General features: G+C 55.4%; 116 protein-coding genes and 6 tRNA genes (1 of these 122 cut by a window edge). 82 read left to right on the forward strand and 40 right to left on the reverse strand.

The genetic code is table 11. From position 1 onward, the window contains the following. Positions 1-177 precede the first annotated feature (177 nt). Positions 178-534, forward strand: a complete 357-nt coding sequence (locus tag HNR64_RS09945; protein WP_204996349.1) for a YibL family ribosome-associated protein — start codon at positions 178-180, stop codon at positions 532-534. 233 nt (positions 535-767) lie between these two features. Here the strand turns inward: HNR64_RS09945 and acnB are convergent, their stop codons facing one another. Continuing rightward, a complete protein-coding gene (acnB, locus tag HNR64_RS09950; RefSeq protein ID WP_027873897.1) occupies positions 768-3,395 on the reverse strand; it encodes a bifunctional aconitate hydratase 2/2-methylisocitrate dehydratase in 2,628 nt (875 codons plus the stop codon). A gap of 414 nt (positions 3,396-3,809) precedes the next feature. Between acnB and HNR64_RS09955 the strand changes: the two genes are divergently transcribed. Both HNR64_RS09955 and HNR64_RS09960 read left to right on the forward strand, forming a co-directional pair. Further along, a complete protein-coding gene (locus HNR64_RS09955; RefSeq protein ID WP_204996350.1) occupies positions 3,810-4,277 on the forward strand; it encodes a DUF1289 domain-containing protein in 468 nt (155 codons plus the stop codon). 50 nt (positions 4,278-4,327) lie between these two features. After that, positions 4,328-4,939 (forward strand): MiaE family protein, encoded by a 612-nt coding sequence (locus tag HNR64_RS09960; RefSeq protein WP_204996351.1) that lies wholly within the window; start codon positions 4,328-4,330, stop codon positions 4,937-4,939. Between the two features lie 18 nt (positions 4,940-4,957). Here HNR64_RS09960 and HNR64_RS09965 read toward each other — a convergent pair whose 3' ends face one another. From HNR64_RS09965 to HNR64_RS09980, 4 genes are all read right to left on the reverse strand, one after another. Then, a complete protein-coding gene (locus HNR64_RS09965; RefSeq protein WP_204996352.1) occupies positions 4,958-5,524 on the reverse strand; it encodes an ANTAR domain-containing response regulator in 567 nt (188 codons plus the stop codon). Continuing rightward, positions 5,521-6,819, reverse strand: coding sequence for a CmpA/NrtA family ABC transporter substrate-binding protein (locus tag HNR64_RS09970; protein WP_204996353.1), 1,299 nt, complete (start codon positions 6,817-6,819; stop codon positions 5,521-5,523). Before HNR64_RS09970 ends, HNR64_RS09965 begins: the two co-directional genes overlap by 4 nt. 199 nt (positions 6,820-7,018) lie before the next feature. Further along, positions 7,019-7,741 carry a UDP-2,3-diacylglucosamine diphosphatase gene (locus tag HNR64_RS09975; RefSeq protein WP_204996354.1) on the reverse strand — a complete coding sequence of 241 codons (723 nt, stop codon included), beginning with the start codon at positions 7,739-7,741 and terminating at the stop codon, positions 7,019-7,021. A 3-nt stretch (positions 7,742-7,744) separates the two neighbouring features. Continuing rightward, positions 7,745-8,239 carry a peptidylprolyl isomerase gene (locus tag HNR64_RS09980; protein ID WP_204996355.1) on the reverse strand — a complete coding sequence of 165 codons (495 nt, stop codon included), beginning with the start codon at positions 8,237-8,239 and terminating at the stop codon, positions 7,745-7,747. Between the two features lie 150 nt (positions 8,240-8,389). Here HNR64_RS09980 and HNR64_RS09985 point away from each other — a divergent pair, with 150 nt between their 5' ends. After that, positions 8,390-10,066 carry a glutamine--tRNA ligase/YqeY domain fusion protein gene (locus HNR64_RS09985; protein ID WP_204996356.1) on the forward strand — a complete coding sequence of 559 codons (1,677 nt, stop codon included), beginning with the start codon at positions 8,390-8,392 and terminating at the stop codon, positions 10,064-10,066. Between the two features lie 95 nt (positions 10,067-10,161). Continuing rightward, positions 10,162-11,559, forward strand: coding sequence for a cysteine--tRNA ligase (cysS, locus tag HNR64_RS09990; RefSeq protein ID WP_239547778.1), 1,398 nt, complete (start codon positions 10,162-10,164; stop codon positions 11,557-11,559). Here cysS and HNR64_RS09995 read toward each other — a convergent pair. Genes HNR64_RS09995 through folD form a run of 3 tightly spaced genes read right to left on the reverse strand, consistent with a single transcriptional unit; the run spans position 11,556 to position 13,435 of the window. Beyond that, positions 11,556-11,921, reverse strand: coding sequence for a VanZ family protein (locus HNR64_RS09995; RefSeq protein ID WP_204996357.1), 366 nt, complete (start codon positions 11,919-11,921; stop codon positions 11,556-11,558). The two genes, cysS and HNR64_RS09995, sit on opposite strands and share 4 nt — an antisense overlap. 2 nt (positions 11,922-11,923) lie before the next feature. After that, the gene (locus HNR64_RS10000; RefSeq protein ID WP_204996358.1) at positions 11,924-12,580 is read right to left on the reverse strand and encodes a lysophospholipid acyltransferase family protein; all 657 of its coding nucleotides are present in this window, start codon (positions 12,578-12,580) and stop codon (positions 11,924-11,926) included. Positions 12,581-12,589: 9 nt separating this feature from the next. Then, a complete protein-coding gene (folD, locus tag HNR64_RS10005; protein ID WP_027873889.1) occupies positions 12,590-13,435 on the reverse strand; it encodes a bifunctional methylenetetrahydrofolate dehydrogenase/methenyltetrahydrofolate cyclohydrolase FolD in 846 nt (281 codons plus the stop codon). Between the two features lie 166 nt (positions 13,436-13,601). Between folD and HNR64_RS10010 the strand changes: the two genes are divergently transcribed. The 3 genes from HNR64_RS10010 (at position 13,602) to HNR64_RS10020 (ending at position 13,879) form a co-directional block, all read left to right on the forward strand. Then, positions 13,602-13,678: transfer RNA gene (locus HNR64_RS10010), tRNA-Pro, on the forward strand. 24 nt (positions 13,679-13,702) lie between these two features. Further along, positions 13,703-13,779, forward strand: a tRNA-Arg gene (locus HNR64_RS10015). 24 nt (positions 13,780-13,803) lie between these two features. After that, positions 13,804-13,879 (forward strand) — tRNA-His (locus tag HNR64_RS10020). A 171-nt stretch (positions 13,880-14,050) separates the two neighbouring features. Here the strand turns inward: HNR64_RS10020 and HNR64_RS10025 are convergent. The 5 genes from HNR64_RS10025 to HNR64_RS10045 all read right to left on the reverse strand — a co-directional run bounded on the left by HNR64_RS10025 (position 14,051) and on the right by HNR64_RS10045 (position 17,179). Beyond that, a complete protein-coding gene (locus HNR64_RS10025; protein ID WP_204996359.1) occupies positions 14,051-14,809 on the reverse strand; it encodes a pyridoxine 5'-phosphate synthase in 759 nt (252 codons plus the stop codon). A 12-nt stretch (positions 14,810-14,821) separates the two neighbouring features. Continuing rightward, positions 14,822-15,400: a peptidylprolyl isomerase gene (locus HNR64_RS10030; protein WP_204996360.1), complete on the reverse strand. Its 579-nt coding sequence runs from the start codon at positions 15,398-15,400 to the stop codon at positions 14,822-14,824. 4 nt (positions 15,401-15,404) lie between these two features. Further along, positions 15,405-16,076: a TIGR04211 family SH3 domain-containing protein gene (locus HNR64_RS10035; protein WP_204996361.1), complete on the reverse strand. Its 672-nt coding sequence runs from the start codon at positions 16,074-16,076 to the stop codon at positions 15,405-15,407. Positions 16,077-16,163: 87 nt separating this feature from the next. Beyond that, on the reverse strand, positions 16,164-16,463 hold the full coding sequence (locus tag HNR64_RS10040; RefSeq protein ID WP_204996362.1) for a YciI family protein: 300 nt from the start codon (positions 16,461-16,463) through the stop codon (positions 16,164-16,166). Positions 16,464-16,465: 2 nt separating this feature from the next. Next, a complete protein-coding gene (locus tag HNR64_RS10045; RefSeq protein ID WP_204996363.1) occupies positions 16,466-17,179 on the reverse strand; it encodes a VC0807 family protein in 714 nt (237 codons plus the stop codon). A 114-nt stretch (positions 17,180-17,293) separates the two neighbouring features. Here HNR64_RS10045 and HNR64_RS10050 point away from each other — a divergent pair, with 114 nt between their 5' ends. The 5 genes from HNR64_RS10050 (at position 17,294) to rluB (ending at position 21,253) form a co-directional block, all read left to right on the forward strand. Beyond that, on the forward strand, positions 17,294-18,121 hold the full coding sequence (locus HNR64_RS10050; protein WP_204996364.1) for a PHP domain-containing protein: 828 nt from the start codon (positions 17,294-17,296) through the stop codon (positions 18,119-18,121). Positions 18,122-18,139: 18 nt separating this feature from the next. Next, on the forward strand, positions 18,140-18,769 hold the full coding sequence (locus tag HNR64_RS10055) for an L-threonylcarbamoyladenylate synthase (protein WP_204996365.1): 630 nt from the start codon (positions 18,140-18,142) through the stop codon (positions 18,767-18,769). A 128-nt stretch (positions 18,770-18,897) separates the two neighbouring features. After that, positions 18,898-19,731 carry a segregation and condensation protein A gene (locus tag HNR64_RS10060; RefSeq protein ID WP_204996583.1) on the forward strand — a complete coding sequence of 278 codons (834 nt, stop codon included), beginning with the start codon at positions 18,898-18,900 and terminating at the stop codon, positions 19,729-19,731. A gap of 44 nt (positions 19,732-19,775) precedes the next feature. Then, a complete protein-coding gene (gene scpB / locus HNR64_RS10065; protein ID WP_239547779.1) occupies positions 19,776-20,459 on the forward strand; it encodes an SMC-Scp complex subunit ScpB in 684 nt (227 codons plus the stop codon). Next, positions 20,459-21,253 (forward strand): 23S rRNA pseudouridine(2605) synthase RluB, encoded by a 795-nt coding sequence (gene rluB / locus HNR64_RS10070; RefSeq protein ID WP_204996367.1) that lies wholly within the window; start codon positions 20,459-20,461, stop codon positions 21,251-21,253. Before scpB ends, rluB begins: the two co-directional genes overlap by 1 nt. Positions 21,254-21,347: 94 nt before the next feature. On the opposite strand, the gene rmf is transcribed toward rluB, so the two are convergent. Beyond that, complete coding sequence (rmf, locus tag HNR64_RS10075) at positions 21,348-21,551, reverse strand: ribosome modulation factor (protein ID WP_027873880.1); 204 nt, start codon at positions 21,549-21,551, stop codon at positions 21,348-21,350. Positions 21,552-21,786: 235 nt separating this feature from the next. Between rmf and rlmKL the strand changes: the two genes are divergently transcribed. Continuing rightward, entirely contained in the window at positions 21,787-23,967 is a 2,181-nt protein-coding gene (gene rlmKL / locus HNR64_RS10080) for a bifunctional 23S rRNA (guanine(2069)-N(7))-methyltransferase RlmK/23S rRNA (guanine(2445)-N(2))-methyltransferase RlmL (protein ID WP_204996368.1), read from the forward strand. A gap of 6 nt (positions 23,968-23,973) precedes the next feature. Here rlmKL and HNR64_RS10085 read toward each other — a convergent pair whose 3' ends face one another. From HNR64_RS10085 to HNR64_RS10095, 3 genes are all read right to left on the reverse strand, one after another. Further along, on the reverse strand, positions 23,974-24,504 hold the full coding sequence (locus tag HNR64_RS10085) for an acyloxyacyl hydrolase (RefSeq protein ID WP_204996369.1): 531 nt from the start codon (positions 24,502-24,504) through the stop codon (positions 23,974-23,976). Positions 24,505-24,661: 157 nt separating this feature from the next. Next, entirely contained in the window at positions 24,662-24,868 is a 207-nt protein-coding gene (locus tag HNR64_RS10090; RefSeq protein ID WP_022957413.1) for a cold-shock protein, read from the reverse strand. Positions 24,869-25,071: 203 nt separating this feature from the next. Next, the gene (locus HNR64_RS10095; protein WP_204996370.1) at positions 25,072-27,204 is read right to left on the reverse strand and encodes a YgiQ family radical SAM protein; all 2,133 of its coding nucleotides are present in this window, start codon (positions 27,202-27,204) and stop codon (positions 25,072-25,074) included. 167 nt (positions 27,205-27,371) lie between these two features. Here HNR64_RS10095 and HNR64_RS10100 point away from each other — a divergent pair, with 167 nt between their 5' ends. The 10 genes from HNR64_RS10100 (at position 27,372) to phoU (ending at position 38,491) form a co-directional block, all read left to right on the forward strand. Continuing rightward, the gene (locus HNR64_RS10100) at positions 27,372-27,848 is read left to right on the forward strand and encodes an NfeD family protein (RefSeq protein WP_027873877.1); all 477 of its coding nucleotides are present in this window, start codon (positions 27,372-27,374) and stop codon (positions 27,846-27,848) included. Positions 27,849-27,893: 45 nt separating this feature from the next. Continuing rightward, a complete protein-coding gene (locus HNR64_RS10105) occupies positions 27,894-28,742 on the forward strand; it encodes an SPFH domain-containing protein (protein WP_027873876.1) in 849 nt (282 codons plus the stop codon). A gap of 29 nt (positions 28,743-28,771) precedes the next feature. After that, positions 28,772-29,626, forward strand: a complete 855-nt coding sequence (purU, locus tag HNR64_RS10110; protein WP_204996371.1) for a formyltetrahydrofolate deformylase — start codon at positions 28,772-28,774, stop codon at positions 29,624-29,626. A gap of 105 nt (positions 29,627-29,731) precedes the next feature. Continuing rightward, on the forward strand, positions 29,732-30,439 hold the full coding sequence (gene phoB, locus HNR64_RS10115) for a phosphate regulon transcriptional regulator PhoB (protein ID WP_027873874.1): 708 nt from the start codon (positions 29,732-29,734) through the stop codon (positions 30,437-30,439). A 9-nt stretch (positions 30,440-30,448) separates the two neighbouring features. Next, positions 30,449-31,744: a phosphate regulon sensor histidine kinase PhoR gene (gene phoR, locus HNR64_RS10120; protein WP_204996372.1), complete on the forward strand. Its 1,296-nt coding sequence runs from the start codon at positions 30,449-30,451 to the stop codon at positions 31,742-31,744. Positions 31,745-31,824: 80 nt separating this feature from the next. Continuing rightward, complete coding sequence (locus HNR64_RS10125; RefSeq protein ID WP_204996373.1) at positions 31,825-32,793, forward strand: phosphate ABC transporter substrate-binding protein PstS family protein; 969 nt, start codon at positions 31,825-31,827, stop codon at positions 32,791-32,793. Positions 32,794-32,987: 194 nt separating this feature from the next. Further along, positions 32,988-35,144, forward strand: a complete 2,157-nt coding sequence (locus tag HNR64_RS10130; protein ID WP_239547780.1) for an ABC transporter permease subunit — start codon at positions 32,988-32,990, stop codon at positions 35,142-35,144. 17 nt (positions 35,145-35,161) lie between these two features. Further along, positions 35,162-36,862, forward strand: a complete 1,701-nt coding sequence (gene pstA / locus HNR64_RS10135; RefSeq protein WP_204996375.1) for a phosphate ABC transporter permease PstA — start codon at positions 35,162-35,164, stop codon at positions 36,860-36,862. Between the two features lie 68 nt (positions 36,863-36,930). Beyond that, positions 36,931-37,731 carry a phosphate ABC transporter ATP-binding protein PstB gene (pstB, locus tag HNR64_RS10140; RefSeq protein WP_204996584.1) on the forward strand — a complete coding sequence of 267 codons (801 nt, stop codon included), beginning with the start codon at positions 36,931-36,933 and terminating at the stop codon, positions 37,729-37,731. Between the two features lie 37 nt (positions 37,732-37,768). Further along, positions 37,769-38,491, forward strand: coding sequence for a phosphate signaling complex protein PhoU (gene phoU, locus HNR64_RS10145; RefSeq protein ID WP_027873868.1), 723 nt, complete (start codon positions 37,769-37,771; stop codon positions 38,489-38,491). Positions 38,492-38,571: 80 nt separating this feature from the next. Here the strand turns inward: phoU and HNR64_RS10150 are convergent, their stop codons facing one another. Beyond that, positions 38,572-40,080 (reverse strand): AbgT family transporter, encoded by a 1,509-nt coding sequence (locus HNR64_RS10150; RefSeq protein WP_204996376.1) that lies wholly within the window; start codon positions 40,078-40,080, stop codon positions 38,572-38,574. A gap of 145 nt (positions 40,081-40,225) precedes the next feature. Here HNR64_RS10150 and HNR64_RS10155 point away from each other — a divergent pair, with 145 nt between their 5' ends. The 7 genes from HNR64_RS10155 to HNR64_RS10185 all read left to right on the forward strand — a co-directional run bounded on the left by HNR64_RS10155 (position 40,226) and on the right by HNR64_RS10185 (position 47,414). After that, positions 40,226-41,485, forward strand: coding sequence for an MFS transporter (locus tag HNR64_RS10155; protein WP_204996377.1), 1,260 nt, complete (start codon positions 40,226-40,228; stop codon positions 41,483-41,485). Between the two features lie 330 nt (positions 41,486-41,815). Then, positions 41,816-43,585, forward strand: coding sequence for a type IV pilus assembly protein FimV (locus HNR64_RS10160; protein ID WP_204996378.1), 1,770 nt, complete (start codon positions 41,816-41,818; stop codon positions 43,583-43,585). Between the two features lie 11 nt (positions 43,586-43,596). Then, on the forward strand, positions 43,597-44,268 hold the full coding sequence (locus tag HNR64_RS10165) for a TIGR01621 family pseudouridine synthase (RefSeq protein WP_204996379.1): 672 nt from the start codon (positions 43,597-43,599) through the stop codon (positions 44,266-44,268). Between the two features lie 27 nt (positions 44,269-44,295). Further along, entirely contained in the window at positions 44,296-44,610 is a 315-nt protein-coding gene (locus tag HNR64_RS10170; protein WP_204996380.1) for a DUF2288 domain-containing protein, read from the forward strand. Positions 44,611-44,623: 13 nt separating this feature from the next. Then, complete coding sequence (locus HNR64_RS10175) at positions 44,624-44,917, forward strand: hypothetical protein (RefSeq protein WP_204996381.1); 294 nt, start codon at positions 44,624-44,626, stop codon at positions 44,915-44,917. Continuing rightward, positions 44,917-47,013 carry a GNAT family N-acetyltransferase gene (locus HNR64_RS10180; RefSeq protein ID WP_204996382.1) on the forward strand — a complete coding sequence of 699 codons (2,097 nt, stop codon included), beginning with the start codon at positions 44,917-44,919 and terminating at the stop codon, positions 47,011-47,013. The genes HNR64_RS10175 and HNR64_RS10180 overlap by 1 nt, the downstream gene beginning before the upstream one ends. A 2-nt stretch (positions 47,014-47,015) precedes the next feature. Further along, the gene (locus HNR64_RS10185) at positions 47,016-47,414 is read left to right on the forward strand and encodes an HIT family protein (protein WP_204996383.1); all 399 of its coding nucleotides are present in this window, start codon (positions 47,016-47,018) and stop codon (positions 47,412-47,414) included. 265 nt (positions 47,415-47,679) lie between these two features. Here the strand turns inward: HNR64_RS10185 and HNR64_RS10190 are convergent, their stop codons facing one another. Further along, the gene (locus HNR64_RS10190) at positions 47,680-49,608 is read right to left on the reverse strand and encodes a B12-binding domain-containing radical SAM protein (protein WP_204996384.1); all 1,929 of its coding nucleotides are present in this window, start codon (positions 49,606-49,608) and stop codon (positions 47,680-47,682) included. A gap of 159 nt (positions 49,609-49,767) precedes the next feature. On the opposite strand from HNR64_RS10190, the gene HNR64_RS10195 reads away from it, so the two are divergent. After that, a complete protein-coding gene (locus tag HNR64_RS10195; RefSeq protein ID WP_204996385.1) occupies positions 49,768-50,193 on the forward strand; it encodes an SRPBCC family protein in 426 nt (141 codons plus the stop codon). On the opposite strand, the gene HNR64_RS10200 is transcribed toward HNR64_RS10195, so the two are convergent. Continuing rightward, positions 50,190-51,467, reverse strand: a complete 1,278-nt coding sequence (locus tag HNR64_RS10200) for a CinA family nicotinamide mononucleotide deamidase-related protein (protein WP_204996386.1) — start codon at positions 51,465-51,467, stop codon at positions 50,190-50,192. The two genes, HNR64_RS10195 and HNR64_RS10200, sit on opposite strands and share 4 nt — an antisense overlap. 88 nt (positions 51,468-51,555) lie before the next feature. On the opposite strand from HNR64_RS10200, the gene HNR64_RS10205 reads away from it, so the two are divergent. After that, positions 51,556-51,921: a hypothetical protein gene (locus tag HNR64_RS10205; RefSeq protein WP_204996387.1), complete on the forward strand. Its 366-nt coding sequence runs from the start codon at positions 51,556-51,558 to the stop codon at positions 51,919-51,921. Between the two features lie 12 nt (positions 51,922-51,933). Here HNR64_RS10205 and HNR64_RS10210 read toward each other — a convergent pair whose 3' ends face one another. Further along, entirely contained in the window at positions 51,934-52,167 is a 234-nt protein-coding gene (locus HNR64_RS10210) for a DUF2789 domain-containing protein (protein ID WP_204996388.1), read from the reverse strand. Positions 52,168-52,212: 45 nt separating this feature from the next. Next, on the reverse strand, positions 52,213-52,986 hold the full coding sequence (locus tag HNR64_RS10215) for a glucose 1-dehydrogenase (protein WP_204996389.1): 774 nt from the start codon (positions 52,984-52,986) through the stop codon (positions 52,213-52,215). 129 nt (positions 52,987-53,115) lie between these two features. On the opposite strand from HNR64_RS10215, the gene HNR64_RS10220 reads away from it, so the two are divergent. Next, positions 53,116-53,565, forward strand: a complete 450-nt coding sequence (locus HNR64_RS10220; protein WP_204996390.1) for a hypothetical protein — start codon at positions 53,116-53,118, stop codon at positions 53,563-53,565. 63 nt (positions 53,566-53,628) lie between these two features. On the opposite strand, the gene gltA is transcribed toward HNR64_RS10220, so the two are convergent. Continuing rightward, on the reverse strand, positions 53,629-54,912 hold the full coding sequence (gene gltA / locus HNR64_RS10225) for a citrate synthase (RefSeq protein WP_204996391.1): 1,284 nt from the start codon (positions 54,910-54,912) through the stop codon (positions 53,629-53,631). A gap of 507 nt (positions 54,913-55,419) precedes the next feature. On the opposite strand from gltA, the gene sdhC reads away from it, so the two are divergent. From sdhC to HNR64_RS10305, 16 genes are all read left to right on the forward strand, one after another. After that, complete coding sequence (sdhC, locus tag HNR64_RS10230; protein WP_204996392.1) at positions 55,420-55,794, forward strand: succinate dehydrogenase, cytochrome b556 subunit; 375 nt, start codon at positions 55,420-55,422, stop codon at positions 55,792-55,794. After that, positions 55,788-56,159: a succinate dehydrogenase, hydrophobic membrane anchor protein gene (sdhD, locus tag HNR64_RS10235; RefSeq protein ID WP_036256246.1), complete on the forward strand. Its 372-nt coding sequence runs from the start codon at positions 55,788-55,790 to the stop codon at positions 56,157-56,159. Before sdhC ends, sdhD begins: the two co-directional genes overlap by 7 nt. Positions 56,160-56,162: 3 nt before the next feature. Beyond that, positions 56,163-57,935 carry a succinate dehydrogenase flavoprotein subunit gene (gene sdhA, locus HNR64_RS10240; protein WP_027873851.1) on the forward strand — a complete coding sequence of 591 codons (1,773 nt, stop codon included), beginning with the start codon at positions 56,163-56,165 and terminating at the stop codon, positions 57,933-57,935. A 17-nt stretch (positions 57,936-57,952) separates the two neighbouring features. Beyond that, complete coding sequence (locus HNR64_RS10245; RefSeq protein WP_027873850.1) at positions 57,953-58,669, forward strand: succinate dehydrogenase iron-sulfur subunit; 717 nt, start codon at positions 57,953-57,955, stop codon at positions 58,667-58,669. A gap of 289 nt (positions 58,670-58,958) precedes the next feature. Next, a complete protein-coding gene (locus HNR64_RS10250; protein ID WP_204996393.1) occupies positions 58,959-61,793 on the forward strand; it encodes a 2-oxoglutarate dehydrogenase E1 component in 2,835 nt (944 codons plus the stop codon). A 55-nt stretch (positions 61,794-61,848) separates the two neighbouring features. After that, entirely contained in the window at positions 61,849-63,042 is a 1,194-nt protein-coding gene (gene odhB, locus HNR64_RS10255; protein ID WP_027873848.1) for a 2-oxoglutarate dehydrogenase complex dihydrolipoyllysine-residue succinyltransferase, read from the forward strand. Between the two features lie 53 nt (positions 63,043-63,095). Beyond that, a complete protein-coding gene (gene lpdA / locus HNR64_RS10260; RefSeq protein WP_204996394.1) occupies positions 63,096-64,532 on the forward strand; it encodes a dihydrolipoyl dehydrogenase in 1,437 nt (478 codons plus the stop codon). A gap of 138 nt (positions 64,533-64,670) precedes the next feature. Beyond that, the gene (gene sucC, locus HNR64_RS10265) at positions 64,671-65,837 is read left to right on the forward strand and encodes an ADP-forming succinate--CoA ligase subunit beta (RefSeq protein ID WP_204996395.1); all 1,167 of its coding nucleotides are present in this window, start codon (positions 64,671-64,673) and stop codon (positions 65,835-65,837) included. Then, complete coding sequence (sucD, locus tag HNR64_RS10270; protein ID WP_027873845.1) at positions 65,837-66,709, forward strand: succinate--CoA ligase subunit alpha; 873 nt, start codon at positions 65,837-65,839, stop codon at positions 66,707-66,709. The genes sucC and sucD overlap by 1 nt, the downstream gene beginning before the upstream one ends. A gap of 143 nt (positions 66,710-66,852) precedes the next feature. Further along, a complete protein-coding gene (locus tag HNR64_RS10275; RefSeq protein ID WP_204996396.1) occupies positions 66,853-67,452 on the forward strand; it encodes a TetR/AcrR family transcriptional regulator in 600 nt (199 codons plus the stop codon). 8 nt (positions 67,453-67,460) lie between these two features. Then, a complete protein-coding gene (locus HNR64_RS10280) occupies positions 67,461-69,146 on the forward strand; it encodes an acyl-CoA dehydrogenase family protein (RefSeq protein WP_204996397.1) in 1,686 nt (561 codons plus the stop codon). A gap of 84 nt (positions 69,147-69,230) precedes the next feature. Next, complete coding sequence (gene htpG, locus HNR64_RS10285) at positions 69,231-71,132, forward strand: molecular chaperone HtpG (protein WP_204996398.1); 1,902 nt, start codon at positions 69,231-69,233, stop codon at positions 71,130-71,132. A 119-nt stretch (positions 71,133-71,251) separates the two neighbouring features. Further along, a complete protein-coding gene (locus HNR64_RS10290) occupies positions 71,252-72,274 on the forward strand; it encodes an NAD(P)H-dependent glycerol-3-phosphate dehydrogenase (RefSeq protein ID WP_204996399.1) in 1,023 nt (340 codons plus the stop codon). After that, positions 72,274-72,750 carry a phosphohistidine phosphatase SixA gene (sixA, locus tag HNR64_RS10295; protein WP_204996400.1) on the forward strand — a complete coding sequence of 159 codons (477 nt, stop codon included), beginning with the start codon at positions 72,274-72,276 and terminating at the stop codon, positions 72,748-72,750. Before HNR64_RS10290 ends, sixA begins: the two co-directional genes overlap by 1 nt. Before the next feature lie 4 nt (positions 72,751-72,754). Continuing rightward, the gene (locus HNR64_RS10300; protein WP_204996401.1) at positions 72,755-73,624 is read left to right on the forward strand and encodes an alpha/beta fold hydrolase; all 870 of its coding nucleotides are present in this window, start codon (positions 72,755-72,757) and stop codon (positions 73,622-73,624) included. 115 nt (positions 73,625-73,739) lie between these two features. Next, positions 73,740-74,048 carry a hypothetical protein gene (locus HNR64_RS10305; RefSeq protein ID WP_204996402.1) on the forward strand — a complete coding sequence of 103 codons (309 nt, stop codon included), beginning with the start codon at positions 73,740-73,742 and terminating at the stop codon, positions 74,046-74,048. 56 nt (positions 74,049-74,104) lie between these two features. Here the strand turns inward: HNR64_RS10305 and HNR64_RS10310 are convergent, their stop codons facing one another. Together HNR64_RS10310 and folE are read right to left on the reverse strand one after the other, a co-directional pair. Then, on the reverse strand, positions 74,105-75,094 hold the full coding sequence (locus tag HNR64_RS10310) for a 1-aminocyclopropane-1-carboxylate deaminase/D-cysteine desulfhydrase (RefSeq protein ID WP_204996403.1): 990 nt from the start codon (positions 75,092-75,094) through the stop codon (positions 74,105-74,107). Positions 75,095-75,272: 178 nt separating this feature from the next. Continuing rightward, a complete protein-coding gene (folE, locus tag HNR64_RS10315) occupies positions 75,273-75,812 on the reverse strand; it encodes a GTP cyclohydrolase I FolE (RefSeq protein WP_204996404.1) in 540 nt (179 codons plus the stop codon). Between the two features lie 150 nt (positions 75,813-75,962). Between folE and prmB the strand changes: the two genes are divergently transcribed. The 5 genes from prmB (at position 75,963) to HNR64_RS10340 (ending at position 79,985) form a co-directional block, all read left to right on the forward strand. Continuing rightward, on the forward strand, positions 75,963-76,874 hold the full coding sequence (gene prmB / locus HNR64_RS10320) for a 50S ribosomal protein L3 N(5)-glutamine methyltransferase (RefSeq protein ID WP_204996405.1): 912 nt from the start codon (positions 75,963-75,965) through the stop codon (positions 76,872-76,874). Positions 76,875-77,000: 126 nt separating this feature from the next. Next, positions 77,001-78,098, forward strand: coding sequence for a chorismate synthase (aroC, locus tag HNR64_RS10325; RefSeq protein WP_204996406.1), 1,098 nt, complete (start codon positions 77,001-77,003; stop codon positions 78,096-78,098). Positions 78,099-78,109: 11 nt separating this feature from the next. Further along, a complete protein-coding gene (locus HNR64_RS10330; RefSeq protein WP_204996407.1) occupies positions 78,110-79,264 on the forward strand; it encodes an MFS transporter in 1,155 nt (384 codons plus the stop codon). Between the two features lie 62 nt (positions 79,265-79,326). Then, positions 79,327-79,758 carry a hypothetical protein gene (locus HNR64_RS10335; RefSeq protein WP_027873832.1) on the forward strand — a complete coding sequence of 144 codons (432 nt, stop codon included), beginning with the start codon at positions 79,327-79,329 and terminating at the stop codon, positions 79,756-79,758. A 20-nt stretch (positions 79,759-79,778) separates the two neighbouring features. Continuing rightward, entirely contained in the window at positions 79,779-79,985 is a 207-nt protein-coding gene (locus tag HNR64_RS10340) for a hypothetical protein (RefSeq protein ID WP_204996408.1), read from the forward strand. 10 nt (positions 79,986-79,995) lie between these two features. Here the strand turns inward: HNR64_RS10340 and HNR64_RS10345 are convergent, their stop codons facing one another. Next, on the reverse strand, positions 79,996-80,520 hold the full coding sequence (locus HNR64_RS10345; protein WP_204996409.1) for a glycine cleavage system transcriptional repressor: 525 nt from the start codon (positions 80,518-80,520) through the stop codon (positions 79,996-79,998). Positions 80,521-80,624: 104 nt separating this feature from the next. Between HNR64_RS10345 and HNR64_RS10350 the strand changes: the two genes are divergently transcribed. From HNR64_RS10350 to tusA, 3 genes are all read left to right on the forward strand, one after another. Continuing rightward, positions 80,625-80,933 carry an MTH1187 family thiamine-binding protein gene (locus HNR64_RS10350; RefSeq protein ID WP_204996410.1) on the forward strand — a complete coding sequence of 103 codons (309 nt, stop codon included), beginning with the start codon at positions 80,625-80,627 and terminating at the stop codon, positions 80,931-80,933. A gap of 20 nt (positions 80,934-80,953) precedes the next feature. Beyond that, positions 80,954-81,175, forward strand: a complete 222-nt coding sequence (locus HNR64_RS10355) for a YheU family protein (RefSeq protein ID WP_204996411.1) — start codon at positions 80,954-80,956, stop codon at positions 81,173-81,175. Between the two features lie 74 nt (positions 81,176-81,249). Further along, positions 81,250-81,492: a sulfurtransferase TusA gene (gene tusA, locus HNR64_RS10360; protein WP_204996412.1), complete on the forward strand. Its 243-nt coding sequence runs from the start codon at positions 81,250-81,252 to the stop codon at positions 81,490-81,492. Here tusA and HNR64_RS10365 read toward each other — a convergent pair. After that, a complete protein-coding gene (locus tag HNR64_RS10365) occupies positions 81,482-82,162 on the reverse strand; it encodes a hypothetical protein (protein ID WP_204996413.1) in 681 nt (226 codons plus the stop codon). The genes tusA and HNR64_RS10365 overlap by 11 nt on opposite strands. 123 nt (positions 82,163-82,285) lie before the next feature. Between HNR64_RS10365 and HNR64_RS10370 the strand changes: the two genes are divergently transcribed. From HNR64_RS10370 to HNR64_RS10385, 4 genes are read left to right on the forward strand one after another with little or no spacing between them, the layout of a single operon-like run. After that, complete coding sequence (locus HNR64_RS10370) at positions 82,286-82,783, forward strand: gamma-glutamylcyclotransferase (protein ID WP_204996414.1); 498 nt, start codon at positions 82,286-82,288, stop codon at positions 82,781-82,783. Further along, entirely contained in the window at positions 82,776-83,348 is a 573-nt protein-coding gene (locus HNR64_RS10375; RefSeq protein WP_204996415.1) for an elongation factor P hydroxylase, read from the forward strand. Before HNR64_RS10370 ends, HNR64_RS10375 begins: the two co-directional genes overlap by 8 nt. Further along, positions 83,345-84,244: a 5'-3' exonuclease gene (locus HNR64_RS10380; protein WP_204996416.1), complete on the forward strand. Its 900-nt coding sequence runs from the start codon at positions 83,345-83,347 to the stop codon at positions 84,242-84,244. Before HNR64_RS10375 ends, HNR64_RS10380 begins: the two co-directional genes overlap by 4 nt. Positions 84,245-84,246: 2 nt before the next feature. Then, positions 84,247-85,389 carry a DUF3410 domain-containing protein gene (locus tag HNR64_RS10385; protein ID WP_204996417.1) on the forward strand — a complete coding sequence of 381 codons (1,143 nt, stop codon included), beginning with the start codon at positions 84,247-84,249 and terminating at the stop codon, positions 85,387-85,389. On the opposite strand, the gene HNR64_RS10390 is transcribed toward HNR64_RS10385, so the two are convergent. Next, the gene (locus HNR64_RS10390) at positions 85,355-85,555 is read right to left on the reverse strand and encodes a hypothetical protein (RefSeq protein WP_204996418.1); all 201 of its coding nucleotides are present in this window, start codon (positions 85,553-85,555) and stop codon (positions 85,355-85,357) included. The genes HNR64_RS10385 and HNR64_RS10390 overlap by 35 nt on opposite strands. 137 nt (positions 85,556-85,692) lie before the next feature. Here HNR64_RS10390 and HNR64_RS10395 point away from each other — a divergent pair, with 137 nt between their 5' ends. Together HNR64_RS10395 and HNR64_RS10400 are read left to right on the forward strand one after the other, a co-directional pair. Next, the gene (locus HNR64_RS10395; protein WP_204996419.1) at positions 85,693-86,826 is read left to right on the forward strand and encodes an ATP-NAD kinase family protein; all 1,134 of its coding nucleotides are present in this window, start codon (positions 85,693-85,695) and stop codon (positions 86,824-86,826) included. A gap of 4 nt (positions 86,827-86,830) precedes the next feature. Beyond that, positions 86,831-87,772 carry a class I SAM-dependent methyltransferase gene (locus HNR64_RS10400; RefSeq protein WP_204996420.1) on the forward strand — a complete coding sequence of 314 codons (942 nt, stop codon included), beginning with the start codon at positions 86,831-86,833 and terminating at the stop codon, positions 87,770-87,772. Here HNR64_RS10400 and HNR64_RS10405 read toward each other — a convergent pair. Beyond that, a complete protein-coding gene (locus HNR64_RS10405; RefSeq protein ID WP_204996421.1) occupies positions 87,765-88,997 on the reverse strand; it encodes a pyridoxal phosphate-dependent aminotransferase in 1,233 nt (410 codons plus the stop codon). The genes HNR64_RS10400 and HNR64_RS10405 overlap by 8 nt on opposite strands. A gap of 103 nt (positions 88,998-89,100) precedes the next feature. Here HNR64_RS10405 and msrB point away from each other — a divergent pair, with 103 nt between their 5' ends. The 4 genes from msrB (at position 89,101) to HNR64_RS10425 (ending at position 90,200) form a co-directional block, all read left to right on the forward strand. Then, complete coding sequence (msrB, locus tag HNR64_RS10410; protein ID WP_204996422.1) at positions 89,101-89,499, forward strand: peptide-methionine (R)-S-oxide reductase MsrB; 399 nt, start codon at positions 89,101-89,103, stop codon at positions 89,497-89,499. A 159-nt stretch (positions 89,500-89,658) separates the two neighbouring features. Next, a tRNA-Glu gene (locus HNR64_RS10415) sits at positions 89,659-89,734 on the forward strand. A gap of 175 nt (positions 89,735-89,909) precedes the next feature. Next, a tRNA-Glu gene (locus tag HNR64_RS10420) sits at positions 89,910-89,985 on the forward strand. A gap of 139 nt (positions 89,986-90,124) precedes the next feature. Further along, a tRNA-Gly gene (locus tag HNR64_RS10425) sits at positions 90,125-90,200 on the forward strand. Positions 90,201-90,285: 85 nt separating this feature from the next. Here HNR64_RS10425 and HNR64_RS10430 read toward each other — a convergent pair. Then, on the reverse strand, positions 90,286-90,684 hold the full coding sequence (locus tag HNR64_RS10430; protein ID WP_204996423.1) for a PA2817 family protein: 399 nt from the start codon (positions 90,682-90,684) through the stop codon (positions 90,286-90,288). A gap of 100 nt (positions 90,685-90,784) precedes the next feature. Between HNR64_RS10430 and HNR64_RS10435 the strand changes: the two genes are divergently transcribed. The 7 genes from HNR64_RS10435 to HNR64_RS10465 all read left to right on the forward strand — a co-directional run bounded on the left by HNR64_RS10435 (position 90,785) and on the right by HNR64_RS10465 (position 95,535). Then, positions 90,785-91,699, forward strand: coding sequence for an ABC transporter ATP-binding protein (locus HNR64_RS10435; RefSeq protein ID WP_204996424.1), 915 nt, complete (start codon positions 90,785-90,787; stop codon positions 91,697-91,699). Positions 91,700-91,725: 26 nt separating this feature from the next. After that, complete coding sequence (locus tag HNR64_RS10440) at positions 91,726-92,499, forward strand: ABC transporter permease (RefSeq protein WP_027873819.1); 774 nt, start codon at positions 91,726-91,728, stop codon at positions 92,497-92,499. Between the two features lie 10 nt (positions 92,500-92,509). Next, positions 92,510-93,331 (forward strand): NADPH-dependent 7-cyano-7-deazaguanine reductase QueF, encoded by an 822-nt coding sequence (gene queF / locus HNR64_RS10445; RefSeq protein ID WP_204996425.1) that lies wholly within the window; start codon positions 92,510-92,512, stop codon positions 93,329-93,331. 90 nt (positions 93,332-93,421) lie between these two features. Beyond that, positions 93,422-93,757, forward strand: coding sequence for a hypothetical protein (locus HNR64_RS10450; protein WP_204996426.1), 336 nt, complete (start codon positions 93,422-93,424; stop codon positions 93,755-93,757). Positions 93,758-93,765: 8 nt separating this feature from the next. Then, on the forward strand, positions 93,766-94,005 hold the full coding sequence (locus HNR64_RS10455) for a hypothetical protein (RefSeq protein WP_027873816.1): 240 nt from the start codon (positions 93,766-93,768) through the stop codon (positions 94,003-94,005). A gap of 24 nt (positions 94,006-94,029) precedes the next feature. Then, a complete protein-coding gene (locus HNR64_RS10460; protein WP_372879480.1) occupies positions 94,030-94,698 on the forward strand; it encodes a dUTP diphosphatase in 669 nt (222 codons plus the stop codon). 3 nt (positions 94,699-94,701) lie between these two features. Further along, positions 94,702-95,535, forward strand: coding sequence for a hypothetical protein (locus tag HNR64_RS10465; RefSeq protein ID WP_204996427.1), 834 nt, complete (start codon positions 94,702-94,704; stop codon positions 95,533-95,535). 2 nt (positions 95,536-95,537) lie between these two features. Here HNR64_RS10465 and HNR64_RS10470 read toward each other — a convergent pair whose 3' ends face one another. From HNR64_RS10470 to HNR64_RS10500, 7 genes are all read right to left on the reverse strand, one after another. After that, positions 95,538-95,819 (reverse strand): 4a-hydroxytetrahydrobiopterin dehydratase, encoded by a 282-nt coding sequence (locus HNR64_RS10470; protein WP_204996428.1) that lies wholly within the window; start codon positions 95,817-95,819, stop codon positions 95,538-95,540. 35 nt (positions 95,820-95,854) lie between these two features. Beyond that, on the reverse strand, positions 95,855-96,946 hold the full coding sequence (trmA, locus tag HNR64_RS10475) for a tRNA (uridine(54)-C5)-methyltransferase TrmA (RefSeq protein ID WP_204996429.1): 1,092 nt from the start codon (positions 96,944-96,946) through the stop codon (positions 95,855-95,857). An 8-nt stretch (positions 96,947-96,954) separates the two neighbouring features. Next, entirely contained in the window at positions 96,955-97,938 is a 984-nt protein-coding gene (locus HNR64_RS10480; RefSeq protein ID WP_204996430.1) for a glycosyl transferase family protein, read from the reverse strand. 314 nt (positions 97,939-98,252) lie between these two features. Then, positions 98,253-98,543 (reverse strand): hypothetical protein, encoded by a 291-nt coding sequence (locus HNR64_RS10485; protein WP_204996431.1) that lies wholly within the window; start codon positions 98,541-98,543, stop codon positions 98,253-98,255. A 3-nt stretch (positions 98,544-98,546) separates the two neighbouring features. After that, on the reverse strand, positions 98,547-98,891 hold the full coding sequence (locus HNR64_RS10490) for a DsrE family protein (protein WP_204996432.1): 345 nt from the start codon (positions 98,889-98,891) through the stop codon (positions 98,547-98,549). Between the two features lie 65 nt (positions 98,892-98,956). Continuing rightward, positions 98,957-99,625, reverse strand: a complete 669-nt coding sequence (locus HNR64_RS10495; RefSeq protein WP_204996433.1) for a Bax inhibitor-1/YccA family protein — start codon at positions 99,623-99,625, stop codon at positions 98,957-98,959. 293 nt (positions 99,626-99,918) lie between these two features. Then, the gene (locus HNR64_RS10500; protein ID WP_204996434.1) at positions 99,919-100,341 is read right to left on the reverse strand and encodes a hypothetical protein; all 423 of its coding nucleotides are present in this window, start codon (positions 100,339-100,341) and stop codon (positions 99,919-99,921) included. Between the two features lie 222 nt (positions 100,342-100,563). On the opposite strand from HNR64_RS10500, the gene HNR64_RS10505 reads away from it, so the two are divergent. Further along, a complete protein-coding gene (locus HNR64_RS10505) occupies positions 100,564-100,944 on the forward strand; it encodes a lysozyme inhibitor LprI family protein (RefSeq protein ID WP_204996435.1) in 381 nt (126 codons plus the stop codon). Between the two features lie 23 nt (positions 100,945-100,967). On the opposite strand, the gene HNR64_RS10510 is transcribed toward HNR64_RS10505, so the two are convergent. The 3 genes from HNR64_RS10510 to HNR64_RS10520 all read right to left on the reverse strand — a co-directional run bounded on the left by HNR64_RS10510 (position 100,968) and on the right by HNR64_RS10520 (position 105,824). Continuing rightward, positions 100,968-101,453 (reverse strand): hypothetical protein, encoded by a 486-nt coding sequence (locus HNR64_RS10510; RefSeq protein WP_204996436.1) that lies wholly within the window; start codon positions 101,451-101,453, stop codon positions 100,968-100,970. Positions 101,454-103,068: 1,615 nt separating this feature from the next. Beyond that, positions 103,069-104,076 carry a phage portal protein gene (locus HNR64_RS10515; protein WP_204996437.1) on the reverse strand — a complete coding sequence of 336 codons (1,008 nt, stop codon included), beginning with the start codon at positions 104,074-104,076 and terminating at the stop codon, positions 103,069-103,071. Then, positions 104,076-105,824: a terminase large subunit domain-containing protein gene (locus HNR64_RS10520; RefSeq protein WP_204996438.1), complete on the reverse strand. Its 1,749-nt coding sequence runs from the start codon at positions 105,822-105,824 to the stop codon at positions 104,076-104,078. The genes HNR64_RS10515 and HNR64_RS10520 overlap by 1 nt, the downstream gene beginning before the upstream one ends. A gap of 158 nt (positions 105,825-105,982) precedes the next feature. Here HNR64_RS10520 and HNR64_RS10525 point away from each other — a divergent pair, with 158 nt between their 5' ends. The 6 genes from HNR64_RS10525 to HNR64_RS10550 form a co-directional block, all read left to right on the forward strand. Continuing rightward, a complete protein-coding gene (locus HNR64_RS10525; protein WP_204996439.1) occupies positions 105,983-106,840 on the forward strand; it encodes a GPO family capsid scaffolding protein in 858 nt (285 codons plus the stop codon). A gap of 60 nt (positions 106,841-106,900) precedes the next feature. Next, positions 106,901-107,944 carry a phage major capsid protein, P2 family gene (locus HNR64_RS10530; RefSeq protein WP_204996440.1) on the forward strand — a complete coding sequence of 348 codons (1,044 nt, stop codon included), beginning with the start codon at positions 106,901-106,903 and terminating at the stop codon, positions 107,942-107,944. 54 nt (positions 107,945-107,998) lie between these two features. Next, positions 107,999-108,649: a phage terminase small subunit gene (gpM, locus tag HNR64_RS10535; protein ID WP_204996441.1), complete on the forward strand. Its 651-nt coding sequence runs from the start codon at positions 107,999-108,001 to the stop codon at positions 108,647-108,649. 106 nt (positions 108,650-108,755) lie between these two features. Then, positions 108,756-109,238, forward strand: a complete 483-nt coding sequence (locus HNR64_RS10540; protein WP_204996442.1) for a head completion/stabilization protein — start codon at positions 108,756-108,758, stop codon at positions 109,236-109,238. Next, positions 109,238-109,444 (forward strand): tail protein X, encoded by a 207-nt coding sequence (locus HNR64_RS10545; protein WP_204996443.1) that lies wholly within the window; start codon positions 109,238-109,240, stop codon positions 109,442-109,444. Before HNR64_RS10540 ends, HNR64_RS10545 begins: the two co-directional genes overlap by 1 nt. Before the next feature lie 2 nt (positions 109,445-109,446). Then, a protein-coding gene (locus HNR64_RS10550) for a hypothetical protein (protein ID WP_204996444.1) crosses the window boundary here: on the forward strand, positions 109,447-109,849 show its 5' portion. 65 nt of this gene lie beyond the right edge of the window; the window shows 403 of its 468 coding nt (coding positions 1-403); its start codon is at positions 109,447-109,449; its stop codon lies off the right edge, out of view.

Raw genomic sequence — 109,849 nt, forward strand, 5'->3', positions numbered from 1 at the left:
TTTTGGGGGTAGTCTTTGCCGGCAATCGGGGATAAAGTATGGATATCCATCCAGTAGTTATACGCTATGTGGAGCTAAATGGATACCCCTTATATGTATACAGTTATTGTTTCAAGGGGAATAAGGCGTCGCTTTTGTTACACTGCGCGCCGTAGCCGTGGGTAAAAGGACCGGGTAGTGAACCTCAATAAAGAAATTCAGCAAATTAATAACAAGCTCGATTTACAGCGCCGAAAGCGTCAAGCGGCGGTGAGTCGGGGTGATGATATCTTGATCGCTCAATTTGACCGTGAAATTGCGGCATTGGAAAAACGACGTGCCAGTATTAAAGGGCAGCAGTCACGCAGTAACAACAGCAAGGCTGAAATGCTGCAGGCAATGAAGTTCAAGCGGGCTCTAAGCAAGGCCGAGCAAGCTGACATGGGTAAATTGAAAAAATCGGTAAAAGGCTTGGTTGTTGTGCACCCGCTTACCGCACTGGGGCGCGAGATGGGGCTTGATGAGGTGACAGGCTTTTCCCCTAAGTCTTTCTAGACCGGGTTAATACGTGCCGCTGGAGGCGAGTGTCGCTTCCAGCCCTTTGAGTTGTGACAAAACCGCCACTACGCTATGCCTTGTAGCTAACTTCTTTTTTCTCCGTGCCGCGCCCAGTTGATTGGCGAGGTTATCGCCGCAACCCATGCAATGACGATTAGCGCTAACAGACTTTCGCGTATTGCAGGCATAAAAAAAGCCGCCCGGAGGCGGCTTGATTTTAACGCAATGGCTTAGGCAGAAACTTCAGTAATCTCTACTGAGGCAATGCGCGCACCTTCTTCAGCGCCTTTCTGGAAGGACTCAATTTGATCGAAGTTCATGTAGCGGTAAATGTCCGCTGACATGCTCTTCAGGTTTTGAGTGTATTCCAGGTACTCTGCAGGCGTAGGCAGGCGACCAACAATTGCGCCAACCGCTGCCAGCTCGGCAGAGGTCAGGTAAACGTTGGCGCCAGTACCCAAGCGGTTGGGGAAGTTACGTGTAGACGTAGACAGCACCGTGGCACCATCGGCAACACGTGCTTGGTTACCCATACACAGCGAGCATCCTGGCATTTCCATACGCGCGCCAGCGGCACCGAAGATGTTGTAGTAACCTTCTTCCATCAGCGTGTGCTGGTCCATCTTGGTTGGTGGCGACAACCACAGACGGGTAGAGAGGCTGCCTTTGTGGGCGTCCAGCAGTTTACCGGCTGCGCGGAAGTGACCGATATTGGTCATGCAGCTACCGATAAAGACTTCATCAACTTTGTCGCCGGCAACTTCAGACAACAGCTTGGCATCGTCTGGGTCGTTCGGGCAGCAAACCACGGGCTCGGTCAGCTGGTCCAGATCGATTTCGATAACTGCTGCGTATTCCGCATCTGCATCGCCTTCGAGCAGGCTTGGGTTGGCCAGCCACTCTTCCATTTTGCGAGCGCGACGCTCAAGTGTGCGTGCATCGCCGTAGCCTTCGCTGATCATCCAGCGCAGCAGGGTGATGTTTGAACGCAGGTATTCTGAAATTTCCTCGATACCTTGCTTGATGGTACAGCCCGCAGCAGAGCGCTCAGCAGAGGCGTCAGACAATTCAAAGGCTTGTTCTACCGTCAGGCCTTCCAAACCTTCGATCTCAAGAATGCGGCCAGAGAAGATGTTCTTCTTGCCTTTTTTCTCAACCGTCAGGTGACCATCTTTGATGGCTTGGTAGGGAATCGCGTGAACCAGATCGCGCAGGGTAATACCGGGCTGCATTTCGCCTTTAAAGCGCACCAGCACAGACTCGGGCATATCCAGTGGCATAACGCCAGTGGCTGCAGCAAAAGCGACCAGACCAGAACCTGCAGGGAAGGAGATACCCATTGGGAAGCGGGTGTGAGAGTCGCCGCCAGTACCGACTGTGTCAGGAAGCAGCATGCGGTTCAGCCAGCTGTGGATGATGCCGTCGCCGGGGCGCAGAGAGACACCGCCGCGCGTCATAATGAAGTCAGGCAGGCTGTGCTGGGTGTCGATGTCAACGGGCTTGGGGTAAGCCGCGGTGTGGCAGAAAGACTGCATGGTCAGGTCGGCAGAGAAACCGAGGCAGGCCAGATCTTTCAGCTCGTCGCGGGTCATCGGGCCAGTGGTGTCCTGAGAGCCGACGGTAGTCATTTTGGGCTCGCAGTAAGTGCCGGGGCGTACGCCTTGGCCTTCGGGCAGGCCGCAAGCGCGTCCGACCATTTTCTGGGCCAATGTGAAGCCTTTGCCAGTGTCGGCGGGCTGCGAAGGCACGCGGAACAGAGTCGAGGGCTCCAGGCCTAATGATTCGCGTGCTTTTGTGGTCAGGCCACGGCCGATGATCAGGTTGATACGGCCACCAGCGCGCACTTCATCCAGCAGGACGTCGGATTTCAGGCTGAATTCGCTGAGAGTTTCGCCAGTTTCAACGTTCTTGATCACGCCGTCATAGGGGCGAATTTCAATCACATCGCCCATGTTGAGTTTTTCAACGTCGGCTTCAAAAACCAGGGCGCCAGCATCTTCCATGGTGTTGTAGAAGATAGGGGCAACCTTGCCGCCAATACACACACCGCCACCGCGCTTGTTGGGCACGCCGGGGATGTCGTCACCGAAGAACCACAGTACCGAGTTGGTAGCAGATTTACGTGAAGAGCCCGTGCCAACAACGTCGCCAACCATTGCGATTGGGTGGCCTTTCTTCTCCAGCTCAGCAATTTGGGCCAAGGGACCAATTTTGCCTTGCTCGTCGGGCTTGATGCCGTCGCGCTCCATTTTGTACATGGCCAGTGCGTGCAGCGGGATATCAGGGCGCGACCACGCGTCTGGCGCGGGTGACAGGTCATCGGTGTTGGTTTCGCCAGTCACCTTGAAGACAGTTTTAACAATGCTTTCGGGCACGTCATCGCGGCTGGTGAACCATTCGCCATCTGCCCAGCTTTGCATAACCGCTTTAGCCAGCTCGTTACCGGCTTTGGCTTTTTCTTCCACGTCGTGGAAAGCATCAAACATCAGCAAGGTGTGCTTGAGCTCTTCGGCAGCCAGAGGAGCCAGTGCTGCGTCGTCGAGGAGTTCAACCAGTGTTGCGATGTTGTAGCCGCCGTGCATGTTGCCCAGCAGTTTAACGGCTTCTTCTTTGGTGATGAGAGGGCTGCTAGCCTCGCCTTTAACGATGGCAGACAGGAAGCCTGCTTTTACGTAGGCTGCTTCATCTACGCCCGGTGGCACGCGGTTCGAGATCAGATCTACCAGCGTCTCTTCTTCACCGGCTGGCGGATTCTTGAGTAGCTCAACTAAGCCGGCTACTTGCTCTGCGTTCAGGGGCTTGGGGACGATGCCCTGCGCCGCGCGCTCCTCGACATGCTTGCGATATGCTTCTAGCACTGTTAACTCCTCTCTCTATCAGTTTCGGTACCCGTAGTCCGGGATCGCCGGAGGCCGGGGCTATCGATGCCCGTCATCGATGCGAAATGGGGTGGCAAGTATACTGAAAAACCCTACCCAGGTTAAGGTTTGTTAAGAATAGGGCGCGGATATCGACAGGATTATTACCACTGCTGCGGTTTTCCTCCAAAAAGCCACCGCCGACGTAACATAAGCGTGAATAATGCAGTGATTTGGCTACCTTAATGACGATAGCGGCGTTGGTGCCGCAAGCGGTGAGTTTGCCGCCCCGCCTGGAAAGGTCGGCGCGGGGGCAATGGCATTCACCTATTTTTCGCGGTGGGCTGACCCTTGTTTCAGGGGACGCGCTCGCTTACTCTTTTGCCTCGTTTAAAAACGTTCTCGGGAGTTGTTTTGTCTGATTTGCTACGCCGTGTGGCGACACCTTGTATTGGTGTTTGCTCTACTGGTATCGGTGACGATGTTTGCCGTGGCTGCAAGCGTTTTTGTCACGAGGTGATTCACTGGAATAGCTACAACCAGGAGCAGAAGCGCATCATTGACGAACGCCTGGACCAGTTCCTGGTGCAGGTGATGCAGGACAAACTTCATATTATTAATGCCGAGCTGCTGGCCTGGCAGTTGGGCGTGCAACGTGTGCGCTATCCCGCGCAGAAAGACCCTTATATATGGTTGTTTCAATTGCTGCGCGCCGGTGCCGGGCAAATAACAGAGCCGCGAAAGTATGGCTTTGTTGTCGATAGTGTCTGGCGCGACAGTAGCCTGCTGGAATTGCGGGAGGCCATTGACCGCGAGTTCTATCTGCTTTCGCAGGCTCACTACGAGCGCTACATCGGCCGCTATATGCAAAAAGAGGGCTGAGGCCGGCCCATCGTGCTGATATACTTCCGCGTTTTTTCAGGGCAGTGAGTATGGCCGTCGACATTTCTGAAATTCTGGATTTTCTCCCTTGTGAGACGCCCAATGAATGGGTTGATGCGGCCTTAGCCCACCCCGAAGAGCTGCTCATTGATCACGCCAACTGCGAAAAAAAGGCCGCGGGCACTGCGCTGAACTTAATGTTTCGCTATGTGGATAAGCTGGATCTTCTCAACAAGATGTCCCGGCTTGCTCGCGAAGAGTTGCGACACTTTGAGCAGGTGCTGGCGATAATGAAAAAACGCGGGGTTGCCTACCGGCATATTTCGTCGGCGCGCTACGCAAATGGTTTGCGGGAGCTGTGCCGCAGCAGCGATCCCGGTAAATTAGTGGATATCTTGGTCTGTGGGGCGTTGATAGAGGCCCGCAGTTGTGAGCGTTTTGCGCGGATCGCGCCGGAACTCGATGACGAACTGGGTGCATTCTACCTCTCTCTGCTCAAGTCTGAGTCCCGGCATTTCAAAGACTATTTAAGCCTCGCACAGCGCTATTCAGACGAGCCCATTGCGCCGCGTGTCGCGCTGTTTTGTGAGCGAGAGAAAGAGTTGATTCTCACGCCTGATGAGGTGTTCCGGTTCCATAGCGGGCCGCTGCTCGCAGCCTAAGGTGCCGGCTGAGCTGGTCTAGCCCATGGAGCCGGTGCTGAGCAGTTGATCCGCTAAGTCTTCAACACTGCGGTTTTGTCGCTGTGCATTTTTCTTTAGCAGGGCCTCGGCCTGGTGAGGGGCAAGTGAGAAGTTGTCCACGATGAAGGTGATAGCTTCATGGGTTTTCAGCCGCTGTTTGGATGAAAATTGCGCAGCAGCGACTTCAGTTTGCAACTGCTGATGGCTGTGAAGCTCGCTAATCGCAATATCAATTAACGCTTGCAGCAAACTGTCGCGAAGGCTGCTGATGGCGTACAGGCTGATATCGAGTTCGGCGGCTAGCCGAGCGATCCCCTCAGATGCTCTGCCGAAGAGACTGATAATGGTTTGGGGGCTGTCGCGCCGGGTGTGGGCGACATGTTCGAGCACATCGCGCCGTGGCGAGCCAGTGCGGGCGAAAATGAGCTCCGGTGGCCAGCGCTCCAGCTCATCGTACAGGTCGCTGTCCTTTTCCGTGCTTCTGCATTCGATGCCGGCGCGAGCGAGTGCTGTTGCCAAGTGCTTGGCGTCCTCAGGTGCTAGGTCGATAAGTAGTGCTCTCATCCGCGTGCCGATGCCTGTTGGGGGTTCATAAGTCGCAGTGCCGACAATTCGGGCTCTGGTAGCGGCAGCGCTTCGAGATACTTTAAGGTCCCGCCAACCCCAATGATTTTTCCATCTATAAACTGGTTGGGTCCCAGCTGCTGGGAGTCTGAAAACAGCATTTTCTGAGGCAGATTGCCCTCCGTTTTGCGGTCGATCTGGGGGCTGTCGATTCCCAGGGAGGCGGCGACCTGGCGATATAAGTCGGGTTTGAAAATGGCCCTTGCCGTGTCGTCGAGCTTGATGGGCATTTTTAACAGTTGCCAGCGGTACATTTGTGAGATGTACCAATCAATGTGGCTCAGCCAGGGAAAGTTGGCGCAGTAGCGGTGGAAAACATGGAAGTCGGCCACCTCTTCCGGGGCTTCCCCGTGATGGCGCTGAGAGAAGCCGCGAAGTGATAGCGCAACAGTGTCCTCGGGTAGCGCGATATAGGCAGCTTGACTAATGATCTTGGCGGCGCGACGACGGTTCTCTTTTTTATCCAGCCATTGGCAGGCCCGAAGCAGTGCACGAAGCACTGCTCGGTGGCTGTTGGGATGATGGTGGCTCCATTGCTCAGTGACGGCGAAGACTTTCTCCGGGCTGTTGTTCCACAATTGGTATTTGGTCGCCACGACATGCCCGAGTCGTTGTTGAACGGCCAGCGTATTCCACGGTTCGCCAACACAAAAGCCGTCGATATTACCCTCGCTCAACGCGGTAACCATCTTCGGTGGTGGTACCACGACCAGCTCGACATCGCGCTCGGGGTCGATGCCAGCGCTCGCCAGCCAATAACGCAGCTCAAAACTTTGGGTTGAGCAGGGGTAAACGATGCCCAAGCGCAAGGGCGCCGCTGACGCCTCGCGCACTTGAAGGTGCTGTTTTAGTGCCCCTGCGGCGGCGCTGGGGCAGCGAGCGGAGTGGGGGTCAATAGCGGCCAGGTGTTGGAACAGCTCATTGCTGAGCGTAATGGCATTGCCGTTGAGATCCAGAACCATGCCGCTGACAAAATCGAAACGTGGACCGCCAATGCCGAGTCGGCTGGCCAGTGGCATGGAGGCGAGCATCTGCGCCCCATCCAGAATTCCCAAGCCTACTTTGTCGCGAATGGCGGCCCATGAGGTTTCCCGGCAAAGCTCAACGTCAAGGCCTTCTGCTGCGAAGTAGCCTTTCTCAAAGGCAATGACCAAGGGTGCGCAATCCGTGAGAGGGATGAAGCCCAGCCGCAGGCGCGGCTTTTCTGGCGGTGTTGCCGTTGTGGGGTGGGGCATGCCAAGAGTTCCTGATATTACCGTATTGGTCGTTATATACGGGGTAACTCAGCAATACTTATGCCAGTCTTCTTGGGGGCTTTCGGGGTGCGTTGTGCAGTGTGGGCGCTAATGACGAGCATGCCATACCGCCCCAGTGAAAAAGAAAGTGCGCGAGTTTGGGGCGGCCTTTCGCAAACGCCCAAAAGTGGTGCGCAATTTAGATATCGAAGGCGCGGAGTACGATCTCGCTATCCTTGCAATCGAGCACCCAGCCTTGGCGGTGCCAGTCGCCGAGTACGATGCGTTCGGCTGGCTTGTTGTTAAGGGTAAAAGCATGTCGCGCGGGACGATGAGTGTGGCCGTGAATCAGTCGCTGGCAATGATGCTGGGTCATGATGCGTTCTACCTCTGAGGGCGTGACGTCCATGATATCTTCGGCCTTGTTGCTATTGGCTTCACTGCTGGCGGCGCGCAGCTGTTTGGCGAGGGCGCGGCGCTCGCTAAGACTTTTGCTTAACACCTGTGCCTGCCACTCTGGAGAGCGAGCCATTGCCCGATACTGCATATATTCGGCGTCGCCGGTGCATAGGCTATCGCCATGCATCAACAGCGTGGGCTCGCCGAGTAAGTCGATCACGCAGGGGTCGTCGAGGCGTGTTGCCGAGACCGCTTGGCAAAATGCATCACCGACTAAGAAGTCGCGATTGCCGTGCATAAAATACACTTGGCAGCCGGTATTGCTGAGTTCGAGGAGGGCGGTTTTGACCTGCTCAATCAGGGGACTACTGTCATCGTCGCCCAGCCAGCTCTCAAAGAAGTCGCCAAGAATGTAGAGCGCGTTCGCCTTGGAGGCGTCGTCTTGCAGAAACTGGCAGAACGCCCGGGTGATATCCGGGCGCTGCTCGTCAAGGTGCAAGTCTGAAATAAACAGACTGCGCATAGCCTAGCCTTGCCACTCCGCTTTTTCGATGATCACATCGTCGGCGGGAACGTCTTGATGACCCGCGGCGCTGGTAGTGCGTACCGCTTTAATTTTTTCAACAACGTCCATACCTTCGCTGACTTTGCCAAATACCGCGTAGCCCCAGCCCTGCATGTTTTTGCCGCTGTGGTTCAGGAAGTCGTTGTCTTTCACATTGATAAAGAATTGCGCGCTGGCAGAGTGTGGGTCCATGGTGCGTGCCATTGCCAGGGTGCCAACAGTGTTTTTGAGGCCATTATCTGCTTCGTTTTCAATGGGCTCGCGGGTTGCTTTTTGTTTCATGCCGGGCTCGAAACCGCCGCCTTGAATCATAAAGCCGTCGATAACGCGGTGGAAGATGGTGCCGTCGTAAAAGCCTTCCTCAACGTACTGCTTAAAATTTTCTGCGGTCTTGGGCGCGTTTTCGAAGTCGAGTTCGATCTTGATGTCACCAAAATTTGTTTTAAAGATAACCATTTGCGTTGATTCTCGCTTATAAGCCGAAATTAAAGCCGCTATAATACGGTTTTTGCATTGGCGGCGAAACCGGGCCTACGTTTGCCGTCGACAACCTTTATGCATCGTGCGCCTGTCACTGGCGCAATAAACCAAGAGATTTGCGATTCAATGAGTGAACAAGACGTCACTGGTAATAACTTTTTGCGCGGCATCATCCGCAAGGATATCGAGGAAGGCCGCCTGAGTGGTTCACTGGTCACCCGATTTCCTCCGGAGCCCAATGGCTTTTTGCATATTGGTCACGCCAAGTCGATTTGCCTGAACTTTGGTCTGGCTGAGCACTTTGGCGGCCAGTGTCATTTGCGTTTCGACGACACCAACCCTGCCAAGGAAGAGCAGGCCTATATCGATGCTATTCAGGAAGATATCCAGTGGCTGGGCTATCAGTGGGCGGGCCCGGTGCGCTATGCCTCTGATTATTTTGACACGCTTTATGATTACGCGGTGGCGTTGATCAACGCCGGTAAGGCATACGTGTGCGAACTTAGCGCAGAGCAGGCGCGAGAGTATCGCGGCACGTTAACTGAGCCGGGCCGAAACAGTCCCTTTCGCGAGCGCAGTCCTGAAGAGAACCTCGCTGAGTTTGAGGCGATGCGCAACGGTGAATACGAAGAGGGTGCGAAAGTGCTGCGCGCCAAAATCGATATGTCAGCGCCGAATATTAATTTGCGCGACCCGATCATTTACCGCATACGCAAGCAGACCCATCACCAAACGGGTGATAAGTGGTGTATTTATCCCACCTATGACTTCACTCACGGTCAGTCCGATGCCATTGAGGGGATTACGCACTCGATCTGCACCTTGGAGTTTGAAGATCATCGCCCGCTGTACGAATGGTTTATAGAAAACCTGCCGGTGCCAGCCGAGCCCAAGCAGTATGAATTTGCGCGCCTGAATATCAATTACACCGTTACCAGCAAGCGCAAGTTGAAAGCACTGGTTGACGAGAATATTGTCGCTGGCTGGGATGACCCGCGCATGCCGACTATTGCCGGGATGCGTCGCCGTGGCTTCACGCCCGCAGCGCTGCGCCATTTTTGCGAGATGGTGGGTGTGGCCCGCAGTGAGGGGATTGTCGACATGGCGATGCTTGAGCACGCGATCCGCGATGACCTCGATAAAAATGCGCCGCGCGCAATGTGCGTGATGGATCCGCTAAAGCTGGTTATTCACAATTACCCGCAGGGCCAGGTGGAGCAGCTTGGCGCACCGGGCCACCCCAATCGCGATGACCTGGGTGAGCGCCAGCTACCGTTCACGCGCGAGGTTTATATCGAGCGTGATGATTTCCGTGAAGAGGCGAACAAGAAGTTCAAACGGCTGGTGCTGGGTAAAAAAGTGCGGTTGCGCAATGCCTATGTGCTGCTCGCTGAGCAGGTGGTCAAAGATGAGCAGGGCAATATTGTTGAGGTTCACTGCAGCTATGACCCCGATACTCTCGGTGCAGACCCCAGCGATGGCGTAAAGCCCAAGGGGGTGATTCACTGGGTTTCTGCCAGTGAAGGTCGTCGGGCGACGGTTCGCATTTATGACCGGCTCTTTAACCACGCCTCACCGGATCGCGGCGGTGAAGATTTCTTGGAGCATGTTAACCCCGACTCATTGAGTGTTGTGGAAGACTGCTGGATAGAGCCGGGCTTGGCCAATTGCGCACCGGAGAGCCGTTTCCAATTTGAGCGCACCGGCTATTTCGTTGCTGACCGTTACGAGCACTCGGCGGAGCAGCCCGTATTCAACCGCACAATTGCGCTGCGCGATAGTTGGGGTAAGGCGGAGGCCTGAGGCCACCACATAGGCACGACACATAAATAGTCACTACCCTTAAATAGATACTCGGCGCTTCTCTACGCGCCGACGGAATAAGCGAAAGCATCAGTATGCAGATATACAACACCCTGAGTCGCAAGAAAGAAGCCTTTACACCGATCGAAGCTGGCAAAGTGAAGATGTACGTTTGCGGCATGACCGTCTACGACTACTGCCACTTGGGGCACGCGCGGGTGTTGGTGGCCTTTGATGTGATCAGCCGCTATTTGCGCGCCAAGGGTTACGAGCTGAACTATGTGCGCAATATCACCGACATCGATGACAAGATCCTGCGCCGTGCAGACGAAAACGGCGAGGATTACACCGCGTTGACCGAGCGCTTCATTACGGCCATGCATGAAGATGCGGAGCGTTTGGGGATAGCGCCTCCGGATGCCGAGCCGCGAGCGACTGGGCATATAGAAGATATTCTGGCAATGATCGCACGGTTGATCGAGCGCGGCTTTGCCTACGCGGCAGACAACGGCGATGTTTACTATCGTGTGAGTCGCTTCGAGGGCTACGGCAAGCTATCCGGTAAGAAGCCAGACGAATTGCTATCGGGAGCGCGAATAGCGGTTGACGAGGCCAAAGAAGACCCGCGCGATTTTGCGCTGTGGAAGGCCGCAAAAAGTGGCGAAGTCAGCTGGCCGTCACCCTGGGGAGAGGGGCGTCCCGGTTGGCACATCGAGTGCTCGGCGATGTCCACCTGCTGCCTGGGCGATAATTTTGACATTCATGGTGGTGGCCCGGATTTGGTTTTCCCTCACCATGAAAACGAAATCGCGCAGTCTGAGGCGGCTACCGGTAAGCCCTATGCGAACACCTGGATGCATGCCGGGGCCGTGCGTGTGGACAACGAAAAGATGTCCAAGTCACTGGGTAACTTCTTCACTATTAGAGAAATTCTCGACAAATATCACCCGGAGGTGGTGCGCTATTTTCTGATCTCCAGTCACTACCGCAGTGCCATCAACTACTCCGAGGATAATCTGCAAATCGCCAGGCAAAACCTCGAGCGTTTCTACCACGCGCTGAAAGGGCTTCCCGTCGAGCCGGTAACGCCATACAACGAATTGCCAGCAGACAATCGCTATGTGCAGCGCTTTGACGCGGCCATGAGTGATGACTTTGCAGCGCCGGAAGCGCTGGCTGTGCTATTTGACCTGGTGCGCGAGCTCAATAACGCTCGCGCAGCTGGCGAGGACGCAGCAGTGACGGAACAGGCGGCGCTGCTGCGTTCGCTTGGTGCGCTTCTGGGTATTCTGGGTTGCGAGGCAGAGGCCTTCCTGCAGGCAGGTAGTGCGGGTGAATTGAGCGCCGAGGAGATTGAATCCTTGATCGCCGAGCGGGTACAGGCCAAGAAAGACCGGGATTTTGCTCGCGCCGACGGTATTCGTGCTCAACTGCTTGAAGGTGGCGTGGTGCTAGAAGACAGTCGCGAGGGCACGACCTGGCGGCGGGCCTAGGCTCGCCGACGTCGGCGTTTAATTATTGCGCCAACCGCGCTCATTATTGCAAAGGCAATAATCACTCCGAGGCTATTGGCAAGCAGGTCGCCGCCTGAAGGCGCGCGGCCGGGCATCCAGGATTGGCCGTATTCCATGGCGGCGCTGTAGAGAATAATCGCGATGGCGAATAGCAGGCGGCCACGCAGGGTGTTGGCAACCGGATAAGCGAAGCCCATAAACACCGCGTAGGCAATGAAGTGTTGGGCTTTGTCCCAGAGCGTGATGTCCGGCATGGTGCTGGCGGGCGTTAGTGATAGGGCGGTGATTACAGCGGCGTACACGGACAGCAGCAGCCATTGCTGCCAGCGCTTAAGCCACATGGCTATACCTTCTCTTGCCGGTAGTCGTCAGCCAGCAGTCCTTGCAGTCGGCGCTCGGCGACCTTCGTTATCGCGTCCACATCGGTGTCTGCTGAATAATCTTCAAGCGGGAAGCGCTCGTTATGGAATGTCACCGAAGTAAAGGGCAGTGGAACCTTGAATTTGTCCCAGGTTGATTGAATCCGCCAGCCTTTGTAGTCCACACGCATTAAGTAGAGCGGGAGTCCGGTCTTTCTCGCGAGTGCTACCGCGCCGGCTTTCATTTCGTGGCGTGGGCCGCGAGAGCCGTCTACCGTGAATACCGTTACCGATGCCGTTTTACTTCGTCGCAACAGCTGGAAAAACGCATCGCGGCCGCCGCGGCTCGGTGAGCCAAGTGCCACTTGGTAACCGTAGCGCTCTAGGGCTTTACCGATGGCGTAACCAAAGTGATTCTGTGACGCGATCGTGCTGGCGTTGCTGTGCGCAAAGTACTTGCACAGCGGCAGTAGCTCGTCGTGAAACACCGCGATTACGCACGGCGTTTCAATGCTGGGTTTATTGCGAAAGCGCACGCTGCGCGTCAGCAAAAATAAACCGTGCATAAAGCCGATTAAAATACCGCGTGCTGCCTTCTGCCCCGGGCCAATAACCTTGGGCTTGCGTTGTCGTTTTGCCACGGAGTCGCCTTAGGCCAGTGCTTTCTCGCCTGAATCGACGCTTTGGAATATGAGGGTGTTAATGGTCATGGGGCCAACACCGCCCGGTACCGGAGTAATGGCACTTGCTCGCTCGTGCAGCGGGGCGAGTTCAATATCGCCAACGCCGCCTGGGTGGTAACCGGCATCGACGACAACGGCGCCATCTTTCACCCACTCAGCTTTAATAAACTCTGGTTTGCCCACGGCGCCGACGAGAATATCGGCCTGCTTGATCAGCGCGGGCAAATTTTGCGTTCGGGAGTGGCAAATGGTGACTGTGGCATTGGCTTCCAGCAACATCATTGCCATGGGCTTGCCAAGAATCGCGCTGCGGCCAACGACAACAGCGTGCTTGCCTTCGATATCAATCTTATAGTGCTCCAACAGGCGCATGATGCCTTTGGGGGTGGCGCAGCCGTAGGCGTCTTCGCCCATTGCCATGCGGCCGAAGCCCAGGCAGGTGACGCCGTCGACATCTTTATGCAAGGCGATAGCGTCAAAACAGGCGCGCTCATCAATTTGGGCGGGCACGGGGTGTTGAAGGAGGATGCCGTGCACATTGCTGTCGTTATTCAGTTCGTCGATCTTTGCCAGCAACTGCTCGGTGGTCGTGGAGGAGGGCAGCTCAACGGCCATAGAATCCATGCCGACGCGTCTGCAGGCGTTACCTTTCATCTTTACGTACGTCGCAGAGGCGGGGTCGTCGCCAACCAAAATCGTCGCCAGAATGGGGGTTTTGCCACCGGACTTTTCTTTGAGTGCTGCCACTCGAGTTGAAAGCTGTTGTTCCCAGCTTGCCGCCAGTGCCTTGCCGTCCAGAATTTGTGCCGCCATCCCGGTTGTCTCCGAAAAAGATGATTGAAAATAAGCTGTTATTGTCGCACGCCGAAAATGCACTGGCCAATAAAGTCGTAAGTTTTTTTTCTAAAATTGTTGACGCCTCAGAGGTGTCTGCGTATCATGCGCAGCTCCTGTAAGGGGGCATGAGTTACACATGTTTCGGGGTATAGCGCAGTCTGGTAGCGCGCCTGCTTTGGGAGCAGGATGTCGGGAGTTCGAATCTCTCTACCCCGACCATTTCGTCAACTCTTGACGCTTTTTGCGCCCGTAGCTCAGCTGGATAGAGCAACGGCCTTCTAAGCCGTCGGTCACAGGTTCGAATCCTGTCGGGCGTGCCATTACAGGTCAAGTCATACGTTATGGTGGCCGTAGCTCAGTTGGTAGAGTCCAGGATTGTGATTCCTGTTGTCGCGGGTTCGAGCCCCGTCGGCCACCCCATCTTATTGTCTTAATTTTCTCCTCGAATTATTTGCCGTACAGCATCGCGACTGTCGTCGTGTCTTCGTGCGTTATGTTTTATGTTTTGTATAGCGTTTGGATGGACATCCCGACGGCGTTCCAGCGGCCTGTGTTTGCGCGCTGCTAATAACGCCGCCTCGCGGAGCAGTTCTAGCGAAGGCAGTCCAGGTAGGCGGCAATCGCTCGATCCAGGCCAAGTTCAATAGCGTCCACGGTGAAGGCGTGGCCGATCGACACTTCCAGCAGTTGATCCACGCTGCGCTTGAAGAGCGCTAAGTTGTGCAGGTTAAGGTCGTGGCCTGCATTCAGGCCCAAGCCGCTTTCGGCGGCAACGCGGCTGGCGTTGACGAAACGGGCGAGGCAGTTCTCCTGCTGAGGGCTCCCATAGGCTTGGGCATAGGGGCCGGTATACAGCTCGATGCGGTCGGCGCCGAAGGTTTTGGCTAGGCGTATTTGTTCGGCATCGGGGTCCATAAACAGGCTGACCCGCACACCCATTGCACGAAGCTCTTCGATAATAGGCGCAATTTTTTCTCCGTCGCGCTTGAGGTCGAAACCGTGGTCGGAGGTTAGCTGGCTGTTGTTATCCGGCACCAGGGTGCACTGAGCGGGGCGAGTCCGGCGAATGATCTCCATGAAGCCGGGGTAGTCGCTGACGCCAGTCCGATCGCTTTTCATGGGAGCGGCCAGCGGGTTGCCTTCAATATTAAACTCCACGTCCAGCACGTCTGCTAAGGCGTAGCAGTCGTCTGCCCGTATGTGGCGCTGGTCGGGGCGAGGGTGGACGGTAATACCGTGTGCGCCTGCAGCAATACAGCGCTTCGCGTGTTCGATGACACTTGGGTACTCGGTGTCGCGCGAGTTTCTGATTAAGGCAATTTTGTTCAGGTTGATGCTGAGTGCGGTCATCGCGGCCTCTGGCTATTTAGTGGCGGGGCTTGCCTTGCTGATGCTGATTCGCTCCAGAATAATCGGCTCCATGGGCACGTCCTCAAAGTCGCCGACGCGCTGGGTGCGCACATTGCTAATGTCTCTTACGACATGCTGCCCATCAATGACATGGCCGAACACCGCGTAGCCGTCGCGGCCCATGCGTGCGTCGAGCGACAGGTTCATTCGCAGGTTAATAAAAAACTGCGAGCGGGCACTATTCGGGTCGTCGGCTCTTGCCATGGCAACCGTCCAGCGCTGATTGCTCAACCGGCTTGCTTTGGACTCGTTAACAATCGGTTCGCCGTTGGGTTTTTCAACCATATCCGCTGTAAAGCCGCCGCCTTGAACGACAAAGCGGCGAATGACGCGATGAAAAATGGTTCCGTCGTAAAAACCGCTTTTCGCGTAATTCAGGAAATTTTCCACGGTAATGGGCGCGCGGTCTGGCAGCAGCTCAATGCGGATATCTCCCTTGCTGGTGTGCAGGGTGACAACGGGCTTATCGCCAGCGTGGGCAGGTGCGATGCTGAGTGAGAGTAAAAGGCATAAAAAAGCGGTTATACGCATCGTCTTAGCCCCATTCGGAACGCCGCTTAGGCATCATGCGTGGGACGATTAGAGCGATCATTACGCCGATAAGCACCGCGAAGGCGCCGTTAAGGAAAAATTCGTTTTCTTTGTTTTCACGCAGGCGAGCGTTATCGGTCTTGAGCACATCGACCTCACTGCTCAGCATCTGGTTGCTCTCAAGCAGGCGGCGGTTGTCGCTGTCGAGTTTAATGGCGTTGGCAGAGATGCGTTTGATCGCGTCCAGCTCTTCGCTGAGGGCGGTGTTCTCGCGTTCTAGTTGTTCCACAATGGAGGCGGTTTGCTCACTGCTTTGCGTGGTGTTTTTGAGTTGCTCGCGGAGGGCTTTGTTTGCCTCACTGAGTCTGCTGAGTTTGGCTTCCGCTTCTTTTAAGCGTGTGCGTGCAACGGGCGCCTCGACAAGGTAGTGGCTGGGCAGCCAGCCTTCGGTACCGCTTGTCGTTTTGACTTTGGAGTAGCCCGTGCTCTCGTTGGTGGTAATGAGTTCAAGCTTAGTGCCACTGGGCAGACCGCGATGAACGATTCGGTATTTGCTGCCATCCCCTACACGAAGTGGTACATAAACCTTGTCGCTGATATAGCGGGTTTCGGCGAACAGTTGGCCAGAAAGGGTGAGCAGGACGGTCACAAGGCCGAGAAGGGTGAGTTTCTTCACTGTTAATTCCACTTTAAAAAATTGCGGTAAGGTATTAATGAATAAGAGTAATGTACATGGTTGCAGACTGCAATTTGGCGCCCTGTTCTAGGGCAGTACTTTTTTAAACGGTTTTACACTAACTTTGCTGTACACGCCGGCCGCAATGTAAGGGTCTGCATCGGCCCAGCGCTGAGCATCTTCCAGGCTGGGAAATTCGGCGATCACCAGACTTCCGGTGAAACCCGCGTCTCCCGGGTCGTTGCTGTCAATGGCGGGGTGAGGGCCAGCAACTAAGAGCCTGCCATCGGCTTTTAGTTCCTCTAGGCGCGCGAGGTGGGCAGGACGCGCGGTCAGGCGCTTTTCTAAGCTGTTGCTGACGTCTTCACTGAGAATGGCGTAAAACATGATTAGTTTTGATCCTGGTGTAATCTAAAAATCTGTTCGAGCTCCAGTGCTGTGAGGCTCTTAACTCTGTTCATTAGGTAGAACAGGGCGCCCATCATCACGATTGTGCAGGGCAGTGCGATGACGGGAAAGCTGAGTCCGGTCATTTTTCCCAGCTCGGCACTGTACTCCGGGGTGCCTGGAGGGCTGACCAAAATAAACTTGGCGAGCAGGTAATTCAGGGTCGAGGACAGGAAAAAAGAGAAAGCCAGTAAGTAGGTTGCTCGGCGAAGGGCTACGTTGAAGGCGTTGTGGGCATTGTGCTCACTAAGCGCCTTCTCGATACGCGCGGTGTCGACAACCTCATCGTTGAACAACAGCGTTTTGATCAGCGGATAGGGCGTGTATAGTGACAGCAACGTAGCAAGGCCTATCAGGCCGGGGATCGCCGCCTCTTTAATGGCGATATATTGAGGGTCCAGCTCCAACAGGCTGATCCCGCCGGTCAGTAAGATGCTGACGAAACCGAGTATGGAAAAAATGTTGGTGCGGCGGGTTTTAATATAATCCCATGCGCCGAAGCTCACGGGAAAAGCCAGTGCGATAATGATGCTCAGGCTAGGCCCCAAGTCTTCTTCGCCGCTGAACTTGGTGAGTATCAGCGTCGGTATCACAATATTGAATAAGAGGTTGGTCACGGCACTGTGCCGTGGCTTGCCCTGATTGTTTGGGGGCATGGTTCGTCCTGTGGTCGGGATTGTCTGCGCGAATGCGCGGCTCACTATAACCATTTTCCCGCGTTATCACTAGCGCAGGGGGTGAGCGCCACAGAGGTGCTGGAGTATTAAAGCTTGATAATCGATTTACACACCCATAGCACCGCCTCCGATGGCGGTTTGACCCCCCAGGAGTTGGTGGCGCGCGCGGTTGATCGTGGCGTTGATCTGTTGGCAATTACTGATCACGATACGGTCGATGCTTACCAGGCGCTAGAAGACCTTCCCGGCGATCTGCAGCTGGTGTGTGGTGCGGAGTTTTCATGCAACTGGAATGGCGTCAACATTCACGTATTGGGTTTGGGGCTGGACGTATCTGAGCCGCTGCTGTGCGATGCCATCGCGGGGCAGAAAGTGGCGCGGGAGCAGCGCAGCGAGACAATTGCCGCCCGTTTAAGCAAGAAGGGCATCGATATTGATGTTGAGGCATTGCGGAGCAGTGTCGCTGACCGGCCGCTGGGTAGACCAGACTTCGCCCGTTATATGGTTGAAAAGGGCTATGTGGGGTCGATGAATGAGGCCTTTGACCGCTTTTTGGGCGCTGGCAAAATTGGCGATGTAAAGGCGATGTGGCCATCGTTGGCGTCTGTGTTGTCATGGATACACGCCGGCGGTGGTGTGGCTGCGATTGCCCACCCTATGCACTACAAAATGACCAATGCAAAGCTGCGTCGCTTGCTCGTAGAGTTTAAAGATCTGGGCGGCGAGGCGCTGGAGGTGTGTAATGGCCGGCCTGCGGACCAAGAGTTACGTTACCTGCGTGAGCTGTGCAGGCACTTTGAATTTGAAGCGTCGGCTGGCAGTGATTTTCACCACTTAAGCCAGTGGTGTGACCTTGGCTGTGATGCCGAGGTAGTGGGAAATTGTCAGCCGGTATGGCAGCGTTGGCTAAGGGCCAGCTGACCGCATTTAAGGATAATTATGAGTCAATTTTTTCAGATCCACCCCGAAAACCCACAGGCACGGTTAATCAAACAGGCGGCCGATATCGTCCGCAGTGGCGGCGTGATCGCTTACCCCACTGATTCGGCCTATGCGCTGGGCTGCCACCTCGGGGATAAAAGTGCATTGGAGCGCATCCGAACGATTCGTCGTTTGGACGACAAGCACAATTTCACGCTAATGTGCCGCGATCTTTCTGAGCTGGGTAATTATGCCCGGGTTGATAACAGCAGCTTTCGCCTGCTCAAAAACCTAATTCCCGGGCCTTACACCTTCATCTTGCGTGCCACACCCGAGGTCCCTAAGCGCCTTCACCACCCCAAGCGCAAGAGCGTGGGCCTGCGCGTACCCGACAACCAAATTTGCCTGGACCTATTAGCAGAGCTGAATGAGCCACTAATGAGCGTGAGCCTGATTCTGCCAGGCGAAGACTTGCCGATGACGGACCCCTATGACATTCGCGATACGCTGGCGAACCACGTCGATTTGGTGATAGACGGCGGTTACTGTGGCATGGAGGCAACGTCTGTGGTCGATCTCGTGGATGACGTGCCAGTAGTGCTTCGCCGCGGACTTGGCGATGTCAGTCAATTTGAACAAGCGCTGTGACGCTCGAGCAGATAGCCGTATAATCGCCGGCTTAGTGAAAATAGGGGGCGCTCGTGCAGCAGGGCAACGGTCAGGATAACGAACAGCCGGTAGCAGAAAATCTGCCCGGTGCGCCCCGCCGTGCACCCATGCAGCGTGCCATGGACATTGTTAGCCTTAAGGCGCTGCGCAGTCGGCCCCAGCAGGGTGAAATGCCGTTTGCGATCGTCCAGGGTAAGCCGCTTACCGAGTTGCCAAAGGATTTGTATATCCCCCCTGAAGCCTTAGAAGTCTTCCTGGAAGCCTTTGAGGGGCCGCTTGACCTTCTGCTTTACCTGATCAAGCGACAGAACATCGATATTTTGGAGATCAACGTTGCTCAGATCACTGAGCAATACATGCAGTACGTCAATATGATGAACGCCATGCAGTTCGAGCTGGCGTCTGAGTATCTGTTGATGGCGGCGATGTTGGCGGAAATTAAATCCCGGATGCTACTGCCGCGCTCCAGCGAAGAGCTGGAAGACGACGAAGACCCCCGCGCGCAGTTAATAAGAAGGCTGCAGGAATACGAGCGCTTCAAGCAGGCCGCAGAGAATATCGATCAGCTGCCGCGAGTAGGGCGTGAAACTTACCTTAGCGAGGTGGCACCGCCGCCAATGAAAAAGGTTAAGCAAGAGCCCGATGTTGATCTGAAAGAATTGATGCTTGTGCTCAGTGAAGTCTTGCAGCGCGCAGATCTGTACATTAGCCACCAGGTCGAGCGGGAAAAGCTGTCCACTCGTGAGAGAATGTCGGAAGTATTAGCGAGGCTGAGCGGCGATACCTTTGTGCCTTTTGTCTCACTGTTCAAACCCGAGGAAGGGCGTCTCGGGGTTGTTGTGACCTTTTTGGCTATTATGGAGCTCATTAAGGAGTCTCTGGTTGAAATTGTTCAGTCAGCGCCTTTTGCCCCCATTCACGTTAAAGCTAAGAACACCTGATGATTGACGCGCAGCATTTACAAAGAATACTCGAAGGAGCGCTGATGGCAGCGGGAAAGCCGCTGACACTCGCTCAGCTGGCTGAACTCTTTGACGAACAACAACGGCCTGCGGCCAATGAAATTCGCGATGCTCTGGCGCAAATAGAGCGGGATTGTGAGGGTCGTGGTTACGAGCTCAAAGTGGTGGCCAGTGGTTATCGCTTTCAAGTGCGAGAAGAGTTCGCGCCCTGGGTAGGTCGCTTGTGGGACGAAAAGCCCCAGCGCTATTCACGCGCGCTGCTAGAGACCCTAGCGCTGATCGCTTACCGCCAGCCGATCACTCGCGGTGATATAGAAGAAATACGGGGTGTTGCGGTCAGCTCTCACATTGTTAAAACACTGTTGGAGCGAGAGTGGGTGCGCGTTGTTGGCCACAAAGATGTGCCGGGCCGACCGGCTATGTACGCGACCACGCGTCAGTTTTTGGACTATTTTAATCTCAGTAATCTCGACGAACTGCCCAGTCTGGCTGAGATTGCCGATTTAGATTCTTTGAACTCAGAGCTGCAGTTCGACAAAGACAATCTTGCCGAGGCCAACGCCGAGTCAAATACTGCCGAAGCCGAAGCCGAAGCCGAAGCCGAAGCCGAAGCCGAAGCCGAAGCCGAAGCCGAAGCCGAAGCCGAAGCCGAAGCCGAAGCCAAACTCGTCGATGAGGACGACACAATGACAGAGATAAAGCACTGATGAGTGCCGAAGACGAAAAGTTACAAAAGGTGCTTGCTCGTGCAGGCTTGGGTTCACGCCGTGAAATGGAGCGCGCGATCAGCGATGGTCGGGTGCAAGTGAATGGTGAGCTCGCGACACTGGGCGATCGCGTAGATAAAACTGCCCGCATCGTGTTCGATGGGCGCCCGCTCAAATCAGATACGGGTAGTAAGCGGCCGCGTGTGCTGCTGTACAACAAGCCCGAAGGGGAAATTTGTAGCCGCAAAGACCCAGAGGGGCGGCGCTCAGTGTTTGATCGGTTGCCGCGATTATCCGGCGAGCGCTGGATCTGCGTAGGGCGGCTTGATTACAACACCACCGGTTTATTGCTGTTCACCACCGATGGTGATCTCGCCAATAAACTCATGCACCCTTCGACAACCATAGAGCGAGAGTACCTGTGCCGCGTTATGGGCAATGCCAGTGAGCATAACCTGCAGGCCTTAGTAGATGGCGTGCAGCTGGATGACGGCGTTGCCCGGTTCACCGATATCGTAGACGGTGGTGGCGAGGGCATTAACCACTGGTACTACGTGGTTATCATGGAGGGGCGCAATCGCGAAGTGCGGCGTTTATGGGAGTCGCAGGGTTTGCAGGTCAATCGCCTGAAGCGTGTGCGCTATGGCAATGTTTTCATCCCTTCAAAAGTGAAAGTGGGCATGTGGACGGAGCTCCCCGAGCGCGAAGTCGATGATGTGTATGTGATGGCGGGATTGACGCCGCCGGAGCAAAGCCCCGCGGAGGCCAAGCCGGGAAGGCGTAGCCGTCGCTAGTTAGCAAGCACAAAAAAGCCCGCTCAAGGCGGGCTTTTATCTGGGGCTCAACAGCCAGCACGCTGGCCATTGCTATGGGGCTAGTGACACGGAATTAGTGAAACGCTTGCTTTTGGAGTGCGGTGGCGGTGTCGATACCGTCCCAGTGGTCGACGCGGCCTTCGCGCCATCCAGAGATCCATTCCTGCTTGAGTTGTTGCTGAGTGTGAGGGCAATTTTCTTTGTTTTTTCCGGCGATTCCTGCCTGATAACCACGTTGGTAGGCGCGCTCAGTCATGTCGCGTTTCTGTCTTCTCATAGGGCATAAGCCTCCATTGTTCAACGTGTACTCACTACGCCCAGAGCGGGCCATAGCGAACCAAAGTTGGCGCAGTGTGCGTCAACCGAATTACCATGTAACCAAACTTTCATAAATCTCGCGAAGATCGATTTCGCATAAGGCTAGGGCGTTTTATAGAGTTCATGTATAAAGTCGCTAAGCTATTGAGAAGCAATATGAATTACCTGAATCACAATGTCCCGGGTGGGTGTTTATGAGTCAAATGCAGTCACTAATCCTCAGTTGCCCGAAGGGGCTCGAAGGTTTACTGGGAGATGAAGCCGAACGCCTGGGAGCACAGAAGCGGGGCGAAACGGTCGGGGCGGTGACGGTCGACGCGACGCCCGATGCGATCTACCGGCTATGCCTGTGGTCGCGTCTTGCCAATAGAGTGCTTTTGCCACTGGCCGAGTTCCCTGGTGACAGCGCCCAGCAATTATACGATGGCCTGCATGCCATCGACTGGCCTGCACATATGCGTGAGGGAAGCAGCCTTCTCGTAGACTTTGCCGGGCGCAGCCGCGAGATCCGCAACAGTCACTTCGGCGCACTGCGTTGCAAGGATGCCATCGTTGATCGCTTTATTGAGGCCGGGCAAGAGCGGCCAAATATCGCCAAATCGCAACCTGATATTCGTGTTCATGTGCGGTTGCGCAAGGGCAAGATACTCGTTGCTATCGACTTGTCGGGTGATAGCCTGCACCGGCGTGGCTACCGGCAAAGTGGCGCGCTGGCGCCATTGAAAGAAAATTTAGCGGCTGCGTTGTTGCTGCGGGCAGACTGGCCTGGGGTTGCCAGCCGCGGTGGTGGCTTGATCGACCCCATGTGCGGCAGCGGTACCTTGTTGATCGAAGCGGCGATGATGGCAATGAATATTGCGCCTGGACTGCAGCGCAAGCACTGGGGATTTGCAGCCTGGTCTGGGCATCAGCAGGCCTTGTGGCGGCAACTTCACGATGAAGCAATGGACTTGCAGCGACAGGCTCACCGCCGAAACTGGCCGCAAATTTGGGGCTACGATGCGAACGGTAAAGTCATTGCGCAAGCGCAGGACAATATCCGGCGTGCGGGCCTTGCTCAATTCGTGAAGGTTGCGCGCGGCGAGTTGTCTGAGCTGTCGCCACCCCGTAACGACGCCTTGCCTGGACTGCTGATTTGTAACCCCCCCTATGGCGAGCGCCTTGGCGAAGAAGCGGAGTTGCTGCACTTGTACAGGCGCTTGGGGCAGAGCCTTCGCGAGGACTTTCAAGGTTGGCAGGCGGGAGTGTTTACCGGTAACCCGGACCTCGGGAAGCGAATGGGCATTCGCGCTTGCAAGCAATATCAACTTTTCAACGGCACCATACCGAGCAAACTGCTGTTGTTTGAGGTTGAACAACGATATTTCGTAACCGAGCGCAAACCTGAGCAGCAACAGGCAGCGGTTGCACCAGCGCTGAGTGCCGGAGCGCAAATGTTTGCCAATCGCTTGCGAAAAAACCTAAAGCGCCTGGATAAGTGGCGTCGTCGCAACGAGATAAGCTGCTTTCGTGTTTACGATGCGGATATGCCTGAATATGCCGTGGCTGTGGATTGCTACGGCGACGCCGTGCATGTCAGCGAATATGCCGCACCCTCATCGGTCAATGACGACGATGCCCGTCGCCGTCTGGGCGAGGTAATGCAGGCTTGTGCTGAGGTGTTTTCACTGCCGGTAACAGATATTGCGTTAAAGGAACGACGGCGTCAGCGCGGTAAGTCTCAGTACGAACGCCAAGCCCCGCAGGGCAAGGTGCTAGAAGTGCGCGAAGGCCAGGCCACAGTACTGGTGAATCTATACGATTACCTCGATACCGGGTTGTTTCTCGATCACCGCCCCGTGCGTTTGGACATTGCCGAGCGAGCGCGTGGTAAGCGGTTTCTGAATCTCTTCTGTTATACCGCCGTTGCCTCAGTGCACGCGGGGCTGGGGGGCGCGCGCCACACAACGTCGGTTGATATGTCGCACACTTACCTGAAATGGGCGCGACAGAACCTGTCACTCAATGGCTTGAGCGAGGCGCGCCACCGCACCGAGCAGGGGGATGCTAGACAGTGGTTGGCAGGTTGTGAGGAGGAGTTTGACCTGATTCTTCTCGATCCACCGACCTTCTCTAATTCAAAGAGAATGGACGATGTGCTTGATACCCAGCGTGATCACGCCGAATTGATTGCTCAGGCGATGCGCTGTTTGGCCAAAGATGGCTTGTTGATTTTTTCTACCAATAAGCGCGACTTCATACTGGATGAGGCGCTGGCTGAGCGTTTTGAGATTGCGGACCGCTGTGCTTGGTCGCTAGACGAGGATTTTAAGCGGCGCAGTAAGCCCATACATTATTGCTGGTACATTACTCACCGCCGGGGCGCGTCTGCCTGACCTTAATTAAAACCGACGACCGAGACGAATGCCGTAGGTGTCTAGCCCACGGTTGTTGTCGTCGTTGAGGATGCCACCGTTGGAAATGTGGTCTAAGTAAAGGCCAACACTGTACAGCGGGTTAATTTGGTAGCCGAGGTTAAATTCGGTGTGAAACAGCACTCGAGAGCCCATTTCACGGCGCTCGGCTGACTTTTTCTCAAGGTCACCATCGTGAACAGCAAGCCCAAAGCCCAGCTCAAAATAGACTGGCGATTCACCGAAGTTCCATTTGGGGTTGAGTCCGCTGTAGAGATAGCTGGTGCCATCGGCTGTGTTAATAACGGCGCCGCCGTGAGCAAATAAGCCGCCCCAGTTGTATTGTTTCAAGTGGTGGTAGTACGCCAGCGTGACGTCGGGGCCGTCTTCCGTTTCACTGGCAATGGGGCCTTTATTGTGGGCCAGTACGCCAAAACGCCATTCGTGTTCACCGGCTTGGATGACGGGGCTGACCATTAGGCCAAGAGCCAGTGCTGTAGCTTTTATTGCGGCTTTCATGCGGGGTCCTTTTTGTTGTTTGCGCTGATTAAAGCGTATATCCCTGTAGAAGTGAAAAATATTTCGGTGATGTTTTACGCAGTGCGAATAGGTCGTGAATAAAACGCAGACACAAAAAAGGCGGCTTTCGCCGCCTTCTTGTCACCGCGCTCTATGATTAGATAACGGTTACGTTCGCTGCCTGAGGGCCTTTTTGACCGCTCTGCACGTCAAACTCAACAGCTTGACCTTCTGCCAGCGTTTTGAAGCCAGAGCCAGAGATGGCGCTGAAGTGAACAAAAACGTCTGGGCCGGAATCCTGCTCAATGAAACCAAAGCCTTTAGTCTCGTTGAACCATTTTACTTTACCAGTGCTTCTGGACATGTCTTAAAACCTCGTTGTCTATAAGTTTGCCTTGTATGGCTTGAGCTGAGATAGGCAGGGTAGTTATGAAACAGAACGAGGTACTAAAAACGACTTCGTGGTGCTTTTACATAAAACCAAGCTGCATCTATAGCCAGCAAGCTCATTATATACACAGTCTGAATAGGTATAGAAAGCCTTTTGCCAGCCATAAAATGAATTTTTTATGTCGTTTTTCTAGGGGGAAGTCCCGTGTGCTGCGTTAGCATGCGGCCGCGCTTCGGGTTTTTACTTTTCCAGTTTGCCGGTTGGCGCGGCGGCACGAGATGCTTTTTGCCATAGCCAATCAAATCCTTGCGTCCCATTTTCAGCAGCGATTCGCGCAGCGCAGGCCAGCCTTCAGGGTCGTGGTAACGCAGGTAGGCTTTATGTAAACGTCGCTGTTTCAATCCTTTAGCGCTGAATACATTTTCACTGCGACGGCTTACCTTGCGTAACGGGTTTTTACCCGAGTAATACATTGCCGTCGCATTGGCCATTGGAGAGGGGTAGAAGGCCTGCACCTGGTCGGCGCGAAAGCCGTTGCTTTTCAGCCACAGCGCCAGGTTCATCATGTCTTCATCGCGGGTGCCTGGGTGCGCCGCAATAAAGTAGGGAATGAGGTACTGTTCTTTGCCCGCTTGCTTGGAGTATTTGTCGAACATGGCTTTGAAACGGTCGTAGCTGCCCATGCCCGGTTTCATCATTTTGCTCAGTGGTGAGTCTTCTGAGTGCTCGGGTGCGATTTTTAAATAGCCGCCAACATGGTGAGAGACCAGTTCCTTGACGTACTCGGGTGTTTCCACGGCCAAGTCATAGCGCAGGCCGGAGGCGATAAGGACTTTTTTAACACCTTTCAGGTTGCGAACTTCACGGTACAGCTCGATAAGCGGTGTTTGGTCGGTGTTTAAGTTTTTGCAAATCCCGGGGTAGACGCAGGATAGGCGACGACAGCTTTTTTCAATCGCTTCGCTTTTGCAGGTCAGTTGCCACATATTGGCGGTGGGGCCGCCGAGGTCCGACACAACACCGGTGAAGCCCGGCGTTTTGTCGCGAATTTTTTGCACTTCTCTGACAATCGAGTCTTTTGAGCGGCTTTGAATAATCCGCCCTTCGTGTTCGGTGATAGAACAGAAACTGCAGCCGCCAAAACAGCCGCGCATGATATTCACCGAGTTGCGAATCATTTCATACGCGGGAATCCGCGCCTCGCCGTACCGGGGGTGAGGGCGGCGCTGGTAGGGCAACTCAAAGACCCAGTCGAGCTCTTCTGTCGTGAGTGGAATGGGTGGCGGGTTGAGCCAGATTTCCTTGTCGCCATGGCGCTGAACCAGCGCGCGTGCGTTGCCTGGATTGGTTTCCAGGTGAAGCACCCTCGCTGCGTGGGCGTAACTGACGGGGTCTTTTTTTACCGTTTCATAAGCGGGTAGGCGAATAACTGTTCGTTCTGCCGGTGCGTCACTTTTACGGGCCTGCCTGGGGTCGATAATAGTGATGGTCTGCGCAGCGTCTGGCTCGCTTGCTGCCTTTGCCTGTTCGGTTTTGCAACTGGGGTCAGCGCCGGTGTCCACATAGGGGCTGGTGATCGGATCCACCTTGCCGGGTCGGTCAATATCGCTGGAGTCCACAACCGTCCAGCCGTTAGGCACTGCGTCGCGAATAAATGCGGTGCCGCGAAGGTCGCGAATTTGCTCCACCGGCTCGCCGCGAGACAGCCGGTGTGCGAGGTCGACAATGGCGCGTTCGGCATTGCCATACAGCAGAATATCCGCCCGCGAGTCCATAAGAATTGAGCGCCGGACTTTGTCGCTCCAGTAATCGTAGTGCGCGATGCGTCGCAGGCTTGCTTCGATGGAGCCGATAACAATGGGGCAGTCTTTATAGGCTTCGCGGCAGCGCTGGGCATAGACGATAACCGCGCGATCAGGGCGCTTGCCACCGACGTTATCCGGTGAGTAGGCATCGTCGTGACGCAGTCGGCGGTCTGCTGTGTAGCGATTAATCATCGAGTCCATGTTTCCGGCGGCCACGCCGAAGAACAGGTTAGGTTTGCCCAGCGCGGTGAAGGGCTCTGCCGACTGCCAGTCCGGCTGGGAAATAATGCCAACGCGAAAGCCCTGCGCTTCCAACACGCGCCCAATAACGGCCATGCCAAAGCTAGGGTGATCCACATAGGCATCGCCGGTGACAATAATGATGTCGCAGCTGTCCCAACCCAAGGCGTCCATTTCCTCGCGGCTGGTTGGCAAGTATGGTGCGGTGCCGAAGCACTCCGCCCAGTAGGGGTGGTGGCTAAAAATGGCCGGTGGTAAAGACATGGCGTAGCTACTCTCGAATGATCGGCCATTGTACCGGAAATCCCAGCTGTTTGCTGTGGGGGTGCAGCCCCAATCAAGTGTGAATTTGCAGCTTTGGCGCTTGCTATTAAGTGAGATCGTGGCTAAATATTGCCTCTCACTTATCGCGTGGCAGCAGGAGCGCACAAATGGATTGGCTGAATAGCTCGATAGAGTACTGGCACTGGATGGTTTTGGGGCTTTTACTGGTTGCCAGCGAGGTCTTTGTTCCCAGCTTTGTCATGCTTTGGTTTGGTGCCAGTGCCATTGCGGTAGGGCTGATCACCGCCGTCGTGGATTTGCCCTTTAGTGTTCAAGTGTTGATCTGGGCGGGGCTGTCGGCGGTCGACTTGTTCCTCTGGTTTAAATTTGTGCATCCGCGTATGAAAGATAAAAGTTTATCGGGCATGTCGCGCGAGCAGGTTGTGGGTCAGGAGGGTATGGTTACGCGCGTTGGGGACCACCGCGAGGGGCAAGTGCGCTTCAGTATACCGGTGCTGGGTAATGACGAATGGAGTTATATTTGTCGCGAGCCCTTGATCGTTGGAGACCGGGTCATTGTTGAAGATATCTCAGGTAATTCATTGATAGTACGCCGCCAACGCGGCGCCAAAGCTGCCGAATAATACCGTTACTGGCGGGCTCATTTCACGAGGTTTTAGGGGAAGAATATGGATGGTTTAGCAATTACAGGGGCGTTGTTTGTATTGGTCGTCGTCACGCTGTCGATGGGGGTGAAGACCGTTCCCCAAGGCTATAAACACATTGTGCAACGCCTGGGTAAATACCACGGCACCTTGAACCCCGGTTTGAACTTTATTATTCCCTATGTTGATCAAGTGGCCTACCGCTTAACAACCAAGGACATTGTGTTGGATATCCCTTCCCAGGAGGTTATCACTGAAGACAATGCGGTGATTATCGCCAACGCGGTGGCCTATATAAATATCGTCTCTCCTGAGAAAGCTGTTTACGGTGTTGAGAATTACACCATTGCCATCCAAAACCTGGTACAGACCGCACTGCGTTCAATTGTAGGCGAGATGTCGTTGGACTCGGCCCTGTCGTCGCGGGAGCAAATCAAGGCCAAGCTCAAGGCGGGGATTTCAGACGATATTTCCGACTGGGGGATCACTCTTAAAACGGTGGAAATCCAAGACATTAATCCATCTCCCACCATGCAAAGTGCCATGGAAGAGCAGGCCGCGGCAGAGCGTCAACGCCGCGCGGCGGTGACCAAGGCCGAAGGTGAGAAGCAGGCTGCGATCCTCGAAGCTGAGGGGCGTCTGGAAGCATCGCGTCGCGACGCCCAGGCGGAAGTGGTGTTGGCTAAGGCCAGCGGTGCAGCGATTGAGTTAGTTTCGGAGGCCGTTAAAGGTGATGAATTGCCCGTGCTGTATCTGCTGGGTGAAAAATACGCTGACTCGCTGCGTGAGCTGTCGGCGTCCGACAATGCCAAGACCGTTGTGCTTCCCGCAGACCTGCCTCAGGCGGTGCGGGCGATACTGAACAAGGGTTAAGATTTTTTTGCAAGGATGTTGTTGTAAAGATGGAACATACCTACCGTTTGATCACCAGTTGTCCGGACCGCGTTGGCATCGTCGCCAAAGTGAGCCAATTTGTCGCCGATCAAGGGGGCTGGCTAACCGAGGCCAATCATCACGCCGATGCCGACAGCAATTGGTTTTTCATGCGCAACGAGATTAAAGCCGATTCACTGAGTATCGGTGCCGAGGCAGTGCGCGAGGCATTTACGCCCTTGGCGCAGGAATATGACATGGAGTGGGAGCTGGTCGACTCAGCGCGGCGGCGCAAGGTGGTGATTCTGGCAAGCCATGCCTCACACTGTATTGCAGATTTATTGCACCGCTGGCATAGCGGCGAGCTGTACTGTGATATTCCCTGTGTGATCTCAAATCACGAGAACTTGCGCAGCATGGTCGAGTGGCATGGAATTCCGTTTGAGTATGTGCCGGTCGACCCTCAAAACAAGGCACCGGCCCACGCCCGTATTCAAGAGTTAACAGAGAACTACGCCGCTGATTGTGTCGTGCTGGCGCGCTATATGCAGATTATTCCTCCGGAATTTTGCCGTGCGTACAGCGGCAGAATGATCAATATTCACCACAGCTTTTTGCCTTCTTTCATTGGCGCGAACCCCTACCAGAAGGCCTATGATCGCGGCGTAAAATTGATCGGCGCCACCAGCCACTACGTTACTGAGCAGCTGGATGAGGGGCCGATTATCGAGCAGGACGTCATTCGAGTGTCGCATCGCCATAGCAAGGATGACCTGGTGCGTCTGGGTAAGGATGTCGAAAAGAGCGTACTGGCCCGCGCGCTTCGCAATCACCTTGAGGACAGGGTGTTAGTGCACGGTAATAAAACTGTCGTTTTCGACTAAGCTTGGGGGCAACGGCTGGCGCCTTGATCGAGTCGTTGTCATATAATTGTCATTAAAGGCCGTTTTAATGCAGGCTCAAGCATCCACAGGCTACAAGGGAAGAGCATGAGCACAAAGACCATCCTCATCGTCGATGACGAAGCCGCCATTCGCGAGATGATCCGCGTAGGGCTAGAGCTTGCCGGTTACGACTGCATCGAAGCGAGCAATGCGCAGGAAGCGCACGGAATTATTGTTGATCAGCGCCCGGATCTGGTACTGCTGGACTGGATGATGCCAGTCACCAGTGGTATTGAGCTGCTGCGCCGCTTGCGCCGGGAAGATTTAACCCGGGATATGCTGGTCATCATGCTCACCGCTAAAGACGATGAAGACAACCGTGTTCAGGGCCTGGATGTCGGTGCCGACGACTATATTACCAAGCCGTTTTCTTCCCGAGAGCTAATGGCGCGCATCAAGGCGGTGTTGCGCCGCGGCAGCTCGCCTGAGCAGGAAGAGACCATTGAGGTGGATGGCCTCAAACTCGACCCCGCCAGTCACCGCGTGTTTGCCAATGGTGAGCCTTTGGATATGGGGCCCACTGAGTTTAAATTACTGAAATTTTTTATGACCCACCAAGAGCGTGCCTATAGCCGTGGTCAACTGCTTGACCAGGTATGGGGCACCAATGTCTATGTTGAAGAGCGCACGGTAGATGTTCATATTCGCCGGCTTCGCAAAGCGCTGCTGACCGACGAGCGAGACTTCGGGCAGCTGATTCAAACCGTTCGCGGTACTGGCTACCGTTTTTCCGCAACGGGGGTGAGCGCCTAGCGCTGCTCTATGCGGTATTACGGCTGGAAGACGGAGCTTGTTCGCGTAGTGCTGCCATTGGCAGCGGCGGCAGTGTTTGCAACAGCGTTCGACCTTGGAGTGTGGCCCGTTTTTATCGTTGCAGCGGTGATATGCACCTGGCTGCTATGGCAACTTCAACGACTGAGCGACTGGTTATATAGAGGCTTGGGTACCGAGCCGCCAGAGGCAATTGGCATGTGGGGTCAAATTTTCGACACGATTTACGATATGCAGAAGCATGCGTCGGGAGATCGTGATCAGTTACAAGCAATTATTGATTACTTACATTCATCGTTTGCATCGATGTCAGATGCCGTGGTGATGCTGGATCGTCACGGCAGCATCGAATGGTGCAACGATGCGGCGATGGATCTACTTGGGCTGCGCCGGGATGAAGATGTCGGCTTGCAGTTGCTGAATTTAGTGCGCAACCCGAATTTTGTTGCCTACTACGAAGCTGAAAAATACGCCATGCCCTTTGAAATGGCGTCGCCGGTAAACAGCGAGATACAGCTCAGTTTAAGCATCAGCTTTTTCGCGGAGGGTAATCGTTTACTGTTTGCCCGCGATGTCACTCGAACCCACCGTCTCGAAAAAATGCGCAAAGATTTTGTCGCGAATGTGTCACACGAATTGCGCACGCCACTGACGGTGATCAATGGTTACCTGGAGACGTTTTCTGAGCACGGTGGCGACAACCCGCGCTGGGATCGCGCCATCGATCAAATGCTGCGGCAGTCTCGCCGCATGCACCACCTCATTCAAGATTTAATGCTCTTGTCGCGACTGGAATCCGTCCCTCAAGCCAGCGAGCATGAAGTGATACGTATCCGCCCGCTGATGGAAATGGTGCGCGAAGAAGCCCTCGCGGCCGCCAAGGGCAATCGCCAGATCGACATCGAATGTGACGATGCCATTGCCCTGAAAGGGCAGGCGACGGAAATACGCAGCGCGCTGTCTAACTTGGCGGTAAACGCCGCGCGCTACACCGCCGAGGATGACCGAATTGTGCTGCGTTGGTATCAGGATGACAGCCACGGTGTGTTGGAAGTGCAGGACAGCGGGATTGGTATCGAGCCGCAATACATTCCCCGTCTAACCGAGCGCTTCTACCGGGTTGATCAAAGTCGCTCCCTCGATACCGGCGGTACAGGCTTGGGTTTGGCGATCGTGAAACATGTTTTGTTGCGCCACCGGGCCGAGATGAAAATCTCCAGCCAGCCGGGGCATGGCAGTACGTTCAGTTGTTTATTTCCACGTTCATTAATCACTCGGGTAAACTGATTTCTCATTGTAATAAATCCGTCATCTAGCGCCGCTAAAATGACAGCCGTGTTACCAATTTTATTGATCGGGAGATACCTGTGAAACTGAAGCAATGTCTGATGGCGGCCGCATTTGGCCTTTCCTCTATGTGGGTGGCGGCAGCCACTGAAGTTGATCCGGCGCTGCCTGTGTACGAAAAAGCGGCGGGTGTATCGGGCACTTTTTCCAGCGTTGGCTCAGATACCCTGGCAAACCTGATGACGCTTTGGAGCGAAGACTTCAAACGCGCTTACCCAAACGTTAACGTCCAGATTCAAGCAGCCGGTTCCTCTACTGCGCCCCCGGCGTTGACAGAAGGCACTTCAAACATGGGGCCAATGAGCCGCAAGATGAAGGACAAAGAGATCGAAGCCTTCGAAGCGAAATATGGCTACAAACCCGTTGCGGTTCCGGTGGCTATTGACGCCCTGGCGGTGTTTGTCCACAAGGACAACCCCATTGAGGGGATGACCATCGCCGAAGTCGATGCGGTTTTCTCAAGCACTCGCAAGTGTGGCCACCCGGAAAATATCCAGCGCTGGGGTCAGCTCGGCATGGATGGATCGTGGTCAGCGCGCGATATTCAAATGTTCGGTCGCAACTCGGTATCGGGCACCTACGGCTACTTTAAAGGCAAGGCACTTTGTAAAGGCGACTTCAAAAATGGTGTAAACGAGCAGCCAGGCTCGGCATCAGTGGTTCAGTCTGTGTCTACCTCTATTAACGGCATCGGTTATTCTGGCATCGGCTACCAGACCTCAAGCGTTCGCGCTATTCCGCTGTCCAAGAATGAGAAGGGCAGTTTTGTTGACGCCACGCCGGAAAATGCGATCAATGGTAGCTACCCGCTGTCACGCTTCCTCTACGTTTACATGAATAAAGCACCCAATAAGCCGTTTACGCCGCTAGAGCGCGAATTCGTTAAGCTGGTGCTGTCAAAGCAGGGTCAGGAAATCGTTGCCAAAGATGGCTACATCCCGCTGCCAGCAAGCGTTGTAGAGAAAATTCGCAAAAAGCTAGATCTGTAAAAATGCCGACATGATGTCGCTGTAAAATGTGCTGCAAACGTGAGTTTGTGGCACATTTTTTATCTGTAACAAAACTGAAACATTATCGTCATAAAATCCCCGCCAGTTCCTCAAAGAGCCCGAGACTTATGAAGCAATCAGAGGTGCGCGCAACTGCATCGGCCCAACGCAGATGGCGCCAAGTCAAAGATGGCATGACCACAGCAACTATCACCGGCGGTGGTGTTGGGGTATTGCTGTCCATTCTGCTGATCTTTTTCTATCTGCTGTATGAAATTCTGCCGCTGTTTAATTCGGCTGGCATCGAGTCAGAGGAACAGTACCAACTGCCAGTGGCCGCCGCGCCATTGTATCTGGCAATGGAAGAACAGGCCGAGGTGGGATTTCGCCTTGCCGAAAACGGGGATGCCGTATTTTTTAATACCGAGAATGGTCAACAGGTTCTCAAGCGGTCGCTGCCAACGACTGCAGCGATTAGCAGCTTTGCACTGGAGTCAGAAGAAACCCGCGTATTCGCGGTGGGTATGGAAGACGGTCGAGCTCTGCTGGCCAAACATGACTATCGCGTGAGCTACCCCGAGGATCAACGCCTGATTACGCCGTCTCTGCGCTTTCCCTATGGCGAAGCCGGCATGGAAATTAGCGACGCGGCCCTAAGCCGACTAGCCGTGCGCGACAGTGAGGAAGCCCTGGTGGTGGTCGCCGTGAGTGACGGCCATTTGGTCGGACGCCGCTGGACCAAAGAAGAAGACTTCCTCAGTGAAGAAATCACCCTGGTCGAAGAAAACCTGGCATTGCCAACGCTGGATATCTCCGCCGACTATCTATTGATCGGGCCTCGCCAGCAGTGGCTGTACGTGTTGAGCCAGCAAGGTGGCTACCGGTTGATTAGCCTGCGCAGCCTGGAGATCGTTGATCGCGGCGAAGTGACTGATGGCGCGGCACTGAGTGATGTACGCTTTTTGTTAGGCGGTATTTCTTTGCTCACCGCCGACGAGGATGGCAGCGTGTCCCAGTGGTTCGTGGTTCGCAATGCTCAGCAGGGCGGGCAATACGGTTTGCAGTTTGTGCGCCAGTTTACGGCAGGTGGCCCCTCCGCGATGCTGCTGACCGAACACCGCCGCAAAGGCTTTGTCAGCATTACCGATGACGGCCACCTCGATATCTTCTACAGCACGTCGCAACGCCGTTTGCTGAGTGAAGAGCTGGAATTAAAAAATGTGCTTGGCATGGCAATTTCGCCGCGGGCGGATCGCCTCCTTGTCGAGTTGCAGGGAGGGGAGATCCGTAGCTTCGCCGTGGAAAATGAGCACCCCGAGGTCTCTTGGTCTGTGCTGTGGAGCAAGGTGTGGTACGAAAGCTACCCTGAGCCCGATTATGTTTGGCAGTCCTCGGCTGCAGACAATGATTTTGAGCCGAAGTACAGCTTTGCACCGTTGGCTTTCGGCACCCTGAAAGCCGCTTTTTATGCCATGTTAATTGCGGCGCCATTGGCGATTTGTGGTGCGATTTACACCGCGTATTTCATGGCGCCCTCGCTGCGCCGCAAGGTTAAACCACTCATCGAGTTAATGGAGGCCTTGCCTACCGTTATTCTCGGTTTCTTGGCCGGCCTGTGGCTGGCGCCTTTTATCGAGCGCAATTTGCCCGCGGTATTCAGTATCTTTATTGCTCTGCCAGTGGGTATTCTCATTTTCGCTTGGCTGTGGTCGCGGCTACCCGTGAGCGTGAGTCGCCGCGTTCCCGAAGGCTGGCATCCCTTGCTGTTGGTGCCCGTTGTAATTGGTCTGGTAATCGCATGCGTTGAGCTGAGCGCGCCAATGGAGAGGGCATTCTTTGCGGGCGATATGCGCGCCTGGTTGACCAATGATCTGGGCATATCCTTCGACCAGCGCAATGCTCTGGTGGTGGGTGTGGCAATGGGTTTTGCCGTTATCCCCACGATCTTTTCAATTGCCGAAGATGCCATTTTCTCGGTACCCAAGCACCTTAGTTACGGATCACTGGCGCTCGGCGCAACGCCTTGGCAAAGCCTTGTTGGTGTCGTTATGCCCACCGCCAGCCCGGGTATCTTCTCAGCCCTGATGATCGGCATGGGTCGCGCGGTCGGCGAGACAATGATCGTTCTGATGGCCACTGGTAATACCCCGATTATGGACGCCAATATCTTCGAGGGTATGAGGACGCTGGCGGCAAATATCGCGGTAGAAATTGGTGAAACGGAAGTCGACAGCAGTCACTATCGGGTGTTGTTCTTGGCGGCCTTTGTACTATTTATGTTTACGTTTGTTGTTAACACTGTTGCGGAGACGGTCAGACAGCGTCTGCGTCAGCGCTACGGCAACCTCTGATTGATTCGGGATACATCATGTATTTACAGGATAAAGAAAAGCAGGGGCTGACGGCCTGGTTCAAGGGCGGCGAACCCTTGATTTGGATGAACGCCGCTGCGGTGACCGTCAGCACACTGGCCGTTATCGGTTTGTTAATACTGTTGGCAGTGCGGGGTTTCAGCCACTTTTGGCCTGCCGATGTTTTTGTCGCAGAGTATCAGTTGCCGGATGAAACCCCAGCGGTGGTGATGGCTGAGCGGGTTGAAAGCGAGGATGTGGCGATCGAGCAGCTGCTCAGCGCTGGCTTTACACTCGATACCGACGAGCCGTTTATCCAGCGAGAGCTGGTGAAAGTCGGCAACCGCGATGTTAGCGGTGCGGATTTTAAATGGGTGTTAAGTCGCTACCTGCAGAACACGTATTACCCAGAACAAGCGATTGTTCTCGAGCGCCGTGAGTGGGGCAACTTTTACGGCTTTTTGCGCGGTTTGAAGCGCGATGGCCAGGCGATCGCCGCCGCCGATGACGAAGCACTGTGGCAGGCGTTTCAGCAGAGTATCGAACGTGCTGAAACCATTCACCATGATATCGAGCGCGTTGAAAAGAAAGAGATTGGCGCGATCAACTACCGCTTGGAAAAACTGCGTCTGCGCCAGCGCGGCTTGGAACTCGATGAAGCCTTGCCCGCCGCTGAGCGCGCCCAAAAGCAGCTGGAAATAGACAGCGAACGCGCTGAGCTGGATGCCGCCTATGCGGTATTGCAAAAAGAGCTGAATGCACTGTATGCCGAGTGGAACCGAGACAGTTTTATTGTCGAGACCGCGCAGGGCCAGCAGCGCGAGCAACGCGTGTCGACGGTGGTCCACGCCTACAAGCCCAATACCATGAACTTTGCCAACAAGGTCGGTTTTTACTTCGGCAAGTTTGCGGAGTTTCTCACCGATGAGCCCCGCGAAGCGAATACCGAGGGTGGCATCTTCCCCGCGATCTTCGGCACAGTGATCATGGTGCTGATTATGTCAGTACTGGTAACGCCCTTCGGTGTGATCGCGGCGGTGTATCTGCGCGAATACGCCAAGCAGGGGCTGATGACGCGAATCGTGCGCATCGCGGTGAATAACCTGGCGGGTGTGCCCTCGATTGTATACGGGGTGTTCGGGCTCGGCTTCTTTATCTATTTTGTTGGGGCAGAAATCGACCAGGCCTTATTCCCCGAAGCACTGCCGTCGCCAACTTTTGGTACGCCGGGGCTTCTGTGGGCGTCTGTGACGCTGGCGCTGCTGACGCTGCCGGTGGTTATTGTGGCAACCGAAGAGGGCTTGGCGCGTATTCCCCGCAATCTGCGAGAGGGCAGTCTGGCCCTGGGTGCTACGAAGGCAGAGACCCTGTGGCGGGTGGTGTTGCCCATGACCAGCCCGGCGATGATGACTGGCCTGATTCTGGCTGTTGCTCGTGCCGCCGGGGAGGTTGCGCCGTTGATGCTCGTCGGGGTGGTCAAGTTGGCACCGTCGCTACCGGTGGATGGCAACTTCCCATACTTCCACCTCGATCAGAAGTTTATGCACTTGGGCTTCCACATCTATGATGTTGGTTTTCAAAGCCCGAATGTCGAAGCAGCGCGGCCACTGGTGTACGCTACGGCATTGCTGTTGGTGATTATCATTGCGCTGCTGAACCTCAGTGCCGTGGCACTGCGGAATCATCTGCGCGAAAAATACAAATCTCTGGAAATGTAATTGGCACAGCCATGACGGTAAAATTTATGGATACCAACAAAACTGCTACAGCTGGTCACGCAATCGATATGGAATCGCTCGGCCGGGTACGCAATGAAGGCTCTATTACCGACGAGGACATTACTCTGAATGTCGACGGTTTGGATCTGTACTACGGCGACAAACAAGCGTTGTTTGACGTCAATATGGAGATTCCTCGTCAAAAGGTTACGGCGTTTATCGGCCCCAGCGGTTGCGGTAAGTCGACCCTTCTGCGCTGCTTCAATCGCATGAATGACCTGGTCGATACTTGCCGGGTTGAGGGTGCCATTCGCCTGGACGGCAATGATATCTACGACCGAAGTGTCGATGTGGCAACGCTGCGTCGCCGCGTGGGAATGGTATTTCAAAAGCCGAATCCCTTTCCCAAGTCGATCTATGAGAATGTCGCTTACGGGCTGCGTATTCAGGGTGTGAACAAAAAGCGGGTGCTGGATGAAGTGGTCGAGCGCTCGTTGCGCGGTGCCGCCTTATGGGACGAAGTGAAAGACCGTCTGCACGATAACGCGCTAGGCATGTCTGGCGGCCAGCAGCAGCGTTTGGTCATTGCGCGCACCATTGCGGTTGAGCCGGAAGTCCTGCTGCTGGATGAGCCAGCATCGGCGTTGGATCCCATATCAACGCTCAAGATCGAAGAACTGATCAATGAGCTGAAAGACAAGTACACGATTGTCATCGTTACGCATAATATGCAGCAGGCAGCGCGAGTCTCTGACTACACTGCATTTATGTATATGGGCAAACTGATCGAGTTTGATAATACGGATACCTTGTTTACCAATCCGACCAATAAACAAACTGAAGATTACATAACAGGTCGTTACGGCTAAGGCTAGGCCATTAGCCCGGCGCCAATAGGATGCGGGAATGAAAGATAAAGACTTACACGCTCACCATATCTCTCAGCAGTTCAACTCTGAGCTGGACGATATTAAAACCCGTATGCTGGAAATGGGTGGGGTCGTCGAGAAACAGGTTGCCGATGCGACCACCGCGTTTATGAGTCAGGACAGTGGTCTGGCTGATGAAGTGAAGCGTGGCGACCGTATCGTCAATGCGCTGGAGGTGTCCATCGACGAGGAGTGCACCATTATCCTGGCGCGCCGCCAGCCCGCGGCGACCGACCTCCGCCTGGTGTTGTCGATCAGCCGAATCATCAGTGATCTGGAACGTATGGGCGATGAGGCCACCAAAGTTGCCGAAGCCGCAATTAAGCTGGGTGAACTGGGTGGCCTGCCGCGCAGCGTGTTAGAGATTCGCCACATTGGTGACCATGTCTTGAGCATGGTGCGCAACGCGTTGGACGCGTTTGCCCGTGTAGACAGTGATATGGCTCTGGATGTGGCGGAAGAAGATCACTCCGTCGATATGGAATACGGCACCGCTATGCGCAGCTTGGTGACCTATATGATGGAAGATCCGCGCACCATTTCTTCGGTGTTGCAGGTACTGTGGGCTCTGCGTTCCCTGGAGCGTATTGGCGACCACGCGCGCAACATTGCCGAGCACGTTATTTATTTGGCCAAGGGCGCGGATGTTCGCCACGTGAATATCGATGAGATGAGTGCGGCTGTCCAAGAGAAAAAATAAGGCGTGACGCCAGTAATCGAAAGCCGCCCCAGCTTGGCTGAGGGCGGCTTTTTTGTGGCCCTTTTTTATTTCGGTCCTTTTTATTTCGGCCCTAGTGGAATCCCCAATCCGACCCAGGCCGCCAGTAACACGGACCAGCTCACGATAAAACACAGGGAGTAGGGCAGCATCAATGCCAACAGCGTGCCCATACCGGCTTTGCTATCGTGGCGCTGCATAAAGGCCACCACAACGCCAAAATAAGGCATTAACGGCGTGATGATGTTGGTGCTGGAGTCGCCAATTCGGTAAGCCATTTGCACGGCCTCGGGCGCCACATCGAGCATCGCCAGCATGGGGACGAATATCGGCGCCATCAATGCCCATTTTGCCGACGCGCTGCCGATCAATAGGTTGATGGCCGCGCTGCACAGCACAAAGCTAATCAGCAGGCTGGTAGTGGAAAGCTCGAGTCCGGCAAGCCATTGTGCGCCTTTAATTGCTGTTAATGCGCCAATGCCCGTCCAGGAAAAATAATTGACAAACTGGGCGGCAAAGAACATTAGCACCAGATAGCCGGCCAGGGTGCTCATGCCTGACTCCATGGCGTCTACCCAGTCTTTGCTGCGCGTAAAGCGGCCACTGCTGTAGCCGAAAATAATCCCGGCGAGTGCGCCATATGCAGCAATAAACACCACAATTCCCTGCAGCAGGGGCAGGGCTGCCATACCGCTGGGGTCAGGGTTGCGCAATGGCCCCTGTGGGTGGACGACCGCCGCGATGAGCGCCGCGACATAAAATACGCTAAAAATCAGCACGCGGCGCAGCGCTTTTGTCTCGCTGGCCGAGGCTTCCGGGGGCGTGCTTGTGCTCTCTGTCTGCCCAGGGCGCTGCAGTCGAGGCTCTACCAAGGTTTCCGTCACCCATGCGCCAACGAGGGTAATAAGCAGGGTAGAAAAGGCGGTGAAATAATAATTTGCGCTGACGCTCACCGAGGCCTGCGGGTCAATCAGCTGTAGTGACTCGGTGGAGATCCCCGCCAAAATTGCATCGACCGGGCCGAGGAGAATGTTTGCGCTAAACCCGCCAGATACCCCGGCGAATGCGGCGGCAATGCCCGCTAGCGGCGAGCGTCCGGCGGCGCGAAAAACGATCGCCGCCAATGGGATTAAAACAACATAGCCTGAGTCAAAACCAATACTGGATAATACGCCGGTGAATACAATCACCGCACTCAATGCCTTTGGTGGCGCCCGTCGTGCGAATTGTGTCAACACATGGCCGAGCAAGCCGGAGTGTTCCGCGACGGCAATACCCATAATCGCGACGATCACAGAGCCGACAGGCGCGAAGCTCACAAAGTTACCCACCGCATTGTGTAGCATCCACAGCAGTCCGTCGCGGGACAGCAACGAGCGCGTGTAAAGCCATTCGCCACTGCTGGGGTTCTGAACATTAGCGCCTGTTGCCGTGAGCCATGCCGACAGCAAAACGACGATTGCGCAGAAGTAAATGAACAGCACGACCGGGTGTGGCAGGCGATTGCCGGCGCGTTCAATTCGGTCCAGCCAACGCTGGCTCAATGGTACGTCTTGCTGAACCTTTGACATGTTTCCCGCTTGGTTTGTGTTGGCAAAAGGAGTGGCTGTGTAAAATGCATGCTCCGCGAACGGACGATAGCCAGCCGCTATCAGGCTGTATCAAAGTGTGCCAGATGGCGTGGCAGATAAAAACCGATGGCAAGAGGATAGCTGAGTGACGGAAACAGGCAGTGCACCGAGGTCTGACTGGCGGGCGATGATTTCGCTTTACGCCGCCATGATGGCGGTGGGGATGGGCCAGAGCGTGGTGTTTGCGGTGCTGCCAATGTTGGGGCGTGAGCTGGCCCTGCATGAAATGCTCTGGCAACTCCCCTTTACCGAACTAACGATCGCGCCCAAAGAAATGGTAATCACCTCGCTGTCGGCGCTTACCGCGCTCGTTTTTTTCATGACCTCGCCCTATTGGGGAAGAAAGAGCGATGTATGGGGGCGAAAGCCGGTCATTATTATCGGCTTGTTCGGCTACACCATTGGTACCATGCTGTTCAACGCGGTCGCGTGGATGGGGCTTGTTAGCATACTCGGTGGCGGCCTCCTATACGTGCTGCTGATGGTCAGCCGCGGTATTCACGCCGCTTTGATGTCGGCGACCCACCCGGCATCGGCTGCCTATATGGTCGATGTCACCGATATTTCCCGGCGCGCGCAGGGGATGGCGAAATTGCAGGCCTTCAATCAACTGGGGGTGATGCTGGGGCCCGCGCTGGCGTGGTTTGTCGCCTTCAGTTATTTAACGCCGCTATATTTGCAAGCGGCGCTGGCCGCATTGGTTGCGATTTTGGTCTGGCGTTATTTGCCCGCCATTCCAGCGCATAGCAGCGGCGGCAAGCGGCCGAAGCGAATGGCGTATTTCGACCCCAGGTACCGTCTGTTTATCTTCATCGGTTTTGCGCTTTACAGCCTACTGGGCATGGTTCAGCAGACGCTGGGGTTTTATTTTCAGGATTTACTGTCACTCGACGGTGTGGCGGCGGCACAGTGGTTTTCCGCTGCGATGATCGTGTCGTCAGGTGCCATGCTGTTCGCGCAATTTGTGGTGGTGCAGCGCTACAACGGGTCGCCAATGAACCTGTTGTTTATGGGGCTGCCGTTCAGTTGCGCCGGGTATTTGCTATTAGCATTGTCAGACACGTTGCCGATGTTGTTGTCGGCGATGGGCTTGTTCGGTTTTGGTATGGGTTTGACCGGCCCAGCCTACGGTGCCAGTGCCAGCTTGGTTGTCGAGCCCCATGAGCAGGGCGGTTTGGCCGGCCTGCTTGGCTCGGTGGCGGGACTTGGGTTTGTCGCTGGGCCGCTCGTGGGGGGCTTCTTATACCGAATCGCGCCGAGCTACCCGTACTTTTGCGCGGCTGCCGTAATGGCGTTGATTATTGTGGTAATGGTGTCACGTCGCCGCCAGATCGCCAAAGGTTGATCAAAAACTACGCGCGCGACGGCAGCGTTGATGAGACGCCGCTCAGCGGAGAATTGAACAGCCTTATCCACAAGCTTATTCACTGTATCTGGGGAAAACTTGTTGTGGATAAGCGGTGATCCTAGCGCAGTCACGTGACAGTGCTGTGACGCTGACGCTTTTCTTTCACGGCATGTCGCCGGCTTTGCATTTTGCTTGCCAGCAGTCTGTTATTCAGCGTCGCTTAGGCCACTAACCCGCGTTTGCCGCGCGACTTTTACTCAAAATGTTGTAAGCTGTAGGGTATTGATAAATGTGAAGTGACTCACAACAATAAATGAGAATGCGGCAATGAAGAAACTGCGAGCCCCTGCTTTTATTCCACTGCTACTAGCGGTCGCCGTCAGCCCCGATGCGACAGCCATGGGTTTAGGTCGTGCGGAGCTGGATTCGGTGTTAGGCAAGCCATTGGCCGCACGTGTCGTCATCAGTGGTGCCGAGGGCTTGGATCCCGAACAAATTCTGATTGATGTGAAGCCGGTGTGGGATGCGCAGAGCGATAGTGCGATGGGCGGGCTCGATACCCGAACCCTGACGGTACGCAGCGAATTAAGTCCCTCTGGCAGTGGCGTAATTTATTTACGTAGCACCACGCCAATTGTTGAACCCTTTTTGAATTTCGTTTTATCGGTGCGCTGGCCGACCGGTACGATTGAGCGCGAATACACATTGCTGCTCGACTTGCCTGCGCAGGCACCGGCGTTGGCAAGTGCGGCCCAAGCGGGCGCAGCGAGCACCCGGCTGGCATCGGGAAAACCAGCGCAGAGTAATCGCCCCGCGAAATCGTCACCGGCGAGGCCTATTAGCGCTGATGCATCGACGTATACCACCGTGCGAGGGGACAGCCTTTGGCGAGTGGCGTCGCGCATTCGGCGTGCCCGAGGCGGTGAGCAACTGCCCCTGATGGAGGCGGTCTATCGCCTTAACCCCCAGGCCTTTGTGCGCGGCGAAAAGGACATGCTAAAGGAATCTGTCTCGCTAAATGTTGAGGCGGCAGCACTTGCCGAGGTGTTGTTGCCGGGCGGGGGCCCTGGCGGTTCGGGCAAACAAATATCGCGGGCGCCTAATGGCACGGTAAATAATGAAGTGGAAACGGCGCCAGAAGCGACGACAGAACGTGTCGTTTTAAGCTCCAACGCCGCTCCGTCGATGACCGAAGAGCAGCGATTGACGGCTTCGTTGGCGGCGGTGACCGAGGAAGTGTCAGCTGTACGCGCCAATATTGAGGCAATGAATAGCCGCTTGCAGACGCTACAGACGCGCCTGCTGAGCTTGCAGGATGAATATACTGCGCTGAAGGGCCAGACCGCAGCGATCCAGACTGGTGAAAGCGCGCCGGTGCCGGAGGTGAGTGTCGCGGAGCCTTTGGCTGAGGCATCTCAGGCAGAGGAGCAAGCCGTATCAAGCACATTTGTACGTGGTGCTGATGTGGCGTCGGCTTCGCCGTCTGAGGTGATTCAAGCTGGCGTTACGGCGACTGACACGGCGCCCATTGGCGAAACCACCGGGGCGCTGCCTGAAAATGCTGAGTGGCGCGGCAGTCCTTGGGCGTTATTGCTGCTGGGTGTTGCAGCGGTGGGCGGGCTATTGTTTTATCGGCGCCGTAAAGCCGCCGCAAAACGCCGCTTGCAAGCGTTTCATTATGCAGGCGCAGCCAAGGCTGCTCCGAAGGCGTCGGCCACACATTTTGAAGACGTTTTCGCAGAATTGGGTGATGCCCCTCAAGAACAGTCTGGCAGCGCAGATATTGCCGCAGTGACTGCTCGTGTGGTTGAGGAGGATAACTCGCCGCAGGCGGCCGCGGCGGCGTGCATTGAGTTGGGGGACTACCGCGGTGCTCAGCAGATCGTTGAACAGGCCCTGCGTGAGGACGAGTCTCTGGCCTTACAAATGCTACTGCTCGATCTATACGCGCGCCAGGGGCAGGCCACGGACTTTGAGGCACTGGCCTTACAGATGGAGTTTGCCGGCGTAGAGGAAGAATCCCTAAGAGAGATCGATATCCTGCGGCGTGAGCTCAATGGCGCGCAGCAACACCGCACTCAGCAGCAAGGGCAGTAGTCGATCCACCCGTGTATGAACTCGTGTATGAGCACAGTGATTTTTTTGTGCTCAATAAAACTGCCGGTGCTAATTTGCACCGCAACCATCACCCTGAAAGCCTGTTAGACCGCCTCAGCACTGAGCGAGGGGAAACCGGCTTGCACCTTGTCCATCGCCTTGACGATGCGACCTCGGGTTTACTCCTTATCGCCCGCAATGCGGAGGCCGCAGCCGAGCTGGGGCGCAGCTTTAGTGAGCGGCGTATCGATAAGTTTTATATCGCCATTGCACTCGGCAAGCCTCGAAAAAAACAGGGGGCAGTGGTGGGGGATATCATTAAAGCACGCGGGGGAAGTTACCGGCTTAGCCGCAGTTGCAATAATCCCTCGCGGACCCGCTTTATCAGCACCAGTATTGCGCCGGGCAAGCGCTGCTATCTACTGAAACCTGCCACCGGTAAAACGCATCAATTGCGCGTGGTGATGGCGAGTTTGGGCGTGCCGATTCTCGGCGATGAGCGGTATGGTAAGTCGCCGGCGGATCGCTGTTACTTGCATGCCTGGGGGCTGCGTTTTGACTACCGAGGCGTGCCAATGTCATTCACTTGTGAGCCAAGCAGTGGTGAGGCCTTTGGCGATAGAGCTGTTGAGGCGGCGCTGGTAGAATGGTCGCCACCTTGGCAGCTCCCCTGGGGAGCTTAATACACCGATTTTGAGACCTACCTTTTCATGACTGACCCGCAAGAAAGTGACGAGCTGCTGACTAAGCTGAATCGCGAGACCGCCAAAATACCCTGGGAGGAATTGCAACGTTTCTACGCCCAGGGCGCCGTACTGGAGGTTTCACCCAAGCTCGATCTTGTTGCCGTGGCCGCAGGCATGGCAAACGACGATACCCAGACCATTAGCCCTTTGCTCACCTCCGGTCAGCTTGGCCGTGTCGACACCGAGTCGGCGCAGAAGTGGACGCAAGAGCAGGCATCGTTATGGGCCGTGGTGGTCGCGCCTTGGGTGCTGGTGCAAACCCATCGCGATCTAGATTAAGGCGATAAGCCCAGTGGACTCTCAGGCTTTTATCGACGACTTGCGCAAGCGTTTGCGTGCGTTCTTCACTGAACAGGCACAGGGCTGGGATGTGCCACCTGCGACCCTGTACCGTTTGGAAGGCGCGATGGCCTCAGCGGTTCAATTGGGGCTAGTGTCCGAGGCGGAGCTGCGTGGCGATTTGCTTCATCTCGCTGAAGAATTCCTGGACGAAAATTTGCAGGACATTTACCGAAACGACCGGCAACTGCTGTTGCATCTACACATGCACGAGGCCCCGGTTTATCCCAGTGGCGGTAGCCAATAGTGCAGGCCGACGCCTTTTCTCAGTGGTGCACGTCTCGGCGCGCGTGCAATGTCCGCCGCGGTCACCGCCAGCTTATTGTATTAAGCGGTGAACAGCGTTGGGCAGAGGCATTATTATCCGCAGCGATCAACGGCGGCGATGGCGTCTTACTTGTTGCACACGATGCGCTGGCGGGGTTTCAGCCGAGCGGTAAAGCCGCCAGCTTAGGCATCGAAAGTGATTGGGTCATTATCGATGGCCATCGCTACAGTTCGGTTAATCACTGGTTGGCAGCAGCCGGCACATTGCGAGGCGGCGGCTCCCTGGTGTTACTAACGCCGCCTTTAGCGGATTGGCCACAGGCCTACGCCCTGGCAATGCGGGAGGCGGGCTTCGCGGTTGAGCATTCGGCCTTCATTTCCAGGCTCACGACGTTGCTTCCCCTGCAGCCCGCAGTCTGCTTGATCCAGCAAGGCAGCGTGTCTGCCCAGGTGAGCCACTCGACGTCACTCAACGGCGACAAGGCGCAGGCCTGGCCAGCCGAGGTACCCAGTGCAGATCAATTATCCACCGTTACTGCCATTGTTCGCGCGGCGCGAGGTCGGTCGGGGCGCCCCCTTGTTATTCGCGCCGACCGTGGTCGGGGGAAAACATCAGCGCTCGGCATAGCCGCTGCAGAGCTGCTGCGCAGCGGAAGCCAAAAAGTGGTGATATCCGCGGCCAGAGCCGACATGGTTGAGATCGCCTTTCGCCGCGCGATGGAGGTGCTGCCGGGTGCGGAGCGCGATGGTGATAAGCTGGTGTGGCAGGGCGCGGCGCTGGAATATCTCACGCCGGCTGACTTGCTGTCTGCCAGTGCCTGCGACGACTTTCAAGCTGAGCTGGTGATGGTTGACGAGGCGGCTCACTTGCCGCTGCCAGTCTTGGAAACGCTGCTAGGGCGCTTACCGAGGCTGGTATTTTCCACAACCGTGTCAGGATACGAAGGCACAGGAAGAGGGTTCGATATTCGTTTCCGGCGCTGTCTAGACCAGTTACGGCCGCAGTGGCGCCGACAGTTCTTAGCGACGCCGCTGCGCTGGGCTGACGACGACCCCCTTGAGGCCACGTTAAACGCCATTTTTTTGCTGGGCACTGCCGACGCCGCACCCGGCACTGTTAAAGGAGGCTTGCGCGTCGATAGCGTTAGTGTGGCGACACTGGTGAACGACGACTTGGCGTTGGCGCAGGTGTTTCAGTTACTGATGGAAGCGCATTACCAAACGACGCCGCAGGATCTTCAATACTTGCTCGATCTTCCTTCTCAGCTGATGATCGCGCGTATCGGTACAACGATCGTTGGGGTTTGTCAGGCGCTTCCGGAAGGGGGGCTGGCTGATGAACAATGTGAACGGGTTAGCCGCGGCCAGCGGCGCATAAAGGGCCACTTGCTGGCTCAGGCCCTGGCACAGCGGAGCGGGCAGACACAGTGGTTAGTGGCGCCGAGCTTGCGTATCAATCGTATCGCGGTGAGCGAAGGGCAGCGACGAAGGGGGATTGCTAGCGCATTGCTCCGGGAGCTTCTGCACAATGCTCGCGGGAGGGGCTGCGCGTTCCTGAGTAGCAGCTTCTCGTGCGAGCCGGAATTATTGGCATTTTGGCTGTGGCAGGGTTTTGCTGCTGTCCATCTGGCCAGTCGGCGAGACACCAGTAGCGGCAGCTATTCACTGATGGTGGTTCGCCCCCTCGGTGATAACTTGCCCCACCTTGATGCCCTGCGTGAGGTGCTTTGCGATGAGTTGCTGAGCTGTACAGAGCTACTGCGCCGGGACATGCCAGCACCAGCGCTGGCCGCTTTATTGGCGGCGCTGCCGGTGCAGGGGACTGAATACGACAGACAGCAACAACGGCGCTATGTAGCGGGTGAGCTGCCCTTTGAACAGGCGGCAGTGCATTTAAAGCGCGCCTGCATTGGCGCTACACCATCGCCGTCCGCGCTGGTTGTAGAACGCTTGTACCAAAGCCGCGATTGGCCTGCTTTGGTAGCCGCGTACCGCCTAACAGGGCGAGCGGATTGCGAGCGACAAATAAAACAGTATTTTGCCGGTGTTGACACTGGCGATGATCAACAGGAGTAATCATGGCGAGTATTTTCAGCAAAATTATTGCAGGTGAATTGCCCGGACATTTTGTTTGGCAGGACGATGACTGTGTGGCGATTATGACCATTCAGCCGATTAAGCCGGGCCATATTTTGGTCATTCCCAAAGAGGAAATTGATCACTGGGACGATTTGCCTGAGGCGCTCAGTGCTCACTTACTGGCGGTGTCCAGAAAGCTGGCGAAGGCCCAGAAGCGGGTGTATCAATGCCGTCGCGTGAGCTTGCAGATCGTCGGGCTGGAGGTGCCACATACCCACCTGCATCTCGTGCCAATTGACGAGATGCGTGACATCGACTTTGCCGGGGCTGAAATGGCCGACGCCGCGTCGCTGGCGGCTGAGGCAGAAAAAATACGTGAAGCACTCGCGGTAGGTTAAGGCACCTCTGATTAATTCGGTAATGGCTCAGCGGAGCCTCTCGCGTGCACTGGCGAGGCGCAGCGCGAAGGTCAAGGGTGGTTCTCCTTGACGAGTGTTGCAACGACGGCCAGGGGGCGCGAGAGACCCGCCCTTCGGGGTTTTGCCTTATTTCGCCTGGCGGCGTTGCGCTCATTTGAAAGGCAACCAGCCTTACTGCCTGAGCGCGCCTTGCCAAACGAAATAAGGCAAAGCCTGAGTTATCACCGAATTAATCAGAGGTGCTTTAAGAGTGCGCGAGCGCTTCCTGCCCGGGGTGGATCACGCGTACCACTTGCTCTTCAGTGTCGTACTGAATTTCGCCGCGTAGCCAGGCGCCGCCGTCGGGTTCGTGGAGAATGCTACCGACGCCACCCGGGGTGCGTATTCGCGCTGAGCTCGGGCCGGACTGAAAGCAGCTTTCGTCAGGCGATGACATCTCGTCCAGCGCCCGTTTGCAGCCCAGCGCGTCGAAGCTAAAGGTAACGTCGCGTTCGCTGGCTTCTCCCCAGCGAGGTGAAAGTGCTTGGTCAAGCTCGAGCAGCCTGTGCAAGCGCGCCTTGATCGGCAGTGTGGTACTGGCGCCGGCGTAATCACTCACATAGTGGTTCATTACCCTTTGCACGCACTGATACAGGCGCTGCGGATCGCGCAGGCACTCGGTGAAGATGGCGTTGCGTGACTCGTAAACCGTAAGGGCATCGTCAACATCGACGCTAGGCAAAGCGTCCTGAAATTCCCGGCACACCGCCAGTAGTAGCTCGCGCATCAGTGTTGCGGTCGTAATACCCTCTTGCTGGGCGATGTAGCGAATGCTGTAGGGCAGAATATGGCCGTGAGCAAATAACATATGCGCGGTAATTAACAGGTAGCCCTGCAGGCCCTGTTCGCGGCTGAAGCTGTGACAGGCGACCACGTATTCGCCCTTCGCCTTGCCGTAGCCGGCCACCGGAATGGTTTCGATCTGATATTCCTGGCGTTTTTCGTAAAACTCGGTGCCTGGCAGCAGGGTGTAGGCAAAAATATTGAGGTTGGGGAAAACCTGCAGCAGTTCATCGAGGTTGCGCTCAAAATCCGGGAGATTATCGCCGGGTAGGCCCCAAATGAGCTCGGCGGCAATAGGCACCCCTTTACTGGCCATATCTTTGGCAATGGGCTCGTACTTATTGGCGGCCATGTTTTTGCGATTGCTAAGCTCAAGGGCCTTCGGCGTTAGGGTTTGCAGGGCGAGTTGATAGTGCGGCAGTAGCCCGTGCTGGTTAAGCAGCAAGACAATTTCCTGCACCCGCGGGCTGTGTTTCTTTGACCACGAGGTAGCGAAGCTGCTGGGTAGGCCTGTGGTGTTTTTCAGTTCGCAAATGAGTTTGGCTTTGTCTAAGTCTTCTCTCAATGCACCAAAATTGGAATCGGCAAGCCAGATATCCTTGATGCCAGCGGCCACAATTTTGCGCCAGTCCCGCTCAATCCTCTCCATGGAAAACTGGTACATTTTCGAGCCGATAGCGCCGGTGCCCCATTCGCAAAACGCGCATTTAAAGGGGCAGCCACGGCTGCTTTCATAGGAAACGGAGTCGTAGAGTGGCTTGCCCGCATCGTCACACAGCGGCACTACATCGAGGGCCGAGGGGAGGGCGTCGAGATCCTGGCGGCGCTTGCGCTCGGCAGTTTTTACCAGTTCGCCATCGCGCAAATACGCGAGGCCATCCACGTCTTGCCACTGCTCTCGGCTTTCGCAGTCCAGCCACTGGGCGAAGGTGGTTTCTGCCTCGCCCAGAGCAATAACATCAATCGGGTCGTCGTACAGATAATCCTCAGCTTGTTGAACGTGGGGCCCGCCGGCAATGCAAAGGACTTGCGGGCAGTCAGACTTGATTAGCGCGATCAACTCGAGAAATTCCGCTGCATTCCAGGTGTACATACTGAAGCCCACCACCGGTACACCGCCACGTGCGATGCAGGCGATGAATTCCTCTCTAAGCTCGGGCCATGTGGCTTTCCAGGCGTCAGCCGCGTCGCTGTCGCGAAAATGTATCAGGCGTATGTCGTTGCCCGCTGGGTTATTGCCGTAATGCTGGTAGTACGCTTTCAAGCCGCCCGTTGTGGTGGGAACAGCCCAAAAGCCGTCCGAGTCCATGCTGAATAAACAAACGGGGCGAGGGGAGTGCGCTGAGCTCATGTGGGTGGAATGCCTTGTTGTGATTATGGCGCTATTGTCGCATCTTGCGCCGCCATTTGCTCATGAGTAAGCCGAGGGTTAACTAAGCCGTTCGGGTGAGGTTGATCCACCTATTATGCGGCAAGATCGCCGCTGAATAAAAAAACTTCGGAGAGTCAGATGGTTGAAGTACACGTAGAGCGCGATTTAGATTTTCCCGCCGCAACGGTTTGGGCCTTATTGGAAGATTTTGGCGACATTAACTGGGCGCCGGGTATCGACAAAATTGAGGTAATCGGTGAGGGCATTGGCATGATTCGCCGTTTGCACCTGGCGGGCATGGAGCCGATTGATGAGCAGCTCGAAAGTATGGACGCCAGTACCATGAGTTTTGGCTATACGATCCCTCGCGGTATTCCCATGCCGGTAACCGATTATTCGGCCAATGCCAAGGTGACGGCCATTGATGACGGCCGCTGCCATGTAGACTGGTACGGCCGCGCAACACCACAGGGCGCATCAGACGAAGAGGCGGCCGCGATGATTCGCGGTGCCTATGAAATGCTTTTGCAATGGGTGGACGAGCACCTGAAATCGCGCGCTTAATGCGCTTTTTTGCAGTAGCGCTGTATCAAGCTGGGCATTGTGGCAATGCCCAGTAAGTGGCGGCGCACCAGCTCCATACCCAGTGCCGACACCCACATTTGAAAGGCCTGTCGGTCAAAAGGCAGCGCCAAACATTCCGCTTTTAGGTGATCTGCGCTGCCCCAGGCTATCCATACGGTGCCGACCGGCTTGTCTTCAGAGCCACCATCGGGCCCGGCAATGCCTGTGACGGCCAAGGCCACATCGGCGTGGCCAACGCGTAGGGCGCCCTGCGCCATGGCCAGGGCAACGTCTCTGCTTACCGCGCCGTGCTGTTGCAGCAGCGCCTCACTCACACCCAACTGGCTGCTTTTCATCGCATTTGAATAACTGACGATGCCACCGGGAAAGACTTTCGATGCGCCAGCGATGCTGGTGATTTGGGAGGCGATCAGGCCACCTGTGCAGGACTCTGCCGTGCACAGGGTTTGGTTTCGCTTGCTGAGCTCGTCGACCAATACTGAGGGCAAACTGAGCGGCAGCTCGCCGAGTAAATGTTCGCCGAGCAGGGTTTCAACGGGCGTGCGCCACTCGGCCAAGGTCGTGTTTGCATGTTCACCGCGCGCAGTTAACTTTACTTCCAGCACGGGCATCGAAGCGCGAAAACCCAGTTCGATATTGTCGGGCCAATTGGGTAACTCGCGGTCAAACAGCTCCTGTATGCCGGACTCACCTAAGCCAAAAACGCCAAGACGAAGGGTGTGAATATAGTCCGACTCAAAGCGTTGCTTGAGGAGAGGGAGGAGTTCGTCGGTCAGCATCTGACGCAATTCGCTGGGTACCCCCGGCGTCGCCAATACCAGGCAGTTGCGATACATAAGCCGTATTCCCACGGCGCTGCCTCGGGCGTTAGCGATAATATCGCAGCCCTCGGGGAGAATGGCTTGCTTGCGGTTAGAGGCGTTCATGCTGAAACCGCGTTGCTCGCACCAATGTGATAAGTGCGCCAATGCCTCAGGGTGTTCGGTAAGTGGCCGGTCGCAGAGCTGGGCCAGCACGGCGGCGGTTAAGTCATCGACGGTGGGGCCGAGACCGCCATTAATAATTAGTACATCGCCCTCTTCACACAGCTGATCAATTTCCTTTTGCAGTAGTGCGCTGTCGTCGCCTACCGTGACCTTTTTATGTATTCTCCAACCTTGTGGCGCCAGTTGCTGGGCAACCATCGCGGAGTTTGAATCAATAATATCGCCGGCCATAAGTTCATTGCCGGTTAACAGTAAATTCAGCTTCATAGTGTTCCGGTTTTTCAAGTTTACTGGCGATTATCACCTAAAACGGGCATACAATGCCTGTGTCGAAAAAGCTCGGAGAGAGCATAGTATGAAATCATCGTTAAACGCGATATTTGCCGTAGCGATTGTTGCGTTGATTGGCTTTGAATATTGGCAGTACCGCCATAATCAAGCGGAAACGCAGCGTTTGGAGCAGCAACTCGTTGCCTTACAGCAAAGCGTGGACGCCCTGAGCCTGCAGCTAAACAGTGCCAAGGAAGAGGACACTGCCAGTTCGCTGGGGAATCTTCTCGAGGAAGCCAACAAAGCGTTGGTTGATGGTTGGTCGGTGATGGTCGATGCGGTTGAGCGCGAATTGCAACGCGCGCAACAGCAGATCGAAGAAAGTAAAAAGCAGAAATCAGAAGCGCCTCCCGAGACGCCGCAGAGCCACTACGGTCCCGGGGCGCTCTGAGTCGCGAACGTGTCAGTGGCGCAATTGCGCGTCCAACTCGTCTACGAGCTCAGCCCACTCAGCGTCGTCGTCCAGGGCCTGCTTCAAAAAGGTGGCCTGGCTCGGCGACCAGAAGTGAGCCTGGTGCAGGGCCAGGTCTTTGGGGAGTGGCCGGTGACGCCCAATGAATGCTTCAATGTCGCTGGGCGTTGCTGGCAGGCCGAGTTGCTGAAACAGTGCTGACATGCTGTGAAATTCTGCTTCCATATTACCCTCCGTTATTCATGGTGAGTCAGCTGTCAGCCTAAACGATTAGGAGGTCGGCAGTAAATCCAGCCTCAACCCAGCATTCCACCCGCCGTCGACAATAAACTCAGAGCCTGTTGAGTAGCTGCTTTCGTCGGAGGCCAGAAACAGCGACATATTGGCCACTTCGGCGGGAAGGCCGACCCGCGGTAGGGGGTGATTGACGTAGAAGGCATTGTCCTCGTCGCTGGGCTGGGCACCTTCTCCCGCGCCGTGCATGTCGGTGTAAATGCCGCCTGGGTGAACCGTGTTCACGCGAATATTGTAGGGGCCTAATTCAATGGCGGCCGACTTGCTTAGGCCGCGAACCGCCCACTTCGACGATACATAGGCGCTCAAGCCGTTTTTTGCTTGCAGGCCGTCGATAGACGAAATATTAATAATTGAACCGCCGCCGCTGCGCTTCATTGGCTCGATGGCAGCGCGTATGCCGAGGTAGGGGCCGAGCTGATTAACCTTGATAACGCGCATGTAGTCATCGCCGTCCGAATCGGCAATGGCGGCTGCGTGGAGTATCGCCGCATTATTTACCAATATATTGAGCGGCCCAAAGGCCTCGGCTTCGGCAATCAGTGTTTGCCAATCCTGTTCGCGCGATACATCGGCATGCACGTAGCGAGCATTCTCGCCTAGTTGTTGGGCCAGTGCCTGCCCGGGCTCATCCAGTAGGTCGGCGATTACCACTTTGGCGCCTTCTTCTACAAAACGTTTGGCGGTGAGCGCGCCCATTCCGCGCGCAGCACCGGTGATAATTGCGACTTTTCCCGCGAGCCTAGCCATCGATTTCTCCTGTTATTTTGTTAAATTCTCTGCGCATTTAATCGGTGACAAACTGTGCGGTCAATTGTCCAATAGGAGTAGGGCGTAGGTGTTATTCAATATAGGTGCGCCGCCGTTAAGGGAGGGTAGATGAAAAGTACAATCGGCATCGCGCTGTTGCTGCTGGCGGCAGGTCTAATGTGGTTTTATTACCAACAACAAGCGTGTTGCGTTGCGCCCCTTGAACCGCTGCCTATGACAGAGGGCAAATACTCCCCCGAGGTGACTGCTAATCCGCCATCGCAAAAACAGGCAACAAAAACAGCAGACGGTGTGCCAACTGCGCCACCACTGGATTCGGCGCCGCCACTGGATTTGCGTTTGCCGGCTGACTACACAGAGGACGCGACGCCATTTGAGCCTCAAACGAGTCGCTATGGTGTTGAGCGTTGGTTTGAAGAGGGCGATAAGCCGGAATCAAAATTAAAGCTGAAAAGTAAAATCTACCTTAAAGAAGATGCAACGCTGGATAAAAGTTTCAACGCTTACGATGAAAAGGTCGATGGTGTGGAAGTGGGCTTTGAGTACAAAACGCCGTAGGCACGCTGGCAAAGTCAGAAACGTTGAGCAAAAAAAACCCTGCCGAGGCAGGGTTTTTTGTTTTTAGCGCTTGTCCAGTGGGACGAAATCGCGTTTTTCCGGGCCAGTATACAACTGACGTGGGCGACCGATGCGGTAGGCGCCGCTGATCATCTCGTTCCAGTGCGCGATCCAGCCTGGGGTACGACCCAGTGCAAAGATAACGGTGAACATGCTGGTTGGGATGCCGATCGCTTTGAGGATGATGCCTGAATAGAAATCTACGTTGGGGTAGAGCTTCTTCTCAACGAAGTATTCATCTTCCAGGGCGATTTGCTCAAGGCGCTTGGCAATCTTCAGCAGAGGGTCATTTTCCAAACCAAGCTCAGCCAGTACTTCATCAGCTGCTTGCTTCATTACCTTGGCGCGTGGGTCAAAGTTTTTGTAAACACGGTGACCAAAGCCCATCAGGCGGAATGGGTCGTTCTTGTCTTTAGCGCGGGCAACAAACTCGTCGATGCGTGAGGCATCGCCGATTTCTTCCAGCATATCCAGAACAGCTTCGTTCGCGCCACCGTGAGAAGGTCCCCACAGGGCAGCGATGCCAGCAGAAATACAGGCGAAGGGGTTGGCGCCAGTCGAGCCAGCCAAACGCACAGTAGAGGTAGAAGCATTCTGCTCGTGATCAGCGTGCAGCAGGAAAATCTTGTCCATGGCCTTAGCCAGTACAGGATTAACATTGCTGGGCTCGCAGGGATTGCCGAACATCATGTGCAGGAAGTTTTCTGAGTAGCTCAGGTGATTCTGCGGGTACATGAAGGGCTGGCCGATGGTGTACTTGTAGGTCATGGCAGCCAGTGTTGGCATTTTTGCAATGAGTCGAATTGCAGAAATTTCGCGATGGTGTTCGTCAGCAATGTCCAGAGAGTCGTGGTAGAACGCTGACAGGGCGCCAACTACGCCACACATAATTGCCATTGGGTGAGCGTCGCGGCGGAAGCCTTTGAAGAACGTGCTCATCTGGTCGTTGACCATGGTGTGCATGCGCACTTTGTTGACGAAGGTTTCTTTTTCAGTTTGGTTGGGGAGCTTGCCGTAGAGCAGGAGGTAACAGGTTTCCAGGTAATCTGACTGTTCTGCCAGTTGTTCGATGGGGTAACCGCCGTGAAGCAGAACACCTGCATTACCATCGATATAGGTGATTTTTGATTCGCAGGCTGCGGTGGAAACAAAACCGGGGTCGTAGGTGAAATATCCGTTACCCGTCAGGGGGCTAACTTCAATCACGTCCGGGCCAATGGTGCCGGAATGGACATTCAACTCCAGCGTTTTGCCATCGATACTCAGAGTGGCTTTCTTATCGCTCATTTGACGGGCTCCTGTTACTTTCTTTTCATAGCTTGTGGCGGTGGTTTCTGCTGTCTGACAATCGGCGTGGTGATGCTGAGCGCAACAGGCAGAAAGGCTCCCTGCAAAATTAGGGAGTCACAAATATAGAGAGCTAAAACGTTTTGTCAACGCTGACCACATTTTACCCTGTGATTGCGGCCGTGGGAATGTTTGATGTTTTCTGTACTTTATGCTGCCCCCGTCGATGCGTGCGCGGTTTTGGTGCGCCGCAAATCTTATGGCGCCATAATGGCGCGAAATAGTCCCGCAAACCCTTGATATAGCGCTTTTTTGGAGGGCAATTTCGACTAAAGGCGTGTTTGTAATTGCGTATGTATAGCCCTATAATGCGCGGCGTTTCTTCTCGAGCCCCAGTGCTTGCACCTCTTAGGAAGAAGCCCGGGAAGGAGAGCCCGGCAAACTTGATAGATCCACTTCCGTTGAACCGCCCGTAGTAAAAGGGCCTGAAATAAAGTGTGGAAAACCGTGAACGATAAACGACCTGTGAACCTGGATATCGGGACAATCGCACTGCCGATTACCGCATATACCTCAATCATGCACCGCGTCAGTGGTGTTTTCCTAGTGGCCGGTATGGCCGTCTTATTCTGGTTGCTGGGCACTAGCCTCAGTGGTCCAGAAGGTTTCGCTCAAGCCAAAGAGTGTTTGTCATCGTTCTGGGGCAAGCTGATCGTCTGGGCAGTATTAGTGGGCATTAGTTACCACGCTGCTGCGGGAGTGAAGCATTTGGTCATGGACGCCGGTATCGGTGAGTCTATGGAAGGTGGCGAGAGAGGGTCCAAGCTGGTGCTGCTGACTACAGCGGTTCTGGTTGTACTGACGGGGTTATGGGTATGGTAGTTAAATCAGTAACAAGTTTTGGTCGCAGCGGTCTTTCAGACTGGCTGGTTCAGCGAGTATCCGGTGTTGTTCTGCTGGCTTACTTCTTAGTCGTAGGTGGCTACTTGGTTTGCGAAGGCAGCACGATGGATTACGCCCAGTGGAGCGCGTTCTTTGCTTCGACATTTATGCGTGTATTTAGTACTGCAGCGGTGCTGTCGGTAATTGCTCACGCGTGGATAGGTTTGTGGGCGGTCTCTACTGACTACCTGACCGAGCGTATGATGGGTGGCAAGGGTCTTGTCTTGCGCCTGGCGTTTCAGGCTGCATCAGCAGTTGTTCTGTTCACCTACCTCGTTTGGGGCATCCAGATTCTGTGGAGTTAAGTAATGGCTAATGTTCGTACTATTACCTTTGACGGCGTTATCGTCGGCGGTGGTGGCGCAGGTATGCGCGCTGCACTGCAGTTGGCCCAGTCAGGCTACAAAACTGCGGTAATTTCTAAAGTATTCCCTACGCGCTCTCACACAGTATCAGCCCAGGGTGGTATCACTTGCGCGATCGCGAGTGCCGACCCTCAGGATCAGTGGCAGTGGCACATGTACGATACCGTTAAAGGGTCTGACTACATCGGTGACCAAGACGCTATCGAATACATGACCAGCGTTGGCCCAGAAGCGGTTTTCGAGCTGGATCACATGGGTTTGCCGTTCTCGCGTACAGAAGAAGGTCGTATCTATCAGCGTCCCTTCGGCGGCCAATCTAAAAATTTCGGTGAAGGCGGTCAGGCGGCGCGGACATGCGCAGCAGCTGACCGTACCGGTCACGCTCTGCTGCACACCCTTTATCAGGGCAACCTGAAGAACAACACCGTGTTCTTTAATGAGTGGTTCGCCACTGACATTGTAAAGAACCAAGACGGCGCCGTTGTCGGTGTGATGGCGATCTGCATCGAAACCGGTGAGGTTGTCTACGTGAAGGCGAAAGCAACCGTATTCGCGACCGGTGGTGCAGGGCGTATCTACGCATCTACCACTAACGCTCACATCAATACGGGCGACGGCGTTGGCATGGCCCTGCGTGCTGGCTTCCCTGTACAAGACATTGAGATGTGGCAGTTCCACCCCACCGGTATTGCCGGCGCAGGGGTTCTAGTAACAGAAGGCTGCCGTGGTGAAGGTGGCTATCTGATCAATAAAGATGGCGAGCGCTTTATGGAGCGTTACGCGCCGAATGCCAAAGACTTGGCAGGCCGCGACGTCGTTGCTCGCTCAATGACACTGGAAATTCTCGAAGGCCGTGGCTGTGGCCCCAATGGCGACCACGTTTTCCTCAAGCTCGACCACCTTGGCGAGGAAGTGCTGGAAAGCCGCCTGCCGGGTATTTGTGAGCTGAGCCGCACCTTCGCCCACGCTGACCCAGTTAAAGAACCAGTGCCTGTGGTACCAACCTGTCACTACATGATGGGCGGTATTCCCACCAATATTCACGGCCAGGCATTGACGGTTGACGCCAGCGGCAACGACCAAGTGATTCCCGGCTTGTACGCCTGTGGTGAAGTGGCCTGTGTATCGGTACACGGCGCGAACCGTTTGGGTGGTAACTCGCTGCTTGATCTGGTGGTATTTGGTCGCGCTTCAGGTCTGTTTATTGAGAAAGCGCTGCGCGAAGGTATCGATATGCGCGACGCCTCAGAGAGCGATCTCGAGCAGGCCAACGAGCGTTTGAACCGCGTTAACAACAGCAAAGGCGGCGAGAAAGTTGCCGATCTGCGTACCGAGCTGCAAAACGTCATGCAGAACCACTTCGGTGTATTCCGCCGCGGTGACTTCATGCAAGAAGGCGTGAAGAAATTGGCAGATCTTCGTGGTCGCATTGAAAACGCGCATCTGGAAGACAAGAGCAACGCGTATAACACAGCGCGTATCGAAGCGCTTGAACTGCAAAACCTCTTTGAGGTGGCCGAAGCAACGGCTATCGCCGCTGAGGAGCGCAAGGAAAGCCGCGGTGCTCATGCTCGCGAAGATTTCCAAGATCGCGACGATGAGAATTGGCTGTGTCATTCCATGTACTTCCCTGGCGAGAAGCGTGTTGGTAAGCGTGCGGTTAACTTCGCGCCGAAAACCCGCGAAGCTTTCGCGCCTAAAGTACGCACCTACTGATCAGGGGAGAAGAGAAAATGTTGAAAGTCAGTCTCTATCGCTACAATCCTGAAGTCGATCAGGAGCCGTACATGCAGGATGTCGAGCTCGACACCGGCGGCAAAGACCTGATGGTACTCGACGTATTGGAACTGCTGAAAGCGAAGGACCCTTCGCTGACCTACCGCCGCTCTTGCCGCGAAGGTGTCTGCGGTTCCGATGGTATGAACATCAATGGTAAAAACGGTTTGGCGTGTATTACGCCGATTTCGGAAGCCTTGAAAAACGGCAAGGGTGGTAACACCTTAGTGCTGCGCCCGCTGCCCGGCTTGCCCGTAATCCGTGACTTGATCATTGATATGAGCTTGTTCTACAAGCAATATGAGAAGATCAAGCCTTACCTGATTAACAACACGCCAGCGCCCGCGATCGAGCGTCTGCAATCACCTGAAGAGCGCGCCAAGCTCGACGGCCTGTACGAGTGTATTCTTTGTGCATGTTGTTCAACGGCTTGTCCGTCTTTCTGGTGGAACCCGGACCGCTTCATCGGCCCCAGCGGCCTGTTGCAAGCTTACCGCTTCCTTGCGGATAGCCGCGACACGGCAACTGAACAGCGTTTGAGCGAACTGGACGATCCTTTTAGCGTCTTCCGTTGCCACGGCATTCAAAACTGTGTCAATGTTTGCCCTAAAGGCTTGAACCCAACCCGGGCTATCGGCCATATTCGCAACATGTTGCTGAATCGGGCGAGCTAATCGCTGAGGGGCTCGAGAGAGCCCCACTTATTAGACCCTGCGAAGATAGGGCTAAAATCTGCGCGTATTGTGTCCTTTGGTGTCACAACGTGACACCGGAACAAAATACAACTCGGTGCTTACCGGCACTAGCGAGATAAAAAACGTATTGAGAGGGATTGGCTAAGGCCTGTGGTTTAAGCCGGCCTCGCGGCGTACACTGAGCGCTGCGGGCGTAAGACGATGCAAAACGCCTTATCGGGCGATGCAGCATCCGGCAGCCACGCCTCTCGTTATTAGGTGGACAGGAATGCAGAAAGCGTCAATGGAGCTTCTTTGGAAGAGCTCCCACATATCTGGTGGAAATGCGGGTTACGTCGAAGACCTGTACGAAACCTACCTCACTGATCCCAATGCTGTTCCCGAGGAATGGCGAAACTATTTTCAACAGCTCCCCCGCGTCAGCGAATCCGCTATCCGCGATATCCCTCATTCTCCGATCCGAGATCACTTCGCTCAGTTAGCCAAACAGCCGGTTCGCGCCGCTGCCTCGGCCAGTAGTGAGGTCAGCGAGCATGAGCGCAAGCAGGTACGGGTTATCCAGCTGGTCAGCGCGTATCGTCAGCGGGGCCATCAGGAAGCGCAGCTCGATCCGCTGAACCTGTGGCAGCGCCCGGGCGTACCCGATTTGGAGCTGCAATATCACCAGCTCAGCGAAGCGGACTTCGATACCGTATTCCAGACGGGTAGTCTGTACATCGGTAAAGACCAAGCGACGCTTCGCGAGATCTACGACTCGCTGCGTGAAACCTACTGTCGCTCAGTCGGCGCCGAGTTCATGCACATTGTGGATACCCGCGAGCGTGCATGGATTCAGCAGCGTATGGAGAGTGTACGTTCAAAGCCGGAATACGGTTTTGAGGCGCGCAGCCATCTGCTGGAGCGCTTGACCGCTGCAGAAGGGCTTGAGAAGTCGCTGGGTTCAAAATACCCCGGTACCAAGCGTTTTGGTCTGGAAGGCGGCGAGAGCCTGATCCCAATGATCGACGCCATGATCCAGCGCGGCGGCGAATACGGCGCCAAAGAAATTGTCATTGGTATGGCCCACCGCGGTCGACTCAATGTATTGGTCAATATTCTGGGCAAGAACCCCGCTGAACTTTTCGACGAGTTCGAGGGCAAGGTTCAATACCAGGGCTCGGCCGACGTTAAATACCACCAGGGCTTTTCTTCCAACGTGATGACCCCGGGCGGGGAAGTGCATTTGGCACTGGCCTTCAACCCGTCTCACTTGGAAATTGTATCGCCAGTGGTCGAGGGCTCTGTGCGTGCACGGCAGGATCGTCGTTTTGATCCCGTCGGTGAAAAGGTCGTGCCGATAGTACTCCACGGCGATGCGGCCTTTGCCGGTCAGGGTGTGGTCATGGAGACATTTCAGATGTCCCAAACCCGCGCTTACAAAACCGGTGGCACGATCCACGTCGTCATCAACAACCAAGTGGGTTTCACCACCAGCTTGCAGGAAGACGCGCGCTCCACGGAATACTGTACCGACGTTGCAAAAATGGTACAGGCGCCGATTTTCCATGTTAACGGTGACGATCCCGAAGCGGTGTTGTTCGTGTCGCAGTTGGCCGCCGACTTCCGCCAGGAATTCAAGAAAGACGTGGTAGTCGATTTGATCTGCTACCGCCGTCGCGGTCACAACGAAGCGGACGAGCCGTCAGGCACCCAGCCGCTGATGTACAAGCAAATCAGCAAGCAAAAGAGTACGCGCGAGCTCTACGTCAACAAGCTGCTTGACGATGGCACTATCGACAAAGCGCTCGCCGACAAAATGGCCTCTGAATACCGTCAGGCCCTGGACGACGGTCAGCACGTTGCCAAGAGTTTGGTGAAAGAGCCGAATACCGAGCTGTTTGTCGATTGGACGCCGTATCTGGGACATGCGTGGGATGTCTCGGGTGATACCCGCATCGACGCCAAAGAACTCAAAGAAGTGGCAGAGGCGGTTAACGCCGTGCCAGAGGCCTTTAGCGTGCAGCGCCAAGTGGCGAAGATCTACGAAGATCGCCGCAAAATGGCTGTCGGCGCCATGCCAATCAACTGGGGCTTTGCCGAAACGCTGGCCTACGGTTCCCTGCTCAATGCTGGCCACCAGGTTCGCCTTACCGGGCAAGACGTGGGACGCGGAACCTTCTCGCACCGCCACGCGGTATTGCACAACCAAACAGACGCCAGCCGTTATGTGCCACTGCAACACGTGAGTGATGATCAGCCGTCGTTTGATATTTACGACTCGCTGTTGTCCGAAGAGGCGGTACTGGCGTTTGAATACGGTTACGCGACCACCCAGCCCAATGCCTTGGTGATCTGGGAAGCGCAGTTTGGTGACTTCGCCAACGGCGCGCAGGTGGTAATCGACCAGTTCATCAGCAGTGGTGAGCTGAAATGGGGCCGTTTATGCGGTCTCACCATGTTGTTACCCCACGGCTATGAAGGCCAGGGGCCTGAGCATTCATCTGCTCGCTTAGAACGCTTCCTGCAATTGTGTGCCGAGCACAACATTCAAGTGTGTGTGCCCTCTACGCCGGCGCAGGTGTTCCATATGTTACGCCGCCAGGTTATCCGCCCGCTGCGCCGCCCACTGGTGGTTATGTCACCGAAGAGTCTGCTGCGCCACAAGGAAGCGGTATCAACGCTGGAAGAGCTGACGGATGGCCAGTTCCAGAATGTGATTGATGAAACCGACGATATCGATAAGTCAAAAGTGACGCGCATGGTGTTGTGTAGCGGCAAGGTCTATTACGACCTGCGCGACGCTCGCCGTGAGCATGGCAAAGACTCTATCGCTATTGTTCGTTTAGAGCAGCTTTATCCCTTCCCCTACGACGATCTGCGTGAAGTTATTGCGCAGTATCCAAACCTGAAGAAAGTGGTTTGGTGTCAGGAAGAGCCGCGCAACCAAGGGGCGTGGTACAACAGCCGCCACCGTATGGCGAGGGTAATTCGCAGCTTTAAACCCGAGAAGAATTTGCTGTTGGGCTACGTCGGTCGCGAACCGTCAGCGTCGCCGGCTGCGGGCTACATGGCCTTGCACATTGAACAGCAAGAAAAATTCATCAGTCAGGCTTTGAAACTCTAGGCCGGACCAGCGCATAACCATAGACGCGTGCAGCGAACTAACGACAGGATGAAAAATGAGTACTGAAATCAAAGCGCCAACGTTTCCAGAATCTGTTGCTGATGGCTCTATTGCAACATGGCATAAACAAGTCGGTGAGGCGGTAAGCCGCGACGAGCCGCTGGTAGACATCGAAACCGACAAAGTCGTGCTCGAGGTGGTTGCACCAGCCGACGGTGTGTTGAAGGAAATTATCAAAAATGAAGGCGACACGGTATTGAGCGACGAAGTCGTGGCCGTGTTTGAAGAGGGCGCCGCAGGGGAAGCCCCCAAAGCGGAAAGCGCGCCCGAAGCAGCGCAAGCACCTGCCGCCAGTGAAGATCTGAAGATCAGCCCGGCGGCGCGCAAAGCGCTGGAAGAAAAGGGCATTGATGCCAGCGCCGTAAAAGGCACCGGCAAAGGTGGCCTGATCACGAAAGAAGATGTGATGAATTACCAGGCGCCAGCTGCCAAACCGGCCGCTGCAGCACCTGCACCCGCAGCCGAGGTAGATGTGCCTGCCGGTGAGCGCGTAGAAAAACGTGTGGCGATGACCCGCCTGCGTAAGCGCATTGCCGAGCGTCTGCTTGAAGCCAGCCAGACCACAGCGATGCTCACGACCTTTAACGAGGTCAATATGAAGCCAGTGATGGAGCTGCGCAAACAGTACAAAGACCTGTTTGAAAAGAGCCACAATGGCACGCGCTTGGGCTTTATGGGTTTCTTCGTTAAGGCAGCTTGCGAAGCACTGAAACGCTTCCCCGCGGTGAATGCTTCGATCGACGGCGACGATATCGTTTACCATGGTTACCAGGATGTTGGTGTGGCGGTTTCGACCGATAAAGGTCTGGTAGTGCCGGTATTGCGTGATGCCGACCACATGAGCCTGGCCAAGATCGAAGACAAAGTACGCGACTTCGGCTTGCGCGCTCGCGATGGCAAGCTGGGTATCGAAGACATGACTGGTGGAACCTTCACCATTACCAACGGTGGTGTGTTTGGTTCGCTGTTGTCGACGCCCATTCTGAATCCGCCGCAAACGGCCATTTTGGGTATGCACAAAATCCAGGAGCGCCCGATGGCTGTGAATGGTCAGGTTGAAGTGCTTCCCATGATGTACTTGGCGCTGTCTTACGATCACCGCTTGATCGACGGCAAAGACGCCGTGCAGTTCCTGGTCACCATTAAGGACCTTATCGAAGATCCTGCGCGCATTCTGCTTGAGGTATAAGACCGCTGCTAGCGTCAATGGAATCCATGGTTTAGGTATTACAGGAAACAGATATGTCTAAGTACGATGTTGTCGTAATCGGGTCAGGACCGGCAGGCTACGTAGCCGCTATTCGCGCTGCGCAGCTGGGTTTGAAAACGGCCTGCGTTGAGAAAAACCGCAACAAGGCGGATAAGGTTGCCCTGGGTGGCACCTGCCTGAATGTTGGCTGTATCCCCTCTAAAGCGCTGCTCGATAGCAGCTACAAGTATCACGAAGCGAAAGACGCCTTTGATGTACACGGTATTTCTACCGGTAAAGTGAGCATCGATGTGCCCGAGATGATCAAGCGCAAAGACGCGATCGTCGATCAGCTAACTGGCGGTGTCGGCGGCCTGTTTAAGGCCAACGGCGTAACCACCATCGAAGGTTACGGCAAAGTGCTGGCGGGTAAGAAGGTTGAAGTCACCGCGGAAGATGGTTCGACGTCAACGCTGGAAGCAGAAAACATCATTATCGCGGCTGGTTCAGTGCCGGTTGAAATTCCACCGGCGCCTATCGACCAAGAGGTAATTGTCGACTCCACGGGCGCGCTGGAATTCCAATCTGTGCCCAAACGCCTTGGCGTTATCGGCGCGGGTGTTATCGGCCTGGAATTGGGCAGTGTATGGGCCCGCTTGGGCAGCGAGGTTGTGGTGTTGGAAGCGCTGGATAGCTTCTTGCCGGCCATGGACCAGCAAATTGCCAAAGAAGCTGCCAAAGTCTTCAAAAAGCAGGGTCTGGATATTCGTTTGGGTGCACGGGTTACCGACACCGAGATCAGCCGCAAAAAAGTTAAAGTGTCTTACACACTGAACGACGAAGAGAAGGATGAAACCTTCGACAAGCTGATCGTGTGCGTGGGTCGCCGTCCGCTGAGCAATGGTCTGTTGGCCGCCGACAGCGGCGTGAACCTCGACGAGCGCGGCTTTATCTTCGTCAACGACCACTGCGAAACCGATGCACCTGGCATCTACGCGGTGGGCGATATTGTGCGCGGCCCGATGCTCGCTCACAAAGGCTCGGAAGAGGGCGTGATGGTCGCCGAGCGCATCGCTGGCCACAAAGTCAGCATGAACTACGACTGCATTCCTTCCATCATTTACACGCACCCGGAAATTGCTATGGTCGGCGCCACCGAAGAGCAGTTGAAAGCTGACGGTGTACCCTACAAATCAGGCAGTTTCCCCTTCGTTGCCAGTGGCCGCGCTCTGGCAGCCAACGACACCACAGGGATGGTGAAGATTCTCGCCCACGAAGAGACGGACCGCATTTTGGGCTGTCACATCATTGGCCCGAGCGCCGCCGACCTTGTTCAACAAATCGTTATTGCGATGGAATTCGGTTCCTCAGCCGAAGATATCGCCCTGACAGTGTTTGGCCACCCGACCTTGTCGGAAGCGGTTCACGAGGCGGCATTGGCCGTCGACGGCCGCGCCATACACATGCCGAATCGCAAGAAGCGCAAATAGATTTGCGGTAGTTCGCAAAATTCGGGAAAATACTGACCCGAATTTTGCGGCGTGCCGCAATGTGCAGAGGGAGCGGGCCATTCACTGACAGCGTATTGCCCGCTTAACACTTCCACAGACCGAGATGGTAAATCCAACATGAACCTTCACGAGTACCAAGGCAAACAACTGTTTGCTGAATACGGGCTGCCTGTGTCTAAAGGCTGCGCCTGTGATACCCCGGAAGAGGCCGCTGCTGCGGCTGAAAAAATCGGCGGAGACAAGTGGGTTGTAAAAGCTCAAGTCCACGCTGGTGGCCGTGGTAAAGCTGGTGGCGTAAAGCTGGTCAGCAGCACCGACGAAATTAAGGCGTTTGCAGAGCAGTGGCTGGGCAAGAACCTGGTTACCTACCAAACAGACGAAAATGGTCAGCCAGTTTCTAAAATTCTGGTTGAGTCTTGCACCGATATCGACCAGGAATTGTACCTGGGCGCCGTGCTTGACCGCGGTACTCGCCGTATCGTCTTCATGGCCTCTACCGAAGGCGGTGTTGAAATCGAGAAAGTTGCCGAAGAGACTCCAGAGAAGATTCTCAAAGCAATCATCGATCCCCTGACTGGCGCTCAGCCTTACCAGGGCCGTGAACTGGCTTTCCAACTGGGTCTGAACCCCACTCAGGTTAAGCAGTTTGTAAACATCTTCCTGGGTCTGGCTAAGCTGTTCCAGGAAAAAGATCTGGCGCTGCTGGAAATTAACCCGCTGGTTATCACCACTGAAGGCAACCTGCACTGCCTGGACGCCAAAGTGGTTATCGACGGCAACGCGGTATACCGCCACAAAGACCTGCAAGCCATGCACGATCCTTCACAGGAAGACGAGCGTGAAGCACGTGCAGCAGAGTGGGACCTGAACTACGTTGCCCTGACCGGTAACATTGGTTGCATGGTAAACGGTGCCGGCCTGGCGATGGGCACTATGGACATCGTATCTCTGCACGGCGGTTTCCCTGCTAACTTCCTCGACGTAGGTGGCGGCGCGACCAAAGAGCGCGTTACCGAAGCCTTCAAAATCATCCTCGAAGACAGCAACGTTAAAGCCGTATTGGTTAACATCTTTGGCGGTATCGTACGCTGTGACCTGATCGCCGAAGGTATTATCGGCGCAGTGAAAGAAGTGGGTGTGAGCGTACCTGTAGTTGTGCGTCTCGAAGGTAACAATGCCGACCTGGGCTCTAAGTTGTTGTCAGAGTCTGGCTTGGACATCATCGCGGCAACCAGCCTGACCGACGCGGCTCAGCAGGCTGTTAAAGCAGCGGAGGGTAAATAATGGCTATTCTGATCAATAAAGACACCAAGGTTATCTGCCAGGGTTTCACCGGTGGTCAGGGTACCTTCCACTCTGAGCAAGCGATTGCCTACGGCACGAAAATGGTTGGCGGTGTTACGCCAGGCAAAGGCGGCACTGAGCACCTGGGCCTGCCCGTGTTCAATACCGTTAAAGAAGCCGTAGAAGCGACTGGCGCAGAAGCGTCTGTTATCTACGTACCTGCGCCATTCTGCAAAGACTCCATCCTGGAAGCGGCAAACGCAGGTATCAAGCTGATCGTATGTATCACCGAGCACATCCCCGTACTGGACATGCTCGAGTGTAAAGTGAAGTGTGACGAGCTGGGCGTTCGCCTGGTTGGCCCTAACTGCCCAGGTGTTATCACTCCGGGCGAGTGCAAAATCGGCATCATGCCTGGCCACATTCACTTGCCGGGTAAAGTAGGCATCGTATCGCGCTCCGGTACACTGACCTATGAAGCGGTTAAGCAAACCACTGATTACGGTTTCGGCCAATCTACGTGCGTAGGTATCGGTGGTGACCCGATCCCGGGCTCTAACTTCATCGACATTCTGGAAATGTTCGAGAAAGACCCCGGCACTGAAGCGATCGTTATGATCGGTGAAATCGGCGGCACTGCAGAAGAAGAGGCGGCAGCCTACATCAAAGCAAACGTAAGCAAGCCAGTGGTTTCTTACATTGCCGGTGTGACTGCACCTCCAGGCAAACGTATGGGCCACGCTGGCGCCATCATCTCGGGCGGTAAAGGTACTGCCGATGAGAAGTTTGCTGCACTTGAAGATGCAGGCGTTAAAACCGTGCGCTCACTGGCGCAAATCGGTGATGCACTGAAAGAAGTTACTGGCTGGTAAGTTCGGCCGTAACGCTAAGAGGGCGGCTTCGGCCGCCTTTTTTGTGTCTGCTTATTTTGCGGCTTGAATCCGACGCATCGTCTTCAAGTCGTGCTTGTGTTAAAAAGTGAACTATGATTCACTTCTTGTGGTGAGACAGTGTTATGGCTTACAGAGAAACGCCACCTATCGCCAAACGTAAGGCCGAATTGCGTGAGCGGCTGCTGAAAAGCGCCGAATCATTGGTAAGGGAAGGGGGCTTTAAAGCGCTGACCATTCAAGCCCTCGCCGCCGATGCGCAGGTTAGTGTGGGGTCGGTCTATCGGTATTTCAAAAACAAGGACCAACTGGCGACGGAAGTCTTCTCCCATGCCAGCCGCCGCGAAGTGCGGGCCGTTGCCGACGCCCTGGAGGGCGTTGGCGATGCAAGGGGACAGATCGTCGCCGGCACGCGTTGTTTTGCCGAGCGCGCGTTTATGGCGCCCCAGTTTGCCTGGGCGTTGATCGCCGAGCCGGTCGACCCAGCCGTGGATGAGGCACGTATTAATTTTCGCCGCGACTACACTGCGCTGTTCGAGAAAGTGGTCAAACGCGGGGTTGAGAGCGGAGAGTTTTGCCAACAACCAGCGGCGCTGGTGGCACCCGCACTGGTTGGTGCACTGGCAGAAAGTTTGCTCGGGCCGTTGGCAGAGTCCGAGCGCAGTAGCGACATGATTGATGAACTTTGCCTGTTCTGCTTACGAGCGGTGGGGGCGAAAGACTAGGAGGGCTTATGGAGCCGTTGAAGAATCAAAATCCCAGTAGCGATGACGCCAATAACACAGTGAATACCCATTCGGTGTTCAACCAATCTCAAGCGCTGGAAAACACCAACCTCTTCGACGACGACATCGCCCTGCAGCAGGCGTTGACCAGCTATGCGCCAGGCGCTGCTCTCGATGCGCTACGCGACTATGGTCAGCGCTGTGGCAGCGCTGAGGTGATTGCCTGGGGCTTTGACGCCAATGAGCAAAAGCCCCAGTTCGACAGCCATGACCGCTTTGGTCATCGCGTGGATGAGGTGCGTTTTCACCCCTCGTATCACAAACTGATGAAAATGGCCTTGGAGCAGGGCATTCACGCGATGCCCTGGCAGGGCGACATTGCTCAGGCCCACACACAGCGCGCTGCGTATAGTTATATGCAAAGTCAGGTTGAAGCCGGACACGGCTGCCCGTTGACCATGACCTTTGCCTCAGTACCCACCTTGAATCTCACGCCGAGTATCGCCAAGCAATGGTTGCCCAAAGTGCTGGCGCAGGGCTATGAGCCCGAGAACAAGCCCTATTTTGAAAAGCAGGCCGTCACCATTGGCATGGGTATGACCGAGAAACAGGGTGGCAGTGATGTGCGTGCCAACACCTCGGTCGCTCGCGCTGTTGGCGCTCAGGGCCCGGGTGAACTCTACGAAATTACCGGCCACAAGTGGTTTTTATCCGCACCGATGTGCGATGCCTTTTTAATGCTGGCGCAGTCGGCGGGCGGCTTGAGCTGCTTTCTGGTGCCGCGCTGGCGATCGGATGGCGAGAAGAACTCGTTGTTTGTACAGCGCCTAAAAAACAAGATGGGCAACGTTTCAAACGCCTCCTCAGAGGTCGAAATGCGCGCTGCTCAAGGTTGGATGGTCGGGGAGGAAGGCCGGGGCGTTCCCGCCATCATAGAAATGGTCGCCTTGACCCGCTTCGACTGCATGGTGGGCTCTACCGCGGGCCAGCGCCAAGCCGTTGCCCAGGCCGCGCACCACGCCAGCCAGCGTGAAGCCTTTGGCAAGCGCTTAATCGAGCAGCCCCTCATGCAAAACGTGCTGGCAGACCTGCAGTTGGAGGTGGAGGGATCGTTGGCCATGACCCTGCGCATGGCTGCCGCGCTGGACGCTAAGACCGACGACGAAAAGCTGCTGCTCCGCTTGGGTTGCGCGGTAGGCAAATTTTGGATCTGCAAACGCACACCCGGCCATGCCTACGAGGCCATGGAGTGCCTCGGCGGCAACGGCGTCATCGAGAATTGCATTATGCCGCGTTTGTACCGCGAGGCGCCGATTAATGCGATATGGGAAGGCTCGGGGAATATTCAGGCGCTGGATGTGCTGCGCGCCTTTAACAAATCGCCCGAGGTTCAGCAGCGTTGGTTTGCTGAATTGGAACAGGTTCGCGGTCAATCGGCAGTGCTGGACCAGGGTATCGATGCGTTGCGGCAGTCGCTGGCGGATCGCGATGGCGTTGAATACGCCGCCCGTCGCTTGGTTGAGCAAATGGCGCTGTGTCTGCAAGCGGCGCTATTGCTAAAAAATGGCGACCCTGTGGTGGCCGAGGCCTTTATCGCCTCGCGTTTGCAGCAGCCCCACGGCGTGTATGGTTGCCTGCCCAAAGGCGTGGATATGGCACATATTGTTCGGCGTATTTTACCCGAACGTCTGTAAAGGTCTTGAAATTGGACAGCCTGTCCCCATAAAGCTTACACGTCCCGCTGGGCGAACGATAAATTAGCTTTACAGGTGATAGGCATGTCCACAGCAGAAAAAGAAACTCTGGGATTTCAAACCGAAGCGAAGCAAATGCTTCAGCTGATGATCCACTCCATGTACAGCAACAAGGAAATTTTCCTTCGCGAGCTGGTTTCTAATGCTTCCGATGCGGCTGACAAGCTGCGCTTTGAAGCGCTTTCCAATGACAGCCTGTTTGAAAACGACCCCAATCTTCGTGTGCGTGTAGAGGCCGACAAAGAGGCCGGCACGGTTAGCATTAGCGATAACGGCATTGGTATGAGCCGCGAGGAAGTGGTGGCCAACCTCGGCACTATCGCCCGTTCAGGCACCGCAGAATTTTTGAAAAACCTCAGCGGCGACAACAAGAAAGACTCGCAGCTCATCGGTCAGTTTGGTGTGGGTTTTTACTCGGCCTTTATCGTTGCCGAGCGCGTGGAAGTATTCACCCGTCGCGCCGGCGCCGATGCCTCGGAAGGTGTGCACTGGGAGTCGACTGGCGAAGCCGACTTCTCCATTGAAAGCTGTGAGCGCACTGAGCGTGGTACCAAGGTGGTACTGCACCTGCGCGAAGAAGACAAAGAATTTGCCGATGATTGGCGACTGCGTTCCATCATCAAGAAATACTCTGATCACATCAGCATTCCCGTAGAAATGCTAAAAACGGTTACCGCGGAAGAGGGTGAAGAGGCCCCCGAGCCGGAGTTTGAAAGCATCAACTCCGCCACCGCGCTGTGGACGCGCCCGCGCAACGAAGTGAAGGACGACGAATACCAGGCCTTCTATAAGCACGTGAGCCACGACTTTGCTGAGCCGCTCACCTGGAGTCACAACAAGGTTGAAGGCAAGCTGGAATACACCAGCCTGCTATACCTGCCATCGCAGCCACCGATGGATATGTGGAACCGCGACGCGGCGCGGGGCGTTAAGCTCTATGTGCAGCGCACTTTCATTATGGACGACGCCGAGCAATTCCTGCCGCTGTACCTGCGCTTTGTAAAAGGTGTGGTGGACTCTAACGACCTGTCGCTCAATGTATCGCGCGAAATTCTTCAGCAAGACCCCGCTGTGGATGCAATGAAAACGGCACTGACCAAGCGTGTGCTGGACATGTTGGGCAAGCTGGCGAAGAACGATACTGAGAAATACCAAACGTTCTGGAAGGCCTTTGGTCAGGTATTGAAAGAAGGCCCGGCTGAGGACTTCAGCAACCGCGAAAAGATTGCCAAGCTGCTGCGCTTTGCCACCACCCACGATGACAAGGCCGAACAGCTGCACTCGCTGGAAGATTACGTAGCACGCATGAAAGAGGGGCAGGAGAAAATCTACTACGTGGTGGCTGAAAACCATCGCACTGCGTCCAGCAGCCCTCACCTGGAAGTGTTCCGCAAGAAAGGTATTGAAGTCTTGCTGCTTTCTGACCGCGTCGACGACTGGCTGATGAATCACCTCGCTGAGTTCGATGGCAAAGCCTTCCAGGATGTTGGCCGCGGCCAGCTGGACCTTGGTGAGCTGGAAAACGAAGAGGAGAAAAAAGCGCAGGAAGAACTGGCTGAAGAGCACAAAGACCTGATTGAGCGCGTTGCCAAGGCGCTGGGTGAAAAGGTTGAAGAGGTGCGCGCGACGAGCCGACTGACCAGTTCGCCGGCGTGTCTGGTAGTGGGTGACCACGATATGGGCGCGCAGATGCGGCGTATTCTTGAAGCCGCTGGCCAGGCGCTGCCCGAGTCCAAGCCGATTTTCGAGCTGAATCCAGAGCACCCGCTGGTGCAAAAACTGGACAAAGAGCCCGATGAAGACCGTTTTGCCGACCTTGTCGACATTCTCTTTAATCAGGCGCATTTGGCCGAGGGCGCGCAGCTGGAAGACCCTGCGGACTACGTTAACAAGCTGAATAAACTGCTGCTGGAACTCAGCGCCTAGCGTAAGCGCAAGAACCACAGTGAATAGAGCGGCGCTTCGGCGCCGCTTTTTTTTCGACGCCGTTCTTCATCGCCGCAGCGCAATGATAAACTGCATGAAAAACAACAAGCGGAGCCGCAATGACGGACAAGCATAAAGTAGCCATAGTGGGTGGGGGCAGTTTCGGTACGGCAATCGCCAATATTGTTGCCGATAACGGCCATGATGTGTGCCTGTGGATGCGTAACGCCGAGCGCGTCGCCGAGGTGAACGAGCAGCACAGTAACAGCGCCTACCTGCCCGATATTTCCCTGAACCCCGCCCTGCGCGCCAGTACCGATCTGGCCGAAACCGTAACGGGCTGCGATGTGGTCTTCGTTGCCGTGCCCAGCAAGTCTTGCCGCGATGTGGCTCGCCAACTGGCGCCGTTATTAGCCGACGGCACTATGGTGGTCAGCACGACCAAGGGTATCGAGGTCGACAGCAATGAACTGATGAGCGAAGTTTTGCGAGAAGAGCTGGGCAACGTCAGCATCGGCGTGATGAGTGGGCCAAACCTTGCCAAAGAGCTGGCAGCGCGGGAAATTACCGGCACGGTTATCGCCAGTGCTGATGAGCGGCTAACCCAGTGTATTCAAGACCTGCTGCAGTGCTCGTATTTTCGTGTATACGCCGGAAGCGATATCTACGGGGTGGAGCTGGCCGGTGCCCTGAAAAACGTCTACGCCATCGTCGCGGGTTTGGCGGCGGCACTGGGCGTGGGGCACAACACGATCAGCATGCTGGTTACCCGCAGTCTGGCGGAAATGAGTCGCTACGCCGTGCAAAAGGGCGCCGACCCCTTAACCTTTTTGGGCCTGGCCGGTGTGGGCGATTTATTCGTAACCTGTACCTCGCCACTGAGCCGCAACTACCGCGTGGGTTATGCGCTGGGGCAGGGGCGGGATCTGAACGAGGTCGTCGCTGAGCTTGGGCAGGTGGCGGAAGGGGTGAATACCCTCAAGCTGCTCAAGCAGCAATCTCAGCAGCTGGATATTTACATGCCGTTGGTCAATGGTTTGTACGCCATCATTTACGAGGGCAAAACCGTGCAAGAAGTGATTGGCGATATGATGTGGGCGGAGCAAAACCGCGACGTTGAATTTGCAGTGCAGAAAAGCTGATGGAAATAGTCTTAATTCGCCATGGCGCGGCATCGTGGGATGCCGCTACCGATATGGAGCGCGAACTCACCGAGCGCGGTATTGCCGAAGTTGAAGCCGCGGCGCAGTGGCTTGGCCAGCAAGATTGGCGCCCCGAGGAAATCTGGGTAAGCCCTTACCGCCGCGCCCAGCAAAGCGCCGCCATTATCAATGCCGATTGGCAGCTACCCCAGCGCAATAAAGCCTGTCTGACCCCGGATAACCGACTCGAAGACCTCGATACCATGCTGTCGACGTTTCGCGGTCAGCGCCTGCTGCTAGTGGGGCACAACCCACTACTCAGTAATGCGCTGGCTCACTGGCAGGGCGAGTCACAATCCTATTGGGGGCTGCAAACTGCCAGTATGGCTCGTGTTGACGCCGAGGTGTTCGCCCCGGGCTGTGGCAACTTGCAATGGCTGCGTCACTTTCCGAACTACGCTCACAATGGCCGCTAGTACTATGACGACTGTCTCTGCAGAATCGCTCAGCTTTGAGGTGGAAGGTCTGCACATAGCCGCGCAAGCCTGGGGCCAGGCCGATGGTATTCCAGTGCTTGCCCTGCATGGTTGGCTGGACAATGCCGCCAGTTTTGCCGCTATAGCCGAGTATCTCCAGCAGCAGGGCAACCCGCTGCGCATTGTTGCGCTCGATCTGCCCGGCCACGGGAATAGCGATCACAAACCGCCGTCGGGTAACTACGCCATTTGGGACGATCTGCGAATTATCTGCGGTGTGGCCGAACAACTCGGCTGGTCCCAATACAGCCTGTTGGCCCACTCACGCGGCGCGATGATCGCGGCGCTGCTGGCGTCGGCTATGCCAGACAATATTCGCGCGGTCGTCTGCATCGACGGTTTGCTGGCCGACCCGCAAGCGGGTGAAGAATTCCCCAAACAGCTGCAGCGCTATCTAAACGGATTTTCCAACCAAGGGCGACCGCCACGCGCGTTTGATACCCTGGAAGACGCCGCCGCCGCGCGTATTAAAGTAATGCCCATGAGCAAGCGCTCGGCTCGTGCCATTGCCGAGCGCGGTACCTATCAGGGTGACGACGGCAAATTTTATTGGCGCAGCGATCGCCGCCTTGCACTCGCCTCCCCGCATAAACTGACCGCAGAGCAATGGCGGGCCGTGCTGCAAGGCATTCACGCGCCGCTGCTGTTTATTGCCGCCAAACAGGGCTTTGGCCAGGAAATACTCGCACTAAGCGACGCCAGACCGAAGGCCTTTAGCACACTGGATGTTGATGGCGACCATCACTGCCATATGGATAGCTGCGTTGAGGAAGTCGCTGAGGCGGTTGTGGAGCATTTTCTGTCGCAGGTTTAACCATCGTCTTTCCTATTAGCGGGGTTGGCTCCAATAGCAGGGGAGAGTGCGCCCACGTATTTGATCTTTAGCGTGGTCTGGCTGCTGTCCAGCTCAATAATTAGGGGCACTTATCATGGAAGATTTGCTCTACGAGATATTTCTAGGTTGGCCAAGCGCAGTACTTGGGCTTTGTGCTCTGACTGCTGGTGCGGTATCCGGCAGAGTTTCAATTAGTACAATTGGCGCAATGTCAGCTACGGGCTTCTGCCTGTATGTAAGTATGTATGTTTTCCCTTTTTCACTATTATTACTGCTGGTCCTGATTACAAACTGGATCAGCGTTTTCTACGTTTCAAAAGGCAAACGCGCTGTTGCCATGGCTTTTGTCTCACCGTTAGCGATTGAATGTTTGGCGCTAGGCTATTTGGTTTTTGCTCAGTAGTGTCAGAAATCACCGCGGTCGCGCTGTTGATTAAAAATCAGCGAGTCCTCGGCCCCCTAATCCCGGCTTCGTTCAAGTACCCCGTCAACCGGCCGCGAATTAAACGTGTGCCAGTAAAGCTGCACATCAGTGCTTTGCCTTGCGGCGTCTAAAAACGCGGCCGCGGCTTTGGCGGTATAGGTTTGATCCAGGGTAATACCGCACTCGGCGAATTTTTCCGTGGCGCTGCTTCCCGCTTTGGTGGCCACGCCGTAGCCATCGCCATAGTAACTGTCGACCAGTTTGGCGGTGGGTATTGTTGGCGGTGAGAGGCCTGCTTTTGTCAGCGCGGCGCATGTTTGCCTGATGAGTTGATTCACTGTGGCAGGGGTGCAGGTGGGAATGATGCCCAAGTGGGAAGGGGCGACCCTTATGCCAATAATATCGCTTTCTAAGCCTGCTAGCGCAGCGCCAATGCTTAAGCCGGCAAGGGTAGCAGAGGAGCCAACGGGCACGAATATCTGGCTGGGCAATGGGCACTGGCCGGTGTCGATTTGCTGCCTTAACTCAAATGCTGCGTTGATAAAGCCCATGGTTCCGGCAACATTGGAGCCGCCAGCAAACAGAAAGTAGTGCCGGCGTGACAGGCGCTTGGGGTGAAGGTAGTAATGCCGCACGGTATTGGCGAGTGAGCCACAATATTGTAGCTCGGCGCCAAAGTGTCGCATTCGCGCGAGGTTGTCGCGCACGGTGGTAGAGGGCGGTTGTTCAAATAGCAGCACCGTGCAGCGCAGGCCCAATTGTTGGCACAGCATGGCGGTGGCAACGCCGTGGTTGGTGCCCGTGGCGCCGAAGGTGATTACATGCGTTTTGCCACGCGCCAGAACATCGGCCAAAATAAATTCCAGCTTGCGGAGTTTGTTGCCGCCATACACCGCGTGGGAAAGGTCGTCGCGTTTAATCCAGGCATTGCTGCCAATTCCGGATACTGGTTCAACTGGCGTGGGTAGGTCAGCGAGGGGGAGCCAGGGTAGGGCGCCGCTCAGTTGCGGGTAGCTGTCGAACAAGGGCCTTGTCCTGGTCACGTCATTTATGTCTCGTTCTGGGGTGGTATACAAGACAGAGGATAGCTGTTTGGCTCCGTCGCGGCGACGCATACCGTAATTTGGTCAATGATGTGGCAATAAAAAAGGGCTATTTCGGCCCTTTGATTTTCCTTGTTGCCCAGCGGGCCAAAGCAACGCTTTATTTGATCAGCGACATAAACTCTGCCCGCGTGGCGGCGTTGTCTTTAAACACGCCCAACATGGCGCTGGTGCGCATAACGGAGTTTTGCTTTTGCACGCCGCGCATCATCATGCACATATGGCGGGCTTCAATGATCACGGCAACGCCTTCGGCGCCAGTCACTTGTTGCACGGTGTTGGCGATCTGCGTGGTCAGGCCTTCTTGAATTTGCAGGCGGCGAGCGTAGAGGTCGACAATGCGAGCCACCTTAGACAGGCCCAAAACTTTGCCGTTGGGAATGTAGGCAACGTGGCATTTGCCGATGAAGGGTAGCAGGTGGTGCTCGCAGAGCGAGTAGAGTTCGATGTCGGAGACCACGACCATTTCGTTGGCGTCGGATTCAAACAGTGCGTCGTTCACGACTTCGTCAACACTGCGACGGTAACCCTCGGTAAGGAACTCAAAGGCTTTTGCCGCGCGTTTTGGCGTGTCGAGTAAGCCGTCACGCTCAAGGTCTTCACCAATTTGTTTGATGATCTCTTCGAATGCTTTTTCCACCAGCTTCTCTTTTATGTCCTATAAACGAGCCGCAATGGTATCAGAGCCCTTACGCTTTCCCAAGCATGCTGGGCAGCGCTTTGGGGGCAGTGTAAACTTCGCGCTGGTTATTATTGCTTGCTAAAAACGGGTTTATAGAAGGGCGCTGCGGTGGCACACAACAATGAGATTTGCCAACACCTGACCACGGTTCGGGACTACATTCGCTGGGGCCTGAGTGAATTCAGCCGCGCTGGATTGTTTTTCGGTCACGGCACCGATAATGCCCTGGACGAGGCCCGGCTGCTGGTGCTTCACGCCCTAGAGTTACCCTTCGATAGCTCGGACGCGTTCCTGGATGCCACCATACTGCCCAGTGAGCGCGAGCATATTGTGCAGCTGCTACAGCGCAGAGTGGAAGAGCGTTTACCCGCCGCTTACTTAACCCATGAGGCGTGGTTTGCCGGGCTGTCATTTTATGTGGATGAGCGAGTATTGGTGCCGCGCTCGCCCATTGCAGAACTGATCGAAAACGGTTTTGAACCGTGGTTAGCGAGCGAACCCCAGCGCATATTGGACCTCTGCACCGGCAGCGCTTGTATTGGTATTGCCTGCGCCTACGCCTTTGACGATGCCGAAATAGATGTTGCGGATATTTCCGACGATGCGCTGGATGTCGCCGGCATCAATATTGCCCGCCACGAACTCGGCCACAGGGTGAAGGCTATTCACTCCGATGTGTTTAGCGGCTTGAAGGGGCAGCGCTATTCCCTGATCGTTAGCAACCCGCCCTACGTAGACGCCAGAGACCTCGCGGAAATGCCCGCGGAATATCATCGCGAGCCCGCGCTGGGGTTGGCGTCGGGGGAGGACGGCCTGGACCTGACTCGCCGCATCCTGCGCGACGCGGCCGACCATTTGGAAGAGGGTGGTTTGCTGGTAGTCGAGGTAGGCAATAGCTGGGTGGCACTTGAGCAGGCCTACCCGACATTGCCATTTACCTGGCTGGAGTTCGAGCGCGGCGGTCACGGCGTGTTTGCGCTGACCCGAGAGCAGTTGGTAGAGGCCGCGGATAGCCTCTGACTCAGACGCCGCTTTCACGTATAATTCAGGCGCTGTTTGTTCGGCACTGTTTTTCGCGCTTTGTAGAGTAATGATTTACGGCCAGGCAGTTTTGCCAGCCCTATTGTCCCAACGCAGGATTGTTTCATGTCAGGTAACACCATCGGTAAGTTGTTCACCGTCACCACCTTTGGCGAAAGCCACGGCCTTGCCTTGGGCGCAATTATCGATGGCTGCCCGCCGGGGCTGGCAATTTCCGAGAGTGATTTGCAGCGCGATTTAGACCGCCGCAAGCCTGGCACCTCGCGCTATACCACCCAGCGCCGTGAAAACGATGAAGTGAAAATTCTGTCTGGAGTTTTCGAGGGGGAGACCACCGGTACCTCTATTGGGCTGTTGATTGAGAACCAGGATCAGCGTTCGAAGGATTACAGCAAGATCAAAGACCGTTTCCGCCCTATGCATGCCGACTACAGCTACGAGCAAAAATACGGTCAGCGTGACTACCGCGGTGGTGGCCGTTCGTCGGCGCGCGAAACCGCGATGCGAGTCGCTGCCGGGGCAATCGCCAAAAAGTACCTGGCAGAGCATCACGGCGTGCAGGTGAGGGGATACTTGTCGCAGCTGGGGCCGATTAAGGCAGATAAGCTCGATTGGGACATTGTTGAAGAGAATCCTTTCTTTTGCCCGGACGCTGATAAAATTTCCGAAATGGAAACCTATATGCAGGCGCTGCGTAAATCCGGCGATTCTGTAGGGGCCAAAATTTCGGTGGTGGCCAGCGGAGTGCCAGTAGGCCTGGGCGAGCCAGTTTTCGATCGCTTGGATGCCGATATCGCCCATGCCCTGATGGGGATTAACGCGGTGAAGGGGGTTGAGATTGGCGCAGGCTTTGACTGCGTAGATGCCCGCGGCAGCGAACACCGAGACGAGCTCACTCCTGAAGGCTTTACCTCAAATAATGCCGGTGGCGTGCTGGGCGGAATTTCCAGTGGGCAGGATATTGTCGCCCATATGGCGCTGAAGCCGACATCGAGCATTTTGATTCCTGGCCAAACCATTAACCAGCAGGGCGAGGCTGTGGACGTGATAACCACTGGCCGCCACGACCCCTGCGTGGGCATTCGCGCGGTACCTATCGCCGAGGCGATGCTGGCGATTGTGCTGATGGACCACCTGTTGCGTAACCGTGGCCAAAATGCCGATGTTCAGTGCCAAACACCGGTGATTCCGGCGCGCCGCTAGGTTAGGCGGCTATGGCGCAGGCAGTGCCGTATTGGCGGCTTTCCGCCTTTTATTTCTTCTACTTTGCCCTGCTGGGCACGTGGTTGCCATATTGGTCGCTGTACCTGAAGTCGCTGGGATATTCCTCTGGCGAGATCGGGATTCTCTCGGCGCTGGTGATGGTCACCAAGGTACTGGCGCCCAACTTATGGGGCTACCTGGCTGACCGCTATGACTGCCGCACGCGAATTATTCGCCTGGGGGCGCTGCTGGCGGTTATCGCCTTTGGTGGAGTGTACTTCCGGCAGGACTTCTACTGGCTCGCCGCCGTGGTGGTGGGCTACAGCTTCTTTTGGAATGCGGTACTCTCGCAGTTCGACGTGCTAACGCTCAGCCATTTGAGCGGTCAGCATGGCCGCTATTCATTGATCCGTTTGTGGGGCTCGATTGGTTTTATCGCCGCGGTATTGGCGGTGGGTGCGTGGCTGGACCACCACCCCATTGTGCATCTGCTGTACATCATTACTGCATTGTTGTCGGCTATCTGGCTGGGTAGCTTGCTGGTGGCAGAAAACCCCGAGGGCTTAACGCGGGGTGATCGCAGCCCCGGTTCGCTGATGCGAATATTAAAGCAGCCAGCGGTGATTGCCTTCTTTGCCACCAGTTTTCTGCTGCAATTCTCCCACGGGCCGTACTACACCTTTTTCAGTATTCATTTGGAAGCGCAGGGCTATAGCAAGTCGGCAACGGGGATGTTGTGGTCGCTAGGGGTGTTCGCTGAAATGTTGCTGTTTATGGGTATGCACCGGCTGCTGGAGCGCTTTAGTCTGCGCCAGATTTTGATCGCCAGCCTGGCGCTAACGGCGTTGCGCTGGTGGTTAATTGCTGAATTTGTCGAGTCAGTGGCCATTTTGGTGTTTGCCCAGTGTTTGCACGCGGCCAGTTTTGGCAGTGCTCACGCTGCCGCCGTCGAAACGATACGGCGGTTTTTTACCGCTCACCACGGCCAGGGTATGGCGCTGTACAGTGGCTTGAGCTTTGGCGCCGGTGGTGCGTTGGGCGCGGTGCTGAGTGGTTACGCCTGGGACATCAGCCCGGCCCAGTGTTTCTGGGTGGCCAGCGGCGCCGCAGCACTGGCGGCGATAATTGCCTGGCGCTATTTTGAGACGCCGGACACGCCTCGTTAAGTGTGTCGTCGCGTCGGCGTCATTGCAGCGGTAGACTGAAAGAAAAAGTCGGAAGATCAACTATGGCTCAAGAATCCGTCGTTTACGGCTGCATTACGGATATGTTGTTTGTGCGAGACGGTGTCGATTTGCAGGAACGCCGCGAGGTGAATCAGCAAATTACTGATACCTTACCCTCGGCCGAAGACTGGCCTTTGCTGTGTCGGGAAATGTTTTCCGTGCCGCGCCGCGCCGTGGAGTTCGGCGACTGCCAAACCGATGTCATTCACTTTGGCAGTTCCTACAAGGCGATAGAGCACGAGTGGGATGCATGGCTGCGTTTATTTGAGAAAATGCTCAGCAAAATGTATTGGGTGTCGGCAACGGTGCACCTGCAAACGGCCTATAACGGTACACATACCTTTGTATGGCAAGCCGAAGGGGATTACCATGCCCCCGGAGATGACTCCGGTCGCTTGCGTTGTGAGTGGCTGCGAGAGGACAGTTTTGCTTAAGCGAAGAGGGTTTGCCGAAGGTGGCTGAGTGGTTTGTGCTGTTTAAACGCTACCGTACGCCGGTGCTGGCGGTGCTGGCAACAGTGATGCTGGTGTGTTCAGCGGTGTGGAGTTTTGATGTACCGTGGCGGGAAGTGCTCGGCTATTTGCTGATGTGCATGCTCGGTGTTGTGGTGATCGTCGCGGCGGCGACCGCGACGGTGTTTGTGATGAAAAAATTGCGTTGAGCGGCCGTTTCTAGGCGCGCTCAATATCGATATCGACGCTCAGCTGTTCGGCAATCTCTTCCAGGGCGTCGTTCAATTCGTCCAGGTCGCAACCGGCGGGTAAGTCCGCTTTCACGTGGGCGTCGAACAGCGCCTCGCCACTCATCGGCGCACTGGTGATATTCGAGCTGAGTTCAGTCACATTGATCTGGCGATCTTTCAAGGCGCGGCTCACTTCCCGCACGATTCCCGGCCGGTCGTTGCCCAAAATATGCAGTTGGCAGCCGTGTTGTTCGGCGCTGCCGTCGCTGGTATTGGCGCTGTCATCAATGGTGACTTGAATGCCATCGGTGCTGAGCGCGCGCAGGGCGCTGATCAGGGCATCGCGCTGATCGCCTGCCACATTTACGCGGCCGATGCCGGCAAACTGGCCCGCCAATTGTGTCATTCGGCTTTCCTGCCAACTTCCACCGACACTGGCAATGGCGCTGGAAACCAATTCAACCAACCCGGGTCGGTCCTTGCTGATAAAGGTAAAAACAACAGACGTATTCAATGGTAAATCCTGTAAGTATAGAGACACGTTATAGCAGTAACGATACGATATCTGCTTGAACATATCATCAGCGATGGCTGCTGAGTAGGCCGGTGGGTTAAGAAATGCATGTACATGTGGAACTCTGTGTAATACCGCTCAATGTCGGCGAGTCGCTGTCACCGTATATTGCCGAGTGTCAGCGAATTTTTGATGACAGCGGCCTGACTTACCAGCTGCATGCCTTTGGCACCAATGTCGAAGGTGAGTGGGAGGCAGTCATGGCGGCGGTGAAGCTGTGCCATATGCGCATTCACGAGATGGGGGCGCCGCGTATCCACAGCCAGTTAAAAATTGGCACGCGGGTAGACAGAGAGCAGAACCTACAAGATAAAATTGACAGTGTTGCCGGCTTTCAGGGCAGTGAGTGCTGAGCAGACTTAACGAGGTTGGAATGGCAGATTATTTGGAAATTCCCTGGCAGAAACTGAGCGAGGATGCCTTTCAGGGCATGCTGGAGGAGCTGGTTAGCCGCGACGGCACTGACTATGGCGAGCGCGAGCTGAGCCAGGAAGAAAAAATCGCCCAACTGCGGGCGGCATTAAAAAGTGGCCAGGCGTTTATCGCCTTCTGCGCCGAGACCGAGAGCTGGTCTATTTTGCCGCGCCGCCCCTAAGCCGCGTGTTGATTTTTAGGGCCACGCCGCCACAATACCTCGCCCGTTTGCCCGCATACAGAGTTGAGTAAGTCATGACGAAGGTCGATCACAATCTGGATACCAGTGGTTTAACCTGCCCCGAGCCGGTAATGATGCTGCACAATAAAATTCGTGATATCGCGGCTGGTGAGGTGCTGGAAATTCTGGCAACAGATCCGGCCACGACCCGCGATATTCCAAAATTCTGCGCCTTTCTCGGTCACGAGCTTATCGACCAGCAACAGGAAGGCGAGCACTACCGCTATTGGGTGCGCAAAGCCGCTCCTAGTGCTTGATCAGGCTGTGTAACGCGCGCGCCGTCATTTCGCCGCCGCGTTTTATTTGATTGGCGATATGGTATTGGAAGTAGTAGCGCAGGCCTTCGGCTTCGGTTGCCGGGTACAGGCAGGGGTCGCCGGGCAGCACCGGGTGTTGGGTGATTTTTTCAGGGTCAGCGATCATCGCCTGCAGACGACCGCCAGCGAGCAACTGCCAACTCACTACCGGCTCTAATTGGAATTCGTGGCCTTCGTTCAGCAGAGCGGCATGACTGCCTATCAGGTCGGGAATTTCTTGAATCACGCAATTATCGCTAGACGCCTGTTTGGGGCACAGGCTGTCCAGTATGGCGCTGTGGTGGGCGGGCATCACATCAAAGCGCTGCTCTGCAATAGGGTCAAAGTAACCCTGAGATAAACCCGTTTGGGCATCGTTGAGCTCGCTGCAGCGAGCAACACGGTCGAGCCAGGGCACCAAGGCCACGTCGTCGCCGTTATCAAGCCGTGCCCAGCATAAGATGCGCAGGGCATAGAGTTTGTCTGTGGACAGTGCGTGATGAGCGTATAACAGGCAATAGCCTTGAAATTCCGGTGATACCGCGACGATGCTCGGCTCGGTGCGGGCGGCGTTGGTAGGGAAGGGCAAGATCTGCGCCGAGGGGGTATTGCCTAGGTTACGTGTAGCCATGATGCATCCTCACGTAGCGGGGGCGATCACTTAGCGGCTGACGCGCCAAGCGCGGTGCTATCCCTTTCTGATAAAATTACCTGTAGTTTCCCCTTTTGCCAAGTTTTTCTGGATAGTCTTGCAGTGAGCAGTTGTTACTACTTCGCCTATGGCTCAAATATGAACCCGGCTCGAATGCGAGCCAGGGGGCTTGATTTCCTTACTGCTGAGGCGGCGCGCCTGACGAATTTTGTGCTGTGTTTTAACAAGGAAGCGCACAATAACCCCGGTGTTGCGTACGCCAATGTGGTGCCTGCCCACGACCAACACGTTGAAGGGGTGCTGTACCGTTTACGGGGCCAGGACGATATTGCCCTGATGGATCACTACGAGGGGACGCCTGTACGGTATAGCCGCGAGGTGCTGAGCGTGCAGACCATTGAGACAACGCAAAACGCGTGGGTGTATATGGCGAATCCGGCTTACATCACTCGCGGCTTGCTGCCGCAGAGCCGCTATATTCAACACCTGCTTGCCGGCGCTGAGTTTTTGAGCGAAGGCTACCTGGAGTGGCTACAGCAACAGCCTTGCCATCAAGTAGAGGACGGCTGCCCACAGCGCGGCTTGCAATATAATGACTGAGCGGGCCATACACGCGGCTGCCGTTGCACCCGCAGCAGATCAGCGTATCGCCGAGGTGTTTGCCAGGTGCTTTGCTCGCGGCGAAAACTGCCTGCTGTGCGGCGGCGCGGATGAGCCCCTATACCAGCCAGCGAGCGGGGAGCAGGCCAACACGATTTTTTACCGCGACGATTTTGCTCGCAGTGCCCTCCATGAAGTCGCGCACTGGTGCATTGCCGGCGAGCAGCGCCGAAAACTGCTGGACTATGGTTATTGGTATGAGCCCGATGGCCGAAGCGCTGAGCAGCAACAGCAGTTTGAGTTAGTAGAGCGCAAACCCCAAGCGTTAGAGTGGTTCTTTTGCTTGGCCTCTGGCCTGCCTTTTGCGTTGAGTATTGATAATTTAGATGCAGCGCCGGGTGATAATTTTTCCTTTGCCCTGGCCGTGTGGCAGCAAGCGCGTAGGTATTTGCGCGAGGGTTTGCCCGGTCGAGCGGCAAGCTTTCAGCAGGCGTTAGCCATTGAGTTTGGCGGGATCGGGGCGCCGTCTGAGCGCGATTTACCCTTGGCGGCACTGTGGCGATGACGGCGCGTCTCTACTGCCTGGATGCATCGATCTATATCTTTCGCGCTTACTTCTCTCAACCAGCGCAATTTTATAGCGAGCAGGGTTACTCGTTGCATGCGGTGCAGGGCTATTTGACGTGTTTGCTGCGGTTTTTGCATGCCGAGCAGCCGAGTCGGGTGCTGGTGGCCTTTGATGAAAGCCTGGGGCAGGGCTTTCGTGAGGCCTTGTATAGTGGTTATAAGTCGCAGCGGGCACTGCCGGACGACGAGCTGGCGTTTCAACTGCGCTGTTGTCGCGCCGTTTCGGAGGCGCTGGGTCTTGCCTGCTGTGCTGATGAGCAATTCGAGGCAGATGACCTGCTAGCGACTGCGGCGAGCGCCGCGCAGCAGCGGGGCGACGCGGTAACGGTGTTAAGTCGCGATAAAGACCTGGCGCAAATTCTTCGCAGCGATGCTGATCGCCTGCAGGATATTGGTCGCGATGCGAAGACTCGCCTGGGGTGGCAAGCGGAAAAAGGCGTGAATTGCGAGGCCTTAGCCGATTATCTGGCGGTGGCGGGCGATCGTGTCGATGGTATTCCCGGTTTGCCAGGGGTGGGGGAGGGAACCGCGAAGGTGATATTCCGGCATTTCAGCTCACTCGAGGCGATTTTTAACAACCTGGATGCGCTGGCCAGCTTGCCCGTGCGTGGTGCCAAAGGCCTTGCTCAGCGATTTTCGCAACATCGGGACGCGCTGTTTCTCTACCGTCAGCTCACGCGGCTGCGCCGCGATGTGCCACTGGACGAGCGCTGTCTGCAGGGGCTGCGTCATCCGGCAGAGGTATCCGCAATTGGCGCGGCCAGCGGCGGTTTGCCCGAGGCGCTTATCGAACGTTTACTGGCGCGGTATTCACGCGCTTTAATTTGGGGATAGTTGTGCTGCCACTCAAGATATTGGTCGACGAGAATGTGCCTTACGCTGACTCCATGTTCGCGCCCTTTGGCGAGATTCACCGTTTTGCAGGGCGCACGCTCTCTGCGGCGGAGCTCGGAGACGCCCAAGCGTTGATTGTGCGGTCAGTCACCAGGGTTGACCGCGCTTTGCTTGCCGGCAGTCAAATTAAGTTTGTTGGCTCCTGCACCATTGGCGCAGATCACCTGGATATGGACTATCTGGCGCGTAGCGGCATTGCCGCTTATACCGCCCCCGGTTGCAATGCCAATTCGGTGGCGGACTATGTCATCAGCGTTATTTGTGCCTGCGGTGATCGCCTGGAGGTATTGCGACACGGCGGACGAGTCGGCCTTGTTGGGTTTGGGAATGTGGGGCGAACGGTTGCTGAGCGTTTGGCGCGCCTGAGCATCGATAGCGTGGCTTACGACCCCCTGCTGGTCCAAGACAGCGATCCACGCCTGAGTACACTCGACGAGGTACTGCGGTGCGAGGTGATGAGCGTGCACGCGCCACTGACTTCCGGCGGTAACTACCCGAGTTATCATATGCTTACGGCAAAGCAGCTGAGCGGTTTGCCGAACGGGGCGTTATTGATCAGCGCTGGTCGCGGCGGAGTGATTGCAACTCACGATTTGTTGGCCCTTAAGCAGCAGCGCCCGGATATTCATTTGGCAATGGATGTCTGGGAGGGCGAGCCCAGCGTCGATAAGCGCTTGGCGGATTTATGCTTGATCGCAACGCCGCATATCGCGGGTTACAGTCTCGACGGTAAAGTGGCTGGCACGCGTATGATTGCCGAGCGCTTAGCAGACTATGTGGCAGATAGTGGCAGTGGGGAACTTGCCCTGCCTGGGGTAGCGCTACCGCGCCCGAGTATTGGTTTGAAGGCCGAGGGTGACAACGCGCTGCTGCGCGAAGCAGTTGCGGCGGTGTACGACGTTTGCGCCGACGACAAACGATTTCGAGAGAGTCTACTGACGGAGAACCCCGCCAAGCAATTTGATGCGTTACGCAAACACTACCCGGAGCGCCGGGAGTTTGCGTATTGCGATTACCAGGGAGTGGGTAAAGCGCTGAGCGCAGCGCAGCTTAACTTGCTCGCTGCTTTGCAAGGTAGCAAATAAATTCGTCGTCGCTGCCGCTGAGTGCATCGAGGCAGGATTCAACTTTGTGAGCGTCGATGGGGATTTCCCGGCCGTTATCATCGATCAACCACGCGCCGTAGCGTTTTTCAAAGCGCTCCTGAGCGGCGTGGCTTGGCGAGCTTGCTGTTGGGTTGTGTCTGGACATATCGAAAATCCTAAACGTTTATTCCAAGGTTAGTTCTACCGAGGGTAAATGCAAATTATGACCGCTATGCTATGGCGCTGCCGTATTGGCTGTCTCTAAGTATTGGCCGCAGATCGCGGCAGAAGTTGAGGTATTAGATGTTTAAGCTGGGCTTGATCGTTAACCCCTACGCTGGATTAGGAGGCCCTGAGGGCTTAAAAGGCAGCGATACACTGCCCGACGGGCTGCGCCAGTCGGTGGCTGAAGAAATGGCGAATAGCCGTTCGCTGCCAAGAGCTGTGCGCTGCTTGGCTGCGCTAGCACCCGTGGCGGAACAGCTTGCGGTGTATGGCTTTGATGGTGCCATGGCTGAGCAGGCGTGCCGCGAAGCGGGTCTTACATTTACGTCGGTTGGCCGCGCCGAGGCGCTGAGCTCAGCGGAAGACACGCGCCGCGCCGCCCAGTGTTTACGAAGCGAACAGGTCGATATTGTGCTGTTTGTTGGCGGCGATGGCACCGCCAGAGATATTTACAGTGCCGTGGGGGAGAGCCTGCCGGTATTGGGCTTGCCAGCAGGAGTGAAAATGCATTCGGCGGTCTATGCCGTTAACCCTCAGGCAGCGGCGGCGATATTGCGGGCGCTGATCGATGGTGATTTGGTGGATATCGGGCTGCAGGAGGTCAGGGATATCGACGAGGCCGCCTTCGCCCAGGGGCGAGTACGTTCACGTCACTACGGCGAACTGATGGTGCCGCGCTTGGGTGGTTTTCTGCAGCAAGTGAAACAGGGCGGCCGGGAAGTTGAAGAATTGGTAATCGCCGATATCGCAGATGAATTAATGGAAAACTATGATGAGGACTGCCTTTACATCGTCGGCCCGGGCAGTACCACAACCGGGTTTATGGAGGCACTGGGTCTACCCTATACCTTGCTCGGTTTTGACCTGGTGCGCGGCGGTGAATTGCTGCAGGCCGATGCCAATGCTCAGCAAATTAGTGAGGTGATGGATCATCACCAGGGGCCGATAACCGTGCTGATTACCGCGATAGGTGGCCAAGGGCATATCTTAGGGCGGGGCAATCAGCAGCTCACTCCTGCGCTTATTCGCCGGATTGGTCGAGACAATTTTCAGGTGTTGGCGAGCAAGGGCAAGCTGAGCGGATTGGCGGGGCGTCCGCTGCTGGTTGACAGCAACGACGCCGCGCTAGATGCGCAGTGGCAGGGCTTTATTGCGGTAACCACGGGCTATCGCGATCAGGTGATGTACCGCGTTAGTGCCGGTGAGGCGTAGCGTGATGGCCGAGCGGGTAGAGGTAAATGTTGAGGGCTTATTGAGCCTGGCAAAACTTGAGCAATGGCCGCAGCGCTGCGCAGACGGTGAAAGCCGGCGTTTGTTTCACGGTCGCGGGCAATGCTATCCCGGCTACGAGTGGTTGACGGTGGATTACTTCTCTCCACTGCTGTGGATCGTGCTGTATCGCGAGCCACCTGGGAATTTTTGGGCTGGTTTCTGCACGGCTCTTGCGGAGACGCTGGCGCCACATTTTACCGCGGCGATAGTGCAACATCGCTATCAGCGCGATGCTGATCTGCAAACTCTCTGGGGCGACGTGCCGAGCCCAATGTATGCCGTGGAGGATGGTTTACGATTCGCGCTGCAATTGGGCGGACGGCAGAACATTGGTTACTTTATGGATATGCAGCCGGCGCGGCGCTGGCTGACGGCGCGGGCAGATGGCCGTCGGGTACTGAACTTATTTTCCTACACCTGTGCTTTTTCGGTCGCGGCCAGCAAGGCCGGAGCGAGCCAGATCGTCAATATCGATATGAGTAAATCGTCGTTGCGCACCGGGCGGGAGAACCATCGCCTGAACGACGCCGACAGCGGCGCGCCGGTGTTTCTCGGTCACGATATTTTTAAGAGCTGGGGAAAGCTAAAAAAACTCGGCCCCTATGATGTGGTGATCTGTGATCCGCCATCGCGGCAGGCCGGCAGTTTTGATGCGGCGCGAGATTACGGGCGTCTGCTGTCGAGGATGGGCAGTCTCTGCGCGCCGGGGGCGGATGTGCTGATCTGTTTGAATTCGCCGCTGCTGGGTGAGGCTTTTCTTCACGACCGCGTTGCAGAATATTGGCCGGAGGCACAGTTTTGTGAGCGTTTGGCAGGGCGAGCAGATTTCCCTGAGCGCGACACGGATGCCGCCCTCAAGGTGCTTCACTATCGCGCGCCTAGCTAACGGCGCGGAGTTTTTTGCGGTACCCCTGGAGGAATCGGCCAAAGCGCTCAATGGCGTCTGCCAGATCAAGCTTATTCGGCAGGAAGACGATACGCAGGTGGTCCGTGGTGTGCCAGTTGAAACCGGTACCCTGCACCAGCAGTATTTTTTCCTGATTCAGCAGGTCGAGCACCAGTTGCTCGTCATTGGCCACCGGGTAAACCTCGGGGTCCAGCTTGGGGAACATGTAGATAGTGCCGGCGGGCTTGGTGCAACTGACGCCGGGAATATCGTTGAGCATCTGCCATGCGAGGTCGCGCTGTTCAAGCAGGCGCCCACCGGGAAGGATCAACTCGTTAATACTCTGATAACCGCCCAATGCCGTTTGTATGGCGTGCTGAGCCGGTACGTTGGCACACAGCCGCATTGACGACAACATATCTAAACCTTCGATGTAATCGGCGGCGCGGTCTTTTGCGCCGGACACCACCATCCAGCCGCTGCGGAAACCCGCCAGTCGATAGGCTTTGGACAAGCCATTGAAGGTCAGGCATAGCACGTCGCGGCTAATGCTACCCAGAGGAATGTGCACGGCATCATCGTAGAGAATTTTGCTGTAGATCTCGTCGGCAAAAACCACCAGATTGTGTTCTTCTGCAATATCGACCAGCGCTTCGAGCATCTCCCGGCTATACACCGCACCGGTGGGGTTGTTCGGGTTGATGATAACGATGGCGCGGGTTTTATCGGTGATTTTTGCGCGAATATCGTCAAGTGACGGCTGCCAGTCATTCTCTTCGTCGCAGAGGTAGTGAACCGGCTTGGCACCACTCAGAGATACCACCGCTGTCCACAGAGGATAATCGGGGGAGGGGATAAGCACCTCGTCGCCGATATTTAACAGCGCCTGGGTTGCCATGGTAATTAGCTCACTACAGCCGTTGCCCAGGTAGATGTCATTAACCTCAACACCGGGAATACCGATTTTTTGGCATTCCTGCATGATGGCTTTCCGGGCTGAGTACAAGCCTTTAGAATCGCTGTAGCCCTCACTCTCCGGCAGCAGCCGAATCACGTCTTGAATGATCTCTTCTGGCGCGTTGAATCCAAATGCCGCCGGGTTGCCTATATTGAGCTTGAGGATGCGATAGCCCTCCTCTTCCAATTCATTGGCGCGGTGCAAAACCGGGCCGCGAATGTCATAACAGACGTTCTGAAGTTTGCTGGATTTGTAATAATGGCTCATGGCGATCTTCTAATGGTAAGTGATTGGTGCTGGCGGAATTGCCTCGCGATCAACAGTTAGCAACAGTATACGTCTTCAAAGGCTTGCAAGTGGAGTGATATTGATGGAAAAAGTCGTAAAATCCGCGGCGCAGTGGCGGGAACTTCTCAGCCCGGAGGAATACCATGTATGTCGCGAGAAGGGCACGGAGCGCGCGTTCACCGGTAAATACTATAAAGAGTCTGCCGAAGGCGTATACCGATGCCGTTGCTGTGGTGAGGCGCTGTTCTCGTCAACAACGAAATACGACTCCGGCTCAGGTTGGCCGAGCTTCTACCAGCCAGCCGACGAAGGCGCTCTCGGAATCAATCGCGATACCAGTCATGGCATGATCCGCGAAGAGGTCGTTTGCGCTCGCTGCGATGCTCACCTGGGGCATGTGTTTAGTGACGGGCCGGCGCCCACAGGGCTGCGGTATTGCATCAACTCGGTGTCGCTAACTCTAGATAAATCAGAAGCTTGACCGATTTCTGCGCAGCTTGAATAAAAAATCGACAGAATTACTGAAAAAACGCATTATTTTGCGTTTGCGGTAAATTCAGGCTTGACGGCAGCGAGCAGGCTCCCTAAAATTCGCGCCACTTTCAGGCAACAGTGACTCGCAGCCTGGAAGGTTTGCGGCGTCCCCTTCGTCTAGTGGCCTAGGACACTGCCCTTTCACGGCAGTAACAGGGGTTCGAGTCCCCTAGGGGACGCCATTTATTTCGCCCTGTAGTGCTTGCACTGCAGAGCAGGGAAGAAAAGACCGGCCGTTTTTTCTTTCGCCAGAATGCGGTAATGACAGAGACTTGTCACCTTGACGCGCTCAAGGGCAACTCTTAAAATTGCCGCCGCTCTCGCTAAGGGTAGCAGCTCTAGTGAGAGGTTTGCGGCGTCCCCTTCGTCTAGTGGCCTAGGACACTGCCCTTTCACGGCAGTAACAGGGGTTCGAGTCCCCTAGGGGACGCCATTTATTCTGCTTCATCGGTTGTGAAATACCGGTGCGGTGTCGGCAAAATGACTTAAAGAGATTGCTCTAAGTCGCTGTTGACAAAAGAAAAAGGGAGAAATATTATTTCTCCGCTGCGCAGTAAGCGCAAAACAGATTTGCGGGAATAGCTCAGTTGGTAGAGCGCAACCTTGCCAAGGTTGAGGTCGCCGGTTCGAACCCGGTTTCCCGCTCCAAAAAATTAAAAGCGAAACACATGTTTCGCTTTTTTTTCGTCTGTACTTTTTGCCCACGCGCGGTGGGCAGTGAGGGACTAAAGGGTTAATGCATGCCGAATACCTTGGCACGCAAGTCCCGGTATTGACCGCTGTCTGCGCCATCCTCATACGCCGTAGCGGCGTGGTAGCGTTCCTCGAGCTGCTGATATTGCTCAAGTTCAGCGTCGCTGAGGTAGTGCAGGCAATCACCACCGAAATACCACAGCAGGTCGCGGTGCATCATCGGGGTGATGTCGGGGAAGTGCGCAATGATTTGGCACAGCAGGGCCTGGCCTCGCGCCAGGGCATCGTCGCCGCTGAGTTGCTTTTGCAGTGACTCAAAGCCATTTAGTAAGTCGTCGACAGCGTCTTGTGTGTAGGCACCGTGGCCCTCCAGGCCGTTTTTGCAGGTTTGAAAGAGTTGGTCGAAGAGTTGGTGGAAATACAGCGATCGACTATTCACAGTGGCTCCGTAGCAATGAATTCGGCGCGCCAGTGTATTCGATCTCTGCACCGTGGCAAAATACCGGCCCTTCTCACTATCTAAACGATGGGAAATCACTATGAGCAAAGCCCTAGAAATACGAGGGTTACGCAAGGTCTACGACAATGGCTTTGAAGCACTGAAAGGGATCGATTTATGTGTTGAGGAGGGCGACTTCTTTGCTCTGCTTGGCCCCAATGGCGCAGGAAAGTCGACGACCATTGGCATTATTTGCTCGTTGGTAAAGAAGACGGCGGGCTCGGTGAGTGTGTTTGGCCACTCGATCGATAGCGAATTAGCGCTCGCTAAGAAAGAGATTGGCATTGTCCCTCAGGAATTCAATTTTTCGAATTTTGAAAGCGTTTGGGATATTGTCGTTAATCAGGCAGGTTACTACGGCTTGACCAGAGAGTTGGCCGAGCAGCGCGCCGAGACCTACCTTCGGCAGCTGGATTTATGGGAAAAGCGCAACACTGCCTCACGCATGCTGTCGGGTGGTATGAAGCGCCGCTTGATGATTGCTCGTGCGCTGGTACATGAGCCGCGCCTATTGATCCTCGACGAGCCCACCGCTGGGGTGGACATTGAGCTGCGCCGTTCGATGTGGGCCTTTCTGAAGGAAATCAACCAGCGCGGCACGACCATCATTTTAACGACGCACTACCTCGAAGAAGCGGAAAGCCTGTGCCGGAACATTGCTATTATCGACAGCGGCGAAATTGCTGAAAACACGGCGATGAAGACACTGCTTAAGCAGCTTCACAGAGAGACCTTCGTGCTCGATACCAAAGAGCCGCTGCCCGATACCATTTCAATTGCGGGCTTTGAAACCCACAAAACGGATGAGCAAATGCTGGAAGTCGCGCTGGAGAAGGGCGGTTCCCTCAATGCGGTGTTTGCGGCCCTGAGTGAGCAGGGCGTTGAAGTTACCAGTATGCGTAACAAGGCGAATCGTCTTGAAGAATTATTTGTGTCGTTGCTAGCGAAGAGCTAGCGCGGCTCACTACGAGGTTATAAAACATGACAACGCGTGAACAGTGGATCGCCTTTATCACAATTGTGCGCAAGGAGATCCGGCGGTTTTTGAGAATATGGATGCAAACGCTGTTGCCGCCAGCCATTACCATGTCGCTGTATTTTATAATTTTTGGTGCCTTGATCGGCTCCCGCATTGGCGAGATGGGCGGCTTTACTTACATGGAATTTGTCGTGCCTGGCCTGATTATGATGTCGGTAATCACCAATGCCTACTCCAATGTGGTGTCGTCGTTTTTCGGGGCGAAGTTTCAGCGCTTTGTTGAAGAGATTCTGGTATCCCCGATGTCCAACAACACGGTGTTATGGGGCTATGTGTTGGGCGGCGTGGCCCGGGGCTTGTTGGTCGGCCTGATCGTCACCTTGCTGTCACTGTTTTTTACTCGCCTGCATATACAGCATATTGGCGTTACGGTTGGCATTGTGCTGATGACGTCCATCATGTTTTCGTTGGCTGGCTTTATCAATGCGGTGTACGCCAATAACTTTGATGATGTGTCGATTGTGCCGGTGTTCGTGTTAACGCCGCTGACCTACTTGGGTGGTGTTTTTTACTCGATAGATTTGCTGCCAGAATTTTGGGCGGATGTGTCGCGTTTAAATCCCATGCTCTACATCGTGAATGCCTTTCGCTATGGGGTGTTAGGGGTTTCGGATGTGAATGTGGGCACCGCTTTCTTGATGGTGGGGGTATTTACGCTGTTGGCCTATGGCTACTGCATGTATCTGCTTAACACCGGTAAGCGCTTGCGCCAGTAGTGGAGGCATTATGGGCATTCACGGGCCGCTGGGCGCGCAGGTAGACTACCCGGAGCACTATGATCCCTCTGTGCTGCATCCCATTGCGCGCAGCGAGGGGCGCCAGCGCCTCGGCATTGACGGCGCGACTCATTTCTACGGGGTAGACGTTTGGAACGCCTTTGAGCTGTCGTGGCTAGACCACCGTGGAAAGCCCCATGTTGCAGTGGGAGAGTTTCATTTTCCGGCGGCGTCACCGTTTATTGTCGAGTCAAAGTCGTTCAAGCTGTACTTGAACTCCTTCAACCAAACCGCCTTTGATTCAGAGCAAGCGGTGTTGTCGGCATTGACGGAGGATCTCAGTCAGGCCTGTGGCGCCGAGGTAAAGGTCATTTTGCACCGACCGGAGCACTGGGATAAAACCTTATGTCCTGAGTCGATGGAAGGGCAGTGCCTGGATTCGCTGGATATCGACATCAGCGATTATCAGCCAAGCGCACAATTGCTGCGCTGTGAAGAAGGTGAGGTCGTCGATCAGCAATACTACAGCCACCTGTTGCGATCGCGCTGCCCGGTGACGGGACAGCCGGATTGGGCCTCCGTGAGCATTCGCTGCCGAGGCCCCAAAATCGATGAAGCAAGTTTGCTGCGGTATTTGGTTTCCTTTCGCCAGCAGAACGATTTTCACGAGCAGTGTGTCGAGCAGATTTTTTGCGACATTCAGCGAGCATGCCAAACAGAAACACTAACGGTCTTCGCGCGCTACTTGCGGCGTGGTGGTCTGGATATCAACCCTTGGCGGGGTAGTAGCGAACCGGCTGAGCCGCTTAATCCGCGGGCGTTTAGGCAGTGATCTTAGGCCGGTAAGTAAATGACCGGATAGTGGTTTTAGCCGCTAATAGCGACAATCGTGTCATCGCCACAGGCCTTGTCAGGAGGTCAAATGCTCATTGCCAGTTATCTCCTTGGTTACGACGACAAAGGAAACGTGAACCACCTGGGTGTGGATCATGTTTTTCCTCGCGTAATTGATGGTGCCTGCTTTGAGTTGCACAAAATCGTTGAGGATGGGCGGGTGAGCATTTACGACCTGCTGATCTTCTTCCCTCAGGGCGAAGAGCCCAAGGACATGCTCTGCCTGCCGGATCTCCCAGAAGCGGCCGTGGCAGTGCTGCTTCACGACATTCCCCTGCCGGTGGTTGATTTTGCCTGCGGGCGCAATGTGCGCGTCGTGCTCGATTCGTCCAAGCCCACACAACACAAGCGCGACTGTGCCTAGGAGGCCTCATGTGGAAGCCTAACCGTGTGCGCAGTAAGCGCTACACCATGCATGGCCCCAGTTCGTCGGTGATGATCTGGTCAGAGCCGCGGCGCTTGGTGTATGCCGCAAATTTTGCCGCACAGATCCCTGCTGTCATCCTTCCTCTGGTAGAGAGCGACGAGCGCGCCAGCCTCGACAGTGCGACGATGCGGCGCCTGCTCAATGCCTCAGAGACATTTCGAGAGCGCTGCATAGCCGCTTCGTAAGTGCTCTTTTCCCATCAATTGTTTATGATGATCCCGTTTTTTAATTACGGGGAAATGCTGGTGTCTACTCACGCTCAACAACAGGCTTTTTGTACCATGCTTGCGATGCAAGACCGGATGAACCAGCGCGTGCATCCGCAGTGGATCGACCAGCAGTACGAGTGGTACCGCGCTGTTTGGATCGAGTGTGGTGAGTTGATGGATCACCAAGGATATAAGTGGTGGAAGAAACAGGACACGGATCTCGAGCAGGTTCAGCTGGAAGTTGTTGATATTTGGCACTTCGGTATGAGCGCCTTATTCGCCGCCGGAAAATCGCACGAGGCTATTGCCGCAGAGATGCTTGCAGAGCTTGAGAATAGCGAGCAAAAGTCGACTGATGTGTTAACCGCAACAGAGGCGCTGGCCAGTCACAGCTTGGTTAGTCGTTCATTTTCGGTGGCCCTATTCAGGGATCTACTGCTGGCCGTCGGCTTGGATTTTGTCACCCTCTATCGCCAATATGTTGGCAAGAATGTCTTGAATTTCTTCCGCCAAGACCACGGCTACAAAGACGGTAGCTACATAAAAACCTGGGCGGGCAAGGAAGATAATGTCCACCTCGTGGAAGTGCTGACTGAGTTAGATAGCGACGCGGCGGATTTTGCCGACCAGGTCTATGCGGCGCTGGCATCGCGTTACCCGGGGGCGTAGATCGTGAGTCAGGACGGCTTGTCGACTTCGGCCCTGGCGCGTCAGCTGGAGCTGCCCGTGCAGCAGCTGTTTGCCACGTTAAAGGACTATGGCTGGATACGGAAAATTGACGATGGTTGGGCACTGACCGCAAAGGGTGAATTTGAAGGTGGGCGTTACGTAAACAGTAAGCGTTATGGGCGTTATATTGTTTGGCCGCCGGCAATTATCGAACACCGCCTGTTTCAAGCGATGGAGAGTCAGCGTTTGCTGTCGGCGGCAGAGCTTGGCAAACCGCTGGGTATTTCCGCCAGGCAGACAAACCGGCTGTTGTGTGCGCTCGGCTATATCGTCTCAGGTCGCCGTGGCTGGGAGGCAAGTGGCAGTGGTCAGGCATTGGGCGGGCAAACCTGTGATAGCCCGCAAAGCGGCCAAAGTTATGTGATGTGGCCTGAGGACATGCTGGCGCATCCACCGTTACGTGAGCTCCACCGGCGCAGTCAGCGCGGTGATGATTTGCTGAGTGAATGTCGCAGTGCTGATGGCCGTCAGTGCAGTAGCGATGCCCACCGCCAGGTTGCCAACTGGCTGTACTTTGCCGGTTTGCGCTACGCCAGTGGGCAGCCACTGGCCGCGCCAACGGCAGGCGATGTCGACTTTTTTCTACCGGAATACCAGCTTTGCCTAGAGGTGTGGGGGGGGACTGAGCACCCCGATGTGCTGTCTGCCAGAATGGCGCGTGCCGAGATTTGCGCGCAACGAGGCATGACCGTCATCGATATTCACCCAGAAGACCTCGATGCGCTGGATGAATATTTAAGCCGCCGTCTTATCGAGGCCGGCGTTCATGTGCTGTAAACCTAGACTTCCTTATCGATAGCGGCCGCTAAGGCAAGGTCGCGGGCGGTAAGGCCGCCAGCGTCGTGACTGGTCAGGGCAATATCGACGCGGTTGTAGCTATTGCTCCAGTCGGGGTGATGATCAATTTTTTCTGCTCGCAGGGCGACGCGCGTCATAAAGGCGAAGGCGTCGACAAAATGATTGAACTCCAGCTGGCGAGTGAGTTTATCGCCTTCTAATTGCCAATGAGGCAGCTGTTTCAATGCATCGGCGATTTCTTTATCTGTCAGTTTGACGGTCATAATTGTCAGAATCCTTGTTGCTATTATTGGCGGCTTTACTGTCTTTGCAGAATCACGCCGCATTCCATGTGGTCAGTGTAGGGGAACTGGTCAAACAGCGCGAAGGCGATTGTGTGATGTGTGCCGCGTAATTGCTCTAGGTCTCTGCGCAATGTCTGCGGATTGCATGAAATGTAGATGATGCGCTCAAAGCGGGCAATGAGCTCGCGCGTACCGGCGTCGAGCCCCGCTCTGGGAGGGTCGACAAGTACGCAGCCAATATCGTAGTCAGCGAGGTCTTTTCCTTCCATTCGCCGAAACTGCCGTTCACCATTGAGTGCGCTGGTAAATTCCTCACTCGACATGCGCAGAATATCGATATTATCCAGGCCGTTGTGAGCGAAGTTTTCCCTAGCGGCTTTTACTGAGGTTTTGGATATTTCTGTGGCCAAAACTTTGCGAAAGCTGCGTGAAAGCGGGGCAGTGAAGTTACCGTTGCCGCAGTAAAGCTCCAACAGATCGCGCTTTTCGTCGCCTTCGGCATGTGCGATGGCCCACTCGATCATTTTGCAGTTTACCTGAGCATTAGGTTGCGTAAAGCCGCCCTCGTATTGGCGATAGTGGTATTGGCTGTTGCCGATTGGGAGGGTCTCTTCCACATAGTCTTGGCCGATAACACACTTCTGTTTTCGGCTGCGGCCGATAATGCTGATGCCAAGTTGCTCCGTTAAGGCCGTGGCGGCCGTCTGCCAGGCGTCGTCAAGCGGTCGGTGGTAAATTAGGCTGACTAGCATGTCGCCGCTGAGGGTGCTTAGAAATTCGATCTGAAACAGGCGGTGGCGCAGCACGGGTGCGTTTATGAGTTCGGAGCGCAGCACGGGCATCAGCTTACAGATCGCCTCGCTGGCTACGGGGAAGTCGTCGACACGCAGCGGTACTTTGGGGTCGTTAGGGTCGAACATGGCATAGAACAGGTCATCATTGTCATGCCACACACGAAATTCAGCACGCATACGATAGTGCTTGGGGGAAGACGGAAAAACCTGAGGAGAGGGCAGGCCGAGATCGCCAAACAGGCTGCGACAAGCACTTACTTTTTCGTCTAATAAGTGTTGGTATTGCTCGGGCTGAATGAACTGGCTGGTCATATTGGTGGTTATCCTAAACGGCTACGATTGCGCGCAGACCAGATCTCGGTGGCTTTTGCGTAGGCTGCATCGATGTCAAGTTGGGGAGTGCGAAGTTGCACGGCAATGGCAATGCTGCCTAATACGGCGTACTTGCCGTATTCACTGATGTTGTCGTCACACCACGCCTCGCGAAGGCACAGGCTGCTGAGCTCGGTTTGCCAGGTTTGGCGGCCGTCGAGCAGTTTTGGCCACTCTTGTTCGCCCAGTACGCCGTTGTGTACCGTTTTCACCTTGCAGATAGCCTCCGGCTTGCGCTCGGCCTCGCCGGCCTCGCCTTTAAATACTGCAGCATGGGGTTGCTGAAGCAGCGCAGCGGCCTGTTGGTGACTGTCGCTATAGGCGGGGTGGAAAATACTTTGCAGAGAGTGGGGCGCGGCGAAGGGGTTGATTAGCCTGGCGAGGCTATGAACCGGGGAGCGCAGTCCAAACAACTGGCGCATCTCCATCATCCGTTGCAGGCCCGGGCAGAATAAACGCAACGGCAGGTAGCAGAAATTACCTTGTTCAAGTGCCGTCGCACATTCTGAGAGGTCTTCTACCACAGGCTCGCCAAGTTCCCGCAAAAGTTGTTCGCTGTAGGCGCGGCCTGCTGTGTGGCCAGCTGCACCGTGCATCACCGTGCGAACGCCGCTATCGGCCAGCGCCAGCGCCGCCAACAGATACCAGGCTTGCTGGCGCCGTTTGCCGGCATAACTTGCCCAGTCCAGGTCCACGGAAAGTCCCGGCAAAGATAGACTGTCGCGCACCGCGTGGACGAAACCTGCAAGTTCCTCTGGGCTTTCTTCTTTCACTCGCAGCAGCATCAAAAACGCGCCGAGCTGGACGTCTTCCACCTCACCATTCAGAAGCATGGTCATGGCGCTACGCGCTTCTTCCAGCGTCAACGAGCGGGAGCCGGATTTACCCTTCCCAAGAATTCGCACATATTGTGCGAAGGGGTGTTCAGTCATAACAGGCCTTTGTTTCCAGGGCGTGCGCTCATGGTGTGGGAGCCGCCCAGATGATGGTTGCACAGAGGGGGAATTTTACCAGCTGAGGCAGTGTCTGTACCGGGTGCACAGTGTAACGAGTTGTGAATAGTTGATGCTTACCGCCTCTGGGTGGCCTTGATCGCCGAGTTGATAATGTTCTTGCGCGCGTTCAAGCCCGATAGATTGCGCATGTTGCGCCGCGAGAGTATTCAGGTAAACCACGACATCACCGCAGGCAATGCAGGGTAGGGCGCGTTCCAGGCTGTCGTTAGCCTGTAATAGGTGTAGCGTGGTCAAAAGCTGAGTGCCTTTTCTTCACTGGCAATAAGGGTTTGCAGCGCCGAATCGCTCAGTGCGGTTACCTCAATGCCAGTCGCGTGAGTTGCGGTGGTCGTGGCGCCTGTGGTGTAGATGCGGGTGAGGCCGAATTCCTCGAGTTGCGAGCAAAGCAGCGGATTTGCGCAGAGCGAAGCGAAAGCATCAGGCCACAACACAAACTGAACGTCTTGGCCAAACACGAGGGCGGTGAGTGCCAAGTCGCAGGCGTGTTGAAGTGCGTGGTTTTGGCTCACTAGCAGCAGCATGGTCTACCCCGAAAATCGCAGACTGCGTTGTGCTCGGTTGTCTTGCTCGAGCCAGTAGGCCAGCCCGGCTATCGCACAGTGTTCGGGCAGCTTCTCGGGCGTCAATCCTCGTGCGCTCGCGCTATTGCTGCAAAGGCTGAGCTCGGTACCTGATCGCTCAGCGATGGCTTGCCACTGTTCTAGTTCTGAGGCCGAGTCAGGGTCGGAGATTGCCAGTGCAACACTCTCGCCACTGAAAAAAATACAGCCTAACTCATGCCCCGCGGCAAGCAGCGCTTCGCAGAAGCCAATAGCGTGTGGGGTATTGCCCTTTGCGTTGACACCGTTGAGCATAATGGCAAAGCGCATAGTAAAGAATGGTCAGTTACTGAATAGAGATAAGGCCCCACCTGAAAGTGGGGCCGAAACGGGGCTTAATCGTCGCCGCTGAATACACCCAGTAGGTGCAGCAGGTGTACGAATAGGTTGTAGATATCCAGGTACAACGCAACGGTGGCGCGGATATAGTTTGTTTCACCGCCGTGGATAATACGGCTGGTATCAAACAGGATCAGGCCAGACATAATGAAGACGGCTGCTGCCGATATCGCCAAAGACGCCGCCGGCACCTGAAAGAAGATGTTGGCTATACTCGCCACGACAATAACAAGCAGGCCGACCATCAGGAATCCGCCAAGGAAGGAGAAGTCCTTGCGGGTGGTCAGTGCATAGGCTGACAGGCCGAAAAACACCAGCGCTGTGCCGCCTAGGGCTTGCATTACCAGCTCAGGGCCATTGGGAAGTGACAGATAGGCGCTGAGCATAGGGCCCAGTGCCGCACCCATAAGCGCAGTAAACACAAAGGTTGCAATCAAGCCCTTGCCGGAGTTTGCTGTGGCATTGACAACAAACAGCATTACCAGACCGCCAAGTGACAGGCCCAGGGCTGCACCGCGCCCAAGTTCCATAGCCATTGCCAAACCGGAAAACAGCGCACTATTGAGCAGGGTTAGCCCCAGCAACATATAGGTGTTGCGCAGAACCTTACTAACCTCAACGGCGGGGGCCGTGGTAGTGGACTGAAAAACCGCTTTTTCTTGCATGATTAACTCCGTTGTTAAAAGCATCATCTCATCAAATGATACGCACTAGACACGACTTTGGAAACTCGAAACGCAGCTATTTTTGTACTTGATAGTGATTCGAGGCGAGGAGGGAGGAAATCCGTGCAACGTCTACGGCGGGACTGGCTTATTGGCTTGGTAAGCCATTGAAAAGCCTGTTTAAACGTCGTGGAATAGGATATTACTGAATGTTTTTATTCTCCAGCTAGCCCGCTGCCGCGAGGGTATAAATATCAGGCCATTGGTGCTGGGCTGTTGGTAAAAGCCACTTTTCATGTGTTTTTGTGAGCGTAGTAGACCGAGCGGTACCAAGCGACTATTGAGGCGGGAGCGGTGATAAGCCCATACTGCCAGGAAATGTCGTTAAACCCGCCTTCAAAAAATAACATTTCTAGCTCGATGGCCACGGCTTGAATGACGACAAAAAACAATAATAGCGATGCCGGTAGCCGCAGGGCGAATATGCCGCAAATCAGCAGTAAAATGGCCCCGCCAGCCAAGGCCGGGACTAGTGCAACCACAAAACTGAGCCCGGCTATATAGAGCAGCTCCAGCCCGATCGATCGTGCGGCGATGGCTACGAGACCCGCATGGGCAAACGCCGCGAACACCGCCGTAGCCATGGCCGCAGGGAAGAGTTGATGAAGGTATGATGCCGTCAGGCCGACGGGCCTTTGTCCTTCACTCGAAATCATCGTTGATTCCCTTCGTTAGCGTGTCGAGGCCCAGCGTTAACTGCTCTGCCTAATCGCCGGCAATGGCAGTGATGCTCGACACTACATTCGTTTGCTATGGTAGCGTCAAACATTGCTCGCGTCGCTGTCGGTCGTCTGTCGCGAGAGGCCGCCCGAATAGTCGAAAAGGCGGTTGGCCGGAAGTCGCTCGGTCTGGGCTGCGTAAAGGGGAGAGGTTGGTGGATGAAATATTGTGTAATCGCGGTCGTATTGATGCTAGGAATGGCGTGTTATGCCGAGCCTATTTGTGATTTCCCGAAAGAGTATTGTGTGTCCCAGGCGGCGTTTGATGATGCGGAGTCGAGTCTAGCCGGTACCCTGACGTTGATTCAGGCGAAAATTGACGATAATGGCTTTGAGGATTTTTTAGTCGAACGAGATGAGATCAAGCACAGCCTAATTCAGGGCCAAGCTGCCTGGCAGAATTATCGGGACCAACATTGTGCAGCGGTCTTTCGGTTAATGAGTGGGGGTAGCTCCCGGCACGTGGACGAACTTAGTTGCCTGACAGACCTCACTAACGCGCGGGTGCGCCAGCTGCAGGAGCTCTACGAAGTACAGTGATAATAGGGTGATGTCGGGCAGCCTTATTTTGGCGTGTCGAGTACCTGCCATTTCTCCGTCGATGTAGCGCGTCGAACCTGCCAGTTTTCCCCATCCTGACTGCGGTAGGCCGCGTAAGTGGTGCAGCAGCCTCCTGCACCCAAGGCCTGCGTGCCGATTTCAATTTGAATGTACTTGCCGTCAAACGCGAGTTGTTCTCTCACGCATTGTTGCGGCAAAAAATACGGGGCGGGTTTGAATAGCAGAGTCCAGTGCGGTGCTGCGCCCTCGGCGTCTGTCAGCCGGCATACCTTGCAGTCTTTTATGCCAAAAGACACGGCCTTGCCGTGCGCCAGAGGTAGCTTCACAGGCGGTGTCGTGAAGTTTGGCGTGACATTGACGCTGTGCGACGGCTCGCTATCTGGTGGTAGCGAAAACCCCAAACAGAGGGAGGAGAAAAGTGCAAAACCGAATGATGTGACGCTGAGTGCGATCCAACGCGACTGAGCAAGCGATAGGGCGATTGTCATAGTTCCAGCTGCCTCAACGTTGAACGTTCTTGCACCGTGTTTCCTAGGGCCTGTTAACACTAATTAAGATGCACCTGCTGGAAGTCATTTTTGCCTCCAGCTCGGCGGAGGAAGTGAAGTTTGGTGGGCCCAAACAAGCGACCGACAACAACGCTGGGGGAAAAAATGGCTCCAGCCCTCCGGGTTGTAGCTAAAAATCCACCACTCATCGCCATTCGTTGCTTATTTGGAATAAGCAAACTTCTCTTCTCACTCCTTGATTGGTGAATTTTTAGCCGCAACAGGCGTAACTTAATTAGTGTTAACAGGCCCTAATGCGGCCAGTTTTGATCAGTCTACTTGCCCAATGTGATTTTCGCGTCGATGGCGCGCTTTAATCGCTCAATGAGCGAATAAAGTATATCCGCAGAGGGTGTTAGTGCCGAGCTAAGTGAAAATGAAAAGCACCCAGTTGCGCTGGGATGACATTCCAGGTCGGGCTTTCAGTGCAGGTACGGGAGCAGAAGAGGGCGGTGAATACTGAGAAAGAAATGGCGGAGGGGCAGGGATTCGAACCCTGTCGCGATGCGGCCTGCTCTATATAAATCAATGGGTTACGACTGCAAATAGCAGATTCAAGGTGCCGGTTTAGTCCCGGAGCGGTCCCAGCATGCTGGTGACAGTATTCAGCGTGGGAGCAAAAGCCTCCCTGCGTAAGGGGTTCGCTCAGAATGTGTGGGGGGTTCGGAAAAGCGTAATTTCTGTAATTTGAGCGCGAGGCCGCTTTATCTCGTTGTTTTTAAATGGAAAACTTGACTTAATGAATGTAATTATTGTGTTAAAAAACGTAATTTAGTTACAGTATTTGTAGTAATATTTCCAATAAATAATATCTATAAAAATCAATAAGTTATAAATTAATTACGTTTTGAGTTACGATAAATTACACCCTTTTGTAATTTTAAAACCCTTTTAAAACAATGGGTTACGCATGATTGCGGGGGGTATTCATAGAAGTTACACTTTTCCGACACCCCCCCTGCTCCTCAGAGGCTGCCTGCTGTTATGGATTTCTGCATAGCTAGATAAATCTGCAATAAATCAGTGAGTTACGAAATTTCCGCAAAGCTGCGCGGCAGCTAGTTCCCGCCTACTTATGCATCTGCAAAAAAACTAGGACATAAAGCGCGAAGGCGCGGCGGGGGGCGAACTGCGCGCGCCGGGTGGCATGCCCCCCTGGGGGTGGCCCCCGGGGCAGGGTCGTCGGGATGCTGCGAAGAATTTCCGCGCCGATCGTCGGGTGAGCTCGGGGGATCAGCCGCTGGGTGGGGTGGGTGGCCGCTGTCTATAGACAGGCGGGCTGAGCTGCGCAGGGTGATTGCTGTTGATAGGTGAGTAGGCCCAGTGATCAAGGGTGCGAGCAGTGAAAAAAATCATAAAAAACAATGTGTTGGAAAATTATTTTCGCGTATTTGTGGTATAATTTTAAAGCCTTTTGGTATAGGCGCCGCCTCGCAGAGATGCAGGCTTGTTGTGAAGGAAAACGTGGAAGCGCTACGTGCGACGCGGGGGCAAAAAAAAGCCGCGCTAGGCGCGGCAACTGGGTGGTGGGGTGGAGCTATCTGATGCTGGCGACTCAGACTTGGCTGATGCCTTCTATGGTGTAGGGGTTGAAGGTGATCACCTCTTCACCGAGCCAGTCATTTAGCTGTCGGTAGCGTTCCTGCGAGGGCTCTATTTCATTAGCGGCGAACACTCTGGCGGCAACAGCGGGGTCGCTCAGGCCGCTGGTGTTGGTGGGAATTACACCCATGAGCTGAGGTGGTACGCGGTGGCCAGCCATCAGGTCGTCGCGGGTGACGTTTTTGATGTTGAAGAACTCATCCTTGGCGCTGACTTCGCTGATGGGGATGATCTGCATGCCGTCTTTTTTGCCGTTGGGCGCGTACATGAACAGGTTCTTGAAGTTGCCGGGGCCTTTGCTTTCCTTCATCGCTTTGCGGATCGCGTCCACATCCTCGCCATTCTGGCTCGCGTCGGTCATGTAGAGAATGAAGCCTGCGTGGCTGCCGTTGTCGTAATACCGGCGGCGGAAGATAGTGGCGCTTTCGTTCAGCCAGGCGCTCTGCAGGCTGGACATGTATTCCGGCACGCCGTAAATCTCCTGGTTGATATCCGGCTGCAGTAGGTGGAATACCGATCCCGCCAAAAACTCGTGCGGGTTGCCAGCGTCATGGATAAACCAGTAGGTGTCGTCTTTGCCACGACGGGTGTACTTACTCAAACTATGTCGCAGTCGAATTGGCGTGCCCAAGCGGCTGGTTTCACGCTCCAAGTAGGCATTGCCGAACACCAGGTCATCGAGGACGAACTTTTCAAACTCCTGACGACTCAGCAGCGGGTGAGGGCGGAAGGTTTTCACCAACACATTTTTTTTCACCTGGATAGCACTGGAGTGGTGAGGGTTGGCCCGGTAGGTTTTGGCCAGGCCGTTGACTGATACCGGCGGCTCATACCATTTGCCGCTAAACCACGATTCGGTGTAGCCCAAGATATCCCGTGCGGCCAGCACTGGCTCGGCATCGCCAAAGGTGAACACCTCGGTTTTTTGCTTTTTGGCGGGTTTGGATTTCGCGGTGGCCATTAGAACAACTCCAATATGCTGTTATTGCCCGCGCTCTCATGAAGCGGGGCGTTGTCGAGTGCGTGCATTAGCGCCCAAGCCAAATCGGCGTGGCCGCTTTCGTTGGTGCGGCTGGCTTGGTAGGTCATCTGTCCGCCGCCGGCGGTCATGGTCCGCTTGATCATCAGCATGGCGTGCACCATATCCGTCCAGCCGTTATCAAACTCAAGGCGACCATGGGAAATAATGTCCTTGGTCTTGAGCACCATTTGGGCCTTGATGGCAGGGTTGTAGTCGTAACCCACGGCGCGCGGGAAAAAGCGGCGCACCATATCAAACACACCGGTGCCAATCGCGGTTTTATCGATGCCGATATGGGTAACGTTATAGATTTCGGTCAGCCGCTTGATGCGCTCAGCCTGGTCGACAAAGTCCATGCCCACCCAGTTGAGCTTATCCAAAATGCGGTGCTTACCGCCCGGTACCGGCGAGGGCGCCACCACTACGCAACTGGCGTTGTCACTGGTGCGCGACGGGTCGTAGCCTATCCACACGTCGCGGTTGCCGATCGGGCGGGGTGCCAGTGGCTTGAAGTCATCCCACGCCACCCAGCTGTCCACCATGCAGGCGGTCAGCTCGGTAAAGGAAAACACCGAGAAGGTGTCGTCCACGAACTGGCACATAAAGAGGTTTTCCATTTCCTCTGGGCTGTACTCCAGCCGCAGCTGCTCAATATCAAACAGGTCGCAGCCTTTGGCCTCGGCATCCAGCAAGGTAACGATCTGCCGCCATTGGCCGTCCTCACACATGCGGCCGGGCGCCAGCTTTTTGTGGGAAACATCCAACTGGATTTGGTCTTCTTTTTTGCGACCGCGGTTAAACAGTGCGCCGGTCCAGAATGGGTAGGCCTCGTGATTGACACTGGATGGCGTAGAAAAATAGGTCTGGCGCCATTTCTTGTGAGCGGCCATGCCCGAGGCCACTTTGCGCAGATTCTGAAACCGCTGAATCCAGAAATACTCATCCACATACAAGTGGCCGTGGTAACTCTGGGCCGTGTTGCTATTGGTCGAAAGGAATATCAGCTCCGCGCCATTGGGCAACACAATCGGGTCGCCGGTCAGCTCAACATCGGCCCATTTCTTTGCCGCCTGCACAACGTAATTCCTGAACACATGAGCCTGAGCTTTTGAGGCCGAGATAAAAATCTGGTTGTCGCCGGTAGTGGCCGCATCTACCAGAGCCTCATTAGAAAAATAGTAAGTGGCACCGATTTGTCGGCTCTTAAGAATATTGCGAATGCGGTGGAGGGTCTTTTTGTGCAGCCATTCCTTTTGGTAGCCGAATATCTCATCCATGAACCCCTCTTTAATGCGGTCCAGTGCTTCCGGCGAGATATCATTCTTGATTTTTTTATTGCTGCGTCGCTTTCCCCTGTTGCGATTGCGAACGTTTGGGTTTAAATCTGCCTCGTTGCCGCCATCGTCATAGCGACGAATGCGGGCTGTGCGCTCAAGGCTTTTGGTCAGCACCTCAATTTCTTTCAGGTCCTGATCCGTTTTTTCATCTTTCTTCAGCAGCTGGCACAGCCGGGCATCGATAGATTGCTCAACCCGCTGCACCACGGGCGCACTGTCCCAATCGTCCCGGCGCTTCCAGCTGTGCAGGGTGGCGCCAGGCACAGATAAACGCCGAGTAATCTCGGGAATGCGGTAGCCCTGCCAATAGAGCAACCGCGCTTCTGTTCTGTCATCTGAGGCCGTTTTCATGCGCTCAGATTACGGGCAAACCTGCCACCTCCTTATGTAGCCAAGGTGTAAAGCCCTCGTTTACTCCCGCACCGCCTTGGCGTGCCAAAACAATTCCGCAACGCTACCGCTCAACAGCTGATTTCACAGCCCAACAGCCACCAAAGCGGATGCAGAACATGAAATCGAAATTTTTCCGAGTTGCCGTTGAAGGCCAGACCACCGATGGCCGCGCCATTACCCGCGAACAGATTGTGGACATGGGCAGCACCTACAACCCTGAAAAATACGGCGCCCGTATTTGGCTGGAACACTTGCGGGGCCTATTCGCCGAAGGTCCATTCCCCGCCTTGGGTGACGTGGTAGAAGTCAAAGCAGAAGAAATCAAAGAGGGCGAGTTGAAAGGAAAAATGGCCCTGTACGCCGCCATCGATCCGACCAAAGAGCTTATTGCGATTAACGAAAAGCGCCAGAAAATCTACACCTCTATCGAGTTGGACCCCGACTTTGCTGGCAGCGGCCAGGCCTATATGTACGGGCTGGGCATTACCGACAGCCCCGCCAGTCTGGGCACTGAGGCCCTGAAATTCTCGGCGGAGAAACCGGCAGAAGAAAAGCTGTTGGCCAGCCGCAAAGCCCGCCCCGAGAACCTGTTCAGCGCAGCGATGGAAGTCGACATTGTGTTTGAAACCGAAAGTAAGCCGGACTCAAAAACCGACGAAAGCGGGCTCTTTGCCAAGATCAAAGACATGTTCAAAAAGCAGTCTCGTGACACACGCGAAGAGTTCAGCACTGCCATCGATACCCAAAACGACGCCATCACCCTGGTAGCGGAAGAGGTAGTCAAGCTGTCCAGCAGCCTGGCCGATTTAGCCGATATCGTGAAGGCCGGTGGCGACACCAGCGAACTGCAAACCCAATTCACCGCCCTGCAGGAAGAGCTGACCACGCTCAAAACTCAGCTTGGCAAAGAACACCAACACAGTCAGCGCCCGCCCGCCACCGGTGGTGACGGCGAAGTCCTGGCAGATTGTTAACCCAACAACCCCGAAAGCAACAGGCCGATAGCACAAAGACTTTGATTAGGAGCAACTGGCATGCGTAAAGAAACCCGCGAAAAATACAACGGCTATTTGGCCCAGCAAGCCACGCTGAATGCCATTGCGCTTGAAGATATCAAGGGGGGAACCAAATTCAGTGTTGAGCCCTCAATTTCCCAAACCTTGGAAGACCGTATTCAGGAATCCTCTGCCTTCCTGCAAAGCATCAACGTGGTGCCGGTCACAGAGCAAGAGGGCGAGACCCTTGGCTTGGGCACCAGCTCTACCATCGCCGGGACTACTGATACGGATTCAAATGATCGCGCCACCACTGACCCCACCGGGCTGAACGCGTTTGGTTACCGTTGCGAGCAAACCAACTTTGATACCCACCTGAAATATTCCAAGCTGGATATGTGGGCAAAATTCCCCGATTTTCAAACCCGCATCCGCGATGCCATTCTTCGCCAGATCGCCCGCGACCGCCTGATGATCGGGTGGAACGGTACCAGCCGCGCTGCCACCTCTAACCGTGGCACCAACCCGCTGTTGCAAGACGTGAATAAGGGCTGGATTCAGTATGTGCGCGACAATGACGCCGCCCGCATTATGAGCGAGGTCGAAGCCGCCTCTTCCGCTGTTAACGTCGGCACCAACGCCGGTTACGACTACCAGAACCTGGACTCACTGGTGTTCGATGTCGTCGAAAACCTGCTGGACGAATGGCATGCCGAAGACACTGGCCTGGTGGCGATCATGGGTCGCCAACTGCTGGCGGATAAATATTTCCCGCTGATCGACGGCAACAACGTGCCCACCGAGAAAATTGCCAGCGACATTATTATTTCCAGTAAGCGTGTTGGTGGTCTGCCAGCGGTACGGGTGCCTTTCTTCCCGGCGCGCAGCATCGTGGTGACCACCCTGGATAACCTTTCCATCTACTGGCAAGAAGGCACCCGCCGCCGCACCGTGGTGGACAACGCCAAGCGCGACCGCGTGGAAGACTACCAGTCCATCAACGAAGACTACGTGGTGGAAGACACCGGTGCCTTCGCTGCGGTCGAGAATATCAAACTTTGGAACGGCACTGCCTACGCGTAAGCGTGGGCAGCTGTCGATTAGCTAAACCACCAACCAGCAACAAACGGGGCGAACATGACACCAGCAGAGCGGCACCGCCAGCGCATGGCGGCCAAAGTCGAGGCCGAGAAGAACGCCGACCCAGCCAACACCCAAAGCCACACCGCCTACGAGCGGCAGTTGGTTTTGCTGGCTGAGCACAAGCGTCAGCTCAAAAGCATTCAAAGCATCGAGAAGAAAATCGAGCTTAAAAAGCAGCTTATTCCTGAGTACGCAGCCTACATTGCTGGGGTTCTGGAAGCTGATGCCGGTGGCGCAAATGAAGTGGTCACCACGCTTTTGCTCTGGTGCATCGACGCCGGCTATTACGACGGTGCGTTGGAGCTGGCTGAATACTGCCTGCGTCACAACCTGCCCACGCCAGACGCTCACCAGCGCACCATGGGCACCGTGATCGCTGAAGAGTTTGCCGACTACAGCCTGAAAGGGGCAGAGGGCATCACGCTGAACATGCTGCAGCAAGTTCAGGAGTTGACCAAAGAGCAAGACATGCCCGACCAGGTGCGCGCCAAGCTGCACAAGGCCATCGGCTACTTGCTGCGGGAGACAGACAAACCCGCTGCCTTGATCGAGTTGCAACGCGCCCTTGAGCTGAATACCGCCGCTGGCGTGAAAAAAGACATTGAAAAACTGGAGCGGGAAATTAAAGCCGCTGCCAGTCAATAAGAGGGTCGCCCCGCCGACGGAAGACCCGGCTGGAGGTTTTGAAATTGGTCAAAGCTGAAAGCCGGGCGCTTCTTAACGCAAAGGGCACATCAACATAGGTGAGATAATGGGCAGTTTTATCCCCAGTGGCCAAGCATCCCCCAGCAACGAGCCCGACCTGCCCAACATCCCCTTTTTTCCACCGGTTAGCCCAACGCTGTTCCGCGATGCCATGGACGTAGACACCACCGTGTCTACCGAGCGCATCAGCATGGCGCTGCAGCTCTCCCTCATGGAAGTCAATAACAGCCTGGCCGTGTGGTCTGCCGCGCAAATAGAACTGGGCAATGCCACCTTGGCCGCCACCAAAGACACCGTCTATGGCGAGGGCGAAGCGGCTGTTAACCATCAGGAAAAGCTCTACCAGTCTGCCGTGTTCCACCTGGCCAAAGCCAGGGTGGTAGAGCACATGCGCGACTTTGACAGCACCGCCGCCGGTCACAACAAAGCCGATGAGCTCAGCCAACCCATTGACGACTTCAAACGCGAGGCTCGCCGCAATGTGCGGGCGATTATGGGCCAGCCTGGCACCGTGGTGGAGCTGATCTGATGCGCCAGATCCGCACCTTGCAGGGCGACACCGCCGACCTGATTTGCTACCGGGAGCTGGGCCGCACCGCTGGGGTTACCGAGCAGCTGCTTGAGCTCAACCCACGGCTGGCCGACTACGGCCACATACTGCCCGCCGGGCTGCTGGTGAACCTGCCAGATAAGCCCGTGCAGGAAAAATCCAAAACCCTCAACGTGTGGGACTAACCATGAACGTAAAGCAGCTGTCTGAGCATATTGTTAAACCGGTACTCATGGCCCTGGGCATGTTCAGCGGCGAGGCGTTTCTGCTGCTGCTCGGGACTGCGGCCCAAGAGAGCGGGGGTTTTAATTTTATTCGCCAATTGGGCAGCGGACCCGCCCTGGGGCTGTGGCAAATGGAGCCCGCCACCCATGACGATATTGTCGAAAACTACCTGCGTTACCGGCCGGAATTGGCCAACAAGGTGCTGGAGCTGGCAGGCGTAACCGAATTTCACAGCCGCTATTTACTGATCAATTTGGCCTACGCCTGCGCCTTTGCCCGCTTGCACTATCGCCGGGTAAAAGAGGCCATCCCGCTGTCACTGGAGGGCCAGGCCCATTATTGGAAAGACCATTACAACACCCACC

Origin of the sequence: Spongiibacter marinus (assembly GCF_016906995.1) — a bacterium.
Classification (GTDB): Bacteria; Pseudomonadota; Gammaproteobacteria; order Pseudomonadales; family Spongiibacteraceae; genus Spongiibacter; species Spongiibacter marinus.

Excerpts from the sequence above, each read along its gene's own strand:
- HNR64_RS09960 (WP_204996351.1), top strand. The coding sequence starts at position 4,328 with ATGGCCGTCGACATTTCTGAAATTCTGGATTTTCTCCCTTGTGAGACG.
- HNR64_RS09965 (WP_204996352.1), bottom strand. The coding sequence starts at position 5,524 with ATGAGAGCACTACTTATCGACCTAGCACCTGAGGACGCCAAGCACTTG.
- HNR64_RS09970 (WP_204996353.1), bottom strand. The coding sequence starts at position 6,819 with ATGCCCCACCCCACAACGGCAACACCGCCAGAAAAGCCGCGCCTGCGG.
- HNR64_RS09975 (WP_204996354.1), bottom strand. The coding sequence starts at position 7,741 with ATGCGCAGTCTGTTTATTTCAGACTTGCACCTTGACGAGCAGCGCCCG.
- HNR64_RS09980 (WP_204996355.1), bottom strand. The coding sequence starts at position 8,239 with ATGGTTATCTTTAAAACAAATTTTGGTGACATCAAGATCGAACTCGAC.
- HNR64_RS09985 (WP_204996356.1), top strand. The coding sequence starts at position 8,390 with ATGAGTGAACAAGACGTCACTGGTAATAACTTTTTGCGCGGCATCATC.
- cysS (WP_239547778.1), top strand. The coding sequence starts at position 10,162 with ATGCAGATATACAACACCCTGAGTCGCAAGAAAGAAGCCTTTACACCG.
- HNR64_RS09995 (WP_204996357.1), bottom strand. The coding sequence starts at position 11,921 with ATGTGGCTTAAGCGCTGGCAGCAATGGCTGCTGCTGTCCGTGTACGCC.
- folD (WP_027873889.1), bottom strand. The coding sequence starts at position 13,435 with ATGGCGGCACAAATTCTGGACGGCAAGGCACTGGCGGCAAGCTGGGAA.
- HNR64_RS10025 (WP_204996359.1), bottom strand. The coding sequence starts at position 14,809 with ATGACCGCACTCAGCATCAACCTGAACAAAATTGCCTTAATCAGAAAC.
- HNR64_RS10030 (WP_204996360.1), bottom strand. The coding sequence starts at position 15,400 with ATGCGTATAACCGCTTTTTTATGCCTTTTACTCTCACTCAGCATCGCA.
- HNR64_RS10040 (WP_204996362.1), bottom strand. The coding sequence starts at position 16,463 with ATGTTTTACGCCATTCTCAGTGAAGACGTCAGCAACAGCTTAGAAAAG.
- HNR64_RS10045 (WP_204996363.1), bottom strand. The coding sequence starts at position 17,179 with ATGCCCCCAAACAATCAGGGCAAGCCACGGCACAGTGCCGTGACCAAC.
- HNR64_RS10055 (WP_204996365.1), top strand. The coding sequence starts at position 18,140 with ATGAGTCAATTTTTTCAGATCCACCCCGAAAACCCACAGGCACGGTTA.
- HNR64_RS10060 (WP_204996583.1), top strand. The coding sequence starts at position 18,898 with ATGCAGCGTGCCATGGACATTGTTAGCCTTAAGGCGCTGCGCAGTCGG.
- scpB (WP_239547779.1), top strand. The coding sequence starts at position 19,776 with ATGGCAGCGGGAAAGCCGCTGACACTCGCTCAGCTGGCTGAACTCTTT.
- rluB (WP_204996367.1), top strand. The coding sequence starts at position 20,459 with ATGAGTGCCGAAGACGAAAAGTTACAAAAGGTGCTTGCTCGTGCAGGC.
- rmf (WP_027873880.1), bottom strand. The coding sequence starts at position 21,551 with ATGAGAAGACAGAAACGCGACATGACTGAGCGCGCCTACCAACGTGGT.
- rlmKL (WP_204996368.1), top strand. The coding sequence starts at position 21,787 with ATGAGTCAAATGCAGTCACTAATCCTCAGTTGCCCGAAGGGGCTCGAA.
- HNR64_RS10085 (WP_204996369.1), bottom strand. The coding sequence starts at position 24,504 with ATGAAAGCCGCAATAAAAGCTACAGCACTGGCTCTTGGCCTAATGGTC.
- HNR64_RS10090 (WP_022957413.1), bottom strand. The coding sequence starts at position 24,868 with ATGTCCAGAAGCACTGGTAAAGTAAAATGGTTCAACGAGACTAAAGGC.
- HNR64_RS10095 (WP_204996370.1), bottom strand. The coding sequence starts at position 27,204 with ATGTCTTTACCACCGGCCATTTTTAGCCACCACCCCTACTGGGCGGAG.
- HNR64_RS10100 (WP_027873877.1), top strand. The coding sequence starts at position 27,372 with ATGGATTGGCTGAATAGCTCGATAGAGTACTGGCACTGGATGGTTTTG.
- HNR64_RS10105 (WP_027873876.1), top strand. The coding sequence starts at position 27,894 with ATGGATGGTTTAGCAATTACAGGGGCGTTGTTTGTATTGGTCGTCGTC.
- purU (WP_204996371.1), top strand. The coding sequence starts at position 28,772 with ATGGAACATACCTACCGTTTGATCACCAGTTGTCCGGACCGCGTTGGC.
- phoB (WP_027873874.1), top strand. The coding sequence starts at position 29,732 with ATGAGCACAAAGACCATCCTCATCGTCGATGACGAAGCCGCCATTCGC.
- phoR (WP_204996372.1), top strand. The coding sequence starts at position 30,449 with ATGCGGTATTACGGCTGGAAGACGGAGCTTGTTCGCGTAGTGCTGCCA.
- HNR64_RS10130 (WP_239547780.1), top strand. The coding sequence starts at position 32,988 with ATGACCACAGCAACTATCACCGGCGGTGGTGTTGGGGTATTGCTGTCC.
- pstA (WP_204996375.1), top strand. The coding sequence starts at position 35,162 with ATGTATTTACAGGATAAAGAAAAGCAGGGGCTGACGGCCTGGTTCAAG.
- pstB (WP_204996584.1), top strand. The coding sequence starts at position 36,931 with ATGGAATCGCTCGGCCGGGTACGCAATGAAGGCTCTATTACCGACGAG.
- phoU (WP_027873868.1), top strand. The coding sequence starts at position 37,769 with ATGAAAGATAAAGACTTACACGCTCACCATATCTCTCAGCAGTTCAAC.
- HNR64_RS10150 (WP_204996376.1), bottom strand. The coding sequence starts at position 40,080 with ATGTCAAAGGTTCAGCAAGACGTACCATTGAGCCAGCGTTGGCTGGAC.
- HNR64_RS10160 (WP_204996378.1), top strand. The coding sequence starts at position 41,816 with ATGAAGAAACTGCGAGCCCCTGCTTTTATTCCACTGCTACTAGCGGTC.
- HNR64_RS10170 (WP_204996380.1), top strand. The coding sequence starts at position 44,296 with ATGACTGACCCGCAAGAAAGTGACGAGCTGCTGACTAAGCTGAATCGC.
- HNR64_RS10185 (WP_204996383.1), top strand. The coding sequence starts at position 47,016 with ATGGCGAGTATTTTCAGCAAAATTATTGCAGGTGAATTGCCCGGACAT.
- HNR64_RS10190 (WP_204996384.1), bottom strand. The coding sequence starts at position 49,608 with ATGAGCTCAGCGCACTCCCCTCGCCCCGTTTGTTTATTCAGCATGGAC.
- HNR64_RS10195 (WP_204996385.1), top strand. The coding sequence starts at position 49,768 with ATGGTTGAAGTACACGTAGAGCGCGATTTAGATTTTCCCGCCGCAACG.
- HNR64_RS10200 (WP_204996386.1), bottom strand. The coding sequence starts at position 51,467 with ATGAAGCTGAATTTACTGTTAACCGGCAATGAACTTATGGCCGGCGAT.
- HNR64_RS10205 (WP_204996387.1), top strand. The coding sequence starts at position 51,556 with ATGAAATCATCGTTAAACGCGATATTTGCCGTAGCGATTGTTGCGTTG.
- HNR64_RS10210 (WP_204996388.1), bottom strand. The coding sequence starts at position 52,167 with ATGGAAGCAGAATTTCACAGCATGTCAGCACTGTTTCAGCAACTCGGC.
- HNR64_RS10215 (WP_204996389.1), bottom strand. The coding sequence starts at position 52,986 with ATGGCTAGGCTCGCGGGAAAAGTCGCAATTATCACCGGTGCTGCGCGC.
- HNR64_RS10220 (WP_204996390.1), top strand. The coding sequence starts at position 53,116 with ATGAAAAGTACAATCGGCATCGCGCTGTTGCTGCTGGCGGCAGGTCTA.
- gltA (WP_204996391.1), bottom strand. The coding sequence starts at position 54,912 with ATGAGCGATAAGAAAGCCACTCTGAGTATCGATGGCAAAACGCTGGAG.
- sdhD (WP_036256246.1), top strand. The coding sequence starts at position 55,788 with ATGGTAGTTAAATCAGTAACAAGTTTTGGTCGCAGCGGTCTTTCAGAC.
- sdhA (WP_027873851.1), top strand. The coding sequence starts at position 56,163 with ATGGCTAATGTTCGTACTATTACCTTTGACGGCGTTATCGTCGGCGGT.
- HNR64_RS10245 (WP_027873850.1), top strand. The coding sequence starts at position 57,953 with ATGTTGAAAGTCAGTCTCTATCGCTACAATCCTGAAGTCGATCAGGAG.
- HNR64_RS10250 (WP_204996393.1), top strand. The coding sequence starts at position 58,959 with ATGCAGAAAGCGTCAATGGAGCTTCTTTGGAAGAGCTCCCACATATCT.
- odhB (WP_027873848.1), top strand. The coding sequence starts at position 61,849 with ATGAGTACTGAAATCAAAGCGCCAACGTTTCCAGAATCTGTTGCTGAT.
- lpdA (WP_204996394.1), top strand. The coding sequence starts at position 63,096 with ATGTCTAAGTACGATGTTGTCGTAATCGGGTCAGGACCGGCAGGCTAC.
- sucC (WP_204996395.1), top strand. The coding sequence starts at position 64,671 with ATGAACCTTCACGAGTACCAAGGCAAACAACTGTTTGCTGAATACGGG.
- sucD (WP_027873845.1), top strand. The coding sequence starts at position 65,837 with ATGGCTATTCTGATCAATAAAGACACCAAGGTTATCTGCCAGGGTTTC.
- HNR64_RS10275 (WP_204996396.1), top strand. The coding sequence starts at position 66,853 with ATGGCTTACAGAGAAACGCCACCTATCGCCAAACGTAAGGCCGAATTG.
- HNR64_RS10280 (WP_204996397.1), top strand. The coding sequence starts at position 67,461 with ATGGAGCCGTTGAAGAATCAAAATCCCAGTAGCGATGACGCCAATAAC.
- htpG (WP_204996398.1), top strand. The coding sequence starts at position 69,231 with ATGTCCACAGCAGAAAAAGAAACTCTGGGATTTCAAACCGAAGCGAAG.
- HNR64_RS10290 (WP_204996399.1), top strand. The coding sequence starts at position 71,252 with ATGACGGACAAGCATAAAGTAGCCATAGTGGGTGGGGGCAGTTTCGGT.
- sixA (WP_204996400.1), top strand. The coding sequence starts at position 72,274 with ATGGAAATAGTCTTAATTCGCCATGGCGCGGCATCGTGGGATGCCGCT.
- HNR64_RS10300 (WP_204996401.1), top strand. The coding sequence starts at position 72,755 with ATGACGACTGTCTCTGCAGAATCGCTCAGCTTTGAGGTGGAAGGTCTG.
- HNR64_RS10305 (WP_204996402.1), top strand. The coding sequence starts at position 73,740 with ATGGAAGATTTGCTCTACGAGATATTTCTAGGTTGGCCAAGCGCAGTA.
- aroC (WP_204996406.1), top strand. The coding sequence starts at position 77,001 with ATGTCAGGTAACACCATCGGTAAGTTGTTCACCGTCACCACCTTTGGC.
- HNR64_RS10330 (WP_204996407.1), top strand. The coding sequence starts at position 78,110 with ATGGCGCAGGCAGTGCCGTATTGGCGGCTTTCCGCCTTTTATTTCTTC.
- HNR64_RS10335 (WP_027873832.1), top strand. The coding sequence starts at position 79,327 with ATGGCTCAAGAATCCGTCGTTTACGGCTGCATTACGGATATGTTGTTT.
- HNR64_RS10350 (WP_204996410.1), top strand. The coding sequence starts at position 80,625 with ATGCATGTACATGTGGAACTCTGTGTAATACCGCTCAATGTCGGCGAG.
- HNR64_RS10355 (WP_204996411.1), top strand. The coding sequence starts at position 80,954 with ATGGCAGATTATTTGGAAATTCCCTGGCAGAAACTGAGCGAGGATGCC.
- tusA (WP_204996412.1), top strand. The coding sequence starts at position 81,250 with ATGACGAAGGTCGATCACAATCTGGATACCAGTGGTTTAACCTGCCCC.
- HNR64_RS10365 (WP_204996413.1), bottom strand. The coding sequence starts at position 82,162 with ATGGCTACACGTAACCTAGGCAATACCCCCTCGGCGCAGATCTTGCCC.
- HNR64_RS10375 (WP_204996415.1), top strand. The coding sequence starts at position 82,776 with ATGACTGAGCGGGCCATACACGCGGCTGCCGTTGCACCCGCAGCAGAT.
- HNR64_RS10380 (WP_204996416.1), top strand. The coding sequence starts at position 83,345 with ATGACGGCGCGTCTCTACTGCCTGGATGCATCGATCTATATCTTTCGC.
- HNR64_RS10390 (WP_204996418.1), bottom strand. The coding sequence starts at position 85,555 with ATGTCCAGACACAACCCAACAGCAAGCTCGCCAAGCCACGCCGCTCAG.
- HNR64_RS10395 (WP_204996419.1), top strand. The coding sequence starts at position 85,693 with ATGTTTAAGCTGGGCTTGATCGTTAACCCCTACGCTGGATTAGGAGGC.
- HNR64_RS10400 (WP_204996420.1), top strand. The coding sequence starts at position 86,831 with ATGGCCGAGCGGGTAGAGGTAAATGTTGAGGGCTTATTGAGCCTGGCA.
- HNR64_RS10405 (WP_204996421.1), bottom strand. The coding sequence starts at position 88,997 with ATGAGCCATTATTACAAATCCAGCAAACTTCAGAACGTCTGTTATGAC.
- msrB (WP_204996422.1), top strand. The coding sequence starts at position 89,101 with ATGGAAAAAGTCGTAAAATCCGCGGCGCAGTGGCGGGAACTTCTCAGC.
- HNR64_RS10435 (WP_204996424.1), top strand. The coding sequence starts at position 90,785 with ATGAGCAAAGCCCTAGAAATACGAGGGTTACGCAAGGTCTACGACAAT.
- HNR64_RS10440 (WP_027873819.1), top strand. The coding sequence starts at position 91,726 with ATGACAACGCGTGAACAGTGGATCGCCTTTATCACAATTGTGCGCAAG.
- queF (WP_204996425.1), top strand. The coding sequence starts at position 92,510 with ATGGGCATTCACGGGCCGCTGGGCGCGCAGGTAGACTACCCGGAGCAC.
- HNR64_RS10450 (WP_204996426.1), top strand. The coding sequence starts at position 93,422 with ATGCTCATTGCCAGTTATCTCCTTGGTTACGACGACAAAGGAAACGTG.
- HNR64_RS10455 (WP_027873816.1), top strand. The coding sequence starts at position 93,766 with ATGTGGAAGCCTAACCGTGTGCGCAGTAAGCGCTACACCATGCATGGC.
- HNR64_RS10460 (WP_372879480.1), top strand. The coding sequence starts at position 94,030 with ATGATGATCCCGTTTTTTAATTACGGGGAAATGCTGGTGTCTACTCAC.
- HNR64_RS10470 (WP_204996428.1), bottom strand. The coding sequence starts at position 95,819 with ATGACCGTCAAACTGACAGATAAAGAAATCGCCGATGCATTGAAACAG.
- trmA (WP_204996429.1), bottom strand. The coding sequence starts at position 96,946 with ATGACCAGCCAGTTCATTCAGCCCGAGCAATACCAACACTTATTAGAC.
- HNR64_RS10480 (WP_204996430.1), bottom strand. The coding sequence starts at position 97,938 with ATGACTGAACACCCCTTCGCACAATATGTGCGAATTCTTGGGAAGGGT.
- HNR64_RS10485 (WP_204996431.1), bottom strand. The coding sequence starts at position 98,543 with ATGCTGCTGCTAGTGAGCCAAAACCACGCACTTCAACACGCCTGCGAC.
- HNR64_RS10490 (WP_204996432.1), bottom strand. The coding sequence starts at position 98,891 with ATGCGCTTTGCCATTATGCTCAACGGTGTCAACGCAAAGGGCAATACC.
- HNR64_RS10495 (WP_204996433.1), bottom strand. The coding sequence starts at position 99,625 with ATGCAAGAAAAAGCGGTTTTTCAGTCCACTACCACGGCCCCCGCCGTT.
- HNR64_RS10500 (WP_204996434.1), bottom strand. The coding sequence starts at position 100,341 with ATGATTTCGAGTGAAGGACAAAGGCCCGTCGGCCTGACGGCATCATAC.
- HNR64_RS10505 (WP_204996435.1), top strand. The coding sequence starts at position 100,564 with ATGAAATATTGTGTAATCGCGGTCGTATTGATGCTAGGAATGGCGTGT.
- HNR64_RS10510 (WP_204996436.1), bottom strand. The coding sequence starts at position 101,453 with ATGACAATCGCCCTATCGCTTGCTCAGTCGCGTTGGATCGCACTCAGC.
- HNR64_RS10515 (WP_204996437.1), bottom strand. The coding sequence starts at position 104,076 with ATGGCCACCGCGAAATCCAAACCCGCCAAAAAGCAAAAAACCGAGGTG.
- HNR64_RS10520 (WP_204996438.1), bottom strand. The coding sequence starts at position 105,824 with ATGAAAACGGCCTCAGATGACAGAACAGAAGCGCGGTTGCTCTATTGG.
- HNR64_RS10525 (WP_204996439.1), top strand. The coding sequence starts at position 105,983 with ATGAAATCGAAATTTTTCCGAGTTGCCGTTGAAGGCCAGACCACCGAT.
- HNR64_RS10530 (WP_204996440.1), top strand. The coding sequence starts at position 106,901 with ATGCGTAAAGAAACCCGCGAAAAATACAACGGCTATTTGGCCCAGCAA.
- gpM (WP_204996441.1), top strand. The coding sequence starts at position 107,999 with ATGACACCAGCAGAGCGGCACCGCCAGCGCATGGCGGCCAAAGTCGAG.
- HNR64_RS10540 (WP_204996442.1), top strand. The coding sequence starts at position 108,756 with ATGGGCAGTTTTATCCCCAGTGGCCAAGCATCCCCCAGCAACGAGCCC.
- HNR64_RS10545 (WP_204996443.1), top strand. The coding sequence starts at position 109,238 with ATGCGCCAGATCCGCACCTTGCAGGGCGACACCGCCGACCTGATTTGC.